96 protein-coding genes and 5 pseudogenes are annotated in these 106,778 nt (G+C 67.6%); 40 read left to right on the top strand and 61 right to left on the bottom strand.

Annotated elements, in window-relative coordinates:
* The 4 genes and pseudogenes from NA10_RS37590 to NA10_RS18860 form a co-directional block, all read left to right on the top strand.
* A pseudogene (locus tag NA10_RS37590) lies at positions 1–960 on the top strand (hypothetical protein); the annotation flags it as partial.
* Complete coding sequence (locus tag NA10_RS37585; protein WP_067569750.1) at positions 950–1,906, top strand: serine hydrolase; 957 nt, start codon at positions 950–952, stop codon at positions 1,904–1,906. The pseudogene NA10_RS37590 and the gene NA10_RS37585, both read left to right, overlap by 11 nt.
* Before the next feature lie 120 nt (positions 1,907–2,026).
* The gene (locus NA10_RS18865; RefSeq protein WP_245677597.1) at positions 2,027–2,905 is read left to right on the top strand and encodes a serine hydrolase; all 879 of its coding nucleotides are present in this window, start codon (positions 2,027–2,029) and stop codon (positions 2,903–2,905) included.
* Positions 2,906–2,974: 69 nt separating this feature from the next.
* The gene (locus tag NA10_RS18860; RefSeq protein ID WP_067569747.1) at positions 2,975–4,006 is read left to right on the top strand and encodes an ATP-dependent 6-phosphofructokinase; all 1,032 of its coding nucleotides are present in this window, start codon (positions 2,975–2,977) and stop codon (positions 4,004–4,006) included.
* 6 nt (positions 4,007–4,012) lie between these two features.
* On the opposite strand, the gene NA10_RS18855 is transcribed toward NA10_RS18860, so the two are convergent.
* From NA10_RS18855 to NA10_RS18835, 5 genes are all read right to left on the bottom strand, one after another.
* Positions 4,013–4,213 carry a DUF397 domain-containing protein gene (locus tag NA10_RS18855; protein ID WP_067569745.1) on the bottom strand — a complete coding sequence of 67 codons (201 nt, stop codon included), beginning with the start codon at positions 4,211–4,213 and terminating at the stop codon, positions 4,013–4,015.
* A complete protein-coding gene (locus NA10_RS18850; protein WP_067569743.1) occupies positions 4,210–5,091 on the bottom strand; it encodes a helix-turn-helix domain-containing protein in 882 nt (293 codons plus the stop codon). The genes NA10_RS18855 and NA10_RS18850 overlap by 4 nt, the downstream gene beginning before the upstream one ends.
* A gap of 221 nt (positions 5,092–5,312) precedes the next feature.
* Positions 5,313–7,484, bottom strand: a complete 2,172-nt coding sequence (locus NA10_RS38730; RefSeq protein WP_245677596.1) for a serine/threonine-protein kinase — start codon at positions 7,482–7,484, stop codon at positions 5,313–5,315.
* Between the two features lie 73 nt (positions 7,485–7,557).
* Positions 7,558–8,217, bottom strand: a complete 660-nt coding sequence (locus NA10_RS18840) for a response regulator (protein ID WP_067569741.1) — start codon at positions 8,215–8,217, stop codon at positions 7,558–7,560.
* Positions 8,218–8,348: 131 nt separating this feature from the next.
* Positions 8,349–9,566, bottom strand: coding sequence for a sensor histidine kinase (locus NA10_RS18835; protein ID WP_157556606.1), 1,218 nt, complete (start codon positions 9,564–9,566; stop codon positions 8,349–8,351).
* A gap of 667 nt (positions 9,567–10,233) precedes the next feature.
* Between NA10_RS18835 and NA10_RS18830 the strand changes: the two genes are divergently transcribed.
* The 3 genes from NA10_RS18830 to NA10_RS18820 all read left to right on the top strand — a co-directional run bounded on the left by NA10_RS18830 (position 10,234) and on the right by NA10_RS18820 (position 13,243).
* Entirely contained in the window at positions 10,234–10,896 is a 663-nt protein-coding gene (locus NA10_RS18830) for a hypothetical protein (protein ID WP_157556605.1), read from the top strand.
* Positions 10,893–12,320 carry an alpha/beta-hydrolase family protein gene (locus NA10_RS18825; RefSeq protein WP_245677595.1) on the top strand — a complete coding sequence of 476 codons (1,428 nt, stop codon included), beginning with the start codon at positions 10,893–10,895 and terminating at the stop codon, positions 12,318–12,320. The genes NA10_RS18830 and NA10_RS18825 overlap by 4 nt, the downstream gene beginning before the upstream one ends.
* A 71-nt stretch (positions 12,321–12,391) precedes the next feature.
* A complete protein-coding gene (locus NA10_RS18820) occupies positions 12,392–13,243 on the top strand; it encodes an SDR family NAD(P)-dependent oxidoreductase (RefSeq protein WP_067569737.1) in 852 nt (283 codons plus the stop codon).
* 71 nt (positions 13,244–13,314) lie between these two features.
* Here NA10_RS18820 and gatA read toward each other — a convergent pair whose 3' ends face one another.
* Positions 13,315–14,784: an Asp-tRNA(Asn)/Glu-tRNA(Gln) amidotransferase subunit GatA gene (gatA, locus tag NA10_RS18815; protein ID WP_067569735.1), complete on the bottom strand. Its 1,470-nt coding sequence runs from the start codon at positions 14,782–14,784 to the stop codon at positions 13,315–13,317.
* A complete protein-coding gene (gatC, locus tag NA10_RS18810; protein WP_067569734.1) occupies positions 14,781–15,080 on the bottom strand; it encodes an Asp-tRNA(Asn)/Glu-tRNA(Gln) amidotransferase subunit GatC in 300 nt (99 codons plus the stop codon). The genes gatA and gatC overlap by 4 nt, the downstream gene beginning before the upstream one ends.
* 280 nt (positions 15,081–15,360) lie before the next feature.
* Between gatC and NA10_RS18805 the strand changes: the two genes are divergently transcribed.
* Positions 15,361–16,011 carry an ACT domain-containing protein gene (locus tag NA10_RS18805; RefSeq protein ID WP_067569732.1) on the top strand — a complete coding sequence of 217 codons (651 nt, stop codon included), beginning with the start codon at positions 15,361–15,363 and terminating at the stop codon, positions 16,009–16,011.
* A 283-nt stretch (positions 16,012–16,294) separates the two neighbouring features.
* Here the strand turns inward: NA10_RS18805 and NA10_RS18795 are convergent, their stop codons facing one another.
* Complete coding sequence (locus NA10_RS18795) at positions 16,295–16,795, bottom strand: GNAT family N-acetyltransferase (protein WP_067569728.1); 501 nt, start codon at positions 16,793–16,795, stop codon at positions 16,295–16,297.
* Between the two features lie 104 nt (positions 16,796–16,899).
* Positions 16,900–18,987, bottom strand: coding sequence for an NAD-dependent DNA ligase LigA (gene ligA, locus NA10_RS18790; RefSeq protein WP_067569779.1), 2,088 nt, complete (start codon positions 18,985–18,987; stop codon positions 16,900–16,902).
* Positions 18,988–19,124: 137 nt separating this feature from the next.
* Here ligA and NA10_RS18785 point away from each other — a divergent pair, with 137 nt between their 5' ends.
* Positions 19,125–19,586 carry a PPOX class F420-dependent oxidoreductase gene (locus tag NA10_RS18785; RefSeq protein WP_307188400.1) on the top strand — a complete coding sequence of 154 codons (462 nt, stop codon included), beginning with the start codon at positions 19,125–19,127 and terminating at the stop codon, positions 19,584–19,586.
* Positions 19,587–19,590: 4 nt separating this feature from the next.
* Here NA10_RS18785 and NA10_RS18780 read toward each other — a convergent pair whose 3' ends face one another.
* Positions 19,591–19,779: an SDR family oxidoreductase gene (locus NA10_RS18780; protein ID WP_067569726.1), complete on the bottom strand. Its 189-nt coding sequence runs from the start codon at positions 19,777–19,779 to the stop codon at positions 19,591–19,593.
* Between the two features lie 151 nt (positions 19,780–19,930).
* On the opposite strand from NA10_RS18780, the gene NA10_RS36855 reads away from it, so the two are divergent.
* Complete coding sequence (locus tag NA10_RS36855) at positions 19,931–20,074, top strand: hypothetical protein (RefSeq protein ID WP_157556604.1); 144 nt, start codon at positions 19,931–19,933, stop codon at positions 20,072–20,074.
* A gap of 59 nt (positions 20,075–20,133) precedes the next feature.
* On the opposite strand, the gene NA10_RS18775 is transcribed toward NA10_RS36855, so the two are convergent.
* Positions 20,134–20,928, bottom strand: a complete 795-nt coding sequence (locus NA10_RS18775; protein WP_067569774.1) for an ArsR/SmtB family transcription factor — start codon at positions 20,926–20,928, stop codon at positions 20,134–20,136.
* 149 nt (positions 20,929–21,077) lie between these two features.
* Here NA10_RS18775 and NA10_RS18770 point away from each other — a divergent pair, with 149 nt between their 5' ends.
* Together NA10_RS18770 and NA10_RS18765 are read left to right on the top strand one after the other, a co-directional pair.
* Positions 21,078–22,331 carry an AAA family ATPase gene (locus NA10_RS18770; protein WP_245677594.1) on the top strand — a complete coding sequence of 418 codons (1,254 nt, stop codon included), beginning with the start codon at positions 21,078–21,080 and terminating at the stop codon, positions 22,329–22,331.
* A 66-nt stretch (positions 22,332–22,397) separates the two neighbouring features.
* Positions 22,398–22,769, top strand: coding sequence for a hypothetical protein (locus tag NA10_RS18765; protein ID WP_084514911.1), 372 nt, complete (start codon positions 22,398–22,400; stop codon positions 22,767–22,769).
* A gap of 4 nt (positions 22,770–22,773) precedes the next feature.
* On the opposite strand, the gene NA10_RS18760 is transcribed toward NA10_RS18765, so the two are convergent.
* The 7 genes from NA10_RS18760 to NA10_RS18735 form a co-directional block, all read right to left on the bottom strand.
* Positions 22,774–23,613 (bottom strand): SAM-dependent methyltransferase, encoded by an 840-nt coding sequence (locus NA10_RS18760; protein WP_067569724.1) that lies wholly within the window; start codon positions 23,611–23,613, stop codon positions 22,774–22,776.
* A 134-nt stretch (positions 23,614–23,747) separates the two neighbouring features.
* Entirely contained in the window at positions 23,748–24,752 is a 1,005-nt protein-coding gene (locus NA10_RS18755) for a methionine synthase (protein WP_067569768.1), read from the bottom strand.
* A gap of 169 nt (positions 24,753–24,921) precedes the next feature.
* A complete protein-coding gene (gene mnmA / locus NA10_RS18750) occupies positions 24,922–26,046 on the bottom strand; it encodes a tRNA 2-thiouridine(34) synthase MnmA (RefSeq protein WP_067569722.1) in 1,125 nt (374 codons plus the stop codon).
* A complete protein-coding gene (locus NA10_RS18745; RefSeq protein WP_067569719.1) occupies positions 26,047–27,267 on the bottom strand; it encodes a cysteine desulfurase family protein in 1,221 nt (406 codons plus the stop codon).
* Positions 27,268–27,455: 188 nt separating this feature from the next.
* Positions 27,456–28,088: an SDR family NAD(P)-dependent oxidoreductase gene (locus NA10_RS38725; protein ID WP_084514909.1), complete on the bottom strand. Its 633-nt coding sequence runs from the start codon at positions 28,086–28,088 to the stop codon at positions 27,456–27,458.
* Positions 28,089–28,127: 39 nt separating this feature from the next.
* Positions 28,128–29,744, bottom strand: coding sequence for an amidohydrolase (locus tag NA10_RS18740; protein ID WP_067569717.1), 1,617 nt, complete (start codon positions 29,742–29,744; stop codon positions 28,128–28,130).
* Positions 29,741–31,240: an APC family permease gene (locus tag NA10_RS18735; RefSeq protein ID WP_067569715.1), complete on the bottom strand. Its 1,500-nt coding sequence runs from the start codon at positions 31,238–31,240 to the stop codon at positions 29,741–29,743. Before NA10_RS18735 ends, NA10_RS18740 begins: the two co-directional genes overlap by 4 nt.
* A gap of 147 nt (positions 31,241–31,387) precedes the next feature.
* Between NA10_RS18735 and NA10_RS18730 the strand changes: the two genes are divergently transcribed.
* Complete coding sequence (locus NA10_RS18730) at positions 31,388–32,017, top strand: TetR/AcrR family transcriptional regulator (RefSeq protein ID WP_067569713.1); 630 nt, start codon at positions 31,388–31,390, stop codon at positions 32,015–32,017.
* A 139-nt stretch (positions 32,018–32,156) separates the two neighbouring features.
* Here NA10_RS18730 and NA10_RS18725 read toward each other — a convergent pair whose 3' ends face one another.
* From NA10_RS18725 to NA10_RS18695, 7 genes are all read right to left on the bottom strand, one after another.
* Entirely contained in the window at positions 32,157–32,792 is a 636-nt protein-coding gene (locus NA10_RS18725; protein ID WP_067569710.1) for a phosphatase PAP2 family protein, read from the bottom strand.
* 4 nt (positions 32,793–32,796) lie between these two features.
* On the bottom strand, positions 32,797–33,945 hold the full coding sequence (locus tag NA10_RS18720) for an MFS transporter (protein ID WP_067569708.1): 1,149 nt from the start codon (positions 33,943–33,945) through the stop codon (positions 32,797–32,799).
* A 41-nt stretch (positions 33,946–33,986) separates the two neighbouring features.
* A complete protein-coding gene (locus tag NA10_RS18715) occupies positions 33,987–34,559 on the bottom strand; it encodes a Chromate resistance protein ChrB (protein ID WP_067569705.1) in 573 nt (190 codons plus the stop codon).
* Positions 34,560–34,987: 428 nt separating this feature from the next.
* On the bottom strand, positions 34,988–35,632 hold the full coding sequence (locus tag NA10_RS18710) for a DsbA family oxidoreductase (RefSeq protein ID WP_067569703.1): 645 nt from the start codon (positions 35,630–35,632) through the stop codon (positions 34,988–34,990).
* The gene (locus tag NA10_RS18705; RefSeq protein WP_067569701.1) at positions 35,629–36,114 is read right to left on the bottom strand and encodes a nucleoside deaminase; all 486 of its coding nucleotides are present in this window, start codon (positions 36,112–36,114) and stop codon (positions 35,629–35,631) included. Before NA10_RS18705 ends, NA10_RS18710 begins: the two co-directional genes overlap by 4 nt.
* A 15-nt stretch (positions 36,115–36,129) precedes the next feature.
* On the bottom strand, positions 36,130–36,558 hold the full coding sequence (locus tag NA10_RS18700; RefSeq protein ID WP_067569700.1) for a DMT family transporter: 429 nt from the start codon (positions 36,556–36,558) through the stop codon (positions 36,130–36,132).
* Between the two features lie 52 nt (positions 36,559–36,610).
* Complete coding sequence (locus NA10_RS18695) at positions 36,611–36,934, bottom strand: DMT family transporter (protein ID WP_067569698.1); 324 nt, start codon at positions 36,932–36,934, stop codon at positions 36,611–36,613.
* Positions 36,935–37,559: 625 nt separating this feature from the next.
* Between NA10_RS18695 and NA10_RS18690 the strand changes: the two genes are divergently transcribed.
* The 4 genes from NA10_RS18690 (at position 37,560) to NA10_RS18675 (ending at position 44,034) form a co-directional block, all read left to right on the top strand.
* The gene (locus tag NA10_RS18690) at positions 37,560–38,996 is read left to right on the top strand and encodes a xanthine dehydrogenase small subunit (RefSeq protein WP_067569695.1); all 1,437 of its coding nucleotides are present in this window, start codon (positions 37,560–37,562) and stop codon (positions 38,994–38,996) included.
* Positions 38,993–41,560 (top strand): xanthine dehydrogenase molybdopterin binding subunit, encoded by a 2,568-nt coding sequence (gene xdhB, locus NA10_RS18685; protein WP_084514908.1) that lies wholly within the window; start codon positions 38,993–38,995, stop codon positions 41,558–41,560. The genes NA10_RS18690 and xdhB overlap by 4 nt, the downstream gene beginning before the upstream one ends.
* Position 41,561: 1 nt before the next feature.
* A complete protein-coding gene (gene xdhC / locus NA10_RS18680) occupies positions 41,562–42,473 on the top strand; it encodes a xanthine dehydrogenase accessory protein XdhC (protein WP_084514905.1) in 912 nt (303 codons plus the stop codon).
* Between the two features lie 73 nt (positions 42,474–42,546).
* Complete coding sequence (locus NA10_RS18675; RefSeq protein WP_067569693.1) at positions 42,547–44,034, top strand: PucR family transcriptional regulator; 1,488 nt, start codon at positions 42,547–42,549, stop codon at positions 44,032–44,034.
* Here NA10_RS18675 and pucD read toward each other — a convergent pair.
* Positions 44,010–46,391 carry a xanthine dehydrogenase subunit D gene (gene pucD / locus NA10_RS18670; RefSeq protein ID WP_084514903.1) on the bottom strand — a complete coding sequence of 794 codons (2,382 nt, stop codon included), beginning with the start codon at positions 46,389–46,391 and terminating at the stop codon, positions 44,010–44,012. The two genes, NA10_RS18675 and pucD, sit on opposite strands and share 25 nt — an antisense overlap.
* A 188-nt stretch (positions 46,392–46,579) precedes the next feature.
* Between pucD and NA10_RS18665 the strand changes: the two genes are divergently transcribed.
* Positions 46,580–47,362: a GntR family transcriptional regulator gene (locus tag NA10_RS18665; RefSeq protein WP_169812604.1), complete on the top strand. Its 783-nt coding sequence runs from the start codon at positions 46,580–46,582 to the stop codon at positions 47,360–47,362.
* Between the two features lie 11 nt (positions 47,363–47,373).
* Here NA10_RS18665 and NA10_RS18660 read toward each other — a convergent pair whose 3' ends face one another.
* Complete coding sequence (locus NA10_RS18660) at positions 47,374–48,360, bottom strand: amidohydrolase family protein (RefSeq protein ID WP_067569689.1); 987 nt, start codon at positions 48,358–48,360, stop codon at positions 47,374–47,376.
* Positions 48,361–48,810: 450 nt separating this feature from the next.
* Here NA10_RS18660 and NA10_RS18655 point away from each other — a divergent pair, with 450 nt between their 5' ends.
* The 7 genes from NA10_RS18655 to NA10_RS18625 all read left to right on the top strand — a co-directional run bounded on the left by NA10_RS18655 (position 48,811) and on the right by NA10_RS18625 (position 59,832).
* Complete coding sequence (locus NA10_RS18655) at positions 48,811–50,217, top strand: amidohydrolase family protein (RefSeq protein WP_067569686.1); 1,407 nt, start codon at positions 48,811–48,813, stop codon at positions 50,215–50,217.
* A 66-nt stretch (positions 50,218–50,283) separates the two neighbouring features.
* Positions 50,284–51,774, top strand: a complete 1,491-nt coding sequence (locus NA10_RS18650) for a nucleobase:cation symporter-2 family protein (protein WP_157556603.1) — start codon at positions 50,284–50,286, stop codon at positions 51,772–51,774.
* A gap of 7 nt (positions 51,775–51,781) precedes the next feature.
* Positions 51,782–53,125, top strand: coding sequence for a nucleobase:cation symporter-2 family protein (locus NA10_RS18645; protein WP_169812603.1), 1,344 nt, complete (start codon positions 51,782–51,784; stop codon positions 53,123–53,125).
* The gene (locus tag NA10_RS18640; protein WP_067569684.1) at positions 53,115–53,750 is read left to right on the top strand and encodes a UbiX family flavin prenyltransferase; all 636 of its coding nucleotides are present in this window, start codon (positions 53,115–53,117) and stop codon (positions 53,748–53,750) included. The genes NA10_RS18645 and NA10_RS18640 overlap by 11 nt, the downstream gene beginning before the upstream one ends.
* Complete coding sequence (locus tag NA10_RS18635; protein WP_067569682.1) at positions 53,747–55,147, top strand: UbiD family decarboxylase; 1,401 nt, start codon at positions 53,747–53,749, stop codon at positions 55,145–55,147. The genes NA10_RS18640 and NA10_RS18635 overlap by 4 nt, the downstream gene beginning before the upstream one ends.
* Positions 55,140–56,162, top strand: coding sequence for a CobW family GTP-binding protein (locus NA10_RS18630; protein WP_067569680.1), 1,023 nt, complete (start codon positions 55,140–55,142; stop codon positions 56,160–56,162). Before NA10_RS18635 ends, NA10_RS18630 begins: the two co-directional genes overlap by 8 nt.
* A gap of 187 nt (positions 56,163–56,349) precedes the next feature.
* The gene (locus NA10_RS18625) at positions 56,350–59,832 is read left to right on the top strand and encodes an ATP-binding protein (RefSeq protein WP_067569677.1); all 3,483 of its coding nucleotides are present in this window, start codon (positions 56,350–56,352) and stop codon (positions 59,830–59,832) included.
* Positions 59,833–59,848: 16 nt separating this feature from the next.
* On the opposite strand, the gene NA10_RS18620 is transcribed toward NA10_RS18625, so the two are convergent.
* The 3 genes from NA10_RS18620 to NA10_RS18610 form a co-directional block, all read right to left on the bottom strand.
* Entirely contained in the window at positions 59,849–60,697 is an 849-nt protein-coding gene (locus tag NA10_RS18620; RefSeq protein ID WP_218021546.1) for an alpha/beta fold hydrolase, read from the bottom strand.
* An 82-nt stretch (positions 60,698–60,779) separates the two neighbouring features.
* The gene (locus NA10_RS18615; RefSeq protein WP_067569674.1) at positions 60,780–61,124 is read right to left on the bottom strand and encodes a hypothetical protein; all 345 of its coding nucleotides are present in this window, start codon (positions 61,122–61,124) and stop codon (positions 60,780–60,782) included.
* A complete protein-coding gene (locus NA10_RS18610; protein ID WP_067569671.1) occupies positions 61,124–66,592 on the bottom strand; it encodes an ATP-binding protein in 5,469 nt (1,822 codons plus the stop codon). Before NA10_RS18610 ends, NA10_RS18615 begins: the two co-directional genes overlap by 1 nt.
* A 375-nt stretch (positions 66,593–66,967) precedes the next feature.
* On the opposite strand from NA10_RS18610, the pseudogene NA10_RS38720 reads away from it, so the two are divergent.
* A pseudogene (locus NA10_RS38720) lies at positions 66,968–67,163 on the top strand (ABC transporter permease); the annotation flags it as partial.
* A gap of 56 nt (positions 67,164–67,219) precedes the next feature.
* Here NA10_RS38720 and NA10_RS18605 read toward each other — a convergent pair.
* From NA10_RS18605 to NA10_RS18580, 7 genes and pseudogenes are all read right to left on the bottom strand, one after another.
* On the bottom strand, positions 67,220–68,260 hold the full coding sequence (locus NA10_RS18605) for an AraC family transcriptional regulator (protein ID WP_067569668.1): 1,041 nt from the start codon (positions 68,258–68,260) through the stop codon (positions 67,220–67,222).
* An 86-nt stretch (positions 68,261–68,346) separates the two neighbouring features.
* Positions 68,347–69,306, bottom strand: coding sequence for a lysophospholipid acyltransferase family protein (locus NA10_RS18600; RefSeq protein ID WP_373862391.1), 960 nt, complete (start codon positions 69,304–69,306; stop codon positions 68,347–68,349).
* Between the two features lie 9 nt (positions 69,307–69,315).
* Positions 69,316–70,161, bottom strand: coding sequence for a GNAT family N-acetyltransferase (locus tag NA10_RS18595; protein ID WP_067569663.1), 846 nt, complete (start codon positions 70,159–70,161; stop codon positions 69,316–69,318).
* 259 nt (positions 70,162–70,420) lie between these two features.
* A pseudogene (locus NA10_RS39335) lies at positions 70,421–70,525 on the bottom strand (S-adenosylmethionine:tRNA ribosyltransferase-isomerase); the annotation flags it as partial.
* 55 nt (positions 70,526–70,580) lie between these two features.
* A pseudogene (locus NA10_RS39330) lies at positions 70,581–70,781 on the bottom strand (ABC transporter permease); the annotation flags it as partial.
* A gap of 138 nt (positions 70,782–70,919) precedes the next feature.
* Positions 70,920–72,578 (bottom strand): TY-Chap domain-containing protein, encoded by a 1,659-nt coding sequence (locus NA10_RS18585; RefSeq protein WP_067569660.1) that lies wholly within the window; start codon positions 72,576–72,578, stop codon positions 70,920–70,922.
* A 115-nt stretch (positions 72,579–72,693) separates the two neighbouring features.
* Positions 72,694–73,986: an NAD(P)/FAD-dependent oxidoreductase gene (locus tag NA10_RS18580; RefSeq protein WP_067569657.1), complete on the bottom strand. Its 1,293-nt coding sequence runs from the start codon at positions 73,984–73,986 to the stop codon at positions 72,694–72,696.
* 113 nt (positions 73,987–74,099) lie between these two features.
* On the opposite strand from NA10_RS18580, the gene NA10_RS18575 reads away from it, so the two are divergent.
* Positions 74,100–74,957: a LysR family transcriptional regulator gene (locus tag NA10_RS18575; RefSeq protein WP_067569654.1), complete on the top strand. Its 858-nt coding sequence runs from the start codon at positions 74,100–74,102 to the stop codon at positions 74,955–74,957.
* A gap of 46 nt (positions 74,958–75,003) precedes the next feature.
* Entirely contained in the window at positions 75,004–75,414 is a 411-nt protein-coding gene (locus NA10_RS18570; protein ID WP_067569651.1) for a DUF1707 domain-containing protein, read from the top strand.
* On the opposite strand, the gene NA10_RS18565 is transcribed toward NA10_RS18570, so the two are convergent.
* A complete protein-coding gene (locus NA10_RS18565; protein WP_067569648.1) occupies positions 75,411–76,352 on the bottom strand; it encodes an aminoglycoside phosphotransferase family protein in 942 nt (313 codons plus the stop codon). The genes NA10_RS18570 and NA10_RS18565 overlap by 4 nt on opposite strands.
* 66 nt (positions 76,353–76,418) lie before the next feature.
* Between NA10_RS18565 and NA10_RS18560 the strand changes: the two genes are divergently transcribed.
* A complete protein-coding gene (locus tag NA10_RS18560; protein WP_067569645.1) occupies positions 76,419–76,973 on the top strand; it encodes a GyrI-like domain-containing protein in 555 nt (184 codons plus the stop codon).
* A gap of 5 nt (positions 76,974–76,978) precedes the next feature.
* On the opposite strand, the gene NA10_RS36840 is transcribed toward NA10_RS18560, so the two are convergent.
* The 4 genes from NA10_RS36840 to NA10_RS18545 form a co-directional block, all read right to left on the bottom strand.
* Entirely contained in the window at positions 76,979–77,143 is a 165-nt protein-coding gene (locus NA10_RS36840; RefSeq protein ID WP_157556602.1) for a hypothetical protein, read from the bottom strand.
* A gap of 172 nt (positions 77,144–77,315) precedes the next feature.
* On the bottom strand, positions 77,316–77,708 hold the full coding sequence (locus NA10_RS18555) for a hypothetical protein (protein WP_067569642.1): 393 nt from the start codon (positions 77,706–77,708) through the stop codon (positions 77,316–77,318).
* 116 nt (positions 77,709–77,824) lie between these two features.
* Positions 77,825–78,784: an electron transfer flavoprotein subunit alpha/FixB family protein gene (locus tag NA10_RS18550; protein WP_067569639.1), complete on the bottom strand. Its 960-nt coding sequence runs from the start codon at positions 78,782–78,784 to the stop codon at positions 77,825–77,827.
* Positions 78,785–78,821: 37 nt separating this feature from the next.
* The gene (locus NA10_RS18545) at positions 78,822–79,607 is read right to left on the bottom strand and encodes an electron transfer flavoprotein subunit beta/FixA family protein (protein WP_067569636.1); all 786 of its coding nucleotides are present in this window, start codon (positions 79,605–79,607) and stop codon (positions 78,822–78,824) included.
* Positions 79,608–79,798: 191 nt separating this feature from the next.
* Between NA10_RS18545 and NA10_RS18540 the strand changes: the two genes are divergently transcribed.
* From NA10_RS18540 to NA10_RS18525, 4 genes are all read left to right on the top strand, one after another.
* Positions 79,799–80,581 carry a class I SAM-dependent methyltransferase gene (locus NA10_RS18540; RefSeq protein WP_067569632.1) on the top strand — a complete coding sequence of 261 codons (783 nt, stop codon included), beginning with the start codon at positions 79,799–79,801 and terminating at the stop codon, positions 80,579–80,581.
* Positions 80,578–82,167: a 1,4-alpha-glucan branching protein domain-containing protein gene (locus tag NA10_RS18535; protein ID WP_067569629.1), complete on the top strand. Its 1,590-nt coding sequence runs from the start codon at positions 80,578–80,580 to the stop codon at positions 82,165–82,167. The genes NA10_RS18540 and NA10_RS18535 overlap by 4 nt, the downstream gene beginning before the upstream one ends.
* Positions 82,168–82,204: 37 nt before the next feature.
* Positions 82,205–83,467, top strand: coding sequence for a glycosyltransferase family 4 protein (locus NA10_RS18530; protein WP_067569626.1), 1,263 nt, complete (start codon positions 82,205–82,207; stop codon positions 83,465–83,467).
* Positions 83,468–83,646: 179 nt separating this feature from the next.
* Complete coding sequence (locus NA10_RS18525) at positions 83,647–83,859, top strand: hypothetical protein (RefSeq protein ID WP_067569623.1); 213 nt, start codon at positions 83,647–83,649, stop codon at positions 83,857–83,859.
* A gap of 4 nt (positions 83,860–83,863) precedes the next feature.
* On the opposite strand, the gene NA10_RS18520 is transcribed toward NA10_RS18525, so the two are convergent.
* Both NA10_RS18520 and NA10_RS35695 read right to left on the bottom strand, forming a co-directional pair.
* On the bottom strand, positions 83,864–84,295 hold the full coding sequence (locus NA10_RS18520; RefSeq protein WP_067569760.1) for a cupin domain-containing protein: 432 nt from the start codon (positions 84,293–84,295) through the stop codon (positions 83,864–83,866).
* A 41-nt stretch (positions 84,296–84,336) separates the two neighbouring features.
* Positions 84,337–84,662: pseudogene (locus tag NA10_RS35695) on the bottom strand (ABC transporter permease subunit); the annotation flags it as partial.
* A 324-nt stretch (positions 84,663–84,986) separates the two neighbouring features.
* On the opposite strand from NA10_RS35695, the gene NA10_RS18510 reads away from it, so the two are divergent.
* The gene (locus tag NA10_RS18510) at positions 84,987–85,973 is read left to right on the top strand and encodes a LacI family DNA-binding transcriptional regulator (protein ID WP_067569617.1); all 987 of its coding nucleotides are present in this window, start codon (positions 84,987–84,989) and stop codon (positions 85,971–85,973) included.
* A 6-nt stretch (positions 85,974–85,979) separates the two neighbouring features.
* Here NA10_RS18510 and NA10_RS18505 read toward each other — a convergent pair whose 3' ends face one another.
* The 3 genes from NA10_RS18505 to NA10_RS18495 all read right to left on the bottom strand — a co-directional run bounded on the left by NA10_RS18505 (position 85,980) and on the right by NA10_RS18495 (position 88,919).
* Positions 85,980–86,522, bottom strand: coding sequence for a DUF1697 domain-containing protein (locus tag NA10_RS18505; protein ID WP_067569614.1), 543 nt, complete (start codon positions 86,520–86,522; stop codon positions 85,980–85,982).
* The gene (locus NA10_RS18500) at positions 86,519–87,265 is read right to left on the bottom strand and encodes an acyltransferase (RefSeq protein ID WP_067569758.1); all 747 of its coding nucleotides are present in this window, start codon (positions 87,263–87,265) and stop codon (positions 86,519–86,521) included. The genes NA10_RS18505 and NA10_RS18500 overlap by 4 nt, the downstream gene beginning before the upstream one ends.
* A 127-nt stretch (positions 87,266–87,392) precedes the next feature.
* A complete protein-coding gene (locus NA10_RS18495; RefSeq protein ID WP_067569611.1) occupies positions 87,393–88,919 on the bottom strand; it encodes a multicopper oxidase family protein in 1,527 nt (508 codons plus the stop codon).
* Positions 88,920–89,121: 202 nt separating this feature from the next.
* Here NA10_RS18495 and NA10_RS18490 point away from each other — a divergent pair, with 202 nt between their 5' ends.
* The 3 genes from NA10_RS18490 to NA10_RS18480 all read left to right on the top strand — a co-directional run bounded on the left by NA10_RS18490 (position 89,122) and on the right by NA10_RS18480 (position 92,755).
* Entirely contained in the window at positions 89,122–90,426 is a 1,305-nt protein-coding gene (locus NA10_RS18490) for a sensor histidine kinase (protein WP_084514917.1), read from the top strand.
* On the top strand, positions 90,423–91,073 hold the full coding sequence (locus tag NA10_RS18485; protein WP_067569606.1) for a response regulator: 651 nt from the start codon (positions 90,423–90,425) through the stop codon (positions 91,071–91,073). The genes NA10_RS18490 and NA10_RS18485 overlap by 4 nt, the downstream gene beginning before the upstream one ends.
* A gap of 311 nt (positions 91,074–91,384) precedes the next feature.
* A complete protein-coding gene (locus tag NA10_RS18480) occupies positions 91,385–92,755 on the top strand; it encodes an outer membrane protein assembly factor BamB family protein (protein WP_084514915.1) in 1,371 nt (456 codons plus the stop codon).
* Between the two features lie 61 nt (positions 92,756–92,816).
* Here the strand turns inward: NA10_RS18480 and NA10_RS18475 are convergent, their stop codons facing one another.
* Both NA10_RS18475 and NA10_RS18470 read right to left on the bottom strand, forming a co-directional pair.
* Complete coding sequence (locus NA10_RS18475; RefSeq protein ID WP_067569603.1) at positions 92,817–93,182, bottom strand: TetR-like C-terminal domain-containing protein; 366 nt, start codon at positions 93,180–93,182, stop codon at positions 92,817–92,819.
* 76 nt (positions 93,183–93,258) lie between these two features.
* A complete protein-coding gene (locus tag NA10_RS18470; protein WP_067569754.1) occupies positions 93,259–93,693 on the bottom strand; it encodes a MarR family winged helix-turn-helix transcriptional regulator in 435 nt (144 codons plus the stop codon).
* 139 nt (positions 93,694–93,832) lie between these two features.
* Between NA10_RS18470 and NA10_RS18465 the strand changes: the two genes are divergently transcribed.
* Positions 93,833–94,819: an SMP-30/gluconolactonase/LRE family protein gene (locus NA10_RS18465; protein ID WP_157556601.1), complete on the top strand. Its 987-nt coding sequence runs from the start codon at positions 93,833–93,835 to the stop codon at positions 94,817–94,819.
* 104 nt (positions 94,820–94,923) lie between these two features.
* Entirely contained in the window at positions 94,924–96,258 is a 1,335-nt protein-coding gene (locus NA10_RS18460) for a hypothetical protein (RefSeq protein ID WP_067569597.1), read from the top strand.
* Here NA10_RS18460 and NA10_RS18455 read toward each other — a convergent pair.
* The 4 genes from NA10_RS18455 to NA10_RS18440 are packed head-to-tail and all read right to left on the bottom strand — an operon-like array spanning position 96,199 to position 100,051.
* Complete coding sequence (locus NA10_RS18455; RefSeq protein ID WP_067569594.1) at positions 96,199–97,362, bottom strand: class I SAM-dependent methyltransferase; 1,164 nt, start codon at positions 97,360–97,362, stop codon at positions 96,199–96,201. The two genes, NA10_RS18460 and NA10_RS18455, sit on opposite strands and share 60 nt — an antisense overlap.
* A 10-nt stretch (positions 97,363–97,372) precedes the next feature.
* A complete protein-coding gene (locus NA10_RS18450) occupies positions 97,373–98,350 on the bottom strand; it encodes a class I SAM-dependent methyltransferase (RefSeq protein ID WP_067569591.1) in 978 nt (325 codons plus the stop codon).
* 48 nt (positions 98,351–98,398) lie between these two features.
* Entirely contained in the window at positions 98,399–99,166 is a 768-nt protein-coding gene (locus NA10_RS18445; RefSeq protein ID WP_067569589.1) for an enoyl-CoA hydratase-related protein, read from the bottom strand.
* 45 nt (positions 99,167–99,211) lie between these two features.
* The gene (locus NA10_RS18440) at positions 99,212–100,051 is read right to left on the bottom strand and encodes an NUDIX hydrolase (RefSeq protein ID WP_067569752.1); all 840 of its coding nucleotides are present in this window, start codon (positions 100,049–100,051) and stop codon (positions 99,212–99,214) included.
* A 123-nt stretch (positions 100,052–100,174) separates the two neighbouring features.
* Here NA10_RS18440 and NA10_RS18435 point away from each other — a divergent pair, with 123 nt between their 5' ends.
* The gene (locus tag NA10_RS18435) at positions 100,175–100,477 is read left to right on the top strand and encodes a LysR substrate-binding domain-containing protein (RefSeq protein WP_067569586.1); all 303 of its coding nucleotides are present in this window, start codon (positions 100,175–100,177) and stop codon (positions 100,475–100,477) included.
* Position 100,478: 1 nt separating this feature from the next.
* Here NA10_RS18435 and NA10_RS18430 read toward each other — a convergent pair whose 3' ends face one another.
* From NA10_RS18430 to NA10_RS18395, 8 genes are all read right to left on the bottom strand, one after another.
* Positions 100,479–100,931, bottom strand: coding sequence for a MoaF-related domain-containing protein (locus NA10_RS18430; protein ID WP_067569583.1), 453 nt, complete (start codon positions 100,929–100,931; stop codon positions 100,479–100,481).
* A gap of 172 nt (positions 100,932–101,103) precedes the next feature.
* Positions 101,104–101,937, bottom strand: coding sequence for an ABC transporter ATP-binding protein (locus tag NA10_RS18425; protein ID WP_067569580.1), 834 nt, complete (start codon positions 101,935–101,937; stop codon positions 101,104–101,106).
* Positions 101,938–101,962: 25 nt separating this feature from the next.
* Positions 101,963–102,226 (bottom strand): hypothetical protein, encoded by a 264-nt coding sequence (locus NA10_RS18420; protein WP_067569577.1) that lies wholly within the window; start codon positions 102,224–102,226, stop codon positions 101,963–101,965.
* Positions 102,227–102,376: 150 nt separating this feature from the next.
* Positions 102,377–103,126: an aminoacyl-tRNA hydrolase gene (locus NA10_RS18415; RefSeq protein ID WP_245677593.1), complete on the bottom strand. Its 750-nt coding sequence runs from the start codon at positions 103,124–103,126 to the stop codon at positions 102,377–102,379.
* 77 nt (positions 103,127–103,203) lie between these two features.
* Positions 103,204–103,656: a protease inhibitor I42 family protein gene (locus tag NA10_RS18410; protein ID WP_067569570.1), complete on the bottom strand. Its 453-nt coding sequence runs from the start codon at positions 103,654–103,656 to the stop codon at positions 103,204–103,206.
* Between the two features lie 94 nt (positions 103,657–103,750).
* Positions 103,751–105,055: a phosphoserine phosphatase SerB gene (serB, locus tag NA10_RS18405; RefSeq protein ID WP_067569565.1), complete on the bottom strand. Its 1,305-nt coding sequence runs from the start codon at positions 105,053–105,055 to the stop codon at positions 103,751–103,753.
* A 108-nt stretch (positions 105,056–105,163) separates the two neighbouring features.
* Complete coding sequence (locus tag NA10_RS18400) at positions 105,164–106,111, bottom strand: NAD(P)H-dependent flavin oxidoreductase (protein WP_067569563.1); 948 nt, start codon at positions 106,109–106,111, stop codon at positions 105,164–105,166.
* Positions 106,112–106,212: 101 nt separating this feature from the next.
* Positions 106,213–106,778 (bottom strand): cbb3-type cytochrome c oxidase subunit I (locus NA10_RS18395; RefSeq protein WP_174562528.1); only part of this gene is annotated, 566 nt, incomplete at its 5' end.

Genomic DNA, 106,778 nt, shown 5'->3' with positions numbered 1-106,778 from the left:
GCCGCGCCGGGCACGCTCGCTCCCGCGGCGGCGGGTCCGATGCCGCCCGGTATGCCGCAGCCGCTGCGGCAGCCGCCCGGCACGCCCCCCGGTGGCATGCCGCTGCCCGGTCAGGCGGTGCCCCCGGGCGCACCCACCACCGTCATGCCCGTGCAGAGCTCGGATCCGACTGTGGCGCAACCCGATACCGGTCGGCTCCGGGCCTTTGTCACCGGCTCGTTCCCGCGCGAGGAGCCCGCCGAGGGCCCCGGCACCTCGGATCTGCCGGTCATCGTGCCGACCGATCCGACCGTGGTGCGGGTCAGCGATTTCCACTACAGTCCGCTGCCGCAGAGCGCCCAGGATCCGAGTCGCCCGCAGGTGTGGGGTCATGCGCGGCAGCAGGATTTCCCGTATGCGCCAACGCCCGATCCGTCGCTGTACCCGACCTCGGAGCAGCCGCGCGTCGACCCGGCGCCGCGGCCCCCGCATCGGCGGTCACGACGCCGATCGGTGGCGGTGCCGATCTCGATCGGCGTGCTGGTGGTCGCCATCGCGGCCATCGCCGGTGCGGTGGGCTGGCAAGTCCTGGACCGCTCCCGCGACGAAGCACCGAGTGTGACCGTGGCGCAGGACAATCCGAGTTTCACCGTGCCGTTGTCGCAGCCGAGGAACTCGGTGACCAGCACCCCGGCCCCGACCACGGTCCAGTTGCCGGCGGGCGCGTCACCGTGTCAGCTGGTGTACCCCGCACTCAACGGCTACACCGGTTCGGCGACCGGATCCGCCGTTACCAGTTGCCCTTTCGCGGAGGAGGTACGCCGGTCGTATGCCGACGCGACTACGGGGAAACCGGGAACGGCAAGTAGTGTGGTGGTGGTAAGTCCGGTAACAAACCGGGCATACACGATGAACTGCACGGCGACAGGCAAATTGGTCACCTGCATCGGTGGCGAGAACGCGGTGGTGTATGTCTACTGACCCAATTCCGGCCTGTCGTAAGGCCATTGCTCGGTGTTTGTCCTTCGCGACCCTGCTGACCATTTCGGCGTGCGCGATGCATGTGAGTTCCGCGGACACCCCGGTCTCGGGTGCGCCGGTGCTGCCCGGGTCCGCCGATACGGTGAACGATCGGCCGACCATGTCGATGATCGCGCCGGATCTGCCCGATCTGTTCGGGTTGCCGAAATCCATTACGTTCGCCGCGGATTTCGCCGACCTGCAATCCGGACTGGACGGCCGGATAGGACTCGCGGTCATGCCGGTCGGCGGCGGCGATATGACCGTGCTGGGCAATTGGACCACCGGCATCGCCTGGTCCACCATCAAGGTGCCGCTCGCGCTGGCCGCCATGCGCCGCGACCCGGACGGATTGCGCGATCTCGCCGAGGCCGCCATCACCTTCTCCGATAATGATGCGGCGCAGTCGCTTTGGACCTCCCTCGGCAATGGCTCACAGGCCGCCGCGGCGGTCGAGGCCATTCTGCGCGAGGCCGGGGACACCGTCACCGATGTGGCGGCCCGGCACACCAGACTCGCCACCCTCGGCTCGGATGATCTGCTGGCCTTCGGCGCGACCGACTGGTCGCTGGCCGACCAGGTGAGGTTCGCCTCGAAACTGCCGTGCCTGCCGCGCGCGAATTCGGTTGTCTCCCTGATGAGTGAGATCACCCCGAGCCAGAGCTGGGGCCTGGGCCGGTTGATCGGCGCGGAGTTCAAGGGCGGCTGGGGACCGGACGACGACACCGGCAACTACACCGTGCGCCAGTTCGGCCTGATTCCGACCCTCGCCGGTCCGGTCGCGGTCGCGCTCGCCGCCGAACCCACCTCCGGCACTTTCGAAGACGCCACCGACATGATGGACAAGATGGCGCTGCTGCTCGGCGATCACCTGCCCGACCTACACGGTGGGCTCTGCTCGCACTGAATACCGGCTCTGCGCACACAAAACGGAATCTCCCGAGCCGCAGCGCAATCCTTCGAGATTGACGCATACCGGTGAGTCCGCTAGGAAACAGGGACTCACCGGAGACGATGGAGGTACCGGGTGGACGCACCGTATTCGCTGCGCAGACGCATCGCTGGAATCGCGAGTTGTTGTGCGGCGGCATTGCTGGTGACGACCGGATGCACCAGTAAGCCGGTGCTCGTCCCCGATGCCACCACCGCCGCGGCCGGTCCGGCCGCACCCGCCCAGACGCTCACCGCGACCATGCCGGGAACGCTCGCTTGGGAATTCGAGCACGACCTGCGGCCGACGCTGAAAGGCACAGTGGCGCTGGCGATCATGCCGGTGGGCAGCGATCGCGTGGTGGCACTGGGTGATTGGCGCGTTGGCCCGGCCTGGTCGTCCATCAAGGTGCCGCTGGCGCTGGCCGCGCTACGCGCGAACCCGGGGTATGTCAGCGCCGCCACCTCGGCGATCACCAATTCCGACAACTCCGCCGCCGATACGCTCTGGCAGTCGCTGGGGGCGCCGGAGGTGGCCGCGCAGGCCGTCCAGGATGTGCTGCGCGAGGGCGGGGACAATGTCACCAAAGTGCCCGCGCAGCGGGCGCGCGCGGATTACTCGGCGTTCGGCCAGGCCGAATGGAGCATTGCCGATCAGCTGACCTTCGCCGCGCATCTGCCCTGCCTGCCGCAGGCGGATTCGGTCACCGCGCTGATGGGCAAGATCAGCTATGGCCAGCGCTGGGGGCTGGGCACGCTCACCGGTGCGCGGTTCAAGGGCGGCTGGGGACCGGATCCGAGCGGGAACTACCTGGTCCGGCAATTCGGACTGCTACCGGTCGAGGGCGGCGAGGTGGCCATCGCCATTGCCGCACAGCCCACTTCGGGCTCCTTCGACGAGGGCACCACCATCCTGACCAAGATCTCCGATCTGATCGAGAAACACCTGGGCGAATTGCGCGGCGGGGCCTGCTGAGCATCTCTTGACCAGCTGTTCACGGGGGCGCGCCCCACGGCGACCCCGACTCGGGGCAAGATAGGGCGCATGCGCATCGGAGTCTTGACCGGAGGCGGAGACTGCCCTGGACTGAACGCGGTGATACGAGCCGTCGTTCGCACCGCGAACGGCCGCTGGGGCGACGCGATCGTCGGCTTCCAGGACGGGTGGCGCGGGCTACTCGAGGATCGCAAGATCCAAATCCTCAATAACGACCGCACCGACCGGCTGCTCACCAAGGGCGGCACCATTCTGGGCACGGCGCGCACCAATCCGGATGTGCTGCGCGCCGGACTGCCGCGCATCAAACAGACCCTGGACGACAATGGCATCGACGCGCTGATCCCGATCGGCGGCGAGGGCACGCTCACCGCGGCCAGCTGGCTCGCCGACGAGGGGGTGCCGGTGGTCGGCGTACCCAAGACCATCGACAACGATATCGACTGCACCGATACGACTTTCGGGCACGACACCGCCATCGCGGTGGCCACCGAGGCCATCGACCGGCTGCACACCACCGCGGAATCGCATCAGCGCGTCATGCTCGTCGAGGTGATGGGGCGGCACGCGGGCTGGATCGCCATCAATTCCGGGATGGCGTCGGGGGCGCATCTGACCCTGGTGCCCGAGGTGCCGTTCGATGTGGACGAGGTCTGCGCCATGGTGAAACGGCGCTTCCAGCGCGGGGATTCGCATTTCATCTGCGTGGTCGCCGAGGGCGCCACGCCGGGGCCGGACTCCTTCTCGCTGCGTGACGGCGGTATCGACGAATTCGGGCATGTGCGATTCACCGGGGTGGCGCAGCAGCTCGCGCCGGAGATCGAGCGGCGCATCGGCAAGGAGGTGCGGGTGACCGTGCTGGGGCATGTGCAGCGCGGTGGCACGCCGACACCGTACGACCGGGTGCTGGCCACCCGTTTCGGCGTGCACGCCGCGGAAGCCGTGCACGCCGGTAATTTCGGGCAAATGGTCGCATTGCACGGCACCGAAATCGATCTGGTGCCATTGGCCGAGGCGACCAAACAGCTCAAACTCGTTCCGCAGGAACGCTATCGCGAAGCCGCGGCTTTCTTCGGCTGAGCTGTCCTATACCCGATCGAAATGCCCCTGCCGGACGGCGGAGGTGAACCTGTCCCATTCGGCCGGGCCGAAAACCAATTCGGGCCCGGCCGGATGCTTGCTATCCCTGACTCCCACACCTTTTTCCAGGAATGCGATCTCCACGCACTCCTTCGCCCCGGTACTGCGGGCGCTCTTGAACCACCGGGCGGCCGGTTCGACGTTCACGTCCCGTACTCCTTCGCTGCCTTCCGCAAGAGATCCCTACTGCTGGTCTCGTCCAGCGCCGAGAGCTGGAGAGCCTGGTACGCCTGTCGATATCGGTCGACCGACGCCTGCTTCTCCAGGTAAAGGTCGCCGAGGAAATTCTCCAGGTACACCACGGTGGGTTCGACCGGTCGGTTTGCGCTGTCCCGGCCGAAATCCAGAATCACGAACGGCCCCACGGTGTGCCCGATCGGGACGCCCGCGGAGAAGGGTAGTACACGCACAGCGATCGTCGGGAGTGTCGACATATCCGCGACGCGCCGAAGCTGTGCCGCCATAATCCTCGGACTGCCTACGACCCGGCGTAATGCCGTTTCGTGGACGATGATATCGAAGGTCGCGGGGCTGCGTTTTCTGGTCAAAAGGGACTGCCTGCGGATCTTCAACTGGACTCTGCGGTCGATCTCGTCGCGCGCAGCATCCGGCCAGTAATCGCTGATCAGGACGCGTGCGTAATCGGTGGTCTGCAGTAGGCCGGGGATCAGATCGGGTTGATAGGAAATGAGGCCGCGGGCCGAGGCCTCCAGTCCGACATACACATTGAAACCCTCGGGAATGAGGTCGTCGTACTCATGCCACCAGGACTTGACACTGGCCTGCTGGGCCAGCCCCACGACGGCGGTGGTGAACTCGTCGCCGAAGTCATAGATGCGACATAACTCCCTAATGTCCAGTACGCGAATCTTTTCCGCGTTACCGGTCTCCAGCCGCTGGAGTTTCGACTCGCTCCACTCCATCATGGCGGCGGCCTCGGCAATGGTCATATTGCATTGCATTCGCCCCTCACGCAGGTATCGCCCCAGTTGGCGGCGCGGCAGCGTAGAACCATGCTCGGACATCGAGTCTCCCCCCGCGAAAGCGGTCTTCGGTCACTGTGAATGATGCTCCCACGCACAATGAATGCCGACCTGGGGGTTTCGGAAACTTTCCCGCGACACCCGAATTACATTGCCCGCCCGCACTCCACAATGCTGAACTTGACTCGCGCCCGGCGAGAGCCGGAGCCCTGATTTCGGACCCACTCGTCCCCGAGCCGGGCGCACCCACTTCGCGGCGACCCTCAGCCCGCCACCTGCACCACCACCACGGCGAGCAGCAACAGCAGCGCGAGCACGGCCAGCCCCACCACCACCAGCGCGGCAACCTGCGATCGCCCGACCCCCGCCGGAACCCGCTGCGGCGGGGGCGAATTGACCGGATACCCGGGCGGCCCGAACTGCCCCGGCGGCGGGCCGCCGGGATGCGGTCCCGGAGGTATCACGGTCGGCGTCGCACCGGCGGCCGGAGCCACACCGGGCTGGGACTCGGCGAGCGGCTGGGTTCCACCGGGCGGCTGGGTTCCACCGAGCGATTGGGTTCCAGCGGGCGGCTGGGTTCCAGCGGGCGATTGGGTTCCAGCGGGCGGCTGGGTTCCACCGGGCGATTGGGTTCCAGCGGGCGGCTGGGTTCCACCGGGCGATTGGGTTCCAGCGGGCGGCTGGGTTCCACCGGGCGGGATCTCGGCTGCCCGAGCCTCGGCCTCCACCGCGGGCGAGCCGTCCTCGGCCGCACCGGACCCACCCCCCTCGCGGGATGCCCCTTCGCGCGACCAGACACTGTCGGCCCCACGCCCGCGAGCACTCACCGCCACCCCCTCCCCCGAGGGCTCGAACGCGCCGGACTCCGGATTGCGAAGCCCTGCACCGGGATAGCCCGCATCGGATCTCTGCTCCGACGCGCCGTCCACCGGCACCGCGCTGCCGGAGTCCCCGGCGACCGGCTCCGATTGCCCGGCTTCGTCCTCGGCGCGCGGCGAATCCGGTTCCGCCGCTGCCGAAGTGGCGGGCTGCTCGGCGGCGGCACCGGCTGACTCGGGCGATCCCGAGTCGAGCGGAGCATGCTGAGTCGGGAAGGAATCGGTCTGCCCGGAGTGTTGGGCGATCGAATCGTTCGATTCGTCCACCACCGCCGGGGTGGAGTCCTCGGCGCCGGAATCCTCCCCCGGGGTTCGACGCGTCGGGAAGGAATCGGTCGGCCGGTAGGCCGAATCATCGAGTGGCGCTTCGGGACTCGCCGGAACCTGCTGCGGTTGCGGAGCGGGCGGAGATGGCGGCGCAGCCGGATAGTTGGGTGGCGCGCCCGGATAACCCTGTTGCGGCACACCGGGAGCCGGGTATCCGGGAGAGGGGACCGGCGCGGCCGCACCCGGTTGGGCGGGCGAATAGCCCGGGGCCGGAACGGAAGCTGCGGCGGGGACCGGTTGGGAGGGTGCGTAGCCCGGGGCCGGTTGACCGGGTGGATAGTTCGGTGCCTGGGGTGGGTAGGCCGGTGGCCCGGCGGGGTACGCCGCCGCGGGCGGAGCGCCGTAGGTGGGTGGGGCGACGGTGAACGGTGCGGCGGTGACGGGGTAGGGGACGGGGCCGGAGGTGAGGGCGCGGCGGGCGGCTTTGGCGAAGTCGGCGCAGGAGGGGAAGCGGTCCACGGGGCGTTTGGCCATGGCTTTTGTGAGGACGGCGTCCATGGCTTGGGTGAGGCCGGGGCGGCGCAGGGAAACCGGTGGAGGCAGGAGTTGGAGGTGACCGCGGATGAGTTCGGCGGGATGGGGGGAATCGTAGGGGCCCGCACCGATGAGGAGCCAGTACAGCGCGCAGGCCAGGGAGTACTGGTCGGTGGTGTGGTCGAGGTGGGCGCCGGTCATCTGTTCGGGGGAGGCGTAGGCCAGGGTGGCGGTGAACATACCGCGCTGGGTGAGGTGGGTGGAGTCCTCGCGCAGGCGGGCGATGCCGAAGTCGGTGAGGAAGACGCGCTCACCGTGTCCGGCGACAGCGCGGGCCAGAATGATGTTGGCGGGCTTCACATCCCGGTGCAGGACGCCGCGGGTGTGCGCGTAATCCAGGGCGTCGGCCACGCCCTCGATGATCTGCACCGCGCGCTCGGGCGGGAGCTGGGTGACATTCACACCGGCGGCGTCGACACCGTCGATGTACTGCATGGAGATCCACAGCTGCTCATCCTCGCTGCCGCGGTCGTACACCTCGACGATATTGGGATGGTCGAGCTGGGCGACCAGATCCGCCTCGCGTTCGAAACGCGCGCGAATCTCCCTGTCCGCGAAGAGTTCCCGATTCAACAGCTTGAGCGCGGTGAGCCGCCCCAGCCGGGGATGGCGGGCGAGATACACCGATCCCATCCCGCCCTGTCCGAGCAGTCGCTCAATGGTGAAACCGGCGAACACGTCACCGTTGTTCAACACCGCGACGACCCCCTTCCGGTGACGTACGAGTCCTGGAGCTTACAGCGCGAAACGCCGGCCGACCGGCCGTCTTTCAGCCCGGCGTCACCAGCCCGGACTCATAGGCCAGCACCACCGCCTGCGCGCGATCCCGCAGATTCAGTTTGGCGAAAACCTTGGAGACATGGGTCTTCACGGTCTGCTCCGCCACGAAGAGATTGTCCGCGATCTCGGCATTGGAGAGTCCGCGCGCGACCAACTCCAGCACCTCGCGTTCGCGCGGGGTGAGCACCCCCAGCGCGGGTGCGGGCGCACGCCGATTGCGCCGCTTGGTCACATCGGCGATGAGCCTGCGCGTGACGGTCGGCGCGAGCAGCGCGTCACCGGCGGCGACCACGCGCACCGCGCGCACCAGTTCCTCGGCGGGCGCGTCCTTGAGCAGGAATCCGCTGGCCCCGATTCCGAGTGCCTCGTACACGTAATCGTCGATATCGAAGGTGGTGAGCATGAGCACCCGCACCGGCGGATCGAAGCCGGCGGACAGAATCGCCCGCGCCGCGTCGAGCCCGTTCATCTCGGGCATGCGCACATCCATCAGCACCACGTCCGGGCGGAGCCGTTTCGCCTCCGCCACAGCGGTTTTGCCGTCGGGCGCGTCACCCACCACGCTGATATCCGGCTGCGCCGCGAGCAGCGCCCCGAAGCCGGCTCGCACCATCGCCTGATCGTCGGCGATCAACACCGTTATCGCCACTGTCCCACCACCTCACGCACGCAACCGAGTTTGCCACGTCAACCTCGCGACAGCCGCCGGCACATCACCTTCGCACCCCGACACGCGGAAATGCCCCTCGGTGATGACCACCGAGGGGCATTTGCGTGAGATCAGATTCCGGAACCGAGCGCGGCATGCGCGGCATTCGCACCGAGCGGCGGTGCCAGCGGCAGTTCCGCCCGGACCTCGAAACCACCGTCGGGGCGGGGCGCGGCGGTGAGCGTGCCGCCGACCGAGGCCGCCCGGGACTGCATCCCCGCGATCCCGCTGCCACCTACATGATCGGTGTGCGCGGGACCGTGCGGGCGGTCGTTGACGATGGACAGATTCAGGGCGGCGGCACTGTCGATGCGCACCCATACCGGCGCACCCGGCGCGTGCCGGGAGGCATTGGCCAGCGATTCCTGCACGATGCGGTACAGCGCGACACCGGTCGTCCCCGGAACCGCCTCCAGATTCCCGTCGATGGTCCAGGTGAGCGGTACCCCGGCGCGGCGAGCGCCCTCGAGCAGGCCGAGCACATCGGTCGCGGTGGGTTGCGGTGCGTGCTCGGGCAGTTGCCCGTCGCTGCGCAGCACCCCGAGCAATCCGCGAATCTCATTGAGCGCCGAGCGCGCTCCCGATCCGATGGATTCGAACTCGTCCTTGGCCTCGGGAGAAAGTCCGTCGATCCGGTACGGCGCGGTCTGCGCCTGCACAACCACCATCGACATGTGATGCGCGACCACATCGTGCAGATCGCGGGCGATGCGCGCCTTCTCCTCCAGGATCGCGCGGCGCGCCCGCTCCAGCTCGGTCTCCTCCTCCTGTTTGAGCAGCTGCTGGCGCGACACCACCACCCAGCGCACCAGGAGTCCGAGCACAACCAGCCCGGTGATGGCGATCGGCCAGCCGAGTCCGGCGTCGGCGAAGCTGTCCCCGGTCTGCGCCATGGTGGTGGCCATCAGCAGTGAGGTCGCCACCCACGCCACCCCGACGATCTGTATGGGCGCGCGGATCGCCACGGCGAACACCAGCGCGAACAGCGACAGGATGTGCACGACCTGGAACGGCAGGGTGTTACCGGGCGTATGCGGCACCGCCATCGAGATGAGCAGCGCCGATCCGGCCGAAACCGCCCATCCCAGCGCCGGATTCACCCGCACCAGCAGAATGGGGAATGCGGCGAATCCCGCTATGAAGGGCTGCGCGGCCGCGGGCACCGCATGGGTGATGTGCAGGGTCGGCCACGCCACCGCCAGGAATATGAGCGCGACCAGCACCGTGATGCCGTCGAACCACTGCCGCGCTCTCGCCGAGAGCGCGCGTTTCGCCAAAGTACCGACCATGCCATCGACGGTAGAGGTCGCGCGGCCCGCACACCTCATACCCTCGGCCGATCTTGTACCCCCTACCCCGGTACGGGCCCCGCCCCGGACTCCCCCACCTCGCCCATCCGCGAACAGCCCCGCAGCGTGAAGCCCAGGTAGCGACCGGATTCCTACCGTCATCGGTATGAGAGCGTTCCCGTCCCACCCGGGCACTCCGACCCCGGACCCGCAGCCCGCATCCCCCGCAGCAGACACCGAGCGCCCGCGCACTCGCATGGCTGGCGACAGCCCCACCGCGGGCGAGGCGACCGCGTCCGATGCGGCCACAACGGACTCCACCACCTCGAGCTCCGCCGCGCCCGGCTCGGCCATATCGGGCCGCACGGCGTCGAACTCGGTCGCATGCGAATCGACCGCGCGCAGCTCAACCGCCTTCGGCTCCACAGCATCGGGCTCGGCCGCATCCGGATCTACCGCGTGCAGCTCCATCTCCGGCTCAGCAGCGTCGAACTCGGCCGCATCCGGATCTACCACGTTCGACTCAGCCGCCTCCGGCTTCACGACGGCGAGTTCGGCCGCATCCGGCGCTATCTCGTTCGGCTCAGCCGAGGTGGGTCGCGCCCGGGGGATCGATTCCGGCTCGCGCGCAGTAGATTCCACGGTGGGCTCTCTGCACCGTTGGGGCATGCTCGCGGGGGCCGCGGCCGTGCTGTTCTCCGTCGCAGTCGCTTTCGCGCCGCAGGCCGCCGCCGCGGAGACCGCTCCCGCCGGCGAGAATGCCGCCGCGCGGGTCGGAATCTTGGAATCGACTGCCGCGCATCCGGATCCGAGCGCGATTCCGGAGGACTTCGTCGCCGAGGCCGGGTATCGGCCGGTGGTGGAGGCGAGCATGCTGGTCAATCCCCAGGGCGACTGCTCTTCGCCGGTGCCGCTCCCCCGAGAGTTCGATATCGCCTGCAAGGCACATGATCTCGGCTACGACATGCTCCGCTATGCGGGCAGCCATGGGCAGCCGCTGGGGCCGTGGGCTCGGCAGGCGGCCGATGCGGCGCTGGATGAGCGCATGCACGCCTCCTGCCTCACCCGTGGCGACGCGCTGGACCGGGCGGGGTGCGAGTTCATGGCCGGGGTCGCCGCCACCTTCGTGGATTTGAATTCCATTCGCCAGGGCTATGGGGTTCCGGTGCACGAGACACTCTTCGACGGTCCGTCTTTGCCGATCGTGCGCTACACCGGCTTCGGGCTGCTGGCGGCCGTATTCGCCGGCACCGCGACCTTCTTCGGCCGACGGGTGCGCGCTGCGCGCTCGGGCGTTCGGATCACGACCGCGCGGGCGGTGGCGCTGTGAGCATCATCGATCGGCCGAGACCCACGCAGGTGAAGGCGCACGCCGGCACAGCGGAGGGTCCACGTCCTCGTTGGTCCATCGGCGCACCTCCGCGATTCGGTGCACCACGCATCGGGACCACACTCGGGGTCCTGTCCGGGGTACTGGCTTCGCTGGCTCCCGGAGTATTGCCGCGCACCCCCACCGCACAGGCGATTCTGACGGCCCTGCTGATACTGCTCGGGCTCGCGGTGGTGAGCCTGGGGCGGATCGCGGTGCGGCGGAGGGGATTCGGCGACGGAACGCTCCGGAAGCGATGGCGGGTTCCGGCGCTCGTACTGGCCGTGCCCGCAGCGGCGATCGCGGTGGCGCAGGCCGAGCATTGGCAGAACCGGCTGCGCAGCGCCATGGGTGTGGCGCAGGTCGACCCCGCGTACTGGTCGCTGTGGGCCGTGTGGACCGCGCTGATCACCGGCGCGGTGCTCGGCCTCTGCGCCGGAATCCGCTGGGTGGTACGGCGATTGGGTCGGCTGCGCAGTGCGATGCTGCTGGCCGTGTTCGGCGTCGTGACCCAGGCCGTGCTGGTGCCCGCCGTGGTGGATTGGCGTAGGGAGTCCTACGCGGCGGCGAACGCTTACGTGGATCCCACTCTGGAACAACCGGTTTCGCCGGGCCGGTCGGGCAGCCCGGTATCGGCGGCGAGCTGGTCCTCACTCGGCGCGCAGGGCCGCAAATTCGTGGCGGGGCGGCCCGCCCAGGGTGTGCGGGTCTACATCGGATTGAATTCCGCGCCGGACCTGAACGCCCGTGTGGCGCTCGCTATTCGGGAGTTGGACCGCTCGGGCGGATTCCAGCGCGAAAACCTGGTGGTGACCGTCCCCACCGGCTCGGGCTGGATCGACGGCGAGGCCGCCTCCGGCCTGGCTCGCCGCTTCGACGGTGATGTCGCCCTGGTCGGCCTACAGTATTCGAACGCGCCCAGCTGGGCCACCTTCGTGTTCGGCCGCAGCGCCGCCGAGGAGTCCGCGCGCGCCCTGTTCACCGCTGTGGAGCAACGCATTTCGACCCTCGCGCACCGGCCGAAGCTGTACGTCTACGGCCAGAGCCTCGGCGCACTGGGCGGCAACTCCATCTTCACCGACGACGCCGACCAGGACCGCCGCACCTGCGCGGCACTCTGGGCGGGACCACCCGCGAACCACGTGCACCGCGCCGGAGCCACGGTCCTGGCGAATGCCTCCGACCCGGTGGTGCACTGGTCCCCCTCCCTCCTGTGGAGTCCCCCCGACCTCACCGGCACCCGCCCGGACGCCCCGGTCCCCCAATGGCTTCCGGTGGTGAGCTTCCTACAGACCAGCCTCGACCTCCTCGGTGCATTGGACGCCCCCTCCGGCCACGGCCACCGCTACGGCATCGACCAGGGCACCGCCCTCGGCTCCTGCTGATACGGAATACTCAGCGAACTTCCGGCATTGTTGACCGTGACCAATTTGCCCTGGTTTCGAAAGGAAGATCGTTGACCCGAACCTGGTTCATCACCGGCGCGAACCGCGGCCTAGGCCGCGCTTTCACCGAGGCCGCGCTGACCGCCGGTGACACCGTGATCGCCACGGCGCGCGACCCGCGAACCATGACCGATATCACGCACCCGCGACTGACGGTGCTACCGCTGGATGTTCGTGACCGCGAGCGCGTATTCGCCACGGTGGAACAGGCTTTCACCACCGCCGAGCGTATCGATGTGATCGTGAACAACGCCGGATACGGCCTGGTCGGCGCGGTCGAGGAGCTCACCGAGGCACAGATCCGCGATCAGCTGGACACCAACTTCTATGGCGCGCTGTGGGTTTCACAGGCCGCCGTGCCCCGGCTGCGCGCACAGGGCTCGGGCCATATCGTGCAGATCTCCACCGTCGGCGCGGTCGGCTCCCTGCCGCTGTTCAGTATGTACAACGCCTCCAAGTGGGCACTGGAGGGCTTCTCCGCCTCACTCGCCGATGAGTTGAAGCCCTTCGGCATCCATGTCACGATCGCCCAGTTGGGCGGCTTCGACACCGACTGGGCCAAGTCCAGTATGCGGTTCGCCACCGCCGAGCCCGCATACGCCCAGCTACGCACCGCGATCCTCGGCATGCCGGAGTACCCGGACGCTGCGGCAGCCGCCCCGGCCGCAGCGGAACCCGCCGCGGACGAATGGGTCGAGGCCGCACCGGAAGTCGCCGCCGCGGCCCTGATGGAGCTCGTCGCCGATCCGAATCCACCGCTGCGCAAGATCATCGGCCCCGGCGCCCATCTGATGGTCGCCATGGCCCTGGACCAGCGCCGCCAGGACTACCTCGCCGATCCCGAATTCGCCTGGCCGTCCTGAAACGAAGGCTCCCGGCTGACAGTGTCGGCCGGGAGCCGAATTCGCTTATCGCACGGTGCGATCGGAGCCGCTCAGGCGATAGCGCCGCGCGCCGCCTCGTAGGCCGCGCCGACGCGGTACAGCCGGTCGTCGGCCAGGGCCGGGGCCATGATCTGCAATCCGACGGGCAGACCGTCGTCCTTGCTCAGTCCGGACGGCACCGACATGCCGCAGTGCCCGGCCAGATTGGTGGGCAGGGTGCAGAGGTCCGAAAGGTACATGGCCAGTGGGTCGTTGACCTTCTCGCCCAGCTTCCACGGCGTGAACGGGCTGGTCGGCGAGACCAGCACGTCGACCGACTCGTACGCCCTGTCGAAGTCGCGCGCGATGAGCGTGCGCACCTTGAGCGCCTGACCGTAGTAGGCCTCGTAGTAGCCCGAGGACAGCGCGTAGGTGCCAATCATGATGCGCCGCTTGACCTCCGGGCCGAACCCGGCCGCGCGGCTGAGCGACATGACCTGATCGGCGCTGTGCGTACCGTCGTCACCGACGCGCATGCCGTACCGCATGGAATCGAAGCGCGCCAGGTTCGACGACACCTCCGACGGCAGGATGAGGTAGTAGGCCGCGAGCGCGTATTCGAAGTTCGGGCAGGACACCTCGATGACCTCGGCCCCGAGATCCTTCAACTGCGCGACCGCCGCGTCGAAGGAGGCGATCACACCGGGCTGGTAGCTGTCCGAATGCAATTCCTTGACCACACCGACCTTCACACCGGTCAGATCACCCTTCGCGCCCTCGCGCGCGGCGGCGACCACCGGCGGCACCGGCACATTGCGCGAGGTGGAGTCGCGCGGGTCGTACCCGGCGATGACCTCGTGCAGCAGCGCGGTGTCGAGCACGGTGCGCCCGCACGGCCCACCCTGATCCAGCGAGGACGCGCAGGCGACCAGGCCGTACCGGGAGACGGTGCCGTAGGTGGGCTTGGTGCCGACGGTCGCGGTGACCGCGGCGGGCTGGCGGATCGAGCCGCCGGTATCGGTGCCGATGGCCAGGGGCGCCTGGTACGAGGCCAGCGCCGCCGCCGAACCGCCGCCGGAGCCGCCCGGAATCCTGGTGGTGTCCCACGGGTTTCGGGTCGGCCCGTACGCGGAGTTCTCGGTGGAGGAGCCCATGGCGAACTCGTCCATATTGGTCTTGCCGAGAATCGGGATGCCCGCCGCGCGCAGTCGCGCGGTGACGGTCGCGTCGTACGGCGCGGTCCAGCCCTCGAGAATCTTCGACCCGCAGGTGGTCGGCATATCGGTGGTGGTGAAAACGTCCTTGAGAGCCAACGGAACACCCGCGAGCGCCGAAGCCGTCGTACCGGCGGCGATCTCGCGATCGACCTCGGCGGCGGTCAGCAGTGCCTGCTCACCGGCGACGTGCAGGAAGGCATTGATCTCGCCGTCGACCTCGGCGATGCGCGCGATATGCGCCTCGGTCACCTCGACCGAGGAGATCTCGCGGGCATGAATCCTCTCGGCCAGCGCGGACGCCGACAGCTTGGTCAGGTCGGTCATTCGCCCTCTCCCAGAATCTGCGGAACCAGGAACCGCTGCTCCTCGACGGCGGGTGCGCCGGACAGCGCCTCCTCCGGAGTAAGACAGGGCTGCTCCACATCCGGGCGCGTCACATTGGTCGCCGGATTGGGGGATGCGGTGGCGGGGACATCGGCCGCGGCGACCTCGGAAATCTGTGCGACGTGGGTCAGAATGGAATCCAACTGACCGGCGTACAGATCGAGTTCGTCATCGGTCAAAGCGAGCCGGGACAACCGGGCGAGATGTGCGACCTCGTCCCTGGAGATGGCGGGCACCGCGGGACCCCTTTCGGCTGGTTCGAGCGTGGTGATTCGACTCCGGACAGCCTAGCGGGGCGTGTTGGAGCGCCGGTCACAGGTGTCTCCCGGCGGCGAATCACGTCCCGCGATACCGTGGTTGGAGAATTCCGCATTAATCAGGTGACCCACGAGTAAGTGGCCTGGGTCACAGCCCTCGCTTCGATTCGATAACCATGAGCCGAGGGTGTAAATATTGCGGGACTCGGGTACCCGTCCCAAAGTTTGACTGGTCGCACAGGAATCGAAAGGAAGGCACGTGTCATACCTGCTTCGCGTGCAACTTCCGGATCGTCCAGGCAGTCTCGGTTCACTCGCACTCGCGCTGGGTTCCGTGGGCGCCGATATCCTCTCGCTGGATGTCGTCGAACGCGGTGACGGTTTCGCGATCGACGACATAGTGGTCGAGGTACCGTCGGGCGCTCTTCCGGACACACTCATCACGGCGGCGGAATCGCTGCACGACGTCCAGGTGGATTCGCTCCGCCCGTACTCGGGCATGCTGGACACGCATCGCGAGCTCGAGCTCATCGATCAGGTCGCCAACGCACGCGACGACCGGTTGCAGGTACTGGTCGACGGCGTCCCCCGGGTCTTGCGGGTGGGCTGGAGCACGGTCATCGATATGGGCCCGCAGGGCGCGTACCGGGTGGTCGGCAGCCAGAGCGCACCGTCCACGCAGGCGGCCGAAGCGCCGTGGATGCCCCTGGAGAAGCCCGCCGTGCTCGACGGCGAGGGTGACTGGGTGCCGGAGCTCTGGCGCGATATGGACACCAAACTGGCCGCCGCGCCGCTGGGCAATACCGGCAAGGTACTGCTGCTGGGACGCCCGGGCGGACCGGACTTCCGGCCTTCCGAGGTCGCGCGACTGGGGTACCTGGCCGGGATAATCGCCACGGTTCTCGGCTAGTTCTCAGGTTCTATCCACTATTCAGCTCAGTAGATCATCTACGGTGTAAGTACGTAGATGATCTACCGAGAGGCAACGACGCCATGCAGTACCAGCGATCCACCTCGACTGCACCGGAAACCAGCTCATCGAGGGCACCGACGACGTCTACCAGGTGGTGCGCCTGCCCGACGGAGCCCTGAATATGGAAGGCCGCCACCCCGATCTCGCAATGGCGATTCGACTCCCCCGCACCGGAACCCACCTGGCGCACCGCCAGCCTGTGCATCGACGGCACCCTGACCTAGATGACGGGTAGTCGCATCACCGTCAAGGGCGTTCCCGCCATGGTCTTCCAATCCCGTTCCGGCACATGGACGAATCCCAATCGGTCATAGAGCCGCCGGGCGTCCTGCATGGTCGGCATGGTGGTCAGCACCACCGCACGCCAGCCTTCGGCGCGCGCGATCTCGATGACCTTGCGCACCAATGCGGTACCGACGCCGAGCCCGCGCCCCTGCTTACCCACAACCAGCATGCGGAACTCCAGCTCGCCATCCCGTGCGATATCGGCGAACGGCGTACCCGGCCGCGCCACCGTCACCGAGCCGACGACCCCGCCCTCGTGCACCGCCACCAGGATCTCGGCGCTGGCGGCGCGGGTGGCGGTATCGGCAAGCTCTGCGACATAGGGGCTTTCGGGGTTCACATGCCCCTCCCCCACGTACACCTCCACGGTCAGCGCGCCGACCGCCGTGTACTCCGACGCCTCCACATCCCTGATCACCACACCCGAGTCACCCATCGCACTCCATCCTCATCCCACGCCCCCAACACAATTGAACAGTCGATCACCAGGAACCTATGGCGCGAATTGCCGCCCCGATGCAGCCATCAGTTCCCGGTCGATTACGCCACGGCCTCGGGGCCGCCCTCGAGGAGGCGTTTGAAGGCTTCCTCGTCGAGGATGGGGACGCCCAGTTCCTCGGCCTTTTCGGCCTTGGAGCCCGGGGAATCGCCGATCACCACGAAGGCGGTCTTCTTGGAGACCGAGCTGGCGGCTTTACCGCCGCGCACGAGAATCGCCTCCTTGGCCCCGTCGCGGGTGAAGTCGCGGAGCGATCCGGTGACCACGATGGACAGGCCCTCGAGATTGCGCTCGATCGATTCGTCGCGTTCGTCCTCCATGCGGACGCCCGCGGCTCGCCATTTGTCCACGATGTCGAGATGCCATGGCACGGTGAACCACTCGCGCAGGGCGACGACAATGGTCGGGCCGACACCGTCGACCGCGGCCAGCTCCTCTTCGGAGGCTTCCTGGATCCTGTCCATACTGCCCAGCGCGGACGCCAGAGCCCGCGCGGCCGTGGGGCCCACGTGCCGGATGGACAGGGCCACCAGCACCCGCCACAGCGGCCGGTCCTTGGCCGCGTCCAGATTTTGCAGCAGGCGCTTGCCGTTCTGCGACAGCGTGCCGCTCTTATTGGTGAAAAGCGTTGTGGTGAGTAGTTTGTCCTCATCGAGGGCGAATAGGTCGCCTTCGTCGTCGATGGCCCCGGACTTGAGCAGGTCGATGGCGGCCTCGTAACCCAGCGCCTCGATATCGAACGCACCGCGACCGGCGACGTGGAATACCCGCTCCCGCAACTGCGCCGGGCAGTACCGCTGATTCGGGCAGCGGATATCGGCGTCGCCCTCCTTGGCGGGCGCGAGTTCGGTACCGCATTCGGGGCAGTGCGTGGGCATGACGAACGCGCGTTCGGCACCGGTGCGCGCGTCCACCACCGGACCCAGCACCTCGGGAATCACATCACCGGCCTTGCGAATGGTGACGGTATCGCCGATGAGCACACCCTTGCGCACCACCTCGGAGGCATTGTGCAGCGTCGCCATGGCCACCGTGGAACCCGCGATGGTGACCGGTTCCATCACCGCGAACGGCGTAACCCGGCCCGTACGACCGACATTCACCTGAATGTCGAGGAGTTTGGTGGTGGCCTCCTCCGGCGGGTACTTGTACGCGATGGCCCAGCGCGGCGCGCGCGAGGTCGCCCCGAGCCGGCGCTGCAGCGCGAAATCGTCGACCTTGACGACCTGGCCGTCGATCTCGTGCTCGATATCGTGCCGGTGCTCACCCCAGTAGGTGATGCGATCCAGCACCGCCTGCACCCCGCGCACCTGAACGGTATGCGCGGAGACCGGCAGCCCCCAGGCCGCCAGCGCGCGATACGCCTCGTACTGCGATTCGGCGCTGAAGCCCTCGGTGCGGCCGAAGCCGTGGCAGATCATGCGCAGGCGACGGCGGGCGGTGACCGCGGGATCCTTCTGCCGCAGCGAACCCGCGGCGGTATTGCGCGGATTCGCGTACGGCGCTTTGCCTTCCGCGACGATCGAGGCATTGAGATGTTCGAAATCGGCGAGGGTCATATACGCCTCACCGCGCACCTCGAGGAGTTTGGGCACCGGAAATTCGTCGGTGCCGATCAGCTCGTGCGGGATATCGTCGATGGTGCGGGCATTGAGCGTGACGTTCTCCCCCGTGCGGCCGTCACCGCGGGTCGCGCCGCGCACGAGTTTGCCGTCCTCGTAGACCAGGTTCAGCGCGACGCCGTCGATCTTGACCTCGCAGACGAAGGTGGTGTCCGCCCCGGTCTCGGCCTCCACGCGGGTGATCCAGGCGCGCATCTCGTCCGCGTTGAACACATTGTCCAGCGAGTACATCCGCTCCAGATGATCGACCGGCGCGAATTCGGTGGTGAAACCGCCGCCGACGACCTGGGTGGGCGAATCGGGGGTGCGCAGGTCCGGATGCGCCTCTTCCAGGGCCACCAGGCGCTGGAACAGTTCGTCGAATTCACCGTCGGTGATGATGGGCGCGTCCCGCACGTAGTAGCGGAACTGGTGGTCGCGCACCTCCTCCGCCAGCCGCTGCCACTGCACCCGCTCGTCCCCGCTCGCGGGGACGATCCGCTCCCCGTTCACCGCGCTGATCTGCATGCCCGATTCGCTCACAACAGGCACATTAGCGCCTCGCACCGACACCTTTGTGCGACATTCCCGCACGTCGAGCCGGTGCGACGGACATTTTCGGGATTGCCGCGGCACCGCTCACACGCGTCGCGGAACCCGTCGATGTGGCGAGGAACACCGGTGCGCGCGAGCGGGTTGCAGCCGATATGGACATTGCCAAGGCCGTCGATTTCGCTCGCTCGCACCGCAAGTCGGTTCTCACGACGATTCGCAAGGACTTCCGCCCGCAGCTCTCCAATGTCACGCACTGGGTCGCGGACGACGGCCTCATCCGCATCTCCATCACCGCCGACCGCGCCAAGTACTTCAACCTCAGCCGCGAGCCCTGGACCGCGTTGCACATCAGCAGCGAGGACTTCTGGTCGTACGCCGTCATCGAGGGCACGGCCGAGCTCACCCCGGTGGCGGGCGATCCGGGTGACGCCACGGTCGAGGAGCTCATCGCGTACTACCGCGCGCTCAGCGGCGAACACCCGGATTGGGACGACTACCGCCGCGCCATGGTCGCCGACCGCCGCGCCATCGTCCGCATCACCCCGAACCGGGCCTACGGCCTGCTGCGCTGACCGCTCAGGCGAGTACCGCGCCACCGTCGGCGGTGAGCACCGTCCCGGTCGTGTGCGGTTGCTCGAGCAGGTAGAGATAGGCCCGGGCAATGTCCCGCACCTCGCCGACCCGATGCAGCGGGGTGCTCGCGGCGGTATCGCGATAGAACTCCACGAGGATCTCCTCGGGGAGATCCCAACGCGGCGAGCGCACCGCACCACACCGGGCATGACCGCATCGAGCCGAATGGGGGCCAATTCGACTGCGAGAGCACGGGTCAGGGCTTCGATCGCACCGCACAGGCTGGACGGGATGCCCGAGCCCGGTACCGGGGCGCGGGCTCCCGGTACCGGTGGTGAGGGTGATGGAACCGTCCGGCCGCGGTCGCGATGCCGCGGCGCGCACCGCGGTGATGACTCCGAAGTACCTGAGCTCGAAGAACTTTCGGGCCGCGGTGATATCCAGCTCGGCGAGCGGGGACAGCGGCAATGCCTCCCCGGCGGTGTAGACGAGATGGCCGAGCGTGCCGATTGATCGACGAATTCGCCGCGCTCGCAGCCGAATAGCTCACGCCGGGGTGGGCTCGGGCAGCACCTCACCGGTTTCGAGCAGCGTCTTGAGGTTGGACAGGATACCGGGCCAGCCCTCGCGAATGCCCGCGAGCATGAGGCTTTCGCGGCCGAATCCGTTGTGCACCACGGTGAGTTTGACGGTCTCGCCGACGGGGGTCAGGTCGAAGCTGACCGTGGAGCGCGGTTCGGTGGACAGGCGCTCGAAATCCTCGGCGCTGAAACCGAATTGGTCGGCGAACGCTTTGTCGACGGTGTGCCAGGTGTAGGACAGGGTGCGGTAGGGGTCGGCGGTGACCACCACCTGTTCGGGGTCCTTGCTCACCCAGCCGGACTGCTCCCAGGTCATGGATGATCCGGGCCGCCAATCGGTGTCGAAGGTCGCACCCCAGTAGCGGCGGGTGAAGGCCGGATCGGTGAGCGCCTGCCACAGGCGCTCGGGGGTGGTCCTGATGTAGGTGGTGTAGACGAATTCCTCACTCATGGTGGCGCTCTCCAATGCGGTTTTGAGGTCGGCCAGGGCGTGCACCCGGCCTTGGTCATAGCGGTTGATCCAGCGCTCGGCGATGGCGTTCACGGGTTCGGCATTGAGGTAGTGCAGTTTTTCGCGGCCCCGGCGCAGCGTGGTGACCAGATTCGCCGCCTCCAGCACCGCCAGATGCTTGCTGACGGCCTGACGGGACATCTCCAGCTCCGCGCAGAGTTCGCGCAGGGTTTGACCGGTCCGGTCGTTGAGGCTGTCCAGCAGCCTGCGACGACTCGGGTCGGCCAATGCCTTGAAAACCTCGTCCACCTGCACCTCACTCGAACCGAATCGCTATATGCAACCATTGGGTTGCATTAATCAGAATAGGCAACCACACGGCTGCCTGTCAATGAATTCCGTTCCCGCCGCACATGTCCGATACGGGCGAGTCGCTTTAACGCCCGCCGACCGGCAGGATGACCAGGGTGTTGCGCAGTTTTCAGGTGGCGAACCACCGATCCCTCGCCGAGCCGCAGGAGTTGCGGCTCACCCGTGGCAACGGCCCGGTCGCCGCGCCCGTCACCGCCGTGTACGGTGCGGCCGCGACCGGAAAGACGAGTCTGGTCGACGCCCTGGACCGCATGCGGGACGCGGTGCTCAACTCGGTCACCGGCTGGGACCCCTTCTCCGGCCCGGTGCGCACCCCGCACCTCGGATTCGCGGACCGCCCTTCGGAATTCATCGCCCAGTTCGTGGCCGAGGGCTGCCCGTACACCTACGGCTTCCGGCTCGACAATGCCGATGTGAGCGCCGAATGGCTGCATTCGCACCCGCACAATCGCAAGCGCATCGTCTTCGAACGCCAGGGCGACGACATCCGCATCGGCCCCATGTTCGAGGCGGCCCGCTACGGGCTGGGCGCGGTGGTGCCGCTGGTGCGCCCGAATGCCCTGCTGCTGAGCCTGTCCGGGCAGTTGTACGCCGAGCCCCTGGTTCCGGCCTACCGTTGGTTCCAGTCACTGCTGGAGGTGCAGTGCGGACAGCCCGATCCAGCCGATATCGCGCATCGGGTCGGCAGTCACATCTCGCGCTCCACCGATCACGCGGTGCGGCTGCTGACCCTGCTGCGCTCGGCGGACCTGGGCATCACCGATCTGCTGCTGCCCGGCGACGACCCCATGTACGGCGACTACCTCCGCGACCTCGACAACGATATCGCCACCACCACAAAGGAAATCGAGTCCTGTACGGTCTCGGCCAGCTATGCCGAGGAGCTGTTCCTCGAACACGGCATCACCGTGACGCTGTTGCAGCGCGAACTCTCGAACCTCTTCGGCGCGCGTGACGCGCTGTACTCGCGCATGGTCACCCGCCGCGGCGTCGGCCTGGGTCTGGTGCACGAGGGCATCGACACCGCCTTCGACATCACCGACGAATCCAGTGCCACGCTGGCCATGTTGCGCCTGCTCCCGCCCATGCTGGACGCCCTGGACACCGGCGGTGTGCTCACCGTCGACGATATCGACGCGCACCTCACCCCGGAGACCGCGGACAGTCTCATCCAGCTCTTCCAGAATCCCGAAACCAATACGCACGGTGCGCAATTGGTCTACACCACCGCCGATCGCATGCTGATCGACCGGGGCAACGGCCGCTCGCAGTCCAAGCGCACCACGGTGTGGGGCGTGCGCCGCACCACCACCGGGACCTCGGAATTGCAGCCGCACTGAGCGCGAGGCAACCCCGCGGCAACCGTGCTGCGGCGGCGGTGCCCGCGCGCGCCTAGAGTGGGGGCCATGCTCCTGCAGCTGGTGTTCATTCTGGTGCTCGTCGGCGCGCTGGTCGCCGCCGTCGTGCGGTTCCGCGGCGCTCGCGGCGGCGCTCCGATGGTCGCGCCGGAGTCCGGGATGCTCTACGTGACCGGGGTGAGCCCGCGACCCGATGCCACCGGTGAGCAGTATGTGACGCTCAGCGGCAGCATTTCCGGGCCGACGGTGGTGGCGCACGAGGTGTACGGGCGGTTCGCCTGGGATGTCAACCAGTGGCCGTCGATCGGCGATCGGATTCCGGTGACCTATCCGTCGGGCAAGCCCGATCACTGGCAGCTGGCGCATCCGGGCGTGCGGCCGTACTTCGGTTCCCGGCAGCAGCGCGATCAGGGCAACTGAGGGCTCAGCGCCGGATCGCGACCATATTCCCGGTCTCCGGGCCGCCGTCGGTATCCGGCCGCCCGATGGCCGCGGCCTGTTCGGCCCAGGTCTGGAAGCTGGTGTCCCAGCCGTGCTCATGCAGCCACTTCTCGATGTACGGACCCAGTCCGGCCGCCGCGCGCGGGGTCTCGTCACCGCCGGAGACCAGCCGCCGCAATGCCAGATAGGCACCGCTGTTCGGATCGACGGCGAAGCTGCCGATATCGAAACGGCTTCGCGGCGCGGACAATTCGGTGAGCGTCGCGACGACCTGCTGGGCATCGGGGCGCAGCAGATAGCCCAGGACGCCCTCATCCACCCACAGGGTCGGCTCCTGTGCCCGCAACCCCTGCGCCAGTAGCGCCTCCGCCCAGTCGCCGCACAGATCGACCGGCAGTACATGCCTTTCACAGCGCGGGGTCGCACCGCCGCGGGTCAGCACGGGTTCCTTGAAGGCGAAGGTCTCGGGCAGATCCAGCTCGAAGAAGCGGGTGTCCGCCGGGAGATCCATCCGGAACGCCCGGGTATCCAGGCCCGCGCCGAGAATGACGATCTGGCGAATCCCTTGGCGCACGGCCGCTTCCACCCGGTCGTCGACCAGTCGCACGGACACGGTGCGGGCCGGGTAGAACATGTCCAGCAGGGGCGTGAGCTCATCCCAGCGCGCACCGTAACTCGGTTTGGCGGCGTCGACGAACAGGTGCGCGAACGGATCGCTGTACAACCGGTCGTCCCGCTCGGTCTCGCGCGCGCGGACCACGGCGATTCCGATGGCGGTCATGGCTACCCCGGCGACCGGCACCGGAACTGCTGCTTCGGTCATGACTAACTCCCACTACCCGATTCGGCCGACTGCCCGCAGGAAATATACGGGCCACCGTCGACGCTAGACCGCCGCATGCGGTCGCGCGGTATTGCCGCCGCGAACTCGTCGGTACGGGTGAAAGTGCTTGCGGCTCACTCGAAGGTGAGCGACTCCGGTTCGTCGGCGTAGGCCCCGGCAGTCTCGGCGGCCAGGCTCAGCGCCGTGCGCGCCCAGGACAGCGGTGCGCCCGCGAGTCCGCAGGCGGGTGAGACCAGGATCTGTTCGGCCAGCAGGCGGCGCGGGAAACCGAGCCGATCGATCAGGCGCACACCGGGTTCGGCGATCTCCCGCCAGGTGACCGGCTTGTCCGGCGCGGCGGTCGGCACCAGGCCCAGCACCAGATGTCTGCCGTCGTCGAGCAGTTCACCGATGCGATCCAGATCCTTGACCCCGACCCGGGACAGATCGAATCCGATTGCGGCGGCGCTGCTTCGGCGCAGGAATCCCAGGGCGGGTTGCGCGGCGCAGGTGTGCACCAGCACCGGCCCCGGCTGGGCGTCGATGACGGTGTCGAGAATGTGCAGCGCCTCCGGTTCGGGCATGGCGCGCACCGTATTGAGCATGCTGACCCCGCGCAGGGTGCCCTCCAGCACATCGGTGAGCAATGGTTCGTCCAATTGCACCAGCACGCGCGCGCCGAGCCGCCGCCCGAGTTCGGCGGCGTGCGCGGCCACCCCCTCGGCGAGCGATTCCGAAAGATCGCGCACCGCACCGGAATCGGTGAGCACCCGATGCCCGAGCGGCAGTTCGACCTCCGCGGCGAGGGTCAGCGGCCCGGTGACCTGCACCTTGACCGTGCGCCCGGTGCCCGCGAAACCCGCCGTCTCCCAAGCCTCTTCGAGCGCGTCGAGATCGGCCCGCAGCAGATCGTGCGCCCGCCGCGCCACCGCGCCCGGTCGCACCGCGAGCCGATACCCGCGCGTGGTGCTGTCGAATCGCATATCGACCAGCAGCGCCGAGACCCGCCCGATCATGTCCGAACCCACACCGCGCCCGGGCAATTCGACCAGGTGCGGCAGCTGCCCCAGCTCCCCCACCACCGTGGCGGCGGCCTCCCGGGGATCGGAGCCGGGCCACGATCCGACGCCCGTGGCCATGCCGCCGTGCAGCACGGCCTGATCGGCATCGATGTCACTCACGAATCCCACTCCGCATCATTAGAACCAAGAAAAATTCCCGCCACGGCGGCGGTCGAGGCGGGCGGCCCTGCGAGCTCGGCCGGATTCCCGCGTCGCGATGCGATCGGCGCTGTGCGCCGCGCGGCTGTCACTGAGCGGCTTCTGAGGCCAGTTCGGTTGCGTACGAATGGGGTTCACGCTCGGTCCCGGAGATGGTGCCACTGCCGATGACCTGGTCACCGGCGACGGCGTCCGGACGGTACAGCACCACGGCCTGGCCGCGGGCGACACCGGTCAGCGGCTCGCGCAGGCGCACCACCAGGCCCGCGCCGTCGGCCTCGGCGACCGCGGGGGCGATGCCGCCGTGCGCGCGCACCTGCGCCACGCAGTCGATCGGCCCGGCCGGGGTTTCGCCGGAGGTCCAGACGGCGCGGTCGGCCCGCACCGTCCACACCTCGAGATCCTGGGCGGATCCGACGCGCACGGTGCCGGAATCGGGATCGATATCGGTGACATAGCGCGGCTTGCCGTCGGCGGCCGGACCGGGCAGGCCCAGACCCTTGCGCTGGCCGATGGTGAACTCGTGCACGCCCTTGTGATCGCCGAGCTTGGTGCCGTCGGCATCGAGCAGCGCACCCGGGCGGATACCGATCTTCGCGCCCAGGAACGCCTGGGTATCGCCGGAGGGGATGAAGCAGATGTCATGGCTGTCGGGCTTGTTGGCCACGGCCAGACCGCGCTCGGCGGCCTCCTGCCGAATCAGCGGCTTGGGGGTGTCGCCGACCGGGAACATCGCGCGCGAGAGCTGCTCGGCGGTGAGCACCGCGAGCACATAGGACTGGTCCTTGTCCGCATCGACCGCGCGGCGCAGCACACCGTCTTCCAGACGGGCGTAATGTCCGGTCACCACGGCGTCGAAGCCGAGCGCGACGGCGCGATCCGCGAGCGCGGAGAACTTGATCTTCTCATTGCAGCGCAGGCACGGATTCGGGGTCTCGCCGGCGGCGTAGGCGGCGACGAAGTCGTCGATCACGTCTTCCTTGAACCGGTCCGCGAAATCCCAGACGTAGAACGGGATTCCGAGTACATCGGCGGCGCGCCGGGCATCGCCCGCATCCTCCTTGGAGCAGCAGCCGCGCGATCCGGTGCGCAGCGTGCCCGGGTTCGCGGACAGCGCCAGGTGCACCCCGACGACCTCGTGCCCGGCTTCGACGGCGCGCGCGGCGGCCACCGCGGAATCGACGCCACCACTCATCGCGGCAAGTACTCGCATTCAGAAGCCTCCCTTCGCGCCGGCCAGTCCGGCCGCCTTCGCTCGATCCACGACCTGCGGCAGCGCGGCCAGCAGGGCGTCGACATCGGCGTCGGTCGAATTGTGTCCCAAGGTGAATCGCAGCGACCCGCGTGCCTGTCGCGGCTCCACACCCATGGCGAGCAGCACATGGGAGGGTCCGGCGACACCGGCATTGCAGGCCGATCCGGTCGAGCATTCGATTCCCGCGGCGTCGAGCAGCATGAGCAGTGAATCGCCCTCGCAGCCCGGGAACGTGAAGTGGGCGTTACCGGGCAGTCGCCGGTCGCCGGTGGGCCCGTTCAGGATGGCCTCGGGGACCTCGGCGAGCACGCCGTTGATGAGCCGATCCCGCAGTCGGGTGAGTTCCATTGTGCGCAGCGCCATTCCGTCGACGGTCTCGCGAATGGCGGCGGCCAATCCGGCCGCACCCGCCACATCCGAGGTCCCCGAGCGCAGATCGCGCTCATGCCCGCCGCCGTGGAACAGCGGTACCGCGGCTACCTGACGCCCGAGCAGCAGCACCCCGACCCCGTGCGGTCCGCCGACCTTGTGCCCGGCGAAGCTGGCCGCGGCCAAACCGCTGCGGCCGAAGTCGATGGGCAGCTGCGCACCCGCCTGCACCGCATCCGAATGCATGGGCACATCGAATTCCTGTGCCACCGCGGCCAATTCGAGTATCGGCTGAATGGTCCCGACCTCGTTATTGGCCCACATGACGCTCACCAGCGCGGTGTCATCGGCATGCGCGGCCAGCGCGTCGCGCAACGTCCGCGCCGAGATGACCCCCTCGGCGTCCGCTTCGAGCCAGGTGATCCGCGCGCCCTCGTGCTGCTCCAGCCATTCCACGGTATCGAGCACCGCGTGATGCTCCACCGAACTGACCAGAATCCGAGTGCGCTTGTACTCCGCATCGCGGCGCGCCCAGTAGATCCCCTTGACCGCGAGATTGTCGCTCTCGGTCCCACCCGAGGTGAAGATCACCTCCGAGGGCCGGGCCCCCAGCCCCGCGGCAATCGATTCCCGCGACTCCTCGAGCAACCGCCGCGCCGCCCGCCCCGACCCATGCAGCGAGGACGCATTGCCACCGGCCCCCAGGGCAGCCGTCATCGCCTCGACAGCGACGGGGAACATCGGAGTGGTGGCCGCGTGATCGAGGTAGACCGTCTGGGCACCGACCGGACCCGGGAAAGCCGACTTCATAACCGAATGAGCCTATCCCATCGTTGACCTGCACAACCTTGGGGTATCCCCCGCCGTCTACGAATTCTCTACGATTTCGCACGCGATACTGCCAACCCACCGGCCGCCACCGGGTATTCCCCGGCCTCAGCGCGGCATGCCATCGGGGGGTAGGTGGCACACCGACTACCGGAGCCACCGACGCACCGTCAGTCCCCGGCGACGACCGGCTCACCACCGGCACACACCTCTGCTGGAGCGGAGCGTAGTCCGGGAAACCTGACAATTCCGCCGCGCACGCGGACGAACCGAGCCTGAGATACCAGTACCGGGCGCCAAGGTTCGCGTGATCGAGCGCAAGGGGATCCGATGGATGGACAACTGGACTGCCGGCTGAGCACGAATGAGGTTGCCACCCGGCTCGAGATCCCGCCCAACAGCCTTGCCAACCGGGCCTCAACAGGCAAAGGTCCACGCTTCGCGGGTATCGGGGGGATACAGCCGCTACCGCATGGACGACTTGCCGGGTCGGGCAGACGATGCTGACCCGGGGGCCGGGCCGCTTCGCGCAGCGTGAGGAAGACACCGTCGAGGTTGGTCGCGGTGACCGAGCGAAACTGCCGCAGCGAGGTGTCGAGAAACGAGGTGTTACCACCGTTGACACCCGCGGTGGCGAAGCAGGAGTCGAGGCGGCCGAATTCGTCGGCGATGTGCTGCATCGCGTCGCGGACCGCGTCCTCGTCCGATACGTCACAGCTCGGTGCGAGTACGGGATTCCCGTGGGCGCGCAACTCTTCAGTTGCGGCGTCGAGCCGCTCGGCATTGCGTCCCCAGATCGCCACAGACGCGCCCGCGACGGTGTCCGGGTCGGGCGCGCTACATCAGTTGTGGCGGTGCGTGATTCGGCCCGTGTTGAGGGTCAGGGCGATGGGTGCGTCGGCGAGTTCGTCCGGCGGCGCCTGCAGGGGATCGACCGTGAAGGCGGTGAGGTCGGCGCGCATGCCGACGGCGATGCGGCCGATGATCGCGGACTGGCCCGCGGCTCGGGCGGCGTGGGTGGTATAGCCCTCCAAGGCCATCAGGGCGGACAGGGATTGTTTGGGGCAGACCGGCTCGATGTCAGGCTGTCCGGCGGGGCGGCGCAATTGGGCGTCGGCGAGGATGGCGCGTGGATCGTACGGTGCCACAGGCCAATCCGAGCCCAGGGCCAGCGTGCCGCCGTTGTCTCGGATATCGCGGGTGCGGAAGGCGCGGGCGGCGCGTTCGGGGCCGAGGCGGGTGGACCAGTTGTCGGTGTGGTCGGCCCGGGTGTAGTGGGTGCAGTGGGTGGGTTGCATGCTGGCGACGACACCGTGTTCGGCGAAACGGTGGACCAGGTCATCGGGCAGGGTTTCGATGTGTTCGATGCGGTGCAGGGCGCCATTGGCCGGGGTATGCGCGCCCGCCAGGGTGTCCAGTGCGTAGCGGACTCCGGCGTCGCCGATGGCGTGGGTGACGACGGGCACGCCATGCTGGGCGAGATACCGCGCGGCGTGGCGGTATTCGGACGGATCCGGCCAGAACGGAGCGGTGGATTCGCCGTGGGTGTCGGGCTCGTCGAGCCAGGCGGTGCCGCCGTCGATGGTGCCGTCCATCATGAATTTGACGCCGTCCACCCGCCAGCGACGGCCTCGGGTGGATTGCAGTTCGATGATGTGATCCAGGGTCGCACGATCGCTGCCGGGCAGGCAGAACGGGGCGAAGCGCAGATGGATCGGCAGGTCGCGGTCGGATTCGAGGTCGAACATCAACTCGGCGCTATCGCCTTCGAAGTCCATGGCGTTGGCGGCGGTGATGCCGACCGCGGCCATCCCATCGAGAATGGCGCGCAAGCGAATTCGGCGCGATCGGGTGGATTCGTGGGGCAGGATGTCGCGGACGATGGCCATCGCGGCGGGTTCGAGCAGGTGCCCGGTGGGCACACCGGCGTCATCGCAGACGATGCGGGAGTGCTGGACGAAGTCCCGGGGCCCGGTGATGCCCGCGCGGTGCAGCGCTTCGGGGCTCGCCAATGCCGAATGGGCGTCGAACATTTCGATGAATACCGGGATGGCCGGGCCGACCGCCTCCACGATGGGGGCGTGGGTGACCGGGAGATCACCGAATACATTGGGGTCCAAGCCCCAGCCACGGATCCAGCCGTCACCGTCGATGGTTTCCTTTGCCCTGCTGAGGATTTCACGCAAGGCATCGAGGTCGCGAACCGCGGACAGGTCGGTGCCGTAGGTCAGATTCAGACCGGTGACCGGATGGATATGTCCGTCGATGAGTCCCGGTGTGAGAGTGGCTTTCCCGAGGTCGATGACCTCGGTGGCCGCACCGCGCCAGGCCTGGGTGTCGTCCTGATCTCCCACGGCGACGATGATCCCGTCTGCGATGGCGACCGAGCGCGCGGTGGGTCGAGCACCGTCGAGGGTGTGAACGGTTGCGGCAGTGATGATCACGTCGGCCGTTGTCATCGGGTGGTCTCCTTGCTTTCCAGGTCGAGTGGGGTGAATGTGTCGCGGTCCTCGCCGAACCCGCCGATGGCGGCGTACGCCTTGGGGCGGTATCTGCGGAACCAGCGGGCCGCCGCCGCGCCCAGGATCATGACCAGCGGGACCACACCGACGAGAATGGCGTTGTTGGTGCCGGTCGTGGCGGCGGGCAGATTGATGTACCAGATCACCAGGAACAGAGCGATGCCGAGCACTATGGCACCGAGCGTGGCGGCGATAACCCCGGCGCGCTCGACCGAGACCGCCTTGTTCTTGACGAAGTAGGCCACCACCGCGACGGCGGTAAGTGCTTGCAGGCCGATGATTCCCACGATCCCCGGGGTGTTGACGAAGATCAGCAGGCGGCGGTACGGATCGGCTTTGGCTACGGCGAAGCCGATGACGATGACCGCGGCGAGCACGGTTTGCAGCGCGCCCGCACGGTTGGGCGATTTGAGGATGGGATGGGTCCGGTCAAGCCATTTCGGCAGCACACCGTCGCGGGCGAGCGAGAGCGTGTACCGGTTGATCGCGTTGTGAAAGGCGATCTGCGATGCCAACGCACTGGTCACGATCAGCACGGACATCACATCCGATGACCATGTCCCGACGTACTGTTCGATCGCGGTGAAGAACAGCCCGGCGGTGTCCTGCTGTGCGGCCGCTTGGACATTCTCATCGCCGAACGCCTGCACGATCGACCACACGATGAAGCAGTAGAACAGCGCCATGAACGCGACTGCGAAATATGTTGCGCGTGGAATGGTTCGGTCGGGGTCGCGGGCTTCGGCGCGATAGACGGCGGTGGATTCGAATCCCATGAAGGCGGCGAAGGTGAAGGACAGCACCCCGGCCATACCGGGGGCGAAGGCCGCGTCGGGTGTGAACGAGGTGAAACTGATGCCATTCGCGCCGCCCTTGACGACCACCGATATCGCCAGCACCAGCAGGATCGCGGCTTCCGCGACCAGAAGCACGCCGAGGAATTTCGCCCCGACATCGACTCCGCGGCGGCCCACGAACCAGACGATCGCCACGGCGCTCAATGCCAATATCGGCCAGTCGATTTGGATGCCGAACAATCGATCGATGGCCGCTTGGGTTTGCACCGCCATCAGCCCGTATACGCCGATCTGCAGCGCGTTATAGGACACGACCGCCAGCACGCCCGAGGCGAGACCGACGGTTTTGCCGAGTCCGAGGGTGATGTAGCTGTAGAACGCGCCCGCACCCCCGATATGGCGGGTCATGGCCAGGAATCCGATCGCGAATACCGCGTAGATGAGCCCGGCGGCCAGATACGCGATAGGCGCGCCCGGCCCGGACACGGCCAGGGCCAGCGGGGCCACCCCCGCCATCACGGTCAGCGGGGCCGCCGCGGCGATCACCATGAAGGCAATTCCGGTGGACCCCAATGCATTTCGTTTGAGACCGTCGCTGGGACGGTCGGCAGCCATCGACTGATCGAGTGTGGACATAGGCGGCGGCCTTCCAGAGTTCTCCGGACGGGGACACCGACACGAAGATTAATCGAATGTGATTCGATTAACTATGCTGAGGGACGACAACGATCCCGTCAAGGTGTAGCGGTAACTTCGTCGGGAACAGAAAGGCGGGCCCCGAGCATGGCCAGACCGAAGACCCCGCGCCTGAACCGGGCAATGATCGTCGACGCGGCGCTGGAGCTGGTCGCCTCCGCCAAAGGACTGACCATGCCGGGCCTGGCGGACGCACTCGGGGTATCGGTGTCCTCGGTTTACCACCACGTGCGCAACCGCACCGAACTGGTCGAACTGATCCGCGGGCGCATCGCCGCGCGCGAATTCGCAGAGGTCGATCAAGACGGTCGGTGGCGCACCGCCCTCGCCGCCTGGCTACACGGATACCGTTCCGCGTTCAGCCCGTACCCCGACCTGGTGCGATTGCTGATCGGCCAGACGATCTCCGCCCCGGAGGTGCTCGAACAGTACGAGCACATCGCACAGGTGATCATCGAGGCGGGCTTCCCACGCGAGGAAGCCCTCCCGGTCATCATGGTCCTGGACAGCTTCGCCCTGGGATCGGCACTGGATCTGTCCGCGCCGGACGTGATCTGGGCGACCACGGCTGCCGACCACCCCCATATGACCACCGCGATCGCCGCGGCCCCCGCCGAAGTAGTAGCACGCGCGGACGCCGCATTCGAATACGGATTGCGTTGCCTACTGGACGGTTTGGCACTGCGACTCGGCGAAACACCTTCCGCCGCAAACTAATACGGTTGCGCGCCATATCAACGTGACAGCGATCAGTCCTGCGCACCGACGATCGGAAGCCACGGGACGGCATGGGGGCGAAAGCTCTGCCGCTCGGGCACCAGCTCGCCGTGGTCATCAAGGCTCGTATGAATGGTGTTCAGAGCTGACCATTGACCATCGGTCGTGCTGTGAGGATCGGGCGCAGCGGACCTGTTGAGAGCTTCTCGACCAGTGCGATGGCGTACTTACGCAGCACTCCGGTGGTCGCCAGTCCGACGATGACACCCACGACAACGGCCGCGGCGACATCGTGGGGGTAGTGCGCGCCGACATAGATACGGGACAAACCCATGAGCGCGGTGGCGACAGTTGCCACGACACCGAGCCGCCGATCGATCAGGAACAGTGCAGCGGCCATCGCGGCAGCCACGACGGTGTGATTGCTGGGGAACGAGTAATCCGATGCGGGTGGGCACTTTTCGAGCAGGAACGCATGCGGGTAGGTGAAACAGGGCCGCCTTTCCGCGACCGCCGATTTCAGGCCGTCGTTGATCAGGTAAGCCGTGACGGCCGCAATCGGCACCGCGATAGCCGCGGTCATGGTCGCCGCGTCGGCGCGCCTGGCGATCCACCACGCGAGCAGGATCAACCCAGCGAACAAGGCGATGCCGAAGCTGCTGAATCCCAGGAGCAGCCCGTTGAGCCAGGGTGTCTCGCGGGCGAATTCCGTGGCGTCGAGATACCAGGAACCGTCGATCCCAGATCCGCTGAGTGCGTGAACGGAGGAAGTCATGTCCTCAGCCTTCTGTCGTGGTTACGCGGTGGCGGGGTCGCCGGGCCACCGCTGCGGGAACTGCTGCGATGAGTACGGCCAGGGCGGCGTAGCCGACGGTGAGCGTGGCGGCTGCCGCGACGCCGGCCACCAGCAGGGGTCCACCCGCGTCGCCGAGTTCGCGGCCCAGTTCAGCGGCGCCCATTGTTTGCCCCATCCGCTCGGGCGGGGTGGAAGCGGCCAGGGTGGCAAAGCCCAGCGGGGTGATCAGCCCGGTGCCGATCCCGATGCCGACTGCGGCGAGCAGCACCCCGGCCAGGCCGGGCAGCATCGCGCACCCCAATCCGATCGCGGTGATCACCAATCCGGCAGCGATACCTGTCCGGGCGGACAGGCGCCCGGCGTCCAACGCTCGGCCCGCGCGTGGCTGTATCACTGCCGCGGTCGCCGCGAGGACCGATACCGCAGCGCCGGTCGCCACCGGTCCAAGTCCGGCGGCAGCGCCGGACACGGGTAAAAACCCCACACCCACCGACAGAGCCGCCGTCGAGGCGGCGAGTGCGACCGTCGGGCGCAGGAACGCCCCTTCCGACAGCCGCCGGGCCAGATCCACGAGGGTCTGCCGGGTGCGCGGTAGCGGGGGAATCGAGGGGACCGCGCACATCGCCCACACCGCGACGCCGAGGGCAAGGACCGTCATGACCGCGAACAGCAGCGACAGCCCGCCTACCCATACGATGGCACCGCCGAGCAGCGGCCCCAGGGTATAGCCGATGCTCTTGTAGAAACCGTAACTTCCGAAAGCTTTGCCCTGCTTGGCTTTCGGGTGCATGCGGGCGACCAGTGCGCTCGCGGCGGGTGAGAACGCCGACGCCCCCGCGCCCTGGCCCAGGCGGGCCGGCCACAGCCAGCTCGGGTCGTCGACCACCACGAACACCGCGGATGCGGCGGCGAAGGCGATCAGGCCGCCGATCAACACCGGACGCGTACCGACTCGGTCCGCGATCGACCCGAACACCGGTTTCAGTACCAGCTCAGCACCGTCGTACAGGGCCAGCAGCACGCCCAGATACAGCAGCGAACTACGCAGATCCCCGGTCTGCGAACCCAAGTTCGCCGCGATGCCGTGTGCGCCGAAGGCGGTGGTGAAACCGGCCGCGTACAGCGGCCACATCCGCCACCGAGGCGCAAGCGCATGGGTCTGAGCGGGAATCGTCACGACCGCGCGCCGTCCGCGTCGGGGGCATGCAGCGCGGCGAAGACTCGTTCGGTGTAGTCCGCGAAGCGTTCGGCGCAGTGCCGCAACCGCTGGGTGGCCTCGACGGCGGTGGGTGCGCCGAATACGTCGCGGGCTTTGATGTCGCGGTGCCAGCGCCGGAGGCGTTCGAGGCTTTGTTCTTCCTCCTCGAGTTCGGCGAGGGTGAACTTGGCATTGCGGATCTCTTTGTTCAGCTCCGCCTCATATTTCCCGCAGTCGGCCATGAACTCCGACCAGTCATCTTCGCGGGCAGCGGTGAACATCGCCTCGAACCGAGCGGCGTCGCCCACGCCCACGCCCGAAGCGTGCAGCGAAATCGCCTCGCCGCCAGCGGATTCGGTCAGCTCCAGCGCCCGCGCGATACCGGCCGCGAAGACCGGCACATCCGGTGCCGCCCACACGCCCTGGCCCAACGACAGCGCGCCCACCTTGCGCAATTCTCGCCACACCGCAACCCGATGCCGTGTCGGCTCCGAGGGCAGTTTCACCAGCAGCACGATCCATCGAGCCGAGGCTACATTTCCAGTCACGACCAGAAATGTATCAGGCGTTACATTCAATACGGAAACACTGGAAGCGCAGCGCTGTCTGCGCATCCAGAAGAAGCTGGGCTGGCGATCACCGGACGAGTTCGAAGCCGGTCACCATCAACGAGTTTCAGCAGGAACCAGATAGTCCGCTCTCCGGAGTAGCGGGGGAACCCCAGAACCGCATCCGCCGTGATCTCAGAGGCTGGACGGCACAGCTGACCCTTACGCGGGAGTTCGCCGCAATCAGCTGCAACCATCAAAACGGTTCAAGATCATCGGTTTCTACGAATCGTCTACGAATCTGCACGTAGTACAAATGCCCGGGGGGCCGACCGGGGAGCGACCGGAGCCGCCACCACGGTCGGCCCCCCGGGATGAATCATGGTCGGCAAGCGGCAATGCTTCTCACGTGTCATACGACGGCGTGGTCAGCATCCATCGATACGGCACATGCCACCGACGGATTCGGCCTGCCTTTCTTGTTCGTCGAGGATGGCTCTGCGGAGCCGTGCGGCATCGGGAACACCTTCGATACGGAGGTCACCGACGAGAATCGTCGGAACGGCCGTGATTCCATGGTCCGCGGCCTCGCGCAGGGCATCCTGATGTCTATCCGCGTACACCCCTTGGTCGAGGGCTGTCCGGAACTCGTCACCGTCCAGGCCTATCTCGGCGGCGAGTCCGGCGAGCACCTCGATCCGGCCCAGATCGAGATTGTCCTGAAAGAACGCGCGAAACATCCGTCGTGTGTACTCATCGCCTTTGCCGCGGTCAGCGGCATATTGGTAGCCCTCGAACGCCAGGCGCGTGTACGGCTGAGGTGACACGGTCGGCAGCGTGATGTCGACCCCCATGCGGCGGGCCATGGGGTACACCGACCGTTTCCAGATGGCGGGCAGATACTCGTCCTCCGGTCGCAGCGTCGGCCGCGGGTGCGCGCGCAACTCGTATGGCTTCCACTCGATCTCGACGTCGAGGCCCTCGGTGGCCGCGGCCAGCGGCCCCTCGGCAAGCATGCAGAACGGGCAGACGTAGTCGGACCAGACACGGATCTTCACTGCGGTTTCGGTCATCGGATTCTTGCCTTCCTTGCGCCGAGGTACTCCTGAAACGGGATCTCGGAGCCGTCGATCGGAAGATGGGTCACTCGGAGCCGCCATTGGGTGGGGTCGGCGGCGAAGAGCCGGTATCCGCTGCCGTAGTCGAACCCGTAGGTACCTGCGATGACGCGGTCGGCGGCGAAGACGATGTGCTCGACCCCGAAGTGCAACGCGACCATGTAGCACATGGCGCACGGTTCACCCGAGGCGATCAGGGTGGATCCGACCACGTCGGACAGCCCGGCCTTGCTCGCGGCGTTGCGCAGAGCCACGACTTCGGCATGGGCGGTGGCATCATCCTCTTCGCGCACGCGGTTGAAGCCCGTACCCAGCACGCGGTCGTTCTGCACAACGATTCCGGAGAACGGGATTCCGCCTGTGGCGACATGGTCCCGGCTGATCCGCACGGCCCGCTCGACGTGGGCTCTGATCCGGTCGATATCTGATTGGTTCATCGGCTCGCGCCCCTTTCACACAGCCGCTGAACCGGATCGAGCGGCCGGTTGGTCTGTCGTGGCGGCCTTGGGGTTCGAGGCCAATTTGAGCACCACGACTCCACCGATAATCACGGCGAGCCACAGGATTCGCAGCGGTGTGAGTGACTGATGGAAAACGATGGAACTGACCACGGCCGCGCCTGAGGAGCCAATTCCGGTCCACACGGCATAGCCGATTCCGACATCGATACTCTTGAGTGCGAGAGTGAGCGTGAATACGGTCAGAAAGAAGAATGCGGCAGCAGCGATCGACCAACTCGGATCACTGAATCCCTTGCTGCCGCCGGTCGTCACCGCATAGCCGATTTCGACAACCCCCGCAATCAGAAGCGTGAGCCAGCCGCGCGTGTTCTGGTCGTGAACAGCAGCAGGCTGCTCGGAATAAGTCGACGGTGTAGTCATAGCCTTGTTCCTCAAAGATCGTTATTTATAGTTCGCGAATATGACGGAGAGGTCAGGACCCCGCGCCGGTCAACTCCAGTCCCACGACACCGACGACGACAATGGCGATACCGAGCATCTTGCGCCAGTCGAGGCGTTCCTTGAACAGCGTGGCGGCGAGCAACACGATTCCAACCGAACCCAGGCCGGTCCAGATCGCGTAACCGACGCCGACATCGACCGTGACAAGGGCGAGACTCAGAAAAAATGTGCCGCCCGCACCGATGACAAGCGTCAGAATGCTTGCCCATAGCCGAGTGAATCCCTTCGACGCGTTGGCACACAACGCGAATACGATTTCGAATACCGTGGCAATTCCGAGATAGACCCAATGCATGATGGGGTTTCTTTCTTGTTCGGGGACATCTTCCTCGCAGCGGTCACCGACGAGTACCGTCGATAACCGTTTGCATGTACGTGCATCTTCTTAGACTCTAGGTAGCTCCGATCGAGGCCCTGACGCACAAGAAGATGTTGCATGAACATGCATTCTTCTGTCAACCCCTACCCAGTGCGCGAGCGCTACAGAGCACCTGACCTGCGAGCGGGATCCATTGCGGCAGTGGCCCCCACAGCTCGGACGGCGGCTCCGGCGGGGCTGTTCATACGAAGATCCAGTCGGAGCGGCCTTGGCGGGCCGAATTTTGTAGTCCCGGATAAATCACGTGGTGGACGGGGGTGTTCGCGTTGACCCAGCCGGCGGTGGGACGTAATTTCACTGCATACCCTGCGCTGAGGTACGTGGAGAGGAGGCGGTTGCGGATGGTTGCCCGGTCCGATCTTCGCCGCCTTGCCCATCGGGCCGCCTGGGTGCCCGGTCGCGTCGCGCACGGGATCTGACGACCCGCTTTCGCAATGTCCTGATTCGCGTCGCCTCGCGGCTGCGCGCTCGAAAACAGAAAGCGGCCTAGAATGGCGATTCCAGTTAGGCACACGTCCAGGTACGACGGGGGCGGCGTGACATGGTAGCGGCACACATCACGATCAACGGCGTCGACACCTCCCTCGCGGGCGCGACGCCGCACACCAATCTGCTGGACTTCCTGCGCGGGCGCGGTCTCACCGGGGCGAAGGAAGGCTGCGCGGAGGGGGAATGCGGGGCGTGCTCGGTGCTGGTGGCCCGGCCCGGCCTCACCGAGCTCAGCGAATGGGTCGCGGTCAACGCCTGCCTGATTCCCGCAGCGGCCCTGGACGGGCAGGAGGTCGTCACCGCGGAGGGGCTCGGATCGGCGACCGCACCGCATCCGGTGCAGCGGGAGATGGCGGTGCGCGGCGGATCCCAATGCGGTTACTGCACTCCGGGATTCATCTGCAGTATGGCGGCCGAGTACTACCGGCCCGATCGTTCCACCGAGAGCTGCGACGGGCACGGTGAGCACGGCCCGAACGGGTTCGACCTGCACGCGCTGAGCGGAAACCTGTGCCGCTGTACCGGTTACCGGCCCATCCGCGATGCCGCGTACGCCGTGGGCACACCCGCCGACGACGACCCGTTCGCGCACCGCCGCACCGAACCGTCGCCGGAACCCGTTCCGACCGTGCTGCGCGAGGAAGGAAACACCTTTGTGCGACCGGCGAACCTGGGCGAGGCGTTGCGACTACTGCGCGAGCATCCCGAGGCGACGGTCGTGGCGGGCTGCACCGATTGGGGCGTAGAGGTGAATATCCGTGCGCGCCGGGCGGAATACGTGCTCGCGGTCGACCGACTACCCGAATTACGCGGTCTGCGTGTCGAATCCGATCACATCGACATCGGAGCTGCCCTCACGCTCACCGAGATCGAGCGTCGCCTGGCGGGACGGGTGCCGCTGCTCGCGGAGCTGTTCCCGCAGTTCGCTTCCCGGCTCATCCGCAACAGCGCCACACTCGGCGGCAACCTGGGCACCGGTTCGCCGATCGGCGATGCCCCGCCGGTACTGCTCGCCTTGGACGCGACCCTCGTCCTGGTCGATGCCGACGCCGAACGCGAAGTGGCACTGGCCGATTACTTCACCGGTTACCGGCAGACAGTCCGGCGACCGGACGAGTTGATTCGTAGCATTCGCCTGCCGCTCCCGCTGTCACCGCTCACCGCGTTCCACAAGATCGCCAAGCGGCGGTTCGACGATATCTCCAGTGTCGCAGTCGCTTTCGCGCTTGATATCGATGACGGCGTGATCCGCAAGGCACGCATCGGACTCGGCGGAGTGGCCGCGACGCCGCTGCGCGCCGAGGAAACCGAAGCGGCACTTACCGATCGGCCATGGAGCGCGGAGACCGTCGACGCCGCGGCGCGCGTGCTGGGCGCGGAGGGCACCCCGCAGGACGACCATCGCGCCAGCGCCGGCTACCGCGCGGCGATGCTCGGTCAGAGCCTGCGCAAACTGTTCGCCGAAACCACCGAGGCGGTGCCGTCATGAGCACGCTGTCACAGCGACCCGAGAATCCGAGCGTCGGCGCGGCGATTCCGCACGAGGCCGCCGCATTGCACGTCACCGGAACAGCGCTCTACACAGACGATCTCGTGTACCGCACCAAGGATGTGCTGCACGCGTACCCGGTACAGGTCATGCGGGCGCACGCGCGCATCACCGCTCTGCGCACCGAACCCGCGCTCGCCGTCCCGGGCGTCGTGCGTGTGCTCACCGCCGCGGATGTGCCCGGCGTCAACGACGCGGGTGTCAAACATGACGAACCGCTGTTCCCCGAATCCGAGGTCTGCTTTTACGGGCACGCGGTCTGCTGGGTGCTCGGCGAGACGCTGGAGGCGGCGCGGCGCGGCGCGGCGGCCGTCGAGGTCGACCTCGAACCGCTGCCCGCGCTCATCACCATCGCGGACGCGGTGGCGGCCGACAGCTTCCAGGGCTCGCGCCCGGTGGTGCGCACCGGAGATGTCGACGCCGGATTCGCTGCGGCCGCGCATGTGTTCAGCGGCGAGTTCCAGTTCGCCGATCAGGAGCACTTCTACCTGGAAACGCATGCGGCACTTGCCCATATCGATGAGGCCGGGCAGGTCTTCGTGCAGAGCAGTACCCAGCATCCGTCCGAAACCCAGGAGATCGTGGCGCATGTGCTCGGACTGCGCAGTTCCGAGGTGACCGTGCAATGTCTGCGCATGGGCGGCGGTTTCGGCGGCAAGGAGATGCAGCCGCACGGTTTCGCGGCCGTCGCGGCGCTGGGCGCGCGGCTGACCGGACGCCCGGTTCGGGTGCGGCTCAACCGAACTCAGGATATGACCATGTCCGGTAAGCGGCACGGCTTCCATGCCGAGTGGCGAGTCGGATTCGATGCCGACGGACACCTGCTCGCGCTCGATGCCACGCTGACCGCCGACGGCGGCTGGAGCCTGGACCTGTCCGAACCGGTGCTGGCCCGCGCGCTCTGCCATATCGACAATATTTACTGGATTCCCAACGCGCGCATCCACGGTCGAATCGCCAAGACGAATAAGACTTCCAATACCGCCTACCGCGGTTTCGGCGGTCCGCAGGGCATGCTCGTCATGGAGGACATTCTCGGGCGCTGCGCTCCCCTGCTGGGTCTGGATCCCATGGAGTTGCGGCGGCGCAACTTCTATCGCGCCGGACAGCAGACCCCGTACGGGCAACCGGTGCGGCATCCCGAACGCATTGCCGCGACCTGGGATCAGGTGATCGAGAACGGCGAAATCCGCGACCGGCTGCGGGAGATCGCGGCGTTCAACGCGGCGCACCCGCATACCAAGCGCGGGCTCGCGCTCACCGGTGTGAAGTTCGGCATCTCGTTCAACCTGACCGCGTTCAATCAGGCCGGTGCGCTGGTGCTGATCTACAAGGACGGCTCGGTGCTGATCAATCACGGCGGCACCGAGATGGGTCAGGGTCTGCACACCAAAATGTTGCAGGTGGCCGCGACCACGCTCGGCATTCCGCTGCACAAGGTGCGGCTCGCGCCCACGCGAACGGACAAGGTGCCCAACACCTCCGCGACGGCCGCCAGTTCCGGCGCGGATCTCAATGGCGCGGCGGTGAAGGATGCCTGCGAGCAACTGCGGTCGCGCCTGTTGGAGGTCGCCGCGTCGCGATTCGGGGTTGAGCCCGCACAGGTGCGGATCGTCGGCGGTGTGGCTCGGCCATACGCGGCGAGCGAGAGTGCCGACGCGGGCGAGACCGGTATCGACTGGGACGACCTGGTGAGCAGCGCGTACTGGCAGCGAGTTCAGTTGTCGGCGACCGGTTTCTATCGCACCGAGGGTCTGCACTGGGATTCGGCGACCATGCACGGTTCGCCGTTCAAATACTTCGCCTACGGCGCGGCGGCCACCGAGGTGGAGGTCGACGGATTCACCGGCGCGTACCGCATCCGCCGGGTCGACATCGTGCACGATGTCGGCGACAGTCTGTCCCCGCTCATCGATATCGGCCAGGTGGAGGGCGGATTCGTGCAGGGCGCGGGTTGGCTCACCCTGGAGGATCCGCGCTGGGACACCACGACCGGTCCCACGCGGGGACGGCTGCTGACGCAGGCGGCCAGCACCTACAAGCTGCCCAGCTTCTCCGAGATGCCCGAGGTCTTCAAGGTGACGTTGCTGGAGAACGCCACCGAGGAGGGCGCGGTATTCGGCGGCAAGGCGGTCGGCGAACCGCCGTTCATGCTGGCCTTCTCGGTGCGCGAGGCGCTCCGGCAGGCCGCGGCAGCATTCGGACCGGCGGGCGTGAGCGTTGAACTCGCCGCACCGGCCACACCCGAGGCGCTGTACTGGGCGGTCGAAGCGGCCCGCAACGCGACCTCGGGCGGCGCTGAACCGCCCGCGACCGCCGAACTCAACGGCAGCGGCGAACTCAACGGCAACGGCGAACTCAACGGCAACGGCGAACTCAACGGCAATGGCAACGGCAACGGCGAACCCATTCCCCCCGGCACCGCCGAGGGCGAACTCACCGCCAAGGCCAACGGCAAGGGCGACGGCGAACTCACCGCCGACGCGAGCCGGGCCGGTGTCTGAGATGACCTGGGTGGCGGCGGTCGCGCGATTGCGCGACCGCCGGGAACCCGGCGTGCTGGTCACCGTGGCGACCGTGCGGGGTCACGCCCCGCGCCGCCCCGGCGCGAAACTCGTTGTCGGCGCTGCACAGACGTGGGGTTCGATCGGCGGCGGCAATGTGGAGGCCGCCGCCGTGGACCGCGCGCGCGAATTGCTGTGCCGGACCGATGATCCGGAGCCCGAACTGATGGAATTCGCCCTCAACGACAAGGTGCTCAATCGCCACGGCGTGCAATGCTGCGGCGGCGAGGTCACCATTCTGCTGGAACCGCTGCCGGTGACGCCGGCGGTGGCCATCTTCGGCGTCGGCCATGTCGGAATGGAGTTGGCGCGCATTCTGGCCCGCCATGATCTGGACCTGCATTTGATCGACACCCGGCCCGAGATGCTCGATCCGGAACGCCTCGGGGTGCTGTCCGATGCGGTGGCGCGGGTGCACGCGCACCACACCCCGCTGCTGCCGGAGGAGGTCCTCGCGCAGTTGCCGCCCGGGACGCACGTGCTGATCATGACCCACGATCACGCGGAGGACGCCGCACTCTGCGACGCCGCGTTGCGGCTGGATCAGCTCGGCTCCATCGGACTCATCGGCTCCTCCGCCAAATGGGCCCGATTCCGGCATCGGCTCATCACCGAGGGCAAACACGCCCCGGAAGCGCTGGCCCGCATCAAGACTCCGATCGGGCTGCCCGAGATCACCGGCAAGGAACCGGCGATCATCGCGGTCAGCGTTGCCGCGGATCTGCTACGCGGTATGTCGGATGCCGTTCGGCCGACGGCGGATCCGGTACTCGCGCCGCCGTCGCCCCGGTGTTCGGCGCCCGCGGCGCAGTCGGCGGCGGCCATGGCGCGCCCCGCCGCCGCCAACCACTGAAACCTCGAAATATGTTCCACCGCACCGTATCCCGTTCGGATATGCATTCCGGAGCGAACTGTTAGCGTGAGGTATGCGATTGCGATCCGTACTCACCATGGCGGACCTGGAGTTCGAGCTGGTCACCGGCGATACGGACCTCGATCGCGAGGTGCGCTGGGTGGTCACCACCGACCTGCTCGATCCGAGCCGCTACCTGTCCGGCGGTGAGCTGGTCGTCACCGGATTGCACTGGCGACAGGGCCCCTCCGACAGCGACGCCTTCGTGCGCGCCCTGGCCGGGGCCGGGGTCACGGGCCTGCTGGCGGGCCAGGCCCGGTACGGCGGGATTCCGGATGATGTGGTGCGAGCGTGCCGCCGGCACGGGGTGCCGTTGCTGCGCGTGCCGGAGCGGGTGAGCTTCTCGGTCGTGGTCGAACACCTCAACCGCGAGCTGTCCACCGGCAATGCGGGCGGCCTGACCGCCACGCTGGATCGGCACCGCCGGCACATCTCGGGCAACGGGCTGACACCGGTGCTGGAACTGCTGCACCGTGACCTCGGAATTCGCTGCTGGATCATGTCCGCGACCGGACGCGTCGTGGCCGGACCCGAAGCGCCTCCCGAAGGTGCGGCGGCCGCCTTCCTCGCGGCGCGCACCTTCCCGGTGATACTGCGGGACGGTGAGACCCGCTATTCGATCGTGGCCGCCGACGACCGGCACACTCCTCGCGTGGTGGACTGGGCACTGGTGTTCGCGGCCGATTTCAGCGACTGGTCCGCCGAAAGACGGGCACTGGCCGGTGAATTGGCCGCACTGGTCGCATCGGAGCGGAAAGGTCAGGATGAGCGCCGCTGTGCGGACGGTCGGGTCGCCCAGCAGCTCATCCAGCTGCTCGTGGCCGAAGACGAACCCGCACAGCTCATTTCACTCTTGGAGCTGGCCGGTCTGCGAGGACACGACAGCTATGTCGCGGTCGCGGCGACAGCGCTCCCCTTGGGCGACCGCGAAACACTCGCACTACTCGTCGAAGTTCTGCACGGCCGTCACCCCGTCGCGGGCGTGGTCGACGGCACCGCAATCGCGTTGATTCCGGCCGCCGAAGTCGAAGCCGATATCCGCGATACCGTCTCCGCACTGGCGGCCGGGCTGGGCGGGGATCGGCTGTGCGTCGGGATCAGCGCGGCGGTGGGCCCGGCCGGATTACCCGGTGCGGTCGAGGAAGCCCGCTACGCGTGCGGACTGGCGGCGCGCGATGAGGTGAGCTGTGTCGTCGGTCAGCACGAATTGGCCACCAGGACAATGCTGCTCGCGGGCATCCCCGAGCTGATCGGCCGCAAGTTCCGCGCGCGCCTGCTCGAACCGCTGCTCACCTACGACCGCGAGCATCACGCCGATCTGGTGCTCACCCTGCGGACCTTCCTCGACGAGTCGGGGTCCTGGGCCAGGTGCGCGAATCTGATGTACGTCCACGTGAACACGCTGCGCTACCGCATCGCGCGTATCGAGGAGCTCACCGGTCGCGACCTATCCCGTTTCGAGGACCGGGTCGACTTCTATCTGGCGCTGTCGCTGAGCTGAGCGGGGCGGCCCAGCGCGATATCGTCCGGCCGCACCGGAACCCGCGGCAAATCCAAACCCGTCGCATCCCGCAGCGCGTTGAGAATGGCCGGGGTGGAGGACAGCGTCGGCGGCTCGCCGACACCGTTGAGACCGTAGGGCGCGTCCGGATGCGGGAACTCGAACAGCGTGATCGGCATCGACGGCACATCGGCGATGGTGGGGATCAGATAGTCGGTGAACGACGGATTCCGCAGCCGCCCTTGGTCATCCAGGAGTATCTCCTCCATCAGCGCCAGCCCCAGCCCCTGCGCGCTGCCGCCCTCTATCTGACCTTCGACGGCCATCGGGTTCATCGCCTTGCCGACATCCTGCGCCGCGGCCAGTTCCACCACCCGGACCAATCCGAGTTCGACATCGACATCGACCACGGCGCGGTGCGCGCAGAAGGCGAAGGCGATATGCGCATTGCCCTGGCCGCGTTCGGGGTCGATCCCCTCGGTCGGGCGATGGTGGTATTCGAATACCCGCTCCAGGGTGTCGGTGCCGAGCACGGACGCGACGGTCGCCACCGTGGCACCGATCAGCACGTCGGCGATTACGTTGTCCCGCAGGATGAGTCCGGACGCGGGGCGATCGGACGCGGCGGCCGCGCGCCGAATCACCTCGGCGGCGATCTGCTTGCACGCCCCCTGCACGGCACCGCTGGACATCCAGGTCATGCGGGAGGCCGAGGCGGAACCGGCATCGCCGATCTGGGTGTCGGCGGGCAGCACGATCACATTGGTCACTCCCAATTCCGTGGTGGCGATCTGGGATTGGACAGTGGTGATGCCCTGACCGCATTCGGCGGCCGCGGTGTGGATGGCCGCGACCGGCTCCCCGGCGGCAACCGACAGGGTCACCCGGGCGGTCGAGTAATCGTCGACACCGCCGGAGTAGCCGATCGCCTTGACGCCCACCGCGTAGCCGATTCCACGGCGGATGCCCTCACCATGGGTCACATTGCCGACGCCGCCGGGCAGCAGCCGCACATCCCAACTGGTCTCCGCGGGCGGCAGCGGCCGGTCCCGCAGCGACTCCAGCAATTCCCGCACCGGCGCGGGTCCGTCGACCGGCTGGCCGGTGGGCAGCACCGTACCGGTGACCATGGCATTCTTCAGGCGCAGTTCGAGCGGGTCCATACCCAGGGCGCGGGCGAGCTTGTCCATATTGGATTCGCAGGCGTACGCCGACTGCACCGCACCGAAACCGCGCATGGCACCGCAGGGCGGGTTATTGCTGTACACCGCGAGACCGTCGATCTCGGCGTGCGGGACCTCGTACGCACCGGCGACGAAGTAGGAGGCGTTCGCGATCACCACCGGCGAGGTCGAGGTGTACGCGCCGCCGTCGAGCACCAGGCGCGCCTTCACGTAGACGAGCTTGCCCTCGCGCGTCGCGCCGTGCTCGTAGTACATCTTCGCCGGATGCCGGTGCACGTGGCCGAAGAAGGATTCGTACCGGTTATAGGCCATCTTGACCGGTTTGCCGAGGCGCAGGGCCAGCATGCAGGCGTGCACGTGCACCGAGAGGTCCTCGCGCCCGCCGAAGGCGCCGCCGACGCCCGCCATGGTCAGGCGCACCTGCTCCGGCGGCAGGGCCAGACAGGGTGCGAGCTGTTCGAGATCCTTGTGCAGCCACTGGGAGGACACGTAGAGCTCCACGCCGCCGTCGGGGGTCGGAACGGCCAGGCCCGATTCGGGGCCGAGGAAGGCCTGGTCCTGCATGCCGACCTCATATTCGCCGGTGACGACGACGTCGGCTTCGGCACGGGCTCTTTCCATATCGCCGTGCCGAATCTTCACATGCCGCACCAGATTCGATCCGTCGTGAATCGGGGGCGAGTCCGGATCCAACGCGCGTTCGGGATCGGTGAGCGGGGTCAACTCCTCGTACTCGACGATGACCAATTTGGCTGCCCGCCGGGCGGTTTCGGGATGGTCCGCGGCCACCAGCGCCACCGGTTCGCCCTGGTAGCGCACCCGGTCGATGGCCAGTACCGGCTGATCGGCGATCTTCATGCCGTAGGTCTTGGCACCGGGAACGTCCTCATGGGTCAGGACGGCGCAGACACCCTCGACCGCGAGCGCCCGGCTCGTATCGATGGACAGAATCCGCGCCGAGGCGTGCGGGCTGCGCACGGTGCTCGCCCACACCATGCCCTCCATCCACAGATCGGAGGAGTAGGCGAATTCACCGGTGACCTTGAGCAATCCGTCCGGCCGCCGCGCGCTGGCTCCGACGCCGAGCCCGGCGCTGGTCCGGGCCTCGCGCACCAGCGTCGGTGTGCCGCCGGGGGCGGCCGGAATGGTTTGGGTGCCAATCGTTTCGGACATTGACCTGACTCCTGGGCTGTGCGGCGCGCTGGACGCCGGGGGGATCGAACGGAGTTCCGGTCCATCCCCGTGAAAATCACCCACCACAGCCTGCGGTGCATCCCTACCGGACCCCTTCGGGCAGTCTATACCTGAGTTCCTTATGATTGCATGTAATGTGTCGACCGCATCGAGGAAAGGCCGCCGTCATGACGGATTCGCCTGGCTTGGCGGCCATTTCCGCCACCGCGTCGCTCACCGACAGCACCTACGAAGCGCTCAAGACCGCCATCTTCCGCAATCAACTCACCCCGGGAACGGCATTGAGCGTGCCCGAACTGGCCCGCCAACTCGAGGTGAGCCGCACCCCGGTGCGCGAAGCGGTACAACGGCTCATCTACGAAGGGCTGGCGGTACACGCACCACACCGCGGCGCGCAGGTCAGTCAGGTCGACCTGGACGACCTGCGGGAATTGTATGTGGTGCGGGAGATGTTGGAGGGCTTGGCCGCTCGCCTCGCCACCGAGCGTCTGGACGGCGCGGGGCTGATCGCGCTGCGGGAAACAGTCGCCGAGCATGAGCGCGCGCTGACCGCCGGTGCGGACCAGGGCACCCATATCGAATTGGATGTGCGGTTCCATCGGCTGGTGCGCGAGGTGGCCGGAAATCCGCATCTGAACGCGGCCCTGGAGCCGATCGCCGGACGCTCGCATATCGCCCTGCATTCGCTGTGGCGCAATGCCGACGCCCCCCGGCTGGCCCTGGACGAGCACGCGGAGGTCGTGGCCGCGATGGCGACCGGCGATCCGGAACTGGCCGAGGCCGCGGCCCGGCGGCATATCTCCAGGCTGCGAATCCGGCTCTCCCAGGCCAAGTTCCGCGATGAGACGACGCCGGACACACCACGCCGGCGCAAGCCCGTGCTGACCGGCGCGGACGTGGCCGCAACGGCCGGCGACCCGGCACCTGAGGGTGCCGGGTCGCCGGGATGAAGCGCTGACGGTCAGCCGAGCGCGGCCTCCTCCGCCCACGCCGACGGGGTGTACCCGCTGTAGTGGTCGGCATGGGTATTGGCGGCCGAGGCCTGCGGCACCTCACCGCGCAGATACGCCTCCGCCTCCGCCTGATCCTTCGGCGGCGGTGTCGGGGCCAGCCCGAGCAGTTTGGCCATATTGTTTCCGAGATACCCCTCGAGGTCGTCCTCGGACAGATTCAGGCCCTGCGGCGGCTCATGGCACAGCACCTCGAGTTCGCGCGCCCACATACCGGGCTCATTGGGCGGCGAATCGGTGCCGAAGACCATCTTGCTCTTCTTCATCTCCTTCGCGAATTCCACGATGCGTGATTGCAGCAGCCAGCCGGATTCGCCGATGACATTCTTCGAATCCTGGATCATCCAGAACGCTTCGAAGCAGTAGACGCCGCCGGTCTGAATCCCGAAGTGCCCCAGAATGAAATTCACATTGGGGAACTCGCGAATGATCGGATAGAACTGCGTGGGAATGGAGTACGGGCCGTCGCCGGTGTGAATCAGCACGGTCACGCCCAGCTCATCGCAGACCCGCAGGGCCGGGCGCAGCCAGTCCAGCGCCCGGTCCGGGCGGTAGGAATGCATGTTCGCGTGCAGTTTCATCATTTTGTAGCCGTGCTCGCGCACATGGAAGGCCAGCTCGGCGGCGCCGTTCTCCGGCCCGAATCGCGGGTTGTAGATGAAGTTCCCGATGAAGCGGTCCGGATACTCCTGCACCAGCCGGGTGATGTAGGCCTGGTAATCGCGAATGCCTTCGCGGCCACTGCGATTGCCTTCCCGCCAAGCCGTATTGCCCGGTGGCGGCATAATGCAGCTGACGTCGACACGGCGGGGCTTTCCGTTGATCCAGAACGGGCCGTCCATCATCTTCAGCACGCGTTCGCCGGTGAATGGTTCACCGGTGTGGCGCCACGCTTCGTCCACGAGATTGGTCGGATGTACGTGGGTATCGATGATCACAATGATTTCTCCTGATCAGGTCGGGATGAAGTTCCCCGGCCGCGAATCACACGCACCTTCGGGCCACCGCCTCCCACGGTGGTCGAGCCTGGCCCGACCGGCGGGCTCGATAGCACGAGTTGACCACAGTCATGGGGAGCGCGTCAACGGATTGCATGTAATCCGTGATCGCGAAGCTGCGACGTAACACCAGTTCAGTGCGCGACAACTCCTCGATGAGGTGTGATCTTGGTCAAAATTCGTCGTTGACAAATGACTTCGCGCCCGGTTTACATGTATGTGCCTCCGGTACAGCGAGACCGGATGGCATTGCCGGTGACCTCCCGACTTGGGTTAAACCGTTCGGCGCAAGCCAGGACTCCGCGTCCTGGTGGGAGTACTACTCCCAGGCCACGGATTGAGGCGGCCCGGCTCAGTACAGCCGCGCCGCCAGGGAAGGCACAGGCGGCTATGACCCCTTCATCCACCCCCCATTGCGACCTACTACTGACCGGCGGGACCGTGATCACGGTCGACGACGCCCGCACCATCCACGAACACGCCACGGTGGCGGTCCGCGGATCACGCATCGTCGCGGTCGGCCCCGATGCCGAATTCGCCCACTGGCGCACCGATTCCGTAATCGACTGTCGCGGCAAAGCGGTGCTGCCGGGCCTGGTCGACGGGCACAACCATCTGGCCCAAGCCCTGGCTCGCGGCCTCGGCGAGGGTATGTCCATCGTGCCGTGGCTGTGTGAGTTCATGTGGCCCTACTCGATCACCATGTCCTCGGGCGACGCGATAGCTGCCGCGCGGCTCGGCGTGGTGGAGGCACTGCGCGCGGGCGTGACGACGATTATCGAAAACCACTACGCGCCAAGCGATCTAACTACCACCATGGCGGTCGCAGAGGTGATGGAACAGGCCGGACTGCGCGGGGCGGTGGCGCGCGGCATGCTCGGCGATCGCACCGAGATCGCGGCCCGGCGCGGGCAGCCCGAGGGGTTGTTCCGCTACGACACCGCCAGCGAAGTGGCCATGACGCGCGAGGCCATGCAGCAGCGGCCACGCGGTTCGATGGTCGAAATCTGGCCCGCCGCACTCAATCTCGCCTATGTGGACCAGCGGGTGGTGCGCGCGTGCGTCGACCTGGCCACCGAATTCGACACGCACTGGCACACCCACTGCTGTGAGAGCAGCGGTGATCCCGCCAGCTACCTCGACGTCTACGGGGTGCGGCCGGTGCAGTGGCTGGCCAAGGCCGGACTGCTGGACGAGCGCGCGACGCTCGCACACGCCATCTGGCTCGACGCCGAGGAGATCGAGCAGGTCGCGATGGCGGGTGCGAAGATCGCCCACAATCCTTCCTCCAACGCCTATCTCGCCTCCGGCACCCTGCGACTGCGCGATCTGCGCGCACTCGGTGCCACCGTCGCCCTGGGCAGTGACGGCCCCAGCTGCGGACATCGCCAAGACCTGTTCGAGGCCATGAAACTCACGGTCTACGCGCAACGGCTCGCCACCGGGGACCCCACCGCCTGCCGCGCCGAGGAAGCACTCGAACTGGCCACCCGCGAGGGCGCGAAATACGCCGGAATCGACGCCGGTGTGCTCGCCCCCGGCAAGCTCGCCGACATCATCGTCGTCGACCTCGATCGACCGCATATCCAGCCGGTCCACAATCCGGTGAGTTCGCTGGTCTACTCCGCGCGCGGTGCGGATGTGGAGGTCACCATCGTCGGCGGCCGCATCGTCTACCAGCACGGCCGCTGCCTGCTCATCGATGAGGACGCGGCCATCGACGAGGCCCGGGAGCGGGCGCGGCAACTCGTCGCGCGGGCCGGCATGCAAGCGCTGCGTCAGCCGCTATCGCGCTGAGTGCTTGCGGCCCAGCCTTTTTCGACGCCCGTCCCCCGCGTCGCACCGCTCGTCCAGGAGTTACCCATGAATACCCGTTTCACCCTCAGACGCCACCGGTCCACCGCACCGCGCCATCCCGTCGACACCGTCCCGCCGATCCGGCACCTGATCCCGCTCGCCCTGCAGCACGTCATCGTCGCCTACTCCGGCATGGTCACCGTGCCACTGGTCATCGGCGCGGGCCTGGGTCTGTCGCCCGCCCAGGTCACCACCCTGGTGACCGCGAACGTACTGGTCAGCGGCGTCGCGACCCTCCTGCAAACGCTCGGGATCTTCAATATCGGTGTGCGGCTGCCCATTGTGATGGGCTCCACCTTCACCGGCATCACCCCGGCCATCATCGTCGGCACCAACGCCGGACTGCCCGCGGTCTTCGGGGCGACCATCGTGGTGGGCGTGCTCACCTGGATCGTCGCGCCGTGGTTCGCCAAACTGGCCCGCTACTTTCCGCCCATCGTGACCGGTACGACCATCGCGATCATCGGATTCTCCCTGCTGCCGTCGACCTCGCGACTGATCGCGGGGCCGATGACGGCCGCGGATCACGGTGCGCCCAAACGACTTCTGCTCGCCCTCGGCACCGTCGTACTCGTCGTGGTGATCGAACGACTCGCGCGCCCGGCCATCGGCCGCTTCGCCATTCTCATCGCGCTCGGAGTGGGCACCCTGGCGGCGTGGCCGATGGGTCTGACCGATTTCTCGGCCACCACCGCCGCGCCGATTTTCGGTCTGGCACATCCCTTTTCCTTCGGTGCGCCGGTCTTCGTGGTGGCCGCCATCCTGCCCATGCTGGTGGTGCAGGTGGTCAATATGGTCGAGTCCACCGGCGATACCTTCGCCACCGGGGAGATCGTGGGACGAGAGCTCGGACCGCGGGATATCGCCCGGGCGCTACGCGCCGACGGGCTCGGCACGGCGCTGGCCGGGGTGTTCAGCTCATTCACCTTCGTCACCTTCGGCGGGAACGTCGGATTGGTCAGCATCACCCGGGTGATGAGCCGCTATGTCGTCGCCGGCGCGGGGGTGATCCTGGTGATCATCGGATTGATGCCCAAGCTCGGTGCGGTCGTGGCCTCGCTGCCGGGACCGGTGCTCGGCGGTATCGGGATAGTCATGTTCGGCACGCTCGGCGCGATCGGTGTGAAGTTCATGCTCGCAGCGGATTTCAGCCGGCCGCGCAATCATCTGATCGTCGCCATCGCCTTCGGTTTCGGCCTCATGCCGGTGGGTGCGCCCGAGTTCTACAGCAACCTGCCGGTGCCCATGCAGACCGTGCTGTCGAGTGGAATCGCGGCCGGGGGTATCGCGGCGTTCCTGCTGAATCTTCTGCTCAACGGGGTCGGTGGGGAAGACTCGCAGCACGCCGAACATCCGGTGCACGAGGACACCGCAACGGATCCGCGTGCGGGCACCGCCACCGATGCGCACGACGCCACAGCGGCGGATGCACCCGCGGTCGACCCTCGGCCCGTGGTGGACGGATCCGTTCCGGCCCAACCGCGTCCGGCGATCTGAGCACGTCATGGCACTGGAACAGCCCGAACGCGAGATAGCGGAAACCGGCGATATCGATGCGGTAGATCAGCGACCGCCGTTCTGGCACATGGTATTACTCGGCCTGCAACACACCCTGGTGATGTACGCGGGTGCGGTCGTGGTCCCCATTGTGGTCGGCGCCGCGCTCGGTCTGACCGGCGCGCAGATCGCGGACCTGATCAGCATCGATCTGATCCTCGCCGGGGTGGGCACCCTCATCCAGGCGGCCGGGGTGTGGAAGTTCGGTATTCGCATGCCGCTGGTGGTGGGAGCCGCCTCCAGCGGGATTGTGCCGATGGTCCTGGTCGGCCAAAGTCGCGGACTGCCAACGGTTTACGGTTCGCTGTTGGTCGCGGGCCTGATCTGGGTGCTGGCCGCGCCGTATTTCAGCCTGCTGCTGCGACTGTTTCCCGCGGTGGTGACCGGCACGGTGATCACCCTGATCGGACTGACCCTCATTCCGGTCGGCGTCCGGCTGATCGCCGGTTCCGATCCGAGCTCGCGCGACTACGGGCGGCTCGGCCATATCGGGCTCGCGGCCGGCACCGTGGCGTTGATGGTGGTGTTCCGGCGGCTGTTCCGCGGGCTGCTCGGACAGTTGTCGATCCTGCTGGCGCTGGTGATCGGCGCGATCATCGGCTGGTCGGTCGGGATCGGTTCGCTGTCCCACGTCGCGCACGGACCGGTCATCGGCATCATCGGCCCGATGCATTTCGGTGCGCTGCGCTTCGATATTCCGTCGATCCTGCTGTTTCTGGTGATCGTCTTCGTCCTGATGGTCGAGGGTTCGGGGCAGGGGCTGGCGGTCGGCGAGGTGGTCGGCAAACCGGTCGGGCCCGAGGACATCGCGCGGCTGCTGCGCGTGGACGGGCTGATGACGCTGTGCAGCGGATTCTGTAATGGGTTCCTGTACACCACATTCGGTCAGAACATCGGGCTCATCGCACTGACCAAGGTGCGCAGCCGCTATCCGGTTGTCGTCGTGGGCGTGCTGTTGATCCTATTCGGGGTGTTCCAGCCGATCGGGCGGCTGGCCTCGGCCATTCCGGAGCCGGTGATCGGCGCGGCCGCCATCGTGACCTTCGGCGCGCTGACCGTCTCCGGTATCCAGATTCTGGCGCGGGTGGATTTCGACCGATCCGCCAATCTGACCATCGTCATGCTGTCGCTGGGGGTCGGACTGGTGCCCGCGTTCGCGCCGAACTTCTACAGGCAGCTACCCGACTACGCCGAAATGTTCTGCAAGAGCGGCGTTGCGACGGGAACCATCCTCGCGATCGGGCTCAACGCGCTGTTCCATTCCTCCGAGAGAGATCGTCATGTCTGCTGAATATCGCGATACCGGGCTCGCGCCCGAGCGACCGCGGCTCATCGTGGGGGTCACCGGCGCGAGCGCACCGCAACTGGCCATCCATCTGCTGACCGCCTTGCGCCGATTGCGGGTCGTGGAAACACATCTGGTGCTGTCGCGGGCGGCCCATCGCACCCTGGAACTGGAAACCGGGCTGCGGCCCGAGGAGTTCTGCGCGCTCGCCGATGTGACGCATCAGCGCGGCGATATCGCCGCGTCCATCGCCTCCGGGTCATTTCTCACCATGGGGATGGTGGTGGTGCCGTGTTCGATGAAGACGCTGGCCGGTATCGCGCACGGCTATTCCGATGACCTGCTGAGCCGAGCCGCCGATGTCTGTCTCAAGGAGCGCCGCCGCCTGGTGCTGGTGACCCGCGAAACCCCTTTGAGCCTGGTGCATTTGCGCAATATGACGGCCGTGACCGAGGCGGGTGCGATCGTGCTGCCGCCGGTTCCCGCGTTCTATCAGCGGCCCGATTCGATCGAGGCGTTGCTCGCGCACCTGAGCGGGAAGATCCTCGACCAGTTCGGCATCGAGCACGACCTGTTTCCCCGCTGGCAGGGTCCGATACCCGCCGACCGACTGACCGGAGCCGCCCGATGACCTACGAAAACCTTGCCCCGCACCAGGATTCACACGCCTTCGTGGAGCGATACCGGATCGAGCATCCCGAGGACGTGCTGGTCCTCGACGATGTGGTCGCCGCCGATCAAGGCGTCACGGGATTGATCTACGAACTCGCCGCGCGCGGTCGCGAGGAAATGCTGTTGTGCCGCAAGGTGAATGGTGTCGACGTGCCGGTGGTGAGCAATATGTTCGCCTCCCGCACGCGGATCGCGCGCATGTTGGGAACGCGTCCGGAGCAGTTGCACGAGACCTTCGCCGCGCGGGCCGCCGCACCGGTGCCACCGCGGTACGTCGATTCCGGGCCGATCCTCGAGGATGTCCGCTCGGGCGCGGAAGTGGACCTGGGTTCACTACCGATGTTGCGCCACTTCGCTTCCGACCGCGCGCCGTACATCACCAGCGGCATCATCGTCGCCACCGATCCGGACACCGGCGTGGGAAATATGAGCTACCACCGGGCCATGGTGCATTCGCCGACCGAGTTGGCCACCAGCCTGCATTCACGGGGCGATCTCTGGCGCATGCTGGCACGCTATGCCGAACGCGGTGAGCCGATGCCGGTGGCCATGGTGATCGGCGGCCATCCGCTGTTCATGCTCGCCGCGTCCGCGCGGGTGGGGTACGACGTCGATGAGCGGGCGGTCGCGGGCGGACTGTTCGGCGAACCTCTCGAGGTGGTGGCGACCCCCGCATACGGGATCGGCGTTCCGGCGTGGTCGGACTTCGTCCTGGAGGGCGTGATCGATCCCGCCGCGCACGCCCAGGAGGGGCCGTTCGGCGAGTTCTCCGGGTACTCGTCCAATCGCTCCACCAATAATGTGCTGCGGGTCGAGACCATCCTGCGGCGACGGCAGCCGATGCTGTTCGACGTCGAGGGCGGCAATACCGCCGAACACCTGAATCTCGCTCGCGTGCCGCGGGAATCGGAGATGGCGGAGAAACTCAAGGCGCGTTTTCCGGATGTGACCGCGGTGCACTATCCGACCTCGGGCACGCACTTCCACTGCTATGTGGCGGTGCGCCAGTCCCGTCCGGGTCAGGCCCGGCAGATCATGCTCGGACTGCTGGGCTGGGATCCGTACCTCAAGACCGTCATCGCGGTGGACAGCGATATCGATCTCACCGATGACGCGGCGGTGCTGTGGGCGCTGGCCACGCATTTCCAGCCGCACCGCGACATTCTCACCGTGGACGGGCTGCCCGGATCACCCCTGGATCCGTCCTCCACCAGCGACGGAACCACTTCGCGCATGGGCTTGGACGCCACCCGCGGACCCGAATTCGAGGGTAGGCGCATCGAAATATCCGATGACGCGATGTCCCGTGCGCGCACCCTCCTCACCACCCTCTCGACAGGAGCGAATCATGGCTGAGCACAACAAGATCCCGGTGACCGTTCTGACCGGATTCCTCGGATCCGGTAAGACGACGCTGGTCAATCACATTCTGACCGCCAATCACGGGCATCGGATCGCGGTGATAGAGAACGAGTTCGGCGAAATCCCGATCGACAACGATCTGGTGCTGAACGCGGACGAGAAGATCATCGAAATGAGCAACGGCTGCTGCCTGTGCTGCACGGCCCGCACCGATCTGATCGAGATCCTGCGGTCGCTGCTGGCCCGCAGTGATCGCTTCGATCGCATTCTCATCGAGACCAGCGGGCTCGCCGATCCCAATCCGGTGGCGCAGACCTTCTTCGTGGACGAGGAGATCGCCGCGCATTTCACCTTGGACGCCATCGTCACGCTGGTGGACGCCAAGCACATTCGCGGTCACCTCGCCGAAACCGGCCATGACGGGCTGGGTTCCGTGGTGGCCGATCAGATCGCCTTCGCCGACCGCATCGTGATCAACAAGGTGGATCTGGTCGACGCGGCGGAGCTGGACGCGGTCCAGCGGCAGGTGCGCGCGATCAATGCGACCGCCGACGTCATTGCCTCCCGGTACGCGGAAATCGATCTGGGCGATGTGCTCGGCATCGCGGCGTTCGACCTGTCGCGGCCCATGGCGGGCGATCCGCACTGGCTGGAAGATGATGGGCACCAGCATGATCCGACCCTCACCTCGGTCGGCATCGAATTGGACGGGGCCGTGGACCAGCGAGCGCTCGAGGAGTGGCTGACCGCGCACCTGAGTGAGCACGGTGCGGAGGTCTATCGGATGAAGGGATTGTTCGCGGTAGCAAACGATGAGCGCCGTTTCGTCCTGCAGGGTGTGCACGAGGTGTTCGAGATCCGCCCGTCGACGCCGTGGAACCAGCCGGACCGCACCGGCAAGGTGGTGTTCATCGGCCGCGACCTGGACCGGGCCGAACTCACGCGCGGGTTGCGGTCCTGTCTGGCGGATCGGGCGCTGACACCCGCCACGGGCGGCAGCGCGCGGTAATACTCCGGCGCGTGCGTGTGGCCTCGGCCGAAAGGGCGCGGGGCCACACCGCGTTCGACTCCCGGTGACTTCGGATACCCGGGGGCGGCGGCCGCCGACTGCCCGTCACCGGTAAGGTTACGGCCCGATCGCGCGATAACCCACCGGTTGCCGCGGGTGCGCGAAGGGCAATGGCGTGGAGAGGTCGATGGGTCGGGCGAACGCGCTACACCTGATCCTGTTGGACGGGGTACAGGCGCGGCTGAACGGGCGGATGCGGCCGTTGGGGCCGCCGCAGCGGCGCGGGGTGCTCGCGGTGCTGGCCATGCGGCGGCGGCAATGGGTTTCGGCGGCGGCGCTGTCGGCCGCTCTGTACGACGATGAACCGCCCGCCAGCGGCAATGCCGTGATTCAGACCCATATTTCGGCACTGCGCCGGATTCTGGAGCCGGATCGGCCGCCGCGGACGCCGTCGAGCGTGCTGCTGTCCGGGCACGGCGGTTACCAGTTGCGCATCGAGGACGATCAGGTCGATATCGGTGTGCTGGACCGGTTGGCGGGCGCCGCGACGCGGGCGCGCCGGGCGCACGATGCCGAGCGCGCCGCGGGGCTGTACGCCGAGGCGCTGGCCCTGTGCGCGGGCGAGCCATTGGCGGGAATTCCGGGACCGTGGGCACAGCAGCAGCGGAGCGCGCTGGCGGAGCGGCGGCTCGCGATCGTGGAGGACAGCCTCGAGCTGACCGTGCTGCGGGGTCGCGCCGACGAGGCGATCGATGCCCTGCGCTCGCTGGCGCACGAGCACCCGTTGCGAGAGCGGTTGCGCGCCACGCTGATGCGCGCCCTCGCCGACCTGGGGCGGAGGTCCGAGGCATTGGCCGTCTATCGCGACACCAGGCGGATGCTGGTGGATGAGCTCGGCGTCGAACCCGGTGCGGAGCTGCGCGCGCTACAGGAGCGGATTCTCGCGGGCCGGGAAACGGACTCGACCCCGCCGCAGGCCATGGAAACCGTTGCACCGCAATCTCCCGAGCCCGCTGCCTCTCCCGAGCCCGCCGCCTCTCCCGAGCCCGCCGCCTCCGAAAGCGATTCCCGCCGAACACGACTCGTGGATCGCGAGCACGAGCTCGCGGCCATCGACGAGTTGGTGCGCCGCGCCGCCGACGGTGCGGGCGGGCTGGCGGTGGTCACCGGCCGCCCGGGGTACGGAAAGACCGTGCTGCTCGATGAGATCGCACGGCGCTATCCGAACGCACTGCGGATCGAACTCACCTCCGGCCACGGAGATCTGGCGACCGAGCTGCTGACCCGTCTCGACGGCGCGGCAGCAACGGACAGCGCGGCAGCAACGGACAGCGCGACAACGGCAGACAGCGCGACAGCAGCAGACAGCGCGACAGCAGCAGACAGCGCACTACCGGTGAGCGGCTCGGTACCAGTCGAGTTGCCGATAGCGGCACACAGGTCGGCGGCGGCTGACGCGACCGGGGAGATGGTGGTCCTGGGGCTGCGCACCGCACTGATGCGGCGGCGGGTGGGGCCGCCGACGTTGATGCTGGTCGATGGGGCGGGCCGGATGGATGAGCGCTCGGTGCGGGTGCTGGCCGCCGTCGCACCCGGGCTGCGGACCGCCCGCGCGCTCATTGTGGTGGCCCTGGACGGCAGCTTCTGGGAGCAGCGGGTGGTGGATCTGCACGGCCGCGTGGATCCGCTCGCGGTGCGGGTGCTGCGGTTACAACGGCTGAGCCCGGCCGCGGTCGCGGAACTGTACGAGCGGCGCACCGGCTCGGTCTGCCCGCCGGAGCTGGCCGCGCAGATCGAGCGTGCCGCCGCCGAGATACCCCTGCTCGTGGACGCGGTCATCGCGGATATGGCCGAGCGCGCCGACCACACCCGGGTACCGGACCATCTGCTCGACGGTCGCTACACGCGCGCGATCAGTCTTCTGCTGCAAGGGTTTTCGGCTCGCGGTTCGCGCATGATGCGGGCCCTGGCCGCGCTCGGAGAATTCGATCCGAGTGTCGAGACCCTGGCGGCGGCCTGCGGCCAACCCCCCGGCGAGGTGCGGCAGCGGTGCGAATTGCTCACGGATGCGGGCGTTCTGGCCGTCGCGGACCCACCTCGGATGCGACATCCTTTGATCGCGAACACCATTCAGTGGCTCGGCGGCAGGGAAGAGTCCGCGGCGTTCCGCACGGCCGCCGCCGAACATGCGCGCAGCACCGGCCATCCGGCCCGCTATGTCGCCCGCTACCTGCGGGATCTGTGTGGCTCCGACTACGCCGGCTGGACCGTGGTGCTCATCGACGCGGCCGAGGAATGCCTGCGCGAGCGCGTTCTCGCCGAGGCGATGCGCTGGCTCGAACTGGCCCTGCACCTCTGCACACCCGAACAGCGGGACGACCTGCTGGTGCGGCTCGGGCAGTTGGAGCTGTGGACCAATCCCGCCGCGGCACGGGCACATCTGGACGAGGCCCTGCGCGGTCAGCGTGAGCGCGCCGCCGCGCCCACCGCCGCCGTCCCGCTGGCCTGGACCATGGCCATGCGTCACGAGGCGACCACGGCCATGCGACTACTCGATGCCGTTATCGCCGATACCGCACCGCGAGATCCCGCGTCGGCGCGGGAGATTCGCGCGTCACTGTGGATGATCGCCGGACTGTCCGCCCCCACCTGGCGCGGCATGGTCGCCGGACTGCGCGCCCTGCCGGAACCCGATCCGATCTCCGCGGCAACCCTCACCTGGGCCGATGCCTTCGGCGTCCGCATCGAGGCCCGCACCGCGGTCCAGCGCCTGGCACCCGAGCATGCCGAGGAGCTGCTGCCCAGCAACCTCATCGGAATGCAGGCGCACCTGCGGATGTGGCAGGGCGATCTGCCCGGCGCGCTGCATCTCACCGCCCAGCGCGCCGATCAGCACTTCGGGGCCATCGACACCTACCGCGCCATCCTGCGCTCGGAGGTCATGTTGCGCGCGGGCTCCTACCGCGAGGTGCTGACCGAACTGGGTCCGATACTCGGCGATATCGACGACCGGTTCGTCGTTCCACCGGCGACCCTCGCCGCCCAGTACGCCCACGCCCTGATCGGCCTGGGCCGACTCGAAGAAGCCGAACACTGGCTGGACCGCCGTACCGCCAATGCCAATCCCGCCACCTGGGAATGGACCGTGGCCATCCATATTCGCGGCCTGCTGTGCGCGGCCCGCGGCGAATCCCGTGCGGCCGCAGGCCATTTCCTGGAGTGCGGTCGCCGGGTCGGCGCGGTGGGCATCGCCAATCCGGCGCATATCCCCTGGCGCAGTTCCGCGGCGCTGGAGCTGATCCGCCTCGGCGACCGCGAGCGCGCCCGCGAACTCGCCGACGACGAACTGGTCCTGGCCGAGCGCTGGAATACTCCGGTGACCATCGGAAGGGCGCTGCGCGCACAGGCTTTGGCGGCGCGGGGCGGTCCCTCCCCCGAACTGCTGGACCGGGCCGTGGGCGTATTGCGCACCCAGGACAGCCCGGTCGAGCTGATTCCCGCGCTGATCGATCTGGCCCGTCTGCTTCCTGCTGACGATAAGCGCGCGCGGGCACTGCTTCAGGAGGCTCGAGTGCTCGCCGAGCGGATCGGCGCGGCGCTCGAGCTCGCCGAGATCGACGTCGCGTTGCGCACTCTCGTCATAGATGGCGTGGAAACCCTACTCCCGTAATGGTGTTCGGTCGGCGTCAGTGCACCGAGCCCGCCGCCTGCTCGATAACACCCACCACCGCAACGGGATTGGAGACGGCGATGGCATGACTACCGGGCCGCTCGGTAACCGTGGCATGGGCGCGCGCGGCCATCTCCCGCTGTCCGGCGGGCGGAATCATCCGGTCGTCGGCCGCGACGAGGTACCAGGACGGCAGGGTCTTCCACGCGGGCTCACCGCCCTTCTCGGTGAAGGCCGCGACCGAGATCGGGCGCTGTCCGGCGGCGAATACGGCGGCCCGGGTGGCGGGAAGATCCTGCGCGAAGTACTCCCGGAACTTGTCGTCCGCGATCCGCAGTTCGGGCACCGACTCTCCCGGGATCTGGTGCGGAACAGTGATTTTGGTGGCGGGTCCGCCGTAGCGACCGTCGAGTTCACCCAGGGATTCGCCCCTGTCCGGGGCGAAGGCGGTCACGTAGACCAGCCCCGCGGCCTTACCGGAACCGGCGGCGGCATTGGTGATGACCGCACCGCCGTAGGAGTGGCCGACGAGCAGGGTCTTCCCGGGCATCCCGTCGAGAATTCCGCGAATATAGGCGCTGTCGTAGTCGAGTCCGCGCAGCGGGACAGCTGCGGTGGTGACCCGGAAGCCCTTGGCCTGCAACTGTTCCGCCACACCGGCCCAGCTGGAGCCGTCGGCGAACGCGCCGTGCACCAGCAGGATGCCCGGCTTGTTGGGATCGGGCGCGGGAACGGTGGCGGGGGCCTGAGCCGCGGGCTTGTCGTCACCGGTCGAGGAGCAGGCCGCGGCGGCCAGGGACAGGGTCAGCGCGCCCATCAGGAGCATGGTGCGGCCGGATCGGCGGGGGCCGGAGGTCTTGCGCAAGAGTGATGCCTTCCAAATCGTTCGAGGGGTCTTCCCTCATCGGCGCTCATACGAGCACCGGCGAAAGAATGGCCCCGACGACTCAAAGGCCGCTGAACGATTTCGAAACGCACCAGATGCGGATGCGGTCCACCGGCATGTTGTCCGATAGCTCGCAGTCCCGGGCGAATTCGCGGCGGCCCGCGAGGGCGGGCCGTTCGGGGAGCTGGAGGGCGTCCGCCCAATCCAGGGTGAGGAGTTCGGCGGTGAGGGGGTCTTCCTCGGCGGGGGTGCCGACCACCTCGGTGAGGATGCCGATGCCGAATTCGTCGGCCGGTTCCTCACCGAGGGTCCACCGCAGTGGCGGAAGATTCCGCCAGACGCCGATATCGGCGATTCTGGCGGAGACCCGCTCGATCCGGGTTTGGTCGCGCGGGTCGGCTTCCATCAGCCCAGGCGTGCCTCGATGGCCTTGATGATGGCCGGGCGCAGATCGGCGGCGCGAATGATGGCGTCCACCGAACCGACCTCGACAGCGCGCTGGATATTGTGCACGCGGTCGAACTCCGCCGCGACCTCACCGAGCTTCTCCGCGCGGACCGACGAACGGATCTCGTCGACCTCTGCGGTGAGCGCGGCCCGGTCGGCGCCGGGGGCGCCGGCGGCCCGCTCCTGCAATCCCCGCACGCGCGGGTCGGCGGCGGTACGGGCATTGACCTCACCCGCGAAGACCACCGCGGCGGCCGGAGCGCCACCGAGCACCGAGGCAACCGAGCCCTCCAGGGCGAGCACGGTCATATTCGGATTCAGCGCCTTGGAGAACACCACGAACGCACCCCCGTGGTACCGCGAGATGACGCAGAACACAATGGGGCCCTGGAAGTTCACGATGGCGCGGCCGATCTCGGCGCCGTATTCGAGCTGGAGCTTGCGCATCGACTCCGGTGAACCGTCGAACCCGGACAGGTTCGCCAGCACCACCAGCGGACGATTTCCGCTGGCCGCGTTGATGGCCCGTGCCGCCTTCTTCGACGACTGCGGGAAAAGCGTTCCCGCGGTGTAGGTGTCGGGTCCGTCGGTGGCCGGGAAGCCACGACGCGGCACACTCTGGGACTCGATGCCCAACAGGCACACCGGGATTCCGCCGAGGTGCGCGTCGTGCACCACGGCGGTCTCGGCATCGGCCATACCCGCCCAGCGCTCCAGCACCGGATGGTCCTGATCCGAGAGCGCCTTCATGACCGAGCGAATATCGAAGGGCTTCTTACGATCCGGATTCGCGGCGACGGAGAAGATCTCGCCGACGGTCTTGAAATCGCTGTTCGCAGAGGTGTGCGGGAAGTCCGACACATCGCGATCGATGGGATCGCTGGTCTGCGAGCGACGCGGGGTCTGCTCACCGGGCGCGATATAGGTGTGGTCGTAATGCGCCATGAGCACACCGCGCGCGGCGGTCAGGTTCGGAGCCCAGTACTGCGCCTGGCCGTTCGGGCCCATGACGCGGTCGTAGCCGCCGATGCCGAAGTTGTCCTCGGCCGAGACGCCACCGGAGAAATCGAGCGCCTGCTTACCGGTGAGCACCATGGCCGAATCCGGGGTCATGACCAGAATGCCCTTGGTGTGCATGAGCATGGTCGCCTCGGCGTTCCAGTACGGCTGCGCACCGACATTGATGCCCGCGACGACGATATTGATCTCGCCGCCGTCCTGGGTGAACTCGACGATCCGCTTGAGTGCGGCCGCCACCCAGTCCATATTCTCGGTGCCCGACTCCATGGAGATGCGCGCACCCGAGGAGAGCGCGTACCACTCCAACGGCACCCGCATCTGCTCGGCCAGATCCAGTGCCGCGATCACCCGGCGGCACTCCGGCTCCGACAGCGCGCCAAGGGATTTCGTCGGATCGCCGAGCAGCACCACGCGCTTGACGCCCTCGGGGTACTGGGTGGTCGGCGTGCTCACCACACCGGCGACGATGGCCGCGCTGTTGCGGCCCTTGGCCCGGTCGACCGGAACCAGCGCGTGCGCGGCGTCGAGATCGTATTCGGTGAAATCACCGAGCTGCTCGGTCAATTCGTACGGGTACACGGTATTGCGGCTGGCCGCGCGCAGCACCTTCTGCCGGTACGCGTCCAGCGGTTCGACCGGCTCGTCGGAGCGCTCGACGAAGCTGACCTCGGTACCGCCGGCGGCATCGAACGCGATCCGCACCGCGATCTTGACCAGCTCACCGGTGGCCGCGTCACGCTGGCGCGCGATGAGCAGGATCTCCTCCAAACCCGTTCCGGCGGTTGCCGGTTGCACACGCGCCGCGATGATGGTCTCCAGCTCGGCCCGGGTCAGCTCGACCGGCGGCCAGATGTACATGACGATGCGGTTGGTGTGCAGGCGCTTGGCCGAGGGCCGCTGCGCCTGCGCGCGGCGGATCGAGTCCAGGCAGGTGGCGATGGTGATCTCGGCGGTCGGCAGCGAGAGCAGTCGACCGTCGTGATCACGCAGTGCCGCGAGGTCGCGGACCTGGGCGAAGGCGATGAGCCGCTCGTCGGTCGGGTTCTCCTTGGCCACGCAGCGGAACAGGTACACCTCTTCGTCGTCCGAGGACGGCAGTCGGGTGAGGTCGAACTTGTGCAGCCGCTTCATCTGCATGCGCTGCGCGATGTACGGGTGCAGGCCGCGGATCAACCGCTCCTCGACCATGCCGGTGGCCGAGGGCCGGAAGGTGAAGTGGTGGTGCATGACCGCGCCACCGCTGCCCGCCACCGTGCAGGTGATGCGGTGCACGTGATTGGGCAGCGGCTGGGCGTTGAGCACCTCCTGCAGCGCCGCGGCCATGGCGTCGAAGTCCTCGGGCTGCTTCTCCCAGCCGAGGTAGATGTCCACCTCGAGCGAGGCGGCGCCATTGGCGACCGCGCCGAGACCGCGCAGCACGGTGGGCAGGGTGTCGAAGCTCGCCGCGGCCGAGACCAGGGTCAGGCCCCGGCGCTCGGCGACGACGAAGGCGCAGCCCTGCGCCTCCTGCGTGCGGACGTCGACCAGACCCTTGTTGCCGTAGTACCGGCGGGTCAGGACCTCCAGAACCGCTGTGTTGTCGGCGTTTCCGCGCACCAGGCGCTGACCCAGCAGCCGCACCAGCGGTTCGGTGCTGCGCACCATATCGGAGATGCGCTCGGCACGATCCGCCGCATCCGGGTGCAGATCCAAGTGCCGCAGGTTCTTTCGCACATTGGTGTACACCCGGGCGCGGTTTCGGCGCAGCAGCGGCTGGGCGTACCAGGCGTAGACCACACCGCGGGCCAGGTCCGCGATCACCGGGAAGCGCACCTGCGTCGCGGCGACCAGGCGCTCCAGCGCCAGACCGACCGGCTCGCGAAGTGCCCTGTCCGGCACGGGTTCCCGCAGCCATTCCCGCAGGAGCGTGGTGATGATGGTGACGGTGTCCGAGGGTCGCTGCTGCGCCAGGAAGATGCGGAAGACCGCGGCCTCGAGGTCGGGCGTGCGATCGAGTTCGGTGACGCCGTAGTGCCCGAGCGCCTTGGAGAGCTTGGCCTGATAGGTCTCCGGCAGTCCGGCGCGCTCCACATCGAAGCTCTGCAGATAGGTGTGGAAGTACTCGCGGGCGCTGTGGACGTGGCTCTGCTCGCCCTCCTCGTCCCAGGAGCGGTTGTGGCTGAGCTCGGCGAGATCGGCGAAGACATCCACCAGCGCGAGCTCTTCGGCGAGCGGGCGACGGTAATCCGCCACGGCCGCGCGGCGCAGGACGAGGTAGTCGTCCACCACCCGCTTCTCATCGAGCGGATCGACGTCGAAGCCGAGCAGCAGGCCGCGCAGATCCTGCAGGCGACGGCCGATGCGCTCGTGCGGGCGTACCGCGGCGGTCTCCACGGGCAGGTCCAGCACGGCCGCGCCGGCGGCCGAATCACCCTCGGCCGCATCGTCATCGGAGGCGAGCGGCTCCAGGCGCAGCAGCGGCGCACCGGTCTCGACCTGGGTGCCGACCGAGACCGCGCACTCCTTCAGGCGGGCGCGGAACGGGGCGCGCAGCACCGTCTCCATCTTCATGGACTCGAGGACGAGCACGGGCGCGCCCGCCTCGACCTCATCGCCTACCTGGAGCGGGGTGGCGACCACCAGCGCGGGGGCGGGCGAGCGCACCACGCCGCCCTCGTCCCGGCTGATCCGGTGCGTCACACCGTCGACGTCGACCAGGTGCACCGGACCGTGCGTGCCGGTGGTCAGGCGGTACCGGGTGTCATTGACCACGATCTGCCCGGTGTGCTGATCGAAACGCTCCAAATCCACATCGGCGGTGCGGATTTCGCCGCCCGCCTCGATGCCGACCCGGAAGCGATGCGCGCCGATGCGCGCCACCCGCACCCGGTAGCCGACGCCGCGCAGCTTCAGATCGCGCGGGCGACCGCTCTCGTGCTGCACCTGCGGACGACCGCCCGAGGCGGTGGAGATCAGGCGCTGGCGCTCGACCCCCTCCTCCTCTTCGTAGGCGTCGATGGCGGCCGCGGCCAGGGCGATGCTGGAGTGCGCGTGCGAGACCAGCCGGCCCTCACCGCGCACGCGGTCGATCCAGCCGGTATCGGCGCTGGCATCGATGACCTCGGGCTGAATCAGCAGATCCAGCACGAAGCTCTTGTTGGTCGCACCGCCCTCGATGACCACGCGGGTCTGCGCCACCGCGCGGCGCAGCCGGGCCAGCGCCTCATTGCGGTCGCGACCGTAGGCGATGATCTTGGCGATCATGGAGTCGAAATCGGCGGGGATGGTGTCGCCCTCGCTGACACCGGTATCCACGCGGATACCCGGTCCGGCCGGAAGGTCAAGGCGGGCAATGCGACCCGGGGCGGGCGCGAAATCGCGATCGGGATCCTCGGCATTGAGCCGGGCCTCGATGGCGTGCCCGCGCTCGGCGGGCGGCTCACCCTCGAGCCGGCCGCCGGAGGCCACGTGCAGCTGTGCGCGCACCAGGTCGAAGCCGGTGGTGGATTCGGTGATCGGATGTTCCACCTGCAGGCGGGTATTCACCTCGAGGAAGGCGAAGAGCTGATCACCCGGGTGGTACAGGAATTCGACGGTGGCCGCACCGCGGTAGTCCACCGCGATGGCCAGCCGCTCGGCGGAAGCCTTGAGTTCGGCGGTCTGCTCGGGGCTCAGCACCGGTGAGGCCGATTCCTCGATGACCTTCTGATTGCGGCGCTGCACCGAGCAGTCGCGCACACCCAGTGCCCACGCGGTGCCCTGACCGTCCGCGATCACCTGTACTTCGACGTGGCGCGCACCGGTGACCAGGCGCTCCAGGAAGACCACACCGCTGCCGAAGGCACGCGCGGCCTCCTGGCTGGTGCGTTCATAGGCATCGACGAGGTCGGCCTCGTTGGTGACCACGCGGATACCGCGCCCGCCGCCACCCGCGGTGGCCTTGAGCATGAGCGGATAGCCGATCTCGGCCGCGGCGATGGTGGCCGCCTCCAGCGTCTCCACCGCGCCCCGGCTCCACGGCGCGACCGGCACGCCGACCTCCTCGGCGATCAGCTTGGCACCGATCTTGTCACCGAGTTTGCGCATGGCGTCCGGGCTGGGCCCGATGAAGGTGACCCCGATCTGCTCGCAGAGTTCGGCGAAGGCCGGATCCTCGGCGACGAAACCCCAACCGACCCAGGCGGCGTCGGCCTTGGTCTCGATCAGGGCCTTCTCGAGCAGCTTGAGATCGAGGTAGGGGCGCGCGGCGGCGGGGCCGAGGTCGTAGGTGACATCGGCCTCGCGCACGAATGTCGAATTGCGGTCGACATCGGTGTGCAGGGCGATGGTTTCAATCGGCAGCGCGGTCTCCGCGGCCAGGTCTCGTACGGCATGGATGAGGCGCATGGCGGCCTCTCCGCGGTTCACGATGGCGATGCGGCTGAACAACTCGCCGACTCCTTTCCAAGGCATTGGCCCGGTCGGGCGAGGGAATGGACTCCCGGTTTTCGCTCAGTGTGCGCTCTCGCGCGGCAGGGAGCCACAGCGCGCGGGGGTTACCGGCCCGTAGTTCCAAAGAATTTCATGAAGAGATACCTCTGAGACAGAGCCATTCTGGGTGTCATGCGCGACGGACGGGCACGGACTCCGGATAGGGACGCGGCGTACGGCGACCTGTTCGCCCTGCTCTTCGGCTCCATGGGACGGCTGCACCGACAGGTCGGCCGGCTCGACGGACGCTCCTTCGACGAGTCCGCGCTCTCCGGCGCGCGGACCGAATTCCAACACCCCGCCCACCGGGCCGGTGCCGTATCTGGACTTCTGGCCATCACCATGCCGCTGTTCTTCGCCTCCAACGCGCTGTATCCGACCGATCATGCCGGGCTGGTTGCAGACGGTCAGCCATGTCAATCCGCTCAGCTACGAGGCGGACGCGCTACGCGGACTGTTGATCGGCACGCCCGCGAATCTGTGGCTGGATTTCGCCGTACTGACCGGTGCGGCGGTGCTGAGCGTCGCCCCACCGCCACCGTCACCGCCCGTTGGGCAGCCTGGTGCGCTGAGTCCCGCTGCGGCTCAGCGGATTCCGCGCATGGACAGCAGCAGCCGGTTCTCCCGGGCGTATTGCCCGGGGGTCTGGCCCCGCCAGGTGCGGAAGGCGGTGCCGAACGCCGACACACTCGCGTACCCGAGGCGATCGGCGACGCTCTCCACGGTCAGGCCGGTGCTCAGCAGTTCCTCGGCGAGCAATCCGATGGTCTCGGAGCTGAGTTCGCGAAAGGTGGTGCCCTCCGCGGCGAGCCGGCGCCGCAGCGTGCGCACGCTGATATTCAGATCCGCGGCGATATCGGCTTGTTCGGCCAGCCCGTGCCGGCGGATCAACAACTCGCGCACCCGTTCACTGACGCCGAAGCGATTGCGCCGCCGCTGCACCACCTCGGCGCACTGCTCCTCGTACATCCGCATACTGGCCGGATTCGCCTGCGGCAGCGGCATTTCCAAGGCGGAGGCCGGAACGGTGAGCGCCGAGCGCTCGGCATCGAAGATCAGCTCGGAGACCCCGAGCAGGGTCGAGACCGCCTCGTACATCGGATGCACGGGCAGTTCGAGTTCGAGCCGGATGGCTGGCAGCCGCATGGGCAGCAGGTCCTGCTGCACAATGCCGATGGCGACCATATCGCGCTCCAGGGTGAATCGCCGCAAATCGGGCGGCACCGCACTGTCGTCCCGCAGGATCAGCACATTCGGACCCTGTGTCTCCGCTCGAATCTCCCCCGCCGCGAACGACAGGTCCAAATACCGCACCCCGATCTCGAGAGCCTGCCGCAAGGTGGACGAGGTACTCAGCGCGAATCCCCAAATACCCAGACTGGTCGGATGGCACAGCATGCCCGCCAGCAAACCCAGTCCGGGCTCGTCCACACACCCCGCGAGCAGATTCCGCATGATCGCGAACTCCTGCTCGGCGGCGATCATCGCCTCGGCATCACCCAGGTCCTCCGGGGCGATCCTGGTCCCCGCCAGCGCATCCTCGACCGCGACCCCGCGTTGCGCACCGAATTCGACCAGCAGACCGGCATTGTGAATGGCGCGAAGACGCCCAGGCGCTTCAGACATCTCGCCATCTTCGCAAACATCCGGCCTCCGGTTACCCGAAACGGGTGGGTCACCAATCGAATCGGGCGCGGTGCCCGGTCGCTCGGTCAGGCCCCGACGCGCACCGGGAGCTTGGGGTGACGGTGTTCGGGGGCTTGGACGGTGAGTTCGGCAGGCTCCGCACCGGGTCCGTCGCGGCCGATGATATCGGCGAAGGCGCGATCCACGGCGTCACCGCGAATGGCCTGCTCACAGCGCCGAGCCAGATCCTTGCGATCCGTGCCCGGCTGCTCCAGGGGTTGCAGGACCAGTTCGGCCACTACGCCTTTGGAGCGCAGTACCCGGCGGAAGGAGTCGGCCATGGTGTCCACGCCGACGAAGCCGGGCACGGTGCACACCTCGCCGTGACGATCCAGATAGCGCAGCCGGATCGGCTGCACCGGGGTGCCGGTGTCGATGGCGGCCTGGAACAGGGCGGGCCGCAGGCGGCCGTGCGCGCGACCGCACCAGGTGGTGCCCTCGGGGAACAGGCCGATGCGCTCACCGGCGGTGAGGCGTTCGGCAATGCGGTGCACGACACCCGGGAGTTCGCGCAGCCGTTCGCGTTCGATGGGGATGACCCGGACGCGGCGGGCGATATCGCCGAGCACCGGCCAATCGACCATATCGGCGCGGGCCACGAAGGCCGTCGGCCGTACCGCCGAGAGCGCGATGATATCGGTCCAACCGATATGACCGGCCACCACCAGCAAACCCTCGCGATCCGCAGGGGCACCGCCGTTGTCGATGACGCGGACCTGAATTCCGCAGCAGGACAGCAGGGCTCGGGCATACCGGGTCTGCACCCTGGCGCGGTAACGGCGCGGTGTGACCAGATACGCGATCGGGAAGGAGACCGCCACCGCGCCGATGCCCGCGATGCGGGCGGCGAAGCGGAGGCGACCGGCCTCAGGCTCGGTGTCGACGCATTCGGGCCCGCACGGGCTCGACGGCATCCAGGCGTGGGCGGAGGCGGGGGCCGGAGGACATTCCAGCGCCCCGGAACCGGGGGAAAGGAAGGCGGGCATCATGATTCATCACCGCTCGAGAGTGGCCACCGCGCCCTGCAGGCGCTCCAGGTAGCGAGTGTTGATGGTCTCCAGGCCCAACAGGGCGACGAAATCGGCGACGGCGAACTCCGGATCGTGCGCGGGTTCACCGCAGATCTCCGCGCCCAGGCGCAGATATCCGCTCAGCAGCGGCGGCAGCTTCGGGCGGGCCGGGGGCTCCAGCTCGTCCAGGGTGCGACCCTCGACGACGACCGGGTTGTACGGGCGCACATGCCGATCCGCTTGCAGCGCATGCTTTTTCATGAGCAGATCGCGTACGCCGCGCACATTCACACCCGGCGCGTCCTGCGGAGTCTGCCGCATGGGCACCGAGACGCAGCCCATGATCCAGTCGTAGCCGGTGAGCTGGATGTAGTGCAGGATGCCCGCCCACATGAGCGTGAGGACCGAACCGTTGCGATGATCGGGCACCACGCAGGCGCGGCCCATCTCGACGATTCGATTGCCGGTGGGATCCAGTGCGGCCAAATCGAATTCGGTCGCGGTGTAGTAGCCGCCGGCGGCGGTCACCTTGTCCGGCGGCAGCATGCGGTAGCAGCCGACGAACTGTTCGGTGAGTTCATCACGGACCAGCAGATGGTCGCAGTGCTCGTCGAAACGATCGGCGTCCAGGCCGGTGCCATTGTCGGGAATGGTGAAACCCGGTTCGGCGGCGAAGACCTGATACCGCAGCCGCTGAGCCGCTTCCCGATGCTCGGCATCGGAGGCGACGACCAGGGAGTACTGGGAGCGGCCCGTGGTGCGCGGCGGCTCCGGAGTTGTGCATGACTCGCGTGGGAGCAGGCTGGAAGTCGACGCTGCCTTGGTGGTCATAGGGTTGATCAAACGAGTCCCAGAATGCGCCGGGGCGACCGCCGGATGGCCTCTCGATGCCAGTCCGGTGAACGCGACGCAGACCACACCCGGCGTTCATCCGAACGCTTCCGAAAGTTCCCTACCAGGACAAACGCTCGTATCCCGGCGGGGTACAACCCCCGTCCGAGCCCTCGCGAGGCATGGTTCGCGAAGCTGGAGAACGGAACTCTACGCCTGCGCCGCGCGACTGTCGGCGCCGGGGTTCACGGTCGGCGAAGAGCAGCGCGGTATCACCGAATTCATGCCAGAGGTAACCGGAGTCGAGCGCGACGCGGTAAGCCTGCCGCACGACCTCCGGTCCGGCGACCGCCTCCAGAAGCATCGACGGTGTGCGAGAACGGATTCGCCTTCGCGATATTCTGCAACCAGGTCGGCCCCACACTCATCGGCAGCAGAATGCCCGAGAGCAGCATGATCGGCACCGAGACCGAATTCAGCACCGACGCCGGCGTCGACTCCTGTTTTGCCCACAGACCCAGCGCGTACGAGGCGGAGGCCAGACCCGCCGCCATCACCGAGATGAGCAGTACCGACAGCACCAGGCCGAGCGGATCGGGGCGTGAACCGAACGCCGCCATGGCCACACCCACCAGTACCAGGGCCTGCACGATGAGCAGCACCATATCCTCGAGCACCCGCTACCCGTGCACCGGCGCCGGCATCCGCACCACCGCCAGCACCAGCAAACGCGTTGTAGGAACAGCCATACGCGCAGGTTAGCGCGCCCGATACCGCCGGCGGCTGGGGGCTTGGTCGTCCATGTTCAGGACGCCGACGGGAGCACCGTCACGAAAGGCGAAGAGTAAACGGGTGATCTGCGCATCGCGGCCGGAGTCGTCCGCCCAGACACCCTCTACCAGTCGCTGCACCTGACGGAGGGAATCCACACTGTCCAGGGCATTGCGCGCGAAGGCGTAGAGGCAGGTACGACGGGGAACCGAGACGACGATCTCATTGGTTCCGAGCAGTCGCTGCGCCTCGCGCATCGCCACCGCATCGAGCAGCTTCTCCGAGGAGAAGGTGAAACCGGAAAGCGTCGCCAAGGTCAGCCCCGGTGCGTCTACCACGCGCCATTCATAGTGCAGCGCGGCGAGATTGGCATATGCCCGATCCCCCAGTTCACTCGAGTGCGCCTCCGGATTATCGACAGTGATCACTTCGTAGGTCGAGGGTCTGTCGTGGGCGAAGACGATCAGAACGTAGTCGTGCTCGGTGCCGAACCGAGAATGCGGTGCCCATCGCGCGACCGGCCAGCCCGAGGGTTTCAGCAGCGGATAGACATCGGCCAGCGGGTCATGCGACTGCCCAGGCACCGCGAGACCGCGGTCGGGGGCGACGGTTGGCGGCGGCGAAACAGTCTGCCGCGCAGAGTCATTCGTATCCTGGGCGGCGACCGCGGACGAGGCGGGTCGCCGGTCCTCGGTTCGGACGTGGGACAGCGTGAGACGCTGCGCGGAGTCACGAGCGATCAGCTTGTATTCGATCCACAGTTCGTCCCGCTCCAGCGCCGCCGCCAGTTCGGGCCGATCCGCCAGCGCCGCACGCAGATCCGGGTCCGCGTGCACCATGGCCCGCACGAAGGGATCGCTGCCGCGCTCCACCAGCAGGCCATCGACGATTCGGCAGTCGAGCCGGAGATCGGCGGGATCGTCGACGTCGAGGACCACATCCACCATGAGCAGATGGCCCGGGCCGACCAGACCGACGCAATCGGCCGTCCGGTCCCGGACCGGCCACGCGTCGTCACCACCGGCGAGGATCTCGGCATCGCGGCTCGCCATCAGATCGCGGGCGAGGAACATTCGAATCTCATGGCCGCGCAGGGCCGCTCGCATCTCGGAGTCCAATGTCCGGCGACACCGCCGGGCGAGGTCGGCGAGCGCCCACGACGCCAATGCGCGCAGGTTGTCCGCCGAATGTCTGCCCAGCTCCAGCGCTTTCAGGGCCGGATCGACTTCCGAGCCGTCGGTCCAGGTCCGGGCCGTCAATTCCATCGGCAGCCATAGCCCCTGGACATCGCGCATGACCGCGACCACCTGCGCCGCGATCTCGGTGTAGTCGGAAAACCTTGCGGGCCAAGCCAGCTCGCGACGCCAGTTATCGGGTGTGAGCGGGCCGGGCGCGTCCCAGCCCTGTGCCCGCAGCCGGGCGGCGGCCGCATCCTCCGGCCGATCGGCGACGACCTCGCAGTAGAGGCTGTCACTGCCGCGAATGAACTGGGCCGACAACCCGTCGGGCGCGGACAACACCAGATAGCTCTCCACGGGCAGGGCGAACAGCGTCCACCCCAATGCCGCCGAAAACCATTCCCACACCTCGGATTCCGCCGCGAGTTGTTCGGCCCGCGCCCGATCCTCGAAAATCCCGCTCCCCATCCGAATGCTCCCTCCCCATCGAATATCCGCACCATACAGCGGGTGCCCGACAACTTCCGGGCACGAAAAGGCCGCCCGGTGGGGACTACCGGGCGGCTCGTTCTCGGGGACGGGGTCAGGCGGCTCGGGGTGGGGCCTGTTCCTTTGCCGCCGGGGCCTTGTCGACCTCGCTGAAGCCGGGGCGGCCGGTGCCGATGAAGGCGACCAGCCAGGAGAAGACGGCCGCGAAACGGTTCCGGAATCCGACCAGGTAGAACAGGTGCACGGCCAGCCAGGTGAACCAGGCCAGGGTGCCGGTGAACTTGATCTTGTCGTTGATCTTGGTGACGGCGCTGAAGCGGCTGATCACCGCCATGCTGCCCTTGTCCCAGTAGTTGAACTCGGTCGCGGCCTGCTTCTTGCCGCGGATGATGTCCGCGACGTGGCGGCCCTCCTGCATGGCGACCGGCGACTGGCCCGGGTAGCCCTTGAGCGAGGTCATATCGCCGATGGCGTAGATATCGGCGTGCCCGCCGACGGTGCAGTCCGGATTGACCAGAAGTCTTCCGGCGCGGTCGGTTTCACAGCCGGTGGCCTCGGCCAGCAGTTCCGCGAACCCGCCGACCTGCACGCCCGCCGACCACACCACGGTCTCGGCGGCGATACCGCGCTCAACCCCGTCCTTGCTCTTGACGGTCACCTTGCCCTCGTCGATATCGGTGACGAAGGTGTCGGTCAGCACCTCGACGCCGCTCTTGCTGAGCGAGCCCTTCGCGTACTCCGACAGTCCGCCGCCGAACGGGGGCAGCACCACGCCCGCACCTTCGACCAGAATCACCGAATCATCGGTGTGGTAGTACCTTTTCGCGAGTTCCTTGAGCTGACCCGCGACCTCGACACCGGTCGCGCCCGCGCCGACGACCACGAAGCTGAGCAGGCGGCGGCGGGTCTCCGGATCGGCGGTCTTGGCCTCGGTGAAGACGCGATCGATCTGCGCGCGCAGCGCCTTGGCATCGTCGATGGTCTTGAGCGAATAGGTCTTGTCGGCGAAATCGTCACGGCCGAAATAGGACTGGCGGGCACCGGTGGCGGCGATGAGCGAACCGTAGCGGATCCGCCGGGTGCCCTCGGCGGTCTCGTACGTCAGGATCGCGTTCGGGGCGTCGATCGCGGTGACCTTGCCGATGCGGGTTTCGCCGTTCTTGTGATGCTTGAGGATGTTCTTGATGGGCGGGGCAATCTCGTCGGAGGCCAGCACACCCGTCGCAACTTGATAGAGCAGCGGCTGGAAGAGGTGTTCGGGGGTACTCGAAATCAGAACGTACGGAACTCCCGACTTATTGAGCTGCTTGGCGGCGGCAAGCCCACCGAAGCCCGATCCGACAATGACAACCTCAACGGTCTCGACACCCGCACCCGCGTACGACATGACAGCCTCCTTCTCTCATGACTAACCGTGATTCGGAACGCGGATGTTCCAGGGGTCAGGGCGCATAATCAATATGACTCTTATCTACATTGATCATGAATTGGAGAAGTGCCGTGGAGCTGCGACAGCTGGCCTACTTCGTCGCCGTCTGCGAGGAGCTCAGCTTCAGCCGGGCGGCGACCCGCTGCTTCATCTCGCAGTCGGCCATCAGCCACCAGATCGCGCGACTGGAAAGAGACCTCGGGGTCCCCCTTTTCGAGCGGTCCACAAGATCCGTCGTACCCACCGACGCGACCACCCGGCTACTTCCCCTTGCGAAGCAGATGCTGAGCCTGGAATCCGCCATTCGCGCAGCTGTACGCGCCTCCGGCCCGCGAATTCGCCTCGCCGCGAATATGAGCTTCGCAACAAGATCGCTCTCCGCCATTGCCGGAGCACGCGAGGCGCATCCCGGCGCCGAGATCGAATTCGTCATCAAACCTTTCCGCCAGCGCATTCAGGCCGTGGCCGACGGCGATTGTGATCTGGCCCTCATTCGAGGCAGTGTGGATCAGCCCGGATTGACCGTGGAAAAACTCTGGGTGGAGGACCTCGTGATAGCCACCTCCACCGCCCATCCGCTCGCCGGGCGCACGGATGTGACGCTCGCCATGTTGAGTGACTATCCGCTATTACTCCCCGGCGAACACGATCAGGTGCTGCTGCACAATGTGGTCCGCTCCGCCTTCGCCGATCTCCCCACCGGTCCGGCCTACGGCCCGCCCATCCCGCCGGACCACACCGCCACCATGGAACTCATCAATCGCCCCGACGCCTGGACCATCCTGTACGCCGACAGCCATACCGAAGGCATCGCCACCCTGCGCCTCACCGGCCACCCGCTGCGGGTCCCCGTCTCGGCCGTGGTGCGCAGCGATATCCGCCCCTCCCCCATCCTCACCACCCTGCTGGCAGCCCTGCACTGCGCGTGAATGATTCGGGCAGCGCGGTGCTGTCGACCGTCCTAGGCTGAGGGCCGTGAGCCAGGAGAACATGCGGGCGTCGGATGCCGATCGCGAACAGATTGTCACCAAATTGCGGACGGCGATGGACGACGGGCGGATCAATCTGCATGAGTTCGACGAGCGGGTGCAGCAGGTGTACGCGGCGCGGACCTATGGGGAATTGACGCCGGTGCTGGCGGATCTGCCCGCGGTGCGGAGGTCCCGGTCGGGGCCGAAGCCGGCCGCCGCGCCCGGGATGTTTCCCACCTGGGTGAAGATCATGTGGACGCCGTGGGTGTTCGTGAACATCCTGTGCGTATTGATCTGGCTGGCAACGGGAATGGGGTACTTCTGGCCGTTCTGGGTGGCGGTGCCCTGGGGGTTGGCGCTGTTCATTCCGAGCACGGTGGGCTACCTGGTCAACAAGGAGAACCCGCGCGATTAGGCCAGGGCGTGCGCTACCGCCAGATGCAGGCGCAGGTCATCGGGCTGATCGTCCTCGACGGACCAGGCGATCTCCTCCATGGCGCGCATGAAGGCCCAGCCGCGGGCGCGTTCGACCGATACCCCGAGGGCGGCGGCCGTTCGATCCGCCACTGCCGCCGCGTGTTCGGGGTTCGGATCGCTCTGCACCTGGATCATCACCAGGAAGCCCGCGTCGAAGGCGGCCTCGCCCAGATACGCCTTCGGATCGATGAGCAGCCACGGTTCACGTTCGGCGGCAACGATATTGCCGAGGTGGGTATCGCGGTTCACCACCAGCAGGGGGCCGTCCGGAACGGCCAGGCGCTCACACCATTCGGCGGCCCGATCCAGTAGCGCGGGCGGGATCACCTGTGCGATATGGGGTTTCGGGGTGGTGAACATCGCCACCCACTCCGCGACCATGCCCGCCGCCTCGGGCAGCGGCGGGAAATCCGCTGGTACGCCGACCGGTTCGCGCCGCAGTCGCCGATACAGCGCGCACGCCCGCTCCACTCGGCCGATATTCTCCGGTCGGCCCTCCAGACTCGGGAAGCCCGGCTGGACCAGCAGCGGCGTTCCGGGTCGCGCCCATTCGAGCAGCAGTGAGTTACTGGCGGAATCGAATTCGTACAACCGGACCGCACCGTCACCCCGATAGCAGTACAGCCCCGCCGCCTCGCCGAGATTCTCCGGATCGATCACGGGGATCTTCAGCACCGCGACCGATCCGTCCGCCCGGCGCACCGGGGCGACATAGGAGTGCGTACCGCCGCCGAACGGTGCGCCGATGAGTTCCAGTTCCCATGCCGCGCACCGCTCGGCGACCAGGGCGGGCAGATCCGCCAGCCACCGCCTGCCCCGTTCGGCGAAAATCGCGGCGATATTCTCGGCGACCTCGGGTGGCGGCGTGATCGACATCGGTCCAGCCTGCCAGAATCCGGCGCGCCTTGACTCTCCGGCCAGGGGAGACCCGATCCTCGACCTATGAAACTGGACCTGGCCAAAACCGATCGGAACTACTACACCGCCCCCGCCGATCCGGTCCTGCGCACCTTCGGCACCCACGCCTATGCCACCGCCACCGGCTCCGGCGCGCCCCTGGGCAGCGCGTACACCGAGGCCGTGGCCACGGTGTACCGCGCGGCGTACGGCGTGAAGAAACTCGCCAGGGCCGCCGATCAGGATTTCGTGGTCGCCAAATTGGAGGGCCTGTGGTGGGTCGAGTCCGACGCGCCGCCGCTCACGGTGCCGCGCGAGGAGTGGCACTGGAAGATGATGATTCGGCTACCGGACTTCGTCACCGCGGACATGATCACCGGGGCGGTCTTCGAACAGATCACCGAGGGCGAGTCGATCCAGGCCCTGCACGTCGGCCCGTACTCGACCGAACCCCAAACCCTCGCCCGCATGGATGCTTTCATGCGAGCCGAGGGCTTGACCATGAACGGCCGGCACCACGAGATCTACCTCTCGGACCCGCGCACATCGGCCGAGGCCACCATGAAAACCATTCTCCGCCACCCCATCCGGCGGTCCTGACCCCGTTATCCGTTGCCCATGCGGATATTGTGCAGCAGACAGCCCATGGCCAGCGATCCCGGCACGAACGGTGCCGCCGAGCCCGACAACCAATCGCCGTTCATCACACTGGAGTGGGCCGAGCCGGTGCGGAAGTCGAGGCCGGTGCAGCCGGTGGTCAGATCGGCCACCGGCGCGGCCGAGGTGGTCGCGGGCTGAACGGGTTCCAGCGGAAGCGGGCCGCGTTGGCCGCGCCCGCACCGGCGAACAGGGTGGCGGCGGCGAGTCCGGAAATTGCGAGAGAACGACCGACCGAAACCGTCCTGCCCCCAGAAGCTTTGGCACCGGCACTCGCGATCGAGCTCAGTCCGGGACCGCGGTCTCGTGCACGGTGCGCCACAGATGGGTGCGGCCGTCGGTGACCAGGACCGCGGTCACCGTCCGCCGGGTGCGCATCTGCCCCAGGACATTCTCGGCCACGAATCGGAGCACGATGAGATTGCCGCTGCGCGCGATCTCCCGGACGTCGGAGACCTCGATCTCCAAGCCCGGCTGGGCGTTCCGCGCCGACCACACCCCGGCCAGCAGGGTCTCACGATCCACCGCGTGCCCGGTGGTCACGACCGAGGTGAACGCCTCGTCCAGCGCTCCGGAGATGCGGTCGAACACTTTGGGCAGCGCATCGGTGCCCAGCCACTCGGCCAGGTCCCAGTGCAGTGCGGCGGCGATATCGGTCAGCTCGGCGGGTGTGGGCATATCGGCATTCTCGATCTCTGTCCGGCCGGGGCCAGCTCGGCCGGGACTCCCCCGAATACACGTGACCCCCGGCCTTTTCGGGCCGGGGGTCACTCTATGCGCTCGACGCCGGGTGATTAACCCTTGTGCGCCTTGACCGCCTCGGTCAGCTGCGGGGCGACATTGAACAGGTCGCCGACGATGCCGTAATCGCTGATCTCGAAGATGGGGGCTTCCTCGTCCTTGTTGACAGCGACGATGGTCTTCGAGGTCTGCATGCCCGCGCGGTGCTGGATCGCGCCGGAGATGCCCAGGGCGATGTACAGCTGCGGGGAGACCGTCTTACCGGTCTGACCGACCTGGAACTGACCCGGGTAGTAGCCGGAGTCGACCGCGGCACGCGAAGCGCCGACGGCGGCACCGAGGGCGTCGGCCAGCGGCTCGACGACCTTGCCGAAGTTGTCGGCCGAACCGACGCCACGGCCACCGGAGACCACGATCGCGGCCTCGCTCAGCTCGGGACGATCGCCACCGGCGACCGGCTCCTTCGACACGACCTTGGTGACGCCCTCTTCCTGGGCGGGCACCTCGACGACGACCTTCTCGCCGGCGCCGGCCTGCGGGGCCGCCTCGACGGCGCCGGGGCGCACCGAGATGACCGGGACGTCGCCGGTGGCCTTGGCGGCCACGGTGAACGCGCCACCGAAGATGGAGTGCTGCGCGGTGCCGTCGGCATCGATCGCGATGACGTCGACCAGCAGGCCGGAGCCGATGCGCGCGGCAAGGCGGCCCGACACCTCCTTGCCGTCGGCGGTGGCGGCGACCAGAATCGCGGCCGGGGCGGCGGACTCGGACAGACCGGCGAGCACGTCGACCTTCGGGGTCACCAGGAAGCCTTCGGCCTCATCGGATTCCGCGACGTAGATCTTCTCCGCACCGGCGGCGGCCAGCGCGTCGGCCAGCTTGTCCGCGGTGCCGGGTGCGGCGACCACGACGGCGGCCGGGGTGCCCAGCGCGCGGGCGGCGGTGATCAGTTCGGTGGTCACCTTCTTGGGCGCACCATCGGCGTGCTCCACGAGCACAAGTACTTCTGCCATTGTCTTTCTCTCCTGAAGTTCGTTGGGCTCGGGGGCTTTAGATGATCTTCTGACCGACCAGGTAGGTGGCGATCTGCTGGCCGCCCTCACCCTCGTCGACGATCTTCTCGCCCGCCGTGCGCGCCGGCTTCGGGGTCACACCGGTCACCTGGGTGCCGGCGTTGGCCACACCGACGGTCTCCGGGTCGACGCCCAGATCGGCCAGCGTGAAGGTCTGAACTTCCTTCTTCTTCGCGGCCATGATGCCCTTGAAGGACGGGAAGCGCGGCTCGTTGATCTTCTCGGTGACCGAGACGATGGCCGGCAGGGTGGCCTCGAGCTTGAAGACGCCCTCGTCGGTCTCGCGCTCACCGGAGATGCGCTCGCCGTCGACGGTCAGCTTGCGCAGGTGCGTCAGCTGCGGCAGGCCCAGGTACTCGGCGATGATCGCCGGAACCGCGCCCGCGCGACCGTCGGTGGCCTCGTTGCCTGCGATGACGAGCTCGATGCCCTCGATCTGGCCGAGAGCCGCGGCCAGCACGTAGGCGGTCTGCACGGCGTCGGAGCCGTGGATCGCGTCATCGTTGATGTGGATGGCCTTATCGGCGCCCATGGACAGCGCCTTGCGGATGGCCTCGGTGGCACGAGCGGGGCCCATGGCCAGCACGGTGACCTCGCCGCCCTGTGCCTCCTTGATCAGCAGCGCTTCTTCGACAGCGCGCTCGTTGATCTCGTCGAGGATGGCGTCGGCGGCCTCGCGGTCGAGGGTGTAGTCACCATCGGTCAGCTTGCGCTCGGACCAGGTGTCGGGAACCTGCTTGATCAGTACGACGATGTTGGGCATGGGTCTTCGTCGACCTCCTGTTCTGATGGCACGGGTGTGGCGGTCGCACGATCTGCTGGCCGTACGTCCACAAGTAGCTCGCGCTGGAGATTACCCTACGTTAAGTTACTCGTGGGTAACTTACGCTGTGATGTTCTCCATCAGCCGATCCGGTCGCCGCTGTGATATGGGCAACCGCTAACGTCGATCCAATGAGCGAGGCCGTGATACCCACCGAAAACCACACCGATCCGCTGCCTTTGACCGGTGAACGGACGGTGCCCGGCATCGCCGAGGAGAACTACTGGTTCCGTCGGCACGAAATCGCCTACGTCCGCCTGCTGGAGCACTGCGCCGGTAAGACCGTGCTCGAGGCCGGATCCGGAGAAGGCTACGGCGCCAACATGATCGCCGGGGTCGCGGCCAAGGTGACCGGACTCGACTACGACGACAGCGCCGTCGCGCACGTGCGCGCCAAGTACCCGGCCGTGGAGATGGTGCAGGGCAATCTCGCGGACCTGCCGCTGGCCGACGAGTCGGTCGATGTGGTGGTGAATTTCCAAGTCATCGAACATCTTTGGGATCAGTCGCAGTTCGTTCGGGAATGCCTGCGGGTGCTGAAGCCGGGCGGGAAGCTGCTGATCAGCACGCCCAACCGGATCACCTTCTCGCCGGGCCGGGACACCCCGCTCAACCCGTTCCACACCCGCGAACTCAATGCCGCCGAGCTGACCGAACTCTGTGTCGAGGCCGGTTTCGAGATCGAGCTGATGGCGGGGGTATTCCACGGTCCGGCGCTGGTCGCCCTGGACGAGAAGTGGGGCGGGTCGATCATCGACGCGCAGATCGCGCGCGCCGTCGCGGGCGAGCCCTGGCCCGCCGATCTGGCCGCCGATGTGGCCGCGGTGCGCACCGACGACTTCGAATTGCTCGCCGATGCGGCGGCCGATATCGATGCCAGCCTGGATCTGGTGGCCATCGCGGTGAAGCCGTGAGCGACAAGGCGACTCCGGTGCCGGGCCAGTTCACCCTGGTCCTGCATTCGCATCTGCCGTGGCTGGCGCATCACGGGCGCTGGCCGGTCGGCGAGGAGTGGCTGTACCAATCCTGGGCCTCCTCCTACCTTCCCGTGGCCAAGGTGTTGAGAACCCTTGCCGCGGAAGGGCGTTCGCATCTGCTGAGCCTGGGCATCACGCCGGTGCTGGCGGCACAGCTGGACGATCCGCACAGCCTGTCCGCCATGCATCACTGGCTGGGCAATTGGCGACTGCGCGCCGATGAGGCGTCCATGGCCGGGAATACCGCGCTGGGCGGTCATGAGCATCGGCTGGCGAACGAATCGCTCGAGGATTTCGAGACCCGATGGCGGCACGGCGCCTCGCCGGTCTGGCGCGAGCTCATCGACGCCGAGGCCATCGAATTGCTGGGCGGACCGCTGGCGCATCCGTTCCAGCCGCTGCTCGACGAGCGGTTGCGGGCGTATCAGCTGCGCGAGGGCCTGGCCGACGCCCGTCAACGCTGGGGGCATACGCCCACCGGAATCTGGGCTCCCGAATGCGGATTCACGCCCGGCATGGAACGCGGTTACGACGCGGCCGGTGTGACGCACTTCATGGTCGACGGTCCGGCCCTGCGCGGTGACACCACCCTGGGCCGCCCGGTGCGGGATTCGGATGTGGTGGCCTTCGGACGCGATCTGCATGTCAGCTATCGGGTCTGGTCCCCGAAATCGGGGTACCCGGGGCATGCCGCGTACCGTGATTTCCATCACTATGATCACGCGACCGGTCTCAAACCGTCCCGGGTGACGGGCAAGACCGTCTCGGGTCCGGACAAGGCCCCCTACGATCCCGCGCTCGCCGCGGCGGCGGTCGAACACGATGTCGCCGATTTCGTGGCGACCGTGCGCGAGCGCCTCATCTCCGAATCCGCGCGCATCGGCCGTCCGGCCCTGGTCGTGGCGGCATTCGATACCGAACTCTTCGGGCACTGGTGGCACGAGGGTCCGCAGTGGCTGGAGCAGGTGCTGCGCGCGCTGCCCGAGGCGGGCATCACCGTCGGCACGCTCGCCGATGCCCGCGCCAATGGTTATGTCGGGGAATCGGTGCAGCTCAGCGACTCCTCCTGGGGTTCGGGCAAGGATTGGCGGGTGTGGGCCGGGGATCAGGTCCAGGATCTGGTGGACCTCAATGCCGAAATCGTGCGGCTGGCATTGGACACCCTGGACAAGATGCGCGTCGAAATCCCTTCCGGCGATGGCGAATCCACCTTCGGTGGGCTGCGCGACCGGGTCGCCGATCAGCTGCTGCGCGAGGCGATTCTGACCGTCTCCAGCGATTGGGCGTTCATGGTCTCCAAGGACTCCGCGGCGGGCTACGCGCGTGACCGAGCCCATGAACACGCCCATGCCGTGCGCGAGATCGCGGCGGCGGTCGCGGCCGGACAACTCGCCAAAGCGCAGCAGTTGGCGGCAGGATGGTACGCGGCCGACGGATTCTTCCCGGCGCTCGATGCGCGCAGGCTCGGCCCCGCGAGGGCGGGAGCGCCGAACCCGGAGGAGGCAGCTTGCGTAACCACGTAGGGGCCCGCGGACGCCGCATCGATACAGAAGGACCCCAATGAAGATCTTGATGGTGTCGTGGGAGTACCCGCCCGTCGTTGTCGGCGGGCTGGGCCGCCACGTCCATCACCTGGCCACCGAGCTGGCCGCCGCCGGGCACGAGGTCGTGGTGCTGGCGCGCCGCCCGATGGGCAGTGACGCCACCACGCACCCCACCGTCTCGTTCATCGAGGACGGCGTACTGGTGGTGGCGGTGGCCGAGGATCCGCCGGTCTTCGACTTCGGCGAGGACATGCTGGCCTGGACCCTGGCCATGGGCCACGCCATGGTGCGCGCGGGTATCGCGCTGAACAAGCCGGGTATCGGCGAGGGCTGGACGCCCGATGTGGTGCACGCGCACGACTGGCTGGTCGCGCATCCGGCCATCACCCTGGCCGAGCATTACGACGTGCCGCTGGTGTCGACCATTCACGCCACCGAGGCCGGACGGCACAGCGGCTGGGTGTCCGGTCGGGTCAACAAGCAGGTGCATTCGGTGGAATGGTGGCTGGCGCATGATTCCGATGCGCTCATCACCTGTTCGGAATCCATGAAGGACGAGGTCGAGCGGCTCTACAACCCCGAGCGCACGCCCGTCACGGTGATTCGCAACGGTATCGACGTGAGTTCGTGGACCTTCCGCGAGCGCGCGCCGCTGTCCGGTCCGCCGCGGCTGCTGTACGTGGGCCGGCTCGAATACGAGAAGGGTGTGCAGGATGCGATCGCCGCGCTGCCGCGCATTCGCAAGGCGCATCCCGGTGCCACGCTGACGGTCGCCGGCATCGGCACCCAGATCGATTGGCTGCGTGAACGCGCTCGTGCGCATCGCGTCGCGCGCGCGGTGAATTTCGTTGGCCGCCTTGACCATACGGATCTGCTCGGCTGGCTGCACAGCGCCGATGCGATCGTGCTGCCCAGCCGCTACGAGCCCTTCGGCATCGTGGCCCTGGAAGCCGCCGCCGCGGGTACCCCCCTGGTCACCTCCACCGCCGGTGGTCTCGGCGATCTGGTGACCGACGGTGTCACCGGCGCGTCCTTCGAACCCGCCGATGTGAACGGTATTGCCGAGGCCGTCTGCACGGTTCTGGACGATCCGGCCGCCGCACAGGATCGGGCCTGGGCCGCGCGCGAACGCCTCACCGCCGACTTCGCCTGGGATGTGGTGGCACAGGAAACCGCCCTGGTCTACCAGTCCGCCAAGCGCGGCGTGCGCAATCCGCTGGGCCGCCCGGTCATCGTGGAACGTCCACTGCCGGAGCGGGATCCGAACCAGCCGTACTGAATCGCCGAACCGCCGATGGACCGACATCGGCGCGCCGCATCCAGTTTATTCCGGCGCAATGAACGTCAGGGTCGGGAAATAGGTGCGATACCTCCGCGCGTCTCTGGTCAGCAACCGATAGCCGGTGATCGCGGCATGCGCACCGGCCCACCGAGACCTCGGAGTAGATCAGCGGATTGATGACCAGTCGGCCGAGATCGAGGGCATCGGCGAGCGTCCCGGAAGCGGCCCGCCCCAACGCTTTCGGCCATCCGGGCGCGGGCGGATCGATCGGACTCGGCGATCTCGCGCATGGGGTCGCCCTCGCCTTCACCCCCAATCCGCGCCGGGGTCGGCTCGCCCGGGGCCGTCGGGCCGACCAACTGGTCGAGGCGGTGTACGCCGCGCTCTGAGCGGCTACTGGAACGGGCAGCCGGGGTTCGGCGCGTCCTCGGAAAGCGGGCTGCCCGTGGGCAATACGTACAGCACATCCAGAATCTGCGGTTCGGTCCCCAGATTGCGTTCGATATGAACGTTCCCGATTCCGGCGCGCTCGACGAACCCGCTCGGCCCGCCCGAACCATCCTGTTCACAGCTGGAATCGAAGTGGAACAGCTGCCCCTGCCGAATGACCGCGTACAGCGTGCCGTCGTGATAGTGCCACCCCGTGGAACCGCCCGGGGCGATGGTGATTTCCCGCAGTATGTAAACGGTATCGCCAATCGTGGTGCGCGACAGTATCACCCCCGTGACACCGTCCGAAGGGGTCGCGTGTGCGGTGGCGGCGAACGGACCGGCCAGCGCGAGCGCGGCCAGTCCGGCGAATGCCGTGCGGAGACCGATAATCACCGGCACAGCCTATCGGCGCGGGCGCGAATAGTCCGGCGACTTCATCGGCGGGCAGGCTGGTACCAGTTGCCTACGGCCAGGCGGGAGAGCCAGCCGAAGAGCATGAAGACGGCGACTCCCAGCAGGGAGGCGGCGATGAATGCGGCGAAGAGCTGGGGGGATTGCAGGCGGGCACGGTAGGTGTCTATGAGGATGCCTATGCCGGGTCGCCCTGTTCGCAGAAGACGTCGCCGACTATCGCCCCTACCACCGACAGGCACGCCGAGATGCGCAGGCCCGCGAAGATGGCGGGGAGGGCGGCGGGGAAGTCCAGTTCGCGGAGGCGGGTGAGGGTGCGGGCCTGATGGAGGGCGCGGAGGTCGGCGATGGTCTTGACCTGCGGATAGGTCTGCGGATCCCACATGATCATCTGCGGGCTCTTGGTCATGGGCGCGAAGACACCGGTGACAGGCGCTGTCGCGGAGGCGAATACGGCGTGCTCGGTGTCCACGAAGCCGAGCATGATGTCGTGATCCTGGTACATGCGCGACATGACGGGCTGGAATCCGATGGCCGGTCCCCCCGTGCGGAAAAGCTTGCGCGCCACACGTTTCGCTGGCGAGAACCCGGTTTACGAGTCTGTTGCGAAAACGTTTTGGCACAGCGTGTAGCATCGGCTTCCGAACCAGTCGAACCAGCGAGGAGCAATCGAGTGGCCGCGTCGCGACCCACCATCCGCGATGTCGCGGCGGCCGCCGGAGTCTCGGTCGCCACCGTCTCGCACGCCCTGAACGGCAAGGGGCGAATCGACGCCCGCACCCGCGAACGCATCCAGCGGATCGCCGTGGACCTCGGCTATCAGGCGAATCCGCGCGCCCGCGCCCTGCGCACCGGGGCGGGCAACACCCTCGGCATCGTCGCCTCACTCATGAGCGATGAGAGCGCGGACCGGGACAGCCGCATGGACTGGTATATGCGCACCGCCGTCGCCGCCGCCGCGGAGAGCCTGGCCCGGGGCTACGCGCTGACCCTGGTTCCGCCGTCGGACCAACGGAATTGGGTGCAAACCCTCGCGGTCGACGGCGTTCTGCTGGTCGACCCGGACCCGGCGGACGGCCTGGTGACCGCCCTGGTCGAGCGCGGTATGCCCACCGTGATCATCAGCGGTGACGCCGAGAACGACGAGGTGGCAACGGTTTCCCTCGATCGCGCCAGCGCCGTCGCCTGCGCCATGACGCATTTCCGGGCCCGCGGGCACTCCCGCCCGGCGCTCGTGATCGACTCCGGCAAACGCCAGACCGCCGCGGGCACCCACCATGCCTTCGTGGATTGGTGTGCGCTGCACGCAATTACACCCCGTGTGGCGGTCGCCGACGCGAGCGCGGCCCGGGAGGAAGCCGGGCGAGCGGCCACCCTCGAACTGCTGCAACGGTTTCCAGACACCGATTGCGTCTACGCCCCGCTGGATGCCATTGCCCGCGGCGTGGCCCGCGCCCTCGCCGAATCCGGCCGCGCCGATATCTCGCTCATCACCGCGGAGGGCATGATCGCGCGCCTGAGCCATCCGCCGCTCACCGCGATAGACACCAAACGCGAAGCGCAGGCGGTCGAGGCGACCCGCCTGCTCATCGATCTGATTCGCACCGGAATCCGCCCGGCCTCAACGGTTTTCACCGCGGACCTGATCGTCCGCGACTGATCGGGATCAGCCCAGCTTCTTCAGCGTCTTCTGGACGGTGAGGAAGGTGCGGGTGGTGATCTCCTTGCCGTACGCCTTCTCGATCCACGCCATGTAATTGGTGGTGCTGGGATCGGTGTTGTCGATGACCGAAAGGACCGCGGCGCAGGGCTCGTCATAGCCGACGAGGCGCACGGCCTTACCTGTGGTCTCATCGAGGGCCCCGGGTGCGCCCGCCGCCGGATCCTTGAGGAAGGTGACGGTCAGATAGGTTTCGCGACCGTGGGTCAGATCCGGAAACGGGTCGGTATCGACCAGTGCCCGCAACTGCTCACGAGTCCGGATGATGGTGCCGCCACCGATGCCCAATTCGGCCTGCAATGCCCGCTGAATACGCGATTCCAGTTCGGGCACATCGGTTTCGGGGCTCTCGAACACGATATTGCCGCTGGACAGCAGCGATGCCACCTTCGTGAAGCCGAGATTCTCGAAGACCGCGCGCAGCTTCTCGTTCTTCATATTCGGATTCGAAGGCATGATCCCGCGCAGGAAGGCGGCATAGCCGGTCATGACGCGGTGACGCCGTTCTTCTTGCGTTCGATATCGGCGAGGGCGGCCATATGCGCCGCGCGGGCCTCGGCGGCGGCATCCCAGGCGTCCTTGCGGTTCTTCACCACCCGGGCCGGTGCGCCGACTGCGATGCCGTAATCGGGGACGTCGCCCTTGACCACGGCGTGCGCGCCCAGCACACAGCCGCGGCCGACGCGGGTGCTGCGCAGCACGGTCACCTTCGCGGCGATCCAGGTGTCCGGGCCGATGCGGACCGGGGACTTCACAATGCCCTGATCCTTGATAGGCATATTGATGTCATCGGTGACATGGTCGAAATCGCAGATGTAGCACCAATCCGCGACCAGGGTGGATTCGCCGATTTCGATATCGAGGTAGGTATTGACGACATTGTCCTTGCCGAAGACCACCTTGTCGCCGATGCGCAGCGAACCCTCATGGCAGCGGATGGCATTGCCGTCACCGATATGCACCCAGCGGCCGATCTCGAGGCGGGCCAGATCGGGGGTGCAGTGCACCTCGACATTGCGACCCAGGAAGACCATGCCGCGCAGCACGATATGCGGGTTGGCCATTTTGAACTTCCACAGCCGGTAGTAACGCACCAGGTACCAGGGCGTGTACGCGCGATTCGCGAGCACCCATTTGGCCGAGGCCACCGTGAGGAAACGCGCCTGCTCCGGATCCTGGCGACGGGATCCGCGCCAACGCGCACTCAATGGCGCGCCCCACATGCTCGTCACGAACTGCTCCCTGTTTTTCCGCTGGGCCGGTACCACCGCCCGATCGGGCAATCTCGCCTCACACCTTATGACTTGCGTCTCGCACCCGGCGACGCGGGGACGCGAAGGCAGCGTTGTCGGCGCGAAGTCAGCCGTGCCCGCCGTGCGTCCCCATTCCGGGCATATCCATTCCCTCCATACCGGGCATCTCCATCTTCATGGGGGCGGGCTGCTGACCGGGGGCCAGGACCAGGAATTGGCCCATCATGCCCTGGTCCTCGTGCAGCAGGAGATGGCAGTGGTACATGTACGGATACGTGGGGTCGGTGTGGCCGGAGAATCGCATGGCGAGGGTGTAGGCGGGGCCGGGGGTGGTGTAGACGGTGTCCTTCCAGCCCGCGAGTTCGGGCGGCGGGGCCTGGCCGTCGATGGCGATGATCTGGAATCGCACATCGTGGACGTGGAAATTGTGCGGCCAGTCGTCGCTGTTGCGGACGGTCCAGACCTCGGTGGTGTCGACGGGGATGGTCATATCGATGCGGTTCATATCCATGCGCTGGTTGTTGATCATGTGCCAGCGCAGGTCGAAGGTGCGGGTGGCGGGGGTGCCGGGCGGGACCAGGGCGGGTATCGCGGCCAGGGAACTCGGCAGGGGGGCACTGGATTTCAGGGTGCGCGCGGGTCGCAGGAGCAGGATGTCGAAGGAATCGTCGAAGCCGAAGGCGGCCGGATTCTTGATCCCGGTGCGCTGTTCGATCGGGAGACTGCGCAGGGTGACGGGATCGCCGCCGACCTCCACCACCAGTTCGACACGTTCACCGGGACTGATCTGAATGTGCCGCAACGGAACCGGGGCCGCGAGCAGACCGCCGTCCGTGGCGATGAGCCGGAATTCACGGTTATCGGAGAAGGCCAGGTTGTAGAGGCGGCCCGAGGAGCCGTTCAGAATGCGCAGGCGGACGCGCTGGGTGTGGACCTCCAGATGCGCTCCCGCAATGCCATTGGTGATGATGACCTTGCCGAGCAGGCCGATATCGCTGGGATCGGATTCGTCCAGCGCGCCGTCGGCGGTGAGGCGGCGATCCTGGATGACCAGCGGAATATCGTCCACCCCATATTCTTTCGGCAGCTCCAGGCGGTCCGATTCGGCGTCGTCCAACAGGAAGAACCCGGAAAGTCCACGGTAGACGTGCTTTTCGGTACTGCCGTGCGGATGCGGGTGGTACCAGAGCGTGGCCGCGGGCTGATCCACCGTCCAGGCGGGCTGCCAGACGCCGTCGGGCTGAATGGTCTGATGCGGGCCGCCGTCGCAGGACGCGGGGACGTGCATACCGTGCCAGTGCACCGTGGTGGGTTCGGGCAGCGCGTTGTGAATGGTGAACGCCACCTGCTCGCCACGCTCGGCCCGCAGCGTCGGGCCCAGGATCGAACCGTTGTAACCCCAGGTGGGAGTGGGTTGTCCGGCGCGCATTTCGGTGGTGCCCGCCATGGCCTCGAGGGTGAAGCGGCGCACCCCGTCCGCGCCAACGGTCGAGGGAGCCAGGGGCGGGATGGGCAGCGGCCGGGTGCCCCCGGCGCTCACGCCCGGCGTACCGGACCGGCCGCCCGCGCATCCGGCGGTCAACGCCACCGATGCGACCGCGAATCCGGTGAGAAAGCCCCGCCTCGAGACCACAGCTGCTCCTTCGATAGACAACTCCTCCAGCTTCGATTGCGGGGCGGTTGCCTTCGCTCCTGCGCGGGGCCGGTGATACACCGCCCGCGCTCCTCCCCGCAGACCTTGTGGGGCATCGGTAAACGTGCTAAACAGCCTCGATGCCGCCGCATCCGGCCCGGTCGGCGCGGTCCGGGACAGGCCCGTCGCCTACGGTGGGAGCGTGATCGAGATCCCGGATCGGCAGCGCCTCGCGGTGCTGGCGCGCGCCCTGCCGGTGGTGGTCGTGCCGCTGCTGCTGGCGGCGAGCACCTTCCCCGGGCAGTACCGGGTGCCAGGTGTTTACTGGCTGCTCGCCATGGCGGCCGGCGTCGTGTTCGCCCTCGGCGCGCGCTGGCCGGTGACGGCGTGCCTCGCGATCTCGGCGCTCGCGGTGCCCATGTTCCGGATTCCCGCGTGGGGGTTGTCCGGGCTGGTGCCGTTTCTCGGGGCGGTCGCCCTCGTCGATGTGATCCGGCGCTCGCACCGCAATTCGACGGTCGTGCTCGCGACGGCCGGGTGGACGGCGGCGGTGGTGCTGGGCCGCATGGGCTATCACGATCAGACGGTGTCCCGGGCGACGCCGGTGCTGGAGGTGGGCGCGTACGTCGGGGTGGCGGTGCTGCTCGGGCTGTACCTGCGCGGGCAGCGTGAACTCGCGGTGAGCCTGCGACTGCGCGCCGCCGATGCCGAGAACCGGCGGGCCGAGGCGGAGCAGCGCACCCGGCTCCTGGAAAGAGGCGCGCTCGCCCGCGAATTGCACGATCTGGTAGCGCATCACATGGCGTCGATCGTGCTGCGCATCGGTATCGCGAGACATGTGGTGGCCGATGCCGATCCGGGCGTGCACGCGGTGCTCGACGATGTGCACGGCACCGCCTCGGATGCCCTGGCCGATATTCGCCGCCTGCTCACCGCACTGCGCGACCCGGCGTTGAGTGAAGTCGCCCTGGTGGATTCGGCGGCGGTGCGCACCGAGATCGACGCCGCCGCCGAACGGGTGCGCGCGGCCGGTTTCGCCGTCGAGACCGAAATCCGCACGGGGGTGGACGGTTTGGACGCGATCGGCCGCCTCACCCTGCTCCGTCTGGTCCAGGAGTCGTTCACCAATGTGATGAAGCACGCGGAACCCGCGGTACCGGTGCGGCTCACCATCGCCGAAACGGCTGCGCATGATCCACCGCCCGCGCCTCGCGTCATTGCCGGGGACGAGCGGGCGGGCGCGAACGCCGACGGGTACGCGGGAACCGGCGGTTCGCTCGATATCGCACCGGGCCGGACCGGAATCGCGGTGCGGGTCCGGAGCGGGTTGCGAGCGCCCCGGCCCGGTGAGACCTCCGCGACAGGTGCGAATTCGCTTGGCGCGCACGGCATTGTCGGTATGGGTGAACGAGTCGAAATCGCGGGCGGGTGGATCGCCGCCGGGGTCGATGGCACGGACTGGGAGGTGGTGGCGTGGCTGCCGGAGCGGAATGGGGAGGACGCGTGATCTCGGTATTGCTCGTCGATGATCAGCGGCTGGTGCGAGCGGGCCTGCGGATGCTCATCGAATCCACGGACGATCTCGCGGTGGTCGGCGAGGCGGCCAATGGGGTGGAGGCGGTCCGCCTGGCCGCCGAACTCTCCCCCGATCTGATTCTGATGGATCTGCGCATGCCCGGACTGGACGGTGTCGCCGCGACCGAATCGATCGTGCGCTCCGGCTCGCACGCGAAGATCCTGGTGCTCACCACCTTCGATGACGACGACCATCTATTCCCCGCGCTCGCGGCGGGCGCGACCGGTTATCTGGTCAAGGACACCGAGCCCGCCGATCTGCTCGCCGCCATCCGCCGCACCGCCGAGGGCGACATGCTGTTCTCCCCACCGCTGCTGCGCCGCTTGGTCGATCGTGCCGTCACCACCCGCGACGTCACCGAATCCGGTCCGCCGCAACCGGATCTGACGCCCCGCGAACAGGAGGTCCTCACCCTGGTCGGCGAGGGCTTCGGCAATCAGGAGATCGCCGACCGCCTGCACCTGGGCGTCACCACGGTGAAAACCCATATCGCGAACCTGATGGAGAAGACCGGCCGCGACAATCGGGTGCGACTGGCGGTGTACGCGCACCGAACCACCCGGCCCCCAACGCAATAGATCGTTCCCGGCGACACCACGGGGAACGCCCGTGGGACCACCTCGCGACCCGTCGCGCCGCGACCTCACACGACTGCCCGCCCGGGACATGCGCGGGGCGACTCGCGGCACGACACACGGCGGCCCACGAACTCGCGCGCATCCGCCCCGCGATCCGCCGTATCGCCGGGGCGGGCGCTCCGCACGGGGTATCGGGATCCGCGCGAGGCGGCGAAGTAGGCTGTGCTGCGGCTGGATCAGCCCGAGCATCGCGCTGCCCCGGCCCCCATGGCATTTCAGTGACTCCGTACTGGCAGAAGGGACACCAGCAGGTGCGAAGCGGCAGGCGGCAGACCGGACGTGACCAGCAGGGATCGCGCGATTCGAAGCGGCTCGCGCCGAACTGGCTACGAACCGGGACGCGGGCCCTCGCGGTGGCGGCCGCCGGAGTGCTGACGCTGAGTGCCTGCGGCAGTACGACTGTCGACGACATCAAGGTCGGATCGGGGCAGGGCTGGCCGCTGGTCTTCCACGATGCCCGCAATAGCGCGACCAGTCCGGTCACCGGATCGCGGGAGCTGTCACTGAGCTGGTCGCGGCCGGTGGGCGGACCGCTCGCCGAACCCGCGCTGGTCGGACCGGACGGTCAGATCGTGGTCACCACGCGCACCGATTCCTGCCAGATCTTCTCGTATCTCATGCCGACGGGGCGCAAGCGCTTCTGCAATCCCCTAGGTATCAGCGCCATCGCGGGCGGGATGGCCGTGGACGGCGCGACCAATATCTATGTCGGCGATGACGGCGGGATCAATTCGCTCAATGCGCTCGGGCAGCCGCGCTGGCGGACACCGGCGGCGGGCGTGCCGATCTCGGTGCAGTTCACCGGGGACGGCAATGTGCTGTCGGTGACCCAGCTGGGCCAGGTCGATGTGCTGAGCCGGCAGACCGGTGATCGGAAGGTCTCCACCTTCCAGCTGCTGGGTGAGCCGGACTTCCTGAAATTTCCCGATCTGCCGCGACCGCCGGACTTCACCGGGTTGGACGACTGCGCCACCGGTGGCCCGCAATGCCCGGTGGCGAATGTGTCGGCGGTGGACGAGAAGTCGGGCCGGTTCTACGCCACCCTCTGGCAGCCGGGTGAGGGCAGCGCCGATCTGGTGGCACTCACTTACAGCGGCAAGGAGATTCGCAAGGAGTGGAGCGCGCGGATCCTCACCGAAGGCAGCGCCACCAGTCCGACCCTGTCCTCGGACGGCTCCACGCTGTATGTCGGTGACAACGCCAACCATCTGATGGCGGTGGACGCCTCCGACGGACACACCAAATGGGTGCACGATCTGGGCTTCCCGGCGCGCGGCGCGGTCTCGGTGGCCAACGGCCTGATCATCCCCGCCGGCGACGACGGGCACCTGATGGCGCTGCGCGATAAGGGTGGCGCACCCGAAATCGCCTGGGAGCGCAAGGATCTCGCCCTGCGCGGGCGGCCCGTCCAGACCGCGGGCGGCACCGGCTACACCGTGGCCCCCATCGGCGACAACCTCACCCTGGTCACCTTCGACACCCGCTCCGGCGCGACCGTCGACTCGCACGAACTCCCCGGCGCGCAGGGCTCCACCGTGGGCACCACCGTCGGCGCGAAGGGTGAGATCGTGGTCGCCACCCGAATCGGCGAACTCTTCGTCTTCAAGCCCGACAAGAAATAGCCGCCCGCCCTCCCGGCACGCGTTCGACCGCGGCCCATACCCGCTTGCACCCCAACGGGTTTCAGCGGCTTCGTAATCCCGCGTGTAGTCGCGCGATATGCCCGGCCGCGTCCGCCGGGTCGAGTGGTGCGTCGCCGGCGAGCAACCGGTACCAGAACGGCCCGAAGACGAGGTCGGTGGCGTACTCCACGTCCAGCGCCGGATCGAGTTCACCGCGCGCGATACCGCGCTCGATCGGTTCGATCACCACGCGCCGGTGGCCGTCGATCCAGTCCTGAAAGGCCGCGCGGAAATCGGGGTCGAGTCGCGCGTCGGCCATCATGCCGCGCAGTGAGCGCACCCGCGGCGGGTGCTCGACCACCCCGTACAGGCGCGTGAGGAATTCGGTGAGATCGGCTGCGGCGCTGCCGGTGTCGGGTTCGGGCATGCGCTTCAGCCACCACCAGAACCGCCGCGAACTCCACGAGGCCGTGCAGCTCGTGCCGGACCCGCTGCCCTGATCACTACTCGGGCCGGGTGGCCTCCAGCCGGGCGGTGGCTCGTTCGAGTAACTCCGCCAATGTCTTTCGTTCGGCGGCGGTGAATTCATCGGCAAGCGCGCGTTCCACTCGGACCGCGCGCTTGTCCGCGTCTCGGAGGGTTTTCTCGCCCGCAGCGGTGAGGCGGGTTTCGAGGACGTTCTTGTGCCAGGCGTGCGGGGTGCGCTCGATGAGGCCGCGATCCTTCAGATTGGCCAGCACCGTATTCATGGTGGGCGGGGTGACACCGCATTGCCGGGCGAGGGCGGCGGCGGAGATGCCGGGGCTCTCCCGCAGCACGAACAGGGCCGCGTACTGGGGAACGGTGACGCCGGAGGGCTTGAGCGCGGGATTCTTCGCACCCATCAGGGCTTGTTCGGCGCGCTTGATATAGGAACCCAGGCGCTCATCGGCGGGCATCGACGTCACAGGGTGCATGGTAGTCGACCCTATCGGGTATTCGAGTCTTGACGAGTATTAGAACTCTAATCTATGTTCGAGTCCGCACTACGGTGTTACCCCCATTCGATCGGTACCGAAAGGCCCGCCCATGCCTCGCATGACCCGCCTGCGTCTCGCCCTGCCCGCGACCGCGGCGCTGCTGGCGCTCACCGCCTGCACCACTAGCCAGGAGGCGGCCGCCCCCGCCACGACACCGCATATCAGCACCGCCTTTGAACTCCCCGATGCGAAGGCGTATCCCGAAGGTATAGCGGTGGATTCACGCAACGGCGATGTCTATGTCGGATCGTTCACCAACGGCGCGATCTATAGGGCGGCGAAGGATGCCGGCCGCGCCGAGGTCTTCCTGCCCTCCGGTACCGACGGTCGCCACACTGCCAACGGCCTGCGCGTCGACACCGCCGGGCGGCTCTGGGTCATCGACCACACCACCGGAGTCGCGGTGTACGACACCGGAACTCGCGCCTTGATCGCCCGCTTCGACGCGCCGCGGGCGGACCAGCCCTTCCTCAACGACCTCGCCATCACCCCCGACGGCAGCGTCTACCTCACCGACAGCGTGCGCCCCATCGTCTACCGGGTCACCCCCGACGAGCTGAGCACCGCCATCACCCACGGCGGCCGCGCCGAACTCTCTGTCTTCACCAACCTCGTGAAAGATCCCGCACCCGGGTCCACCCCACTGCTGAACGGCATCGTGGCCGACCCCGCCGGGCGCTACCTGCTCGTCGTGGATATGCCCACCGGCGACCTCTACCGCGTCTCACTCGACGCGGCACGAGCGGTGACCAAGGTGATCCAGCGCGGCGGCACGATGATCAACGGTGATGGCCTGGAGCTGCGTGGCGACACCCTCTGGGTGGTGCGGAACAAGGACAACACGGTGAGCCGGTGGCAGGTGACCGGCGACGGCTCGACGGTCGAACAGCAGCAGCTCATCACCGACGCCGCACTTGCCATCCCGACCACCATCGCGCACGCCGGGGATCGCGCCCTGGTGGTGATCTCGCAGTTCGATCGCGGCGGCCCGATGGGCGAGGGCACCCCCGCGCCCTTCACTGTCGCCGCCATCGACGGCATCTGACCCGCGGTTCAGTCCGAAGTAGCTGCGCGTCGCTGCGGGAGGTTCGCGGCGGCGACTGGGAGGGTGATCGCTATGACCTCGGATCGCGGACCGCGGGGATGCGGATGAATCGCCGAAGCACCCTCTGGGGCATGGAGATCCGCTGGAACACCCTGGTTCGCGTTTTCGCGGTGTACACGGCGACCGCCACGGCGGGTCTGGCGATCATGATGCCGGTCAGTTACGGGTGGTACGAACTACCGCCCTACAAGGTCGATCTCATGATTCGCAGCGTGCCGCGCGCGATGGAATCCGGTGCGATGGTGGCGGTGCTGGCGGCGGCCCTGGTGATCGGCATCGGCAGCGCCCGCGCGGCCTGGTTCGCCACCATTCTGGGCCTGCTGGGCATTCTGGCCAATCACGCCGGGCTGCCCTGGCTCGATATCGATTCGCTGACCACCTTCAATTTCATCGATTCGCTGTGGGCCGGGGTGATCATCGGCAGCCTCGCGCCGGTGGTGTGGACCAGCCGAAAGGCCACCAGCGTCTACCTTTTCGGCGTCATCAGCTCGGCCGCGCTCGGCAATATCGTGCAGCGGCCCGCGGCCGGCGGCGCCCTCAGCCCGATCGAGCGCGTTCTCGGTGACGCACCGCCGGTCTGGCTGATCGCGCTGGCGCTGGCGCTGATCGCGCTCGGCCTGCTGATCCGCGCGATCGGATTTCCGGTGGCGGCGCCCGATGAGCGGGTATCGCTCGCGACCGTCGTATCCGGCGGGGTCGTGATCTCCAGCGTGGCGATCACCTCGAAATGGCTCTCGCACAGCGGTGCGCATCCAGCGGTCGTGGTGATAGCGGTGCTGCTGGTCATCGCGGGCGGCGCGATCTCGGCGTTCATGCTGCCCGGGCGCGACGGTATCCCGGTGCTGCTGCTGGTGGCGTTCGCCGCCGCGGCCAGTGCGACGGTGACTGTACCGCGCCCGTGGTGGGCCGATGCGCTGGTCGTGGTGGCGGTGGGCGTGGGGCTGGCCGCGGCTCGGCGGCGCCCGCTGCCGCCGGCGGCGATCTCGCTCTCCTTCGCGATGGCCCTGGTCGCCATGATTCTCGCGCTGGTCACCACGCCCGGACAGGTGAGTTCGGTGCTCGGGGTGGTGAGTATCGGCCTGGTCGGCGGCTACAGCGTGGCGGCCGCGCTACCGGCCCTGGCAACCAGCATGGTGGTGGCCATCGGGGCGCTGTTCGTGCCATCCGCCGCGGTGGCCCTGCGCGGTCGCCTGTTCGGCCGGGTCAGCTACTCCCCCGGGTGGTACCGGGTCGCCCCGGCGCCGCACGACCCGGTGCCCGCCTACGCCGCCATGGGCATCGCGATGGGCTGCGGCGGTGTGATCTACCTGCTGTACCGGTTACGGAGTGTCGCAGAGAAAGACGGTGGCGGTCTTGCCTATCCGGGTAATGACCAATGAATGCGGTTGTTTCCCCCGGGGTTTGAGCTTGGCACGCAACGCATCGGGATCGAGATCGACACCGCGGGTGAGGATTTCCAGCGGACCGCAATCACGGCGATGCAGCTCGGCCCGTAACGGCTTCTCCCGGAAGTCCATGCGATCGAGAATGCGGAAACCGCGCATACCGTCGGGAACGGTGTCACCGGTGAGATAGGCGATACGCGGATCGAGTTGCCACAGACCGTGTTTGGCGGCGTAGTGCCGCACCAGGCCCGCGCGCACGACCGCACCGTCCGGATCGATGATCCAGTCGCCGGGTTCGCGCTCGGGGATGTCGTCCGGTTCGGCATCGGTGAGGATCTCCGGCGGACGCGAGCTGGAAAGCACTGTGGCACGGCGGGTTACGCCCGCCTCCGCCAGTCCCGGTGACCAGAGACAGGCTTCCCGCACCGCGCCGTCGAGGGAGGCGACCTCGATCTCCCCCGCCCAGGCGAGCTTGTCGAAATCCAGTCCCGGAGCGCACTTCACGGCCAGATCCCGACCCGCGTACGCGGCCAGCAGATCCGGCAGCGGCGGTTGCAATTTCGCCGGATCGTGGGTGCGGCGGCCGTCCGCGCGGCGCGCCGGATCCGCGATGACCACCTCGGCGGTGCTGACCGGACGCAACGCGTCCGCCTTGGCCAGCAACACATTTCGAGCGTTCGAAAGATTGTGCGCGGCAATGGAAAGCCGTACGTCATCCAGGTCGCTCCCGATGACGGCCGGGCAGACGCGCGCCAATTCGGCGAGTTCGGCTCCGATGGAACAGGTTACGTCGTGGACGCTGCGGCCCCGCAGGCGTTCGGCGCGATGCCGGGCCACCGCGGTCGGCGTGGCCTGCTGGAGGGCGTCATCGGTGAAGAGCCACTCGCGGGCAGCGGCGAGTTTGGCGGTGGCGCGGCGGCGCAGGCGGACCGTTTCCACCAGGGCGGCCGCACGGTCGCCGTGCGAGCGGCGGATCCGCTCCAGATCGCGCAGCAGGCAGGCCGGGGTCAGCGCGAGCGAATCGACCTCGGCCAGCGCTGCCGCACCGGCCGCGCTGCCCAGGTGGGCGACGTCATCACGGGAGAAGGCGTAGCCCACCGGTGTCGGACTACTTGGCCGAGACGCCGGGCTTCACGCCGGTGATCATGGCGTTGTAGAAGAACTGGCGGGGCACGATATGGCGCATGACCTTCTCGTCCAGCCAGCTGAAGCCGAGCCACGCGCGGTACTGCGCCATGCGGTAGCCGATGGTGAGCTTCTCGGCGGGCACCGCGGCCTCGAAGGTGCGGACCGGCCAGCCCCACAGGGCGGCGGCGAACTCTTCGGTCTTGGCCTGCACCTCGATGGCGCCGGCGCTGCGCGCCATGGCCTCGAGATCCGAGGGATCGAAGGTGTGCAGATCGACCACCGCCTCGAGGGCGGCCGCGCGCGAGGACTCGTCCAGCTCCTCCTGCGGGCGACGCCAGTCCTTGAGGAACGGCAGCTTGGTGATCTCGGTGGTGACCTTCCAGGTGGCCTGGCCCAGGCGCCGCGCGTAGATATTGCCGATGGTGGTCGGCTCACCCGCGAAGACGAAACGCCCACCCGGCTTGAGTACCCGCAGACATTCCTTCAGCGCCAGCTCCACATCCGGAATGTGGTGCAGCACAGCGTGTCCGCAGACCAGATCGAAGGTGTCGTCCTCGTACGGGATGGTTTCGGCGTCGGCGACGCGGCCGTCCACATCCAGGCCCAGGTTCTGGCCGTTGCGGGTGGCGACCTTGACCATGCCCGGGGACAGGTCGGTGACCGAACCACGCTTGGCGACACCGCCCTGCATGAGGTTCAGCAGGAAGAAGCCGGTGCCGCAACCGAGTTCGAGGGCCCGCTCGTACGGCAGTGGCGCATCGGGCACGACGGCGTCGAAGCGGCCGCGCGCGTATTCGATACAACGCTCGTCATAGGAGATGGACCATTTGTCGTCGTAGGTCTCCGCTTCCCAATCGTGGTACAGCACCTGCGCGAGCTTGTTGTCGGAATACGCGGCCTGGACCTCCGCCTCGGTGGCGTGCGGGTTCGGCGCGGGGTCTTCAGGACGAACGGTCATAACAGGGCAGCCTAATGAATACCCCGGTGGGGCCGGTTATCGGCCCGGCTAACGGGCTGTGAACGAGGCCGCACCTGGACCATCGGCCAAATAAGAACGCGTTCCAACCTGCTGGTCTTCGGTGCCGAAGAGCGCGGACCATTCGCTGCGCGCGCGATCGTGGCCGTGCGTACCGGCCTCGAAGACGCGCTTGGCGGCGGCGAGCGCGAGGGCGGGACCACCGGTGAACTGCCGGGCCCAGCGCAGGGCGGATTCGAAGACGTCATCGGGTGCGACGACCTCGTCGACCAGGCCGATCCTCGCCGCCTCCGCGGCATCGACGAAGCGACCGGTGTAGACCAGATCCTTGGCGGCGGCGGGTCCGATGAGCAGGCTCAGGCGGCGGATGCCCGCGACCGGGATCAGCCCCGCCTTGATCTGCGGCAAACCGAGTTTCACGTTATCGCCGATGACGCGGCGATCGGCGCCGAGAGCGAGTTCCAGTCCCGCGCCCAGCGCGTACCCGCTGATCGCGGCGACGGTCGGCTGCGGCACCCGCGCCAGGCAGTTCAGCGCGGCCTGGAAATCGGCGACCACCACCCGCGCCTGCTCGGGGGTGAACCGGGCCAGCTCGGCCAGCTCATCGCCCGCGGAGAACACCCGCGCATCGCCGTAGACGACCACGGCGGAGATACCGGGATCGGCCGCGATCTCCGCGGCGGCGGCCGCCGCCTCGAGGGCCACCTGGAGATCGATCAGATTCATCGGCGGGCGCGCGATGCGGAGCACGGCAACGCCCTCCGCCACACCCCGGTCCACGGTCACGAATTCGGCCACAGCGGTCACCCTACTGCGGCCGATATACCGGCAATACGGTCGGCACTACTCCGGCCGCTGCGAACCGCGCAGGCGGGCATTCTCCGGCAGCGCCGCGAAGTAGCGGTCGGCCTGCGGGAAGGCGAGGGCGGGCTCACCCTCCGGATCGTAGATCGGCATGATCGGGTCGATGGTCCGGGTGGCCTCGAGAATCGCTGCGGTGGAGGTGAATTCGCGCAGCGCGTCCAGCTGGGTCCAGGTGGGCGGAAGTAGCACGTCCAGGCCCCGTTGCCAGCGGTCGATGGCCTCGTCGGGGGTGCACCAGGTGACCAGATCGGCCTCGGTGGTGGCGCCGTCGGCGAGCTGACCTTCGGGCAGCACCGCGACGAAGAAGCGGGTGTCGTAGCGGCGCGGTTCGACCTCGGGGGTGATCCAGTTGTCCCAGGGACGCAGCAGATCCGCGCGCAGCACCAACTGCTCGCGAGTCAGGAATTCGGCGAAGGAGAGTTCGCGGCGCTCGAGTTGACCGCGCGCCTCGGCGTAGACGGAGGTGTCCGAGACGACCGAATCGGCGGTGGGGCCCGCGAGCAGGACGCCGCACTCCTCGAAGGTCTCGCGGACCGCGGCGCAGACCAGAGCCTGGGCGCGGCCCGGATCGGTGCCGAATCGCGCTGCCCACCAGGCGGGTTCGGGTCCGGCCCAGTCCAGGGCGACCGCGGCGTCGGAGCGGTCCACACCGCCGCCGGGGAAGACCGTCATACCGGCGGCGAACGCCATGCCGACGACCCGGCGCTGCAGGAACACCTCGGGCCCGCGCGCTCCGTCACGCACCAGCATCACCGTGGAGGCGTCCTTGATGGGCGCGGCGGTCGGCTGGGCGTCGGGCTGGGCAACGGTCTCACTCACCTTTCGCACCCTAACGGTTGCTAGGGCGTCTGGCGAACTTCGCCCACAGGGCGAGCGCCAGCAGTGTCACCGCGGATTCCGCAGATACCAGCGCCTGACCGACATGCCCCTTCGAGCCCCGGTGTGCGGTTCATCGATTTCGCACCGGGCCGGGGTATTCGCGGTGTCGCGGACGCATTGTTCCCGGGACGGCGCAGTGTGATCGAGGTGGCCGATCAGGTATTCGCGATGGAGCTGGCCGCCAGGGATTTCGGCGTCCTGCTGCTCCCCCGGTCCGCGGCCGCGGTCTCCGATTCGATCGTGCGCGCCGAACGCGCGGGCACACCCACCCCGTGGCATCTGGCGGTCGCACACGATGCCCGGCGCACACCCTCCAATGCGGCGCGCACGGTCATCGACGCGCTGTGCCGCCGCCCGCGCGAATGAATCAATCGGTCAGGTGCACCGACCCACTGCGGGTTTCGATGGTGAAGGCCGCATCGGGTGCGGTGCGCCGCGACCAGGTGCCCCGTACCTTGCCGGTGCGGTAGTTCTGCACCTGACTGATCACCGCGCCGGTGGCGTCATCGGTCCAGGTGACCAGGAAGATGCCGGAGTCGATGGATTCCACCGTGACCGGCGAGTCGGTCTTTCGGCCGCTGTCGGCCGCCACGAAGGTGAGCGTGCGGCCGTCACCGCCGAAGGTCGCGGTCCCCCCGGAGCCGCTGTCATAGGTGAGTTGCACTGTTTTGCCGACCAATTCGGCGGGAATCGCGGCGAGCGCCATTCCCTCCGCCGACTCCGAGGGTGAAAGTTTGTGCGGCGGCGCGGGATCGGCGGCACAGGCCACCGCGGCCAGGGACACCGCCACCAGGGCGACGATACCGAGTGTGCGACCCAACCCCTGCTCCCTCCACCCGAGCCGACAATTCGCCAGTGAATGGCGAAATGTCGGCGATTGCATCGACACACCAGCTCAACGCTGAAACTGTAGATATTGCCGATAGTTTGCCCGTAAATGGCAGTCGATGCAATGGCAGCGCGCCGGGAATTCCATTCCGGCGCGCCGGAATTCAGCGGTTGCGATGCCGGCCGAAACGCTGTGCGCGACGCGCGAAGTAGCGGCCGTCGATCTTGTCCAGCGCGATCGACTGTCGGAACGCCTCACTCAGATTGTCGGCGGTGAGCACATCGGTGAGCAGACCCTGCGCCACCACACTGCCCTCATTGAGCAGCATGCCGTGCGTGAACCCGGGCGGAATCTCCTCGACGTGATGGGTGACCAGAACGGTCGCGGGCGCGTCCGGATCGGCCGCGAGATCGCCGAGCCGCTCCACCAATTCCTCGCGCCCACCCAGATCGAGTCCGGCGGCGGGCTCGTCGAGCAGCAGCAACTCCGGATCGGTCATGAGCGCACGGGCGATGAGCACGCGTTTGCGCTCACCCTCGGACAGCGTCCCGTAGGCGCGATCGGAGAGATGTTCGGCCCCCAGGCTTTCCAGAATGTCCACCGCGCGATCGGTATCCATCGCGTCATAGCGCTCACGCCAGCGGCCCATCACCGCGTATCCGGCGGAGACCACCAGATCCGAGACCTTCTCATCCACCGGCACCCGGCCGGCGACGGCAGCGGAGGAGAGACCGATGCGCGGTTTCAATTCATTGATATCCACTTTGCCGAGGGTCTCCCCCAGCAGATTGGCGGCACCCGACGTGGGATACATCTCGGCCGCGGCCATGCGCAGCAGTGATGTCTTGCCGGCGCCATTGGGGCCCAGCACTACCCAGCGTTCGTCGAGTTCCACCTGCCAGGTGACCGGTCCGACGAGCGTATGGCCCGAGCGTCGGACGGTGACATCGTTGAAGTCGATGAGCAGATCGGGATCCGGTTGCGGCACGGGGTCCATCTTGGCCCACCGCCCTGGACGTTCGTCAACGTGGTGGGAAAACGCGATGCGTGTCACCTTCCTCCGCACCGAATTCGGCGCTGAATTCCCCGCCGCGACGGTCGATTTCGGGGTAGAACCGGGATAGCTCGGGCTCCTCGGGGCCGCGCGCGCGACCGTCGCGGCGCGGATGCGCCCCGCCACGACCGCGCGCGTCGCCGCCCGTCGATCGGAACATGCGTGCCAGGAGCAGTGCCACCGGAATCGAGAGCACCACCCACACGATGAGAACAACCAGCAGTGTCGTCATAGTCGTGTTTCCTCCTGCGGAAACTCGTGCACCGATCCTTCTCCTGCAGTTCGGTGAAGTCGATACCCTCGCGCACATGGGCCACCGTGCCGACCGAGCGGTTCCCGTTCTGGACAAGCACGGTCCGGATACCGCCCGGCATCCACCGATTCAGTTCTCCGGCACCGCGATCACCGTCATCGACCCCGGGGCCACCTCGGTGAATCCGGCATCGCGGACAGCGGTCGCACTACCCTCGGCCACCCGGCGCTGTAGCCGAGCCCAGTGCTCGGGACCGGCCTCGGCTACGTTGCATCGGAAACCGCGCGCGGCCCAGGCGTATACCCACCGCACCGGCATGGCGCCGGCCAGCAGCATGCTCGCATGCCCGACCTGCGCGGCGGCCTTGCCCACAGACATACCCAATTCCGAATCGATCCATAGCGTGGGATACCCGGGATCGATCGAATTCTGTTCATCACCTTCCAATTCGGTGCCGCCGATCTGCAGGCGTTTGATGCGCGGATCGATATCCCCGACCGCGCCGGGCACCAGCGCCCGCGCCTGCGCGCCCTCGAATTCGACGGTCACGCCGTCCACTTCCTGGGCGGCCAGCCACTGCGCACCGCGGGCACGCCTGGCCACCTTGCGGATTCGCGACCGCTTCCAGGTGAGGTAGCGCTCCTCCCACTCACCGTCCGGGCCCACACGCTCGTCGAGACAAAGGCGCACCACCGCGGAGGCCGCCGCGGCCAAGAGCGCACCGCGGCGCGGCGGATCGGCCTTGGGGATGTGCAACACCATCTGCATGGCCTGCACCAGCGCCGGATCCGCCGGGTCACCACCGCCGCCGTAACCGCGCGCCAATTCGGCATGCCTGGCCACGAATCCGGCATCAACCGTGGACTCGACACTGGACACCGGCACCACACTCCTGTTCGACAAGACAACTCCGCGCCAGGGTAATCACCTTCCGAAAAGCCCTGGCCCGGCCCCGATTACGTAATATTCACGTTCAGCGTGAAGCGCTCGGTCGGATCGACGCCCTGTTCCCAGGGCCGCAGGTACTCCAGCACCAGCCGGGTCGCGCCGGTGGATTTGGCGGTGAACTTCCAGATGGACGTGCCGCCGACGCCGACCATGCCGTTCGGACTGGGGTCCTGCTCGTACTCCGTGCCACCGGTCTGTTCGACCATGTTCCGATCCAATTGCGCCAGCTGCCACATATATCCGGTACTGGGATTGGCTGCCAGGCGGACCGTCAGGCCCTGGCCGACGGTGAGCGCGATATCGGTGCCGTTCTGATCCCGCCCCGCGACCACCGGTTCGGGCGCCTGCCGGGCGGCGGAGGAGGTCGTGGTGGGCCGCACTTCATTCGGGTTGCCGTTATCGCCGCAGGCGGTCAAGGCCAGCCCGAGCAGTACTACCGCCAGTGATGCGCACACCCGCACGGACAGCTCCCATCGTCGTGGCCGAATTATTCGATCACGCTACCGACGGGAGGGCCGCCGACCGTGCAGGCGGCCCAACGCGTTTCCGGTGTCCTCAGCGCGGGAGCGGCACCCGGCGCACGCCGCCGTCGCGGGCATCGGCGGCCTCGACCTCTTCGCGGGTGACGCCGAGAATGAAGAGCACCGCGTCCAGGAAGGGGTGCGAGAGCGCGGCGTCGGCCACCTCGCGCAGGGCGGGCTTGGCATTGAAGGCGATACCCAGGCCGGCGGCATTGAGCATGTCGATGTCATTCGCGCCGTCGCCGACCGCGACGGTCTGCTCCATGGCCACCCCGGATTCGGCGGCGAAGCGGCGCAGCATGACGGCCTTGGCGGCACGGTCCACGATCTCCCCGACCACGCGGCCGGTGAGCTTGCCGTCGATGATCTCGAGCGTATTGGCCTGGACGAAGTCCAATTCCAGTTCGTGCGCGAGCGGTTCGATCACCTGGCGGAAACCGCCGGAGACCACACCGCAGCGGAAACCCATGCGGCGCAAGGTGCGAATGGTGGTGCGCGCGCCCGGGGTGAGCTCGATCTTGTCGGCCACCTCGTCGATGACCGAGGCATCCAGACCCGCGAGGGTGGCCACGCGCTGGCGCAGCGATTCGGCGAAGTCGATCTCACCGCGCATGGCGGCCTCGGTGACGGCGCGGACCTCATCCTCGACACCGGCGTGCGCGGCCAGCATTTCGATGACCTCGCCCTGGATCAGGGTGGAGTCCACGTCGAAGACGATGAGCCGCTTGGAGCGCCGGGCCAGACCGGCGCGCTCCACGGCGATATCCACGCTCTCCTTGGCGGCCACCGCGGCCAGCATGGTGCGCAGGGTGGTCTCCGCGTCACCCATGTCAAGCCCGGAGGCGGAAGCCCGCGAAACCACGGAGGGCTCGCGGGGGACGCCGTTGGACACGGTGTCCGCATCGGAGGACGGGACGGTGACCATGAGTTCCAGACCGGTCACCGGGTAATCGGCGATACCGCGAATGGAGTCGATATTGACGCGCTGCTCGGCGAGCTTGCGCGAAATGGCGCTGAAGGCGCGCGCGGTGACCGGGGAACCCAGCACCACGACCGCGTGGGTGGACAGGCGCGCACCGGCGACCGAACTCGCGCCGATCTCGACATCGACATTCATGCCGACGCTGGCCATGGCGTCCTCGAGCTGATCCTGCAGCGATTCGGGATCGCGCGGACAGGAGACCAGCACGCCCAGGGTGAGGCGGCCGCGGATCACGACCTGTTCGACATCGAGGAGGCTGACCGCGTTATTGGAGAGCGCCGCGAGGAGTACCGATGTCACGCCCGGCTTGTCAGGTCCGGTAACAGTGACCAGAACCGTCGTCTCAGACGTGCTCAATCGAAACTCCTATATCTCGCGACAAAACTCCCCGCCCCAGCGCGCGGCGGCGCACATCATTCTGTCAGGCGGGGCGGGTGGAGGTCGCGCCACCCGCCGTCGCGGGCGTCACAGCAAGTTCGCCGCACCCGAGCACAGCTCGGCGAGCACCTCGGCGACCGCTCGGATCTCGGTGACCGCACCGATGCCGGTACCGGCGTACACCGGCAGGATGTCGTGATCACCGGCCTCGACAGCGGCGCGCAATTCGGTGCGCGCCTGCTCGGGAAGGTCGTCGGTATGTTCCGACCAGCGCTCGGTGAAGGTATTGCGCAGCAGCCGCGCGGGAAAATGCGTCGGCCACGGCAATCCCTTGGCCACATCGAAGACCCTGGTGACCACGGCATCCTGCGCCTGGGCCGCGAGCATGGCCCGGCGCTCGGGTTCCGAGAGCAGCGATTCGGTGCAGGCGGCCAGGCAGGTGCCCAGCCACGCCCCACTCGCCCCGGCCGCCAGGGCCACCGCCAGATCCCGTGAGGTGGCAATGCCACCGGCGGCGAGCACCGGCACCGGCGCGTCGGCCACGATCGCCTCGAGCAGTGGCAGCGTCGGCACCTCGACCGCACCGTGGCCGCCGCCCTCCAAGCCCCGCGCGACCAGCACATCCACCCCCGCGTCCTGGGCGCGGTGCGCGTCCTCGACGCTGAAAACCTGTGTCGCCGCCAGAATTCCGGCCTCGTGCAGCGCGGCCACCCAGGACAGATCGGTCCCGAAGCTCACCGAGATCAGCGCGGGCCCTGCGGCTATGGCGGCGGGCAGCAGCTCCGGCTCCTTGCGAATCACCCAGTCCACCAGGCCGATTCCGAACGGCCCGGGCACCCCGTCCAGATGCGCCAACTCACGCGCGAGCGCCGCCACCGATCCGGCACCGCCCATCCCCACCATGCCGAGGCCACCGGCGCGCGTCACCGCCGCCGCGAACCGCCCACCCGCGACACCGCCCATGGGCGCGTTGACCACCGGCAACGACAACCCCAATGACCGCGACCAGGCGGTTGACAGTCGAGATTCCGACATCGGATTCCTTCCTCCGAGGGGCTTCGCTCCCAGTAAACCCGGAGACGACCGCGGCGGCCGTCAGAAGACGACCGCCGCGGCGGGGGTATTGCGCTGCAGAGCTACTTGGACACGCTGTCCGTGAGCTCGTGCACCTGGTGGGACTTGGTGCCCCAGCCCACGTGGGCCTCTGCGCGCATGCGCTCGACCATGTGCGGGTAATGCAGCTCGAACGCGGGGCGCTCGGAGCGGATGCGCGGCAGCTCGTAGAAGTTGTGCCGCGGGGGCGGGCAGGAGGTGGCCCACTCGAGGGAGTTGCCGTAGCCCCACGGATCGTCGACCGTGACGACCTCGCCGTAGCGGTAGGACTTGAAGACGTTCCAGACGAACGGCAGCATCGACGAACCCAGGATGAAGGCACCGATGGTGGAGATGGTGTTCAGGGTGGTGAAGCCGTCGGTCGGCAGGTAGTCGGCGTAGCGGCGCGGCATGCCCTCATTGCCCAGCCAGTGCTGCACCAGGAAGGTGGTGTGGAAGCCGACGAAGGTGGCCCAGAAGTGCCACTTGCCCAGGCGCTCGTCCATCATGCGGCCGGTCATCTTCGGGAACCAGAAGTAGATGCCCGCGAAGGTGGCGAACACGATGGTGCCGAAGAGCACGTAGTGGAAGTGCGCGACCACGAAATAGG

The sequence above is a fragment of the Nocardia acidivorans NBRC 108247 genome (assembly GCF_001625085.1).
In the GTDB taxonomy this organism is placed as follows: Bacteria; Actinomycetota; Actinomycetes; order Mycobacteriales; family Mycobacteriaceae; genus Nocardia; species Nocardia acidivorans.
Note: the sequence above shows the minus strand (reverse complement) of the source record. Positions and strands in the feature narration are given on the sequence as shown.

What these genes read in the sequence shown, in the direction of transcription:
- NA10_RS37585 (WP_067569750.1), top strand. Translation starts at nt 950, where the DNA reads ATGTCTACTGACCCAATTCCGGCCTGTCGTAAGGCCATTGCTCGGTGT.
- NA10_RS18860 (WP_067569747.1), top strand. Translation starts at nt 2,975, where the DNA reads ATGCGCATCGGAGTCTTGACCGGAGGCGGAGACTGCCCTGGACTGAAC.
- NA10_RS18850 (WP_067569743.1), bottom strand. Translation starts at nt 5,091, where the DNA reads ATGTCCGAGCATGGTTCTACGCTGCCGCGCCGCCAACTGGGGCGATAC.
- NA10_RS18835 (WP_157556606.1), bottom strand. Translation starts at nt 9,566, where the DNA reads ATGGTCGGTACTTTGGCGAAACGCGCGCTCTCGGCGAGAGCGCGGCAG.
- NA10_RS18830 (WP_157556605.1), top strand. Translation starts at nt 10,234, where the DNA reads ATGCTCGCGGGGGCCGCGGCCGTGCTGTTCTCCGTCGCAGTCGCTTTC.
- gatA (WP_067569735.1), bottom strand. Translation starts at nt 14,784, where the DNA reads ATGACCGACCTGACCAAGCTGTCGGCGTCCGCGCTGGCCGAGAGGATT.
- NA10_RS18795 (WP_067569728.1), bottom strand. Translation starts at nt 16,795, where the DNA reads ATGGGTGACTCGGGTGTGGTGATCAGGGATGTGGAGGCGTCGGAGTAC.
- ligA (WP_067569779.1), bottom strand. Translation starts at nt 18,987, where the DNA reads ATGCAGATCAGCGCGGTGAACGGGGAGCGGATCGTCCCCGCGAGCGGG.
- NA10_RS36855 (WP_157556604.1), top strand. Translation starts at nt 19,931, where the DNA reads ATGGAACCGTCCGGCCGCGGTCGCGATGCCGCGGCGCGCACCGCGGTG.
- NA10_RS18770 (WP_245677594.1), top strand. Translation starts at nt 21,078, where the DNA reads ATGACCAGGGTGTTGCGCAGTTTTCAGGTGGCGAACCACCGATCCCTC.
- NA10_RS18765 (WP_084514911.1), top strand. Translation starts at nt 22,398, where the DNA reads ATGCTCCTGCAGCTGGTGTTCATTCTGGTGCTCGTCGGCGCGCTGGTC.
- NA10_RS18760 (WP_067569724.1), bottom strand. Translation starts at nt 23,613, where the DNA reads ATGACCGAAGCAGCAGTTCCGGTGCCGGTCGCCGGGGTAGCCATGACC.
- NA10_RS18755 (WP_067569768.1), bottom strand. Translation starts at nt 24,752, where the DNA reads ATGGCCACGGGCGTCGGATCGTGGCCCGGCTCCGATCCCCGGGAGGCC.
- mnmA (WP_067569722.1), bottom strand. Translation starts at nt 26,046, where the DNA reads ATGCGAGTACTTGCCGCGATGAGTGGTGGCGTCGATTCCGCGGTGGCC.
- NA10_RS18745 (WP_067569719.1), bottom strand. Translation starts at nt 27,267, where the DNA reads ATGAAGTCGGCTTTCCCGGGTCCGGTCGGTGCCCAGACGGTCTACCTC.
- NA10_RS18740 (WP_067569717.1), bottom strand. Translation starts at nt 29,744, where the DNA reads ATGACAACGGCCGACGTGATCATCACTGCCGCAACCGTTCACACCCTC.
- NA10_RS18735 (WP_067569715.1), bottom strand. Translation starts at nt 31,240, where the DNA reads ATGTCCACACTCGATCAGTCGATGGCTGCCGACCGTCCCAGCGACGGT.
- NA10_RS18730 (WP_067569713.1), top strand. Translation starts at nt 31,388, where the DNA reads ATGGCCAGACCGAAGACCCCGCGCCTGAACCGGGCAATGATCGTCGAC.
- NA10_RS18725 (WP_067569710.1), bottom strand. Translation starts at nt 32,792, where the DNA reads ATGACTTCCTCCGTTCACGCACTCAGCGGATCTGGGATCGACGGTTCC.
- NA10_RS18720 (WP_067569708.1), bottom strand. Translation starts at nt 33,945, where the DNA reads ATGTGGCCGCTGTACGCGGCCGGTTTCACCACCGCCTTCGGCGCACAC.
- NA10_RS18710 (WP_067569703.1), bottom strand. Translation starts at nt 35,632, where the DNA reads ATGACCGAAACCGCAGTGAAGATCCGTGTCTGGTCCGACTACGTCTGC.
- NA10_RS18705 (WP_067569701.1), bottom strand. Translation starts at nt 36,114, where the DNA reads ATGAACCAATCAGATATCGACCGGATCAGAGCCCACGTCGAGCGGGCC.
- NA10_RS18700 (WP_067569700.1), bottom strand. Translation starts at nt 36,558, where the DNA reads ATGACTACACCGTCGACTTATTCCGAGCAGCCTGCTGCTGTTCACGAC.
- NA10_RS18695 (WP_067569698.1), bottom strand. Translation starts at nt 36,934, where the DNA reads ATGCATTGGGTCTATCTCGGAATTGCCACGGTATTCGAAATCGTATTC.
- NA10_RS18690 (WP_067569695.1), top strand. Translation starts at nt 37,560, where the DNA reads ATGGTAGCGGCACACATCACGATCAACGGCGTCGACACCTCCCTCGCG.
- xdhB (WP_084514908.1), top strand. Translation starts at nt 38,993, where the DNA reads ATGAGCACGCTGTCACAGCGACCCGAGAATCCGAGCGTCGGCGCGGCG.
- xdhC (WP_084514905.1), top strand. Translation starts at nt 41,562, where the DNA reads ATGACCTGGGTGGCGGCGGTCGCGCGATTGCGCGACCGCCGGGAACCC.
- NA10_RS18675 (WP_067569693.1), top strand. Translation starts at nt 42,547, where the DNA reads ATGCGATTGCGATCCGTACTCACCATGGCGGACCTGGAGTTCGAGCTG.
- pucD (WP_084514903.1), bottom strand. Translation starts at nt 46,391, where the DNA reads ATGTCCGAAACGATTGGCACCCAAACCATTCCGGCCGCCCCCGGCGGC.
- NA10_RS18665 (WP_169812604.1), top strand. Translation starts at nt 46,580, where the DNA reads ATGACGGATTCGCCTGGCTTGGCGGCCATTTCCGCCACCGCGTCGCTC.
- NA10_RS18655 (WP_067569686.1), top strand. Translation starts at nt 48,811, where the DNA reads ATGACCCCTTCATCCACCCCCCATTGCGACCTACTACTGACCGGCGGG.
- NA10_RS18650 (WP_157556603.1), top strand. Translation starts at nt 50,284, where the DNA reads ATGAATACCCGTTTCACCCTCAGACGCCACCGGTCCACCGCACCGCGC.
- NA10_RS18645 (WP_169812603.1), top strand. Translation starts at nt 51,782, where the DNA reads ATGGCACTGGAACAGCCCGAACGCGAGATAGCGGAAACCGGCGATATC.
- NA10_RS18640 (WP_067569684.1), top strand. Translation starts at nt 53,115, where the DNA reads ATGTCTGCTGAATATCGCGATACCGGGCTCGCGCCCGAGCGACCGCGG.
- NA10_RS18635 (WP_067569682.1), top strand. Translation starts at nt 53,747, where the DNA reads ATGACCTACGAAAACCTTGCCCCGCACCAGGATTCACACGCCTTCGTG.
- NA10_RS18630 (WP_067569680.1), top strand. Translation starts at nt 55,140, where the DNA reads ATGGCTGAGCACAACAAGATCCCGGTGACCGTTCTGACCGGATTCCTC.
- NA10_RS18625 (WP_067569677.1), top strand. Translation starts at nt 56,350, where the DNA reads ATGGGTCGGGCGAACGCGCTACACCTGATCCTGTTGGACGGGGTACAG.
- NA10_RS18615 (WP_067569674.1), bottom strand. Translation starts at nt 61,124, where the DNA reads ATGGAAGCCGACCCGCGCGACCAAACCCGGATCGAGCGGGTCTCCGCC.
- NA10_RS18605 (WP_067569668.1), bottom strand. Translation starts at nt 68,260, where the DNA reads ATGTCTGAAGCGCCTGGGCGTCTTCGCGCCATTCACAATGCCGGTCTG.
- NA10_RS18600 (WP_373862391.1), bottom strand. Translation starts at nt 69,306, where the DNA reads ATGCCCGCCTTCCTTTCCCCCGGTTCCGGGGCGCTGGAATGTCCTCCG.
- NA10_RS18595 (WP_067569663.1), bottom strand. Translation starts at nt 70,161, where the DNA reads ATGACCACCAAGGCAGCGTCGACTTCCAGCCTGCTCCCACGCGAGTCA.
- NA10_RS18585 (WP_067569660.1), bottom strand. Translation starts at nt 72,578, where the DNA reads ATGGGGAGCGGGATTTTCGAGGATCGGGCGCGGGCCGAACAACTCGCG.
- NA10_RS18580 (WP_067569657.1), bottom strand. Translation starts at nt 73,986, where the DNA reads ATGTCGTACGCGGGTGCGGGTGTCGAGACCGTTGAGGTTGTCATTGTC.
- NA10_RS18565 (WP_067569648.1), bottom strand. Translation starts at nt 76,352, where the DNA reads ATGTCGATCACGCCGCCACCCGAGGTCGCCGAGAATATCGCCGCGATT.
- NA10_RS18560 (WP_067569645.1), top strand. Translation starts at nt 76,419, where the DNA reads ATGAAACTGGACCTGGCCAAAACCGATCGGAACTACTACACCGCCCCC.
- NA10_RS18555 (WP_067569642.1), bottom strand. Translation starts at nt 77,708, where the DNA reads ATGCCCACACCCGCCGAGCTGACCGATATCGCCGCCGCACTGCACTGG.
- NA10_RS18550 (WP_067569639.1), bottom strand. Translation starts at nt 78,784, where the DNA reads ATGGCAGAAGTACTTGTGCTCGTGGAGCACGCCGATGGTGCGCCCAAG.
- NA10_RS18545 (WP_067569636.1), bottom strand. Translation starts at nt 79,607, where the DNA reads ATGCCCAACATCGTCGTACTGATCAAGCAGGTTCCCGACACCTGGTCC.
- NA10_RS18540 (WP_067569632.1), top strand. Translation starts at nt 79,799, where the DNA reads ATGAGCGAGGCCGTGATACCCACCGAAAACCACACCGATCCGCTGCCT.
- NA10_RS18530 (WP_067569626.1), top strand. Translation starts at nt 82,205, where the DNA reads ATGAAGATCTTGATGGTGTCGTGGGAGTACCCGCCCGTCGTTGTCGGC.
- NA10_RS18525 (WP_067569623.1), top strand. Translation starts at nt 83,647, where the DNA reads ATGACCAGTCGGCCGAGATCGAGGGCATCGGCGAGCGTCCCGGAAGCG.
- NA10_RS18505 (WP_067569614.1), bottom strand. Translation starts at nt 86,522, where the DNA reads ATGACCGGCTATGCCGCCTTCCTGCGCGGGATCATGCCTTCGAATCCG.
- NA10_RS18475 (WP_067569603.1), bottom strand. Translation starts at nt 93,182, where the DNA reads ATGCCCGAACCCGACACCGGCAGCGCCGCAGCCGATCTCACCGAATTC.
- NA10_RS18470 (WP_067569754.1), bottom strand. Translation starts at nt 93,693, where the DNA reads ATGCCCGCCGATGAGCGCCTGGGTTCCTATATCAAGCGCGCCGAACAA.
- NA10_RS18465 (WP_157556601.1), top strand. Translation starts at nt 93,833, where the DNA reads ATGACCCGCCTGCGTCTCGCCCTGCCCGCGACCGCGGCGCTGCTGGCG.
- NA10_RS18460 (WP_067569597.1), top strand. Translation starts at nt 94,924, where the DNA reads ATGAATCGCCGAAGCACCCTCTGGGGCATGGAGATCCGCTGGAACACC.
- NA10_RS18450 (WP_067569591.1), bottom strand. Translation starts at nt 98,350, where the DNA reads ATGACCGTTCGTCCTGAAGACCCCGCGCCGAACCCGCACGCCACCGAG.
- NA10_RS18425 (WP_067569580.1), bottom strand. Translation starts at nt 101,937, where the DNA reads ATGGACCCCGTGCCGCAACCGGATCCCGATCTGCTCATCGACTTCAAC.
- NA10_RS18420 (WP_067569577.1), bottom strand. Translation starts at nt 102,226, where the DNA reads ATGACGACACTGCTGGTTGTTCTCATCGTGTGGGTGGTGCTCTCGATT.
- NA10_RS18400 (WP_067569563.1), bottom strand. Translation starts at nt 106,111, where the DNA reads ATGTCGGAATCTCGACTGTCAACCGCCTGGTCGCGGTCATTGGGGTTG.